The organism is Maricaulis sp., assembly GCF_030149425.1.
Taxonomy (GTDB): Bacteria; Pseudomonadota; Alphaproteobacteria; order Caulobacterales; family Maricaulaceae; genus Maricaulis.
Window position 1 is genome coordinate 1 of the sequence record NZ_JASBRQ010000002.1, and the last position, 115,343, is coordinate 115,343.

The following is a 115,343-nucleotide window of genomic DNA, read 5'->3' on the forward strand; positions in this document are numbered from 1 at the left end:
CGTTCTGCAAGCGCGGCAACCATATCTTCATCGACGGCACCGTTCTTGAAAGGCGTGACGAGCGCAGTGATGGAGCCCTTGAACATGTTTCAATCTCGAAAGCTGATTATGAGGCGGCGGACCATATCGGGGCAATCGGTCCGGGCCAAGCTTTCTCAACAAGGCTGGACAGCTGCGTCTGATTGCGGTGAAGTGATCTCGCCCCAAACCCCAGGACGCGTATTGCGAACGATGATCGCCCGTAGCCTCACTGTGCTTGTAATGCTGGCAGTCATGGCCCCCGCCATGGCCCAGACCCCGACGCCGCGTATGCGGCCTGTCCCTGAAAACCATTCGGCATTTCTCAATGATGCCGATTTCCATCTGTTCCGTGAGGGACTTGATGCTGCCGAAGATGATCAATGGAGCGATGTCCGCGACGCCCGCGACCGCCTGACCGATCCGGCTTCACGCGCCGTCCTGTTGTGGATGATCGCGCTGAACGACCCGCGCGCTACCTTCCTCGAACTCGACATGTCGCTGCGCGAACTCGACAACTGGCCGCGCGACAGCTTCATCCGGTCTGAAGCGGAATCGAAGATTTCCACCTCCGGACTGTCCGCTCCCTTCATCGTCAGCTGGTTTGAAAACAACCCGCCGGCCACCGGCCGAGGACGCATCGCCCATGCCGAAGCCCTGATGGATATGGGCCGGGTCGATGAGGGCGAGGCCCTGCTGCGCGAGACCTGGCGGACCGGCCGCCTGCCCCTGCCCGAACAACGCCGGGTCTATCGCACCCATACGGATCGCTTTACCGAGGAAGATCATCTCGCCCGGGTCGATTATCTGATCTGGTCGGGCCAGCGCACCGCCGCGCGCCGCGTCGTGCCGCTTCTCGAAGGTGGCAATCGCCGGGTGGCCGAAGCACGGCTTCGCCTCGCTGGGCGCCAGAGCGGTGTTGACCGCGCCGTTGATGCCGTCCCCGCGAGCCTGCGCAATGACCCCGGTCTGGTCTTCGAACGCGCCCGCTGGCGCCGCCGCTCCGGTCTGCGCGACAGTGTACTGCCGCTCTTGCTGCAATTGCCGGACGCGCACACCGACACCAACGCGCTCGACCTGATGTGGACCGAGCGCAAGCTGATGATCCTGACCCTGATCCGGGACCAGGATTTCGAGACCGCCTATGAGCTGGCCCGGGCCCATGGGATGGAACGGGGCGCCGACTTCGCCGACGCCGAATTCCTCGCCGGCTGGCTGGCCCTGGTTCATCTCGACCGCGCGCCGGAGGCCATGGCTCATTTCCGCCAGCTTCGGGAAAATGTCTCCACCACTGTTTCGGTGTCGCGTGCGGCCTACTGGATGGCCCGCGCTGCCGATGCCATAGGCGATCCGGTCATGGCAGCCGAGTATTACACCGAGGCCGGCGAACACAGCACGGCTTATTATGGCCAGCTCGCCATTGCCCAGCTGGCGGGCGAGGAAGCCCAGCTCGCCTTCGAGGCCGACCCTGTGCCCTCTCTTGAGAGCCGCAATGCGTTTGAGAACCGGCTTGAAATCCAGGCCATGCGCCGCCTGGCCGAGCAGGGTGAAGACTATTACTACCGCCTCTTCAGCTATCGCATGGACGATTTGGTCGATACTCCGGAAGACGCTGTGCTGCTCGCGGATCTGGCCAATGAATATCTCTACACACGCCAGTCAGTCCGGGCGGCCAAGGCCGCGCGCCAGCGCGGCATGGTCCTGCCGCAAAGCGCCTATCCGACCATTGATCTGCCCGAGACCGGCGCCCGGGTTTCCCGCCCGTCCGACGAGATTGTTCACTCCGTGATCCGCCAGGAGACCGAGTTCTCCCAGCAGGCCGTTTCCGGCGCCGGCGCCCGTGGCATGATGCAGTTGATGCCGGCCACCGCGCGCCAGACTGCCCGGGAAATCGGCGAAGGCTATCGCCGCAACTGGCTGACCGATGATCTCGACTACAATTTGACCTTGGGCATGCACCATCTCGCAGAAGTGCTCGACGAGTATGACGGCAATTATGTCATGGCGCTGGCGGCCTATAATGCTGGCGGCCATCGCGTGCGTCGCTGGATTCAGGATTATGGCGATCCGCGCGATCCCGATGTCGACCCGATCGACTGGGTCGAGAGCATCCCCTTCTCGGAAACGCGGAACTACGTTATGCGCGTGCTTGAGAACATGCAGGTCTACCGGACGCGACTGGCCGATGATGCCCCGGCCGCGCTGACCATCGAGGATGATCTGCGGGCCGGTTCCAACCCGCCTGATCCGTCGAACTAGATTTCGCCGCGCTCCAGCGCCCGTTCAAACATCGCCCGGTCGACATTGCCGCCGGAGATGATGACGAGGGCCGTCTTGCCGGCGAGATCAATCTTGCCGGTCAGGGCCGATGCCAGAGCGACCGCCCCACCCGGTTCGACGACGATTTTCAGATGGCGCCAGGCAAAGGCCATGGCGGCGAGCACCTCGTCATCACTCACCGCCGTGCCGCCTGCGAGCTGGTGCGAGTTTATGCTCCAGGTCAGATCGCCATGGGTCGGCGTGATAATGGCATCGCAGATTGAACCGGCGAGCTTGTCATTGGTCACTTTTGAACCGGTCTCAATGGTTCGCTTCATATCGTCGAAATCGACCGGTTCGGCGGCCCAGATTTGTGCCTCCGGGTGATGTTGTTTCACCGCCAGCCCGACGCCGGCAATAAGACCGCCACCGCCGGCACAACACAGCACGTGGTCGGGCCTCGCCCCGGCGTCGCGCAGCTGCTCGACTGCTTCCAGGCCGGCCGTGCCCTGACCGGCAATGATGTATTTATTCTCAAAGGGCGGCACCAGCGTGCGGCCCTCCTCCCGGGCGATGCGGGCGCCGATTTCCTCGCGGTTTTCGCTATAGCGGTCATAGCTGACCACTTCGCCGCCCCAGAAGCGCACGCCCTGTACTTTCACATCGGGCGCATCCGAGGGCATCAGGATCTTGGCATGCGAGCCCAAAAGCCGCGCCGCTGCGGCAACGCCCTGGGCGTGATTGCCGGAGGAATAGGCCATCACGCCGCGCTCTAACTCATCCCGGCTCAGACGGGAAATACGGTTATAGGCACCGCGGAATTTGAAGGAGCCGGTGCGCTGCAAGGCTTCCGGCTTGACGAAAACCCTAGCCCCGGTGCGCTCATCAAGAACATCATTGCGCATGAGCGGTGTGCGAACTGCCTGGCCCTTAATGCGGGCCGCCGCCTCCTCCACATCGGCGTAGACCGGGATCTCGCTCTCATCGAAGGGCATGAAGATTCTCCAAAATTTGCCTGTTTGGGGCTCTTGCCGCCAAAGCCATAAGCAATATCGTTACGCCGTGCAAAGGGATTGCGCCGCCGTGCGAGAAGCCTTTTGATAAGACAATACCAAAACGCCCAACCGGTTGAATAAAGGGGAGAGAGATGACGATGCACGGACTGATGATGGATTGTCCGCTGATGATCTCGGACATTCTGGTCCACGCCAGCAAATGCCATGGCGACCAGGAGATCGTGACACGCCTGCCTGAGAGTGGCCAAACCCATCGCCAGAATTATCGCACCACGCACGAGCGTACCAAGCAGCTCGCCAATGCGTTGATCGAGGATCTGGGCATCGAGCAAGGCGATGTGGTCTCCACCATCGCCTGGAACTCCCACCGCCATATCGAGCTCTATTACGGCATCTCCGGCATCGGCGCGGTCGTACATACGGTCAATCCGCGCCTCGACCCGAAACAGCTGATCTGGATGCTGGCCCATGCCGAGGCCAAGGCTGTCTTCTTCGATATCCAGTTCGCTCCGCTGATTGATGGCATCGCCCAGCATTGTCCGAATGTGAAGCACTGGATCTTGATGGCGGAAGACGCTCATCTCGGTGCCGTGCAGACCGAGTGCCGCAGCTATGAGACTCTGATCGGTGGCAAGTCCTCGGATTTCACCTGGCCGGTCTTTGACGAACGCACCGCGCTGGGCCTGTGCTATACGTCCGGCACGACGGGCGACCCCAAGGGCGTCCTCTACTCCCACCGTTCCTCCATCCTGCACGCCCTGGCCTGTTCCGCTTCAGACGTGATCGGCGTTGGCGCCAGCGGCGTTCTGTTGCCGGTCGTTCCGATGTTCCACGTCAATGCCTGGGGTATTCCCTACGCGGCGCTGATGAATGGCGCGAAACTGGTCATGCCGGGCCCGCAGCTCGATGGCGAGAACCTGCACGCCATGATCGAGGAAGAGGAAGTCAGCTATGTCGCCGGCGTACCGACGGTCTGGCTCGGCCTTTTGAACTACCTCGAACAGAATAATAAGCGGATCGACAGCATCAAGCGCGTGCTGATCGGTGGCTCGGCCCTGCCGGAAGCCCTGCTGCGCGCTTACGAGGACAAATATGGCGTGACCATGCAGCAAGGCTGGGGCATGACCGAAATGTCCCCGCTCGGCACCGTCAATGCCGCCCTGCCCAAGCATGGCGATCTCGACCGCGAGGAAGAAATCAAGATCAAGCTGAAACAGGGCCGTCTGGTGTTCGGCGTCGGCATGCGCATTGTCGATGATGAAGGCAAGGAACTGCCCTGGGACGGCGAGAGCTCCGGCCATGTCCAGGTCCGCGGTCCGTGGATCGCGTCCGGCTATTTCAAGGGGGCCGGTGCGGAAAGCTTCACCGAAGACGGCTGGTTCATGACCGGCGATGTCGCCTATCTCGACAGCGACGGCTTCATGACCATTACCGACCGCTCCAAGGACGTCATCAAGTCCGGCGGTGAGTGGATTTCCTCAATCGACCTGGAAAACGAGGCCATGGGCCATCCGGATGTGGAAATGGCCGCTGCAGTCGGCATGCCGCATCCGAAATGGCAGGAACGCCCGCTGCTCGTCGTCCAGGCCAAGGCCGGTGCGCCGAAGGATGCCGAGAGCATTCGCGCCTTCCTCGCCGACAAGGTGGCAAAATGGTGGATCCCGGACGGGATCGAATTCATCGACGCCATGCCGATCGGCGCTACGGGCAAGATGCTGAAGACCAAGCTGCGGGAAATCTACAAGGATTACGAATTCCCGGCGGTCGACGCGTAAGCGCGTCCATCCATCCGAGTACACGACACGGCCGGCAGATCATTCTGCCGGCCGTTCCCTTTTTAGGGCTAGGAACAGCCGGGACGCCAATCCGCACGTTCCCCCCTTACCCCCCCTTGCGCCAGACGGGGCCGGCTCCTAAATTCATATCGTAATTCGATAAGGACCAGGGCAGAGCACGGCCTGGGCGAACATGGGAACAGGAATGGGACCGGAAATTGTCATCGTCAGCTTTATCATCGGCTTCCTGCCGACGCTGATTGCGCTCTTGCGCGGCCACGACAACACCTTCGCGATCTTCCTGACCAACCTGCTTCTGGGCTGGACCGGCATTGGCTGGATCATCGCCCTGATCTGGTCCTTCACAGCGATCCGCTCGCGCGTGCGGTCATAACCCGGCGTTCCCTCCCCGCCGGATAAAACAGACAAACGCGTCTCCTCCCCAAGGACGGAGCACCCGGGCCAGCCTCACGGTCCGGGTGTTCTCGTTTTGGCGGCATGTTGGTACCGGCTGCGGGTGTCAGACCCAGCCGGAGATGTCGTCGAGAGATTTCTTGATCAGCGCATGCTCGGGCACGGTGGCGTCCGGGGTCGGATGCCCGGCGACGATGAGCATGTAGGCTTTCTCGTCGAGCGGCCGGTCACAGACCTCGTTGAGAAAGCGCATCGGATTGGGCGTATGGGTCAGCGTCACCAGGCCGGCCTGATGCAGGGCCGCAAGCATGAAACCGCAGGCAATGCCGACGCTTTCATTGATGTAGTAATTCTTCTTGCTGTCCTCGACCGAAACCCCGCCGCGTTTTTGCGCAAATACGGCGATGATCACCGGGGCGGTTTCCAGGAAAGGCTTGTCGGCGTCGGTGCCCAGGGGCCTGAGCGCTTCGAGCCATTCATCGCCCGCCTTGCCCTCGTAGAAGGCGCGCTCTTCGGCCTCTGCGGCCTCGCGCAGCGCTTTGCGTTTGTCCGCATCGACGATGACGGAGAAGTGCCAGGGCTGGTGATTGGCGCCGGACGGGGCCGATCCCGCCGCCTGGATCGCCTGCTCGATAATGGCCCGGTCGACCGGCCGGTCATCGAAATCCCGCACCGTGCGGCGACGCTTGAGATCGGTGGTAAAATCCGTGATCCGCGAGAGCATCTGCTCCGGCGGATAATCGACCACGTTTTCCAGTGGCACGCGTTTATCAGTCAAATCAAATCCCCGAATAATCTGACATAGAACAGATAGGCAAAGAGAAGCACCATCATATAGATGACCAGGAACATGGTCAGCGAGAAACGCTGGGATACCAGCCAACCTCTCAGGAACATCCCCACCGGTCCCGGGATACGCTCCAGATTAGGCGCGAGCCAGCTCACATAATAGCGGTGCAGGATCACACCGGTGCACAGGAACACCGCAAGCACCAATCCGATGCGCCAATCGCTGTACTCCGAGGTGGCAAAGCCGAGAAGAAAGCCGACCACGCCCCAAAAAAATGCGTCGAGCAGCGCCCGCTTCAGATCAACCTTACGGACCGGTTCATCCCTGCCCTCTAGCCCCAATCGAGTATCACCTTGCCAGACTTGCCCGAGCGCATGGCGTCAAAGCCCTTCTGGAAGTCGTCCGCACCATAGCGATGGGTGATGACGCGGCTGACATCAAGACCGCTCTCGAGCATGGCAATCATCTTGTACCAGGTCTCGAACATCTCGCGCCCATAGACGCCTTTCAGCGTGATGGCCTTGAGGACGAGTTGACCGAAATCCACCGGGATCGGCTTGGCCGGCAGGCCGAGCATGGCGATCTTTCCGCCCATGATCATGTTGTCGAGCATGGTTTTGAAGGCCGGCTCGGCACCGGACATTTCCAGGCCGACATCGAAGCCCTCGCTCATCTTCAGCTCGTGCATGACGTCTTTCAGATCTTCCTGGGAGACATCGACCGTGCGGATATTCGGCGCCACCTGGCTGGCCAGATGCAGGCGGTGGGTATTGATATCGGTCAGCACGACATGGCGCGCACCGACATGACGGGCGATTGCCGCGGCCATGATGCCGATCGGGCCCGCACCGGTGATCAGGACATCTTCGCCGATCAGGTCAAACTTCAGTGCCGTATGGACCGCATTGCCGAGCGGATCGAGGATAGAGCCAAGCTCATCGGTGACAGCCTCCGGCAGCGGCACAACATTGAAGGCCGGCAGTTTGAGGTATTCGGCAAACGCGCCCGGCGCGTCGACGCCGATGCCGCGGGTCTCCGGATCAAGGTGGAAGCGCCCGGCGCGCACCGCGCGGGATGTATCGCCGACGACATGGCCTTCGCCGGAGACGCGCTGGCCGACCTTGACCCGCTTTACATTGCCGCCGACCTCGACGATCTCGCCGGCATATTCATGCCCGACCACCATCGGCGTCGGCACATGCTTTTGCGCCCAGTCATCCCAGTTATAGATATGGATGTCGGTGCCGCAGATGGCGGTCTTGCGGATCTTGATGAGGACATCATCCGGACCGATCTGAGGGACCGGTTCATCGCTCATCCAGATGCCTTCTTCAGCCTTGGCCTTCACCAGCGCTTTCATGGGATCTCCCGCCGTTCTTATTTTCCGGCGCGAAGATAGACGATTGCGATGACAGGAAAAGAGAGCATTGCAACAACCAGCAGCGGATAGGTCATGGCCATGACGCTCCCATCAGGCTGAGTGAACCAGCCAATCGCAATCGGGACGGCGCCCAGCACCGGAAACAGGGCCAGAATGCGCCGCTTTTCCAGCAACAAGACAAGGCTCATCCAGACCATATAGCCGGCAATGGCCCACCATTTGATCCAGCTGTGGGAATTGAGCGCATCGAGCCGCTCGGTCGGATCTGCGCCGGCTTCAAGGTCTGCAAGGATACGGTTGGCCACCTCATTCTCGGCCAGATCGGCGCCAATCACGAAGACCGCCACCAGGGCACCGAGCCAAGCCAGATGAACCCCACGCAGGCCGAGCGCCACAAACAGGCAGGCCGCAAGGCCGGCAAAGGCGAAGGGAAAATACATGTCCAGAGCCTGAACCCCGATCATGTATTCGCGCAAAGCCGCCCCTTCGGCACCGGTTATGAAGGCCAGATCGTCGAGCGACCTGGCAAAATACAGCGCCAGGATTTCGCGCTCATGGCCATTAGGTAGAGCCGCGGCTCCAGCCGGCGCCGGCTGCCCCATCAAATAGGCCAGAACCAGAGCCGCCACGGTCAGGGCCAGGCTGAAAAGCAAAAAAATGCGTGAAAGTGACATGGAACCTCCCCCGGGGTTTTGCCCGACGCTCCCATGCGAAACGGGCGGAGGCAAGCCCCGCCCGTTGATCAGCCTATTGCTTTCCCACTATCGCTTTCCCCCTATCGCTTTCAACGCGCGATCGGCCGCGAGGCTTCCAGGATCGGCAGTCCGGCCTCGGTGGGAATATAGATCACGTCCTGGCCGTTTTCACCGAGCGACTGGATCCAGAGATAGCGCAGATAGCCCTCCGGTCCGCCCAGTCCTTCCGCGACAATGGAGTTGGCCTCAGCCACACCCCGGGCCCGGGCCACCTCAGCTTCAGCATTGAGCTCTTCGGCTTCGAGCCGCGCCTGGGCCTCGAGAACAGCGATACGACGGTTCTGTTCTGCCCGCACCAGTTCAGCCCGGCCGGCCAATTCCTGCTGCCAGACGCCATATTGCGGCAAGCCCCAGAGCGCACCGCCCAACACAGCGACGCCGAGCACGCCAACGGTGATAATGGATCCGATTTTCATACAGCTCTCCTGTCCGATCGTGGGGAATTACCCACGCGATGACAACAGGTTAGCGATTTCGCTCCTGCACAATAGAGGGAATGGAGAAGTGAGAATCCGGGGTCAGTTGGACGAGGTCTGACCGGCTCGCAAACTTTCCCGCTGGATCGGGCGTCCGTGCAGGATCACAGTCTCAATGCTATCCCACGCCTCTACCGTCTCAAGCGGGTTTGCACGCAATAAAAGCAAGTTGGCGATCTTTCCCGGTACAACCGTGCCGTAATCAGCTTCGAGGCCGAAACGGCGAACATTATTGATCGTACCGGCTTCAAACACGGCCGCCAGGGACACGCCGCCCTCAGCGATCGAGATCATTTCCCGCAGCGTGCACAGGCCCGCGTGGTTGGCAAATGTCGGCGAACCCGGACAATCACTCGCCAAAAGGATCGGATGTCCCCGCTGGTGCAGATAACCTGTTGCCGCCTGGGCGCGGCCGACACCATAACCGAGGATAGAGCCGACCTCCTCTGCAGGCATTTCAGGAGGGAAATCCGATGCCAGTTCCTCGCTAAAAAAATCGGATCCGCCAGCACGATAAAAGGCCATTAAAGACGGCGGCACAACATTGAGAAAACCCGGATCATCCAGTGTCCCCTGAAGCATATGTCGGGAGATGCCGGTCATCACCATATGGGTCGGCATGTAACCGACAGCGTCGGCGACAAGGCGATCAAGCGTCTCGACAACTGGCGCTTCGCCATCCGGCCAGTTCCAGTTCCACATACCATGCGCCATGATATCGACACCGCCATCCAGGGCATGGCGGTACATATCGACCGCATTGGCATGCGCTACCACCGGCAGGCCATAGTCATGAGCGGCATCGACCAGCTCGCGGATCAATGCGGTGTCGAAAACCGGCCAGGCATTGGCATCGCCAAACCCGTCCTCGACATAAATCTTCACGCAAATTGCGCCATCCTCAGCGATTTCCCGCGTTACCCGCGCGGCCTCACCTTCCAGGGCGGGATCAATCTCATAGCTCGACAAGGCAGCGCGCTCACCCTCACCCAGCTGATTGCCGGGATATCCGCCCGGCGTGGGGATTTCCCCACATCGGAAGAAGTCCGGGCGCACAGGCTGATCCTCGAATGTCTGCCAAGCATTGAGCGGTGACGGATCAAGGATTTGCGTCACGCCGTGATAGAGCAGGCTGCGCGGCTGCTGTTCGACATAAGCAGCCGTAAGCTCCGGATTCGCTGCAGCAACTCCGACGCCAATAGCGCCCATGCCGGGCACGAAGGAGACATGGTGATGGCTGTCCATCAGACCCGGCGTCAGGTATTTTCCGGCACCGTCGATCACGGTGACATTTTCAGCTGCCGACAATGGCAAGGAGGACACAGCCGTGATGCGTCCGTCCTCGATCAGCACCGAATAACCGTCCAGCGGCGCGGCACGTTCCGGCGAGAGCACGGTAACATTCTCGATCAGCAAGTCCTGGGCGGTCGCGACTGGCGCTGCCACAGCCGAAAGCGCCAACAAGGAGATAAGCTGTAAGCGCATGAAAAGCCTCCGGACAAAGCGCAAGTGATCTTCCCGAACACATCGCGCGCGCGCCGTGATCGCAACTCACAAATCAGCAATGTCTAAACGCGTTAGCCCTAGATAACACCGAGTTCCTTGCCGACCTTGGTGAAGGCGGCGACGGCGCGATCGATCATTTCCGGCGTATGCGCGGCAGACATTTGCGTGCGGATGCGTGCCTTGCCTTTGGGCACCACCGGATAGAAGAAGCCGATGACATAAACGCCTTCCTGCATCAGCTTGGAGGCCATTTTCTGGCTCAGGGCAGCGTCGCCCAGCATAACGGGAATGATCGGGTGCTCACCGGGCAGAAGGTCAAAGCCCGCAGCGCTCATCCCGGCCCGGAAGCGTTTGGCATTGTCCTGCAGGCGGGCGCGCAGGTCGTCGCCCTGCTCCACCATATCCAGCGCTTTCAGCGAGGCCCCGACGATCGAGGGCGCCAGCGAGTTCGAGAAGAGATAGGGCCGCGAACGCTGCCGCAGCATGTCGATGATCTCCTTGCGCGCAGCGGTGAACCCGCCCATCGCGCCGCCAAGCGCCTTGCCTAGCGTACCGGTGATGATGTCGATCTCGCCGAGAACGCCGCAATACTCCGGCGTGCCGCGCCCCTTGGCCCCCATAAAACCGTGCGCATGGCAGTCATCCACCATAGTCAGCGCGTCATATTGCTTGGCCAGCGCGACGATAGATTTAAGGTCAGCGATATAACCATCCATCGAGAACACGCCATCGGTGACGATCAGGATGTGACGGGCGCCGTCAGCGCGCGCCTGTTTCAGCTGTACTTCCAGATCAGCCATGTCCGAATTGGCATAGCGATAACGCTTGGCCTTGCACAGGCGGACGCCATCGATGATGGAGGCATGGTTGAGCGCGTCAGAGATAATCGCATCTTCCGGTCCAAGCAGCGGCTCGAACACGCCACCATTGGCGTCGAAAGCCGCGGCGTAGAGAATGGCGTCCTCGCATCCGGTGAATGCCGCAATCCTGGCTTCGAGCTGTTTGTGAATGTCCTGGGTGCCGCAGATAAAGCGCACCGAGGCGACACCGAAACCATGTGTGTCCAGCGTTGCCTTCGCGGCGTCGATCAATTCCGGGCGATTGGCGAGGCCGAGATAGTTATTGGCGCAGAAATTGATCACATGACTGTCCTGCCCGTCCTCACGCACATCAATTTCGGAAAACTGCTCCGACGTAATGACGCGCTCGCGCTTGTACAGACCGTCGGCCTCGATCTGTTTCAATTCGCCCGCGAGAAAATCGTAAAAGGCAGAGGACATGACGCAGCTCCAAATCAGGATGAGTTGCGCCCCTTCTATTCAGCCCGGCGGCGGTTGTCATCCCGCTTACCTGTGACGCCCTTCAAACCGCCTCCTGCGTGCATCCGCTCATATCGTATGACTAGGTTTTTGCTCAGCCTTAAGGCGCTCCGGGTAAGAGTGCCGGGAATAAAAACAAGTGGGGCCAAGCGTGAACTCGGCTGAGAAGAACGCGCAAATCCAAGACGAACTCGTGACCACCTTCCGCCCGATCGTGAATGGGGCGGGACTGGTGGGCATGGCCTTCTTTGCCTTCAATGCCATCAAGCGCTTCGGCTTTTCCGAAGGCCTTGGGCAAATGGTGATGGGCCCGCTGGCGATCTTTTTCGGTGTGGCCAGCGGCGTGATGTGGCTTTGGACCCGCAAAAATCGCACCTCCTTCCAGCTTGAAGTGTGCAGCGCGGTGATCTGCCTGGCCCTTTTCAGCAATACAGTGACCCATTTGCTGATCGGCTTTGAAGCGGAAAATCTGATGTATTTCGCGATCATGATGCCGGCTTTCGCACTCATGACCCCCAGCTTCCGAATGGCGATGTTCTGGACGGCGCTTTGCGTTATCGCCATGCTTGGTGTGGTTTGGATCAACACGCCAGAGCTGATCTTTGAATATATATCGGTTGCTGTTGCCGGCGTTCTGGGGGCAGTGGCAGCAACAACGCTCATCCGCGGAGCGATATTCAACGCGGTTTCTGCGCGCCTGGAAGCCGTCAAGGAACGCGAGGAGGCCTTGAGGATTTCCGTCAAGGATGCGCTGACCGGCTTGCCCAACCGGCGCAGCTTTTTTGATGGCTTTGAAGACCGCCTCGACGGTCTGCGCGACAGCGGACGCAAGTTTCTCCTTATCCTTGTCGACCTGGATGGCTTCAAGCCCGTCAATGATGTCTATGGGCACAGCGCTGGTGATGATCTTCTTCGCGCCGTGGCCGGGCGGCTCGAGGCCGCCAGTCCGAAGGGCGCCATGGCCGCACGGTTGGGAGGCGACGAATTCGCTGTCCTCGCGGACTATCCGGCCCAGACGGCAGAGGTCCGCCGCATCGCCTCTCGGCTCGTCGATGCACTCTCCCTGCCCTATTCATTGCCGGCGGGCGTTGTTCGGATCTCCGGCTCGGCGGGGGTCTATGTCTGTGAACGGACGGATCTGGAAGCCAGCGCCATGATCGAGCGAGCTGATCATGCTCTCTATCAGGCCAAGAATGAGCGCCGGGGCGAAGCGGTAGTCTTTTCCAAAAGGGACGAGGTCGACCTGGCCAATGTCAATCATGTCGACCGCTGTCTGCGCCAGGCCGATCTGGAAAATGAACTCTCTCTCGTCTTCCAGCCGCAATTCGACCTGGTCAATAATCGCGTTTCCGGCTTCGAGGCCCTCGGGCGCTGGAATAACGAACAGCTCGGCGCAGTTCCCCCGAGCATTTTCATCGCCGCGGCCGAACGCACCACGCAGATGAGCCGGGTGACCCATGTCCTCTTGGGCAAGGCCCTCAAGGCGCTGGCCGACCTGCCCGGGGGTACGCGCCTGGCGGTAAACCTCTCGGCTCACGATTTGATGTCGGAAGCCAATGTGCAGAAAATCGCCGAACAGATCCGGCTCAGCGGTGTTGACGCGACGCGGCTGGAGCTCGAGATCACCGAGACAGCGATGCTGGATGATCAGGATTTCGCCTCGCGATCACTGGGTGAGCTGCAGGCCTGCGGTGTTTCGATCGCGCTGGACGATTTCGGCTCGGGATACTCCAATTTCAGCTATCTGCAGCGCCTGCACGTCTCCAAGCTGAAAATCGACCGCAGTTTCGTCAAACCCTTGATGAGCGAAGCCTCGGCGGCAAAGATCCTGCGTACGCTGATCTCACTGTCGAAATCGCTCAGTATGGAATGCGTGGTGGAAGGTATCGAGAAGCCCGAGGAGATGGCCTACGCCACCGCCTTTGGCGCCCGCTATCTGCAAGGCTTCCTATTGTCCAAGCCGATGCCGCTCGAGGCGATCCCGGACTTTATGACGGGTGTTCCAACCTGGATTGAGCAGATGCAACAGGAAGCCGGTGCGGTCGATATCGACGCGGTTACGGCCAGGCCCTCCACACGTCTGTCAACCGCCCGCCGGGCCCTGCCCTAAGCGCGCCCGGTCTAATCCAGGCTGGGCAGATCAAGCCCCTGCTCCCGGGCACAATCAACCGCGATTTCATAGCCCGCATCGGCATGGCGCATGACGCCCGTCGCCGGGTCATTCCACAACACCCGCTCGACCCGCCGCGCCGCTGCCTCGCTGCCGTCACAGAGCACGACCTGGCCGGAATGCATGGAATAACCCATGCCAACCCCGCCGCCATGATGCAGCGACACCCAGGTCGCACCGGATGCGGTATTGAGCAGCGCGTTGAGCAGCGGCCAGTCAGCGACGGCGTCGGACCCGTCCTTCATCGCCTCGGTTTCGCGGTTGGGTGACGCTACCGACCCGCTATCGAGATGGTCGCGGCCGATCACGACCGGTGCGGACAATTCGCCCTTGGCCACCATTTCGTTGAAGGCCAGTCCGAGACGGTGGCGATCACCCAGCCCGACCCAGCAAATCCGGGCCGGCAGGCCCTGGAAATGGATTCGCTCCCGGGCCATGTCGAGCCAGCGGTGCAGATGCGTGTCGTGCGGCATCAACTCCTTCACCTTGGCGTCGGTCTTGTAGATATCCTCCGGATCCCCGGACAGCGCAGCCCAGCGGAAGGGCCCGACGCCGCGACAGAAGAGCGGGCGGATATAGGCGGGCACGAAACCGGGGAAGTCGAAAGCATTTTCGACCCCTTCATCCTGCGCCATCTGACGGATGTTATTGCCATAGTCGAGGGTCGGAATGCCCTGCTTCCAGAACTCCAGCATGGCGCGGACATGCACGGCCATCGACTGCTTGGCCGCCGCTTCGACCTCTTCCGGGGCGGTTTCGCGCTTGGCGTCCCATTCCTCCAGCGTCCAGCCGGCCGGGAGATAGCCATTGACCGGGTCATGGGCCGAAGTCTGATCAGTGACCATGTCGGGACGTTCACCGCGGCGCACGAGTTCGGGGAAAACCTCGGCCGCATTGCCCAGCAGGCCGACGGAGATCGCGTCGCCTTTGGCACAGGCCGCCTTGATCATCTCCAGCGCTTCGTCGAGATCATTGGCGCGCTTGTCGAGATAGCCGGTCTTGAGCCGCATCTCGATCCGGCTCGGCTGGCATTCCACGGCCAGCATCGAGGCCCCGGCCATGGTGGCTGCCAGCGGCTGGGCGCCGCCCATACCGCCAAGCCCTCCGGTCAGGATCCATTTGCCGGTCAGATCACCGCCATAATGCTGCCGGCCGGCCTCAACGAAGGTCTCATACGTGCCCTGCACGATGCCCTGGCTGCCGATATAGATCCACGACCCCGCCGTCATCTGGCCGTACATCATCAGACCGGCCTTATCGAGCTCGCGGAAGTGCTCCCAATTGGCCCAGCCCGGCACCAGGTTGGAATTGGCCAGCAATACCCGCGGCGCATCGCTATGGGTGCGGAACACGCCGACCGGCTTGCCGGATTGAACCAGCAGCGTCTCGTCTTCCTTCAGCCGTTTCAGCGCTGCGACGATCCGGTCATAACTCTCCCAGTCACGCGCCGCCCGGCCGATACCGCCGTAAACCACCAGCTCTTCGGGCTTTTCCGCCACTTCCGGGTCGAGATTGTTCATCAGCATGCGCAGCGGCGCTTCCGCCCCCCAGTGCAGCGCATCAAGCTCGCTGCCATGCTTGGCGCGAATGGTTCGGGCGTTGTCGAGACGGGTTCCGGTCATGCTGAGGCTCCGGCGTAAAGGTCTGCGGCAGCGTCAAGCGCTGCGGCGATGATGGATTTGAGGACCGGGCGCAAGCGCGCCGCCCGGTCCGGGTCGAACGTGAAATCAGGAGCGGGCGACATGTAGGCGTCCTGCCCGATCTCCATTTGCAGGGCGTGAACCTGCCGCTGCGGCTGGCCGTAATGGCGGGTGATCCAGCCGCCCTTGAAGCGGCCATTGCACACCGAGCTATATCCGTCGGCCAAGGCCAGTTCCGCGCGTGCGGCGCGCTCGATCAACGGGTCGCAGCTGGCGCCTGAATAGGTTCCCAGATTGAGGTCCGGCAAAGCCCCGTCGAACAATCGCGGCACCGTGCTGGCAATCGAGTGCGCATCCCATAACACCGCATAGCCATGGCGCTTCACCGCACGATCCAGGGCCGCACCCAGCGCCTCGTGATAAGGCTGGAAATAATCCTGTTTGCGCTGCTCGATCTCATCGGCTGCGGGCACCTCGCCCTCGCGGTAAAGCGGGCCGCCGTCAAACAGCTCCACCGGCACCAATCCCGTCGTCGCCTGCCCGGGATACAGCGATTGCCCGCCGGGGTCCCGGTTCAGGTCGACCACATAGCGTGAATACTGCGCCGCGATGATGGTCGGATCGAAGGCGTCGAGAAAATCGTAGAGCTCGGGGATGTGCCAGTCCGAATCCGGCAAGCGTGCGGCGGCCGGTGTCAGCCTTGCCGCAAGCCCCGGCGCGAGCTGGAGACCGGAATGCGGCATGGAGACGACCAGCGGCCCGGAGCCGGAGCGTTCACGCACAACACTCACTGCACGGCTCCGGGCAAGCCATCAGCCAGTACAGCGGTGCTGATCAGACGCTTGGCGGCCTCCAGGTCCGGGGCGAGATAGCGATCATCGCGCAGCTCCGGTATGTCGCTGCGGACGCGGTCGTGCACGGCCCGCAGGCGCTGCGATGTGGACAGCGGCGCATGGAAATCGAGCGCCTGAGCGGCCACGATCAACTCGATCCCGAGCACACCGCAAAGATTGTCGGCCATGTCCAGCAAGCGCCGCGCGCCATGCGTCGCCATGGAGACATGATCTTCCTGATTGGCGCTGGTGGGAATGCTGTCGACACTCGCTGGATAAGCCCGCTGCTTGTTTTCCGAGACCAGGGCCGCGGCTGTCACATGGGCAATCATATAGCCCGAGTTGAGACCCGGCTCCGGCGAGAGAAAGGCCGGCAACCGGCTCTGGCTCGCATCGGTCAAAAGCGCCACCCGGCGCTCCGACAGCGAGCCGATTTCCGCCGCTGCCAGGGCCAGTTGATCGGCGGCAAAGGCGACGGGTTCGGCGTGAAAATTTCCTCCCGACAAGGCCTCGTCCTGGTCCGGGAAAATCAGCGGATTATCGGTCACCGCATTGGCTTCAACCTCAAGCACACGCGCCGCAGACCGCATCAGATCTAGCGCCGCCCCCATCACCTGGGGCTGGCACCGCAGGCAATAGGGGTCCTGGACTTTTTCGCAATCGGTATGCGAGCTGACGATCTCGCTGCCTGCCAGCAGAGCCCGGATACCGGCCGCAATTTCGATCTGCCCCTGCTGCCCGCGCAGCGCATGAATACGCGGGTCGAAGGGCACCAGGGAGCCTTTCGCGGCATCAACGCTCAGGGCGCCGGTAATCACCGCATTGGAGAAGGCTGTATTGAGCTGGAACAGGCCGGCCAGGGCCAGCGCCGTGGAAACCTGGGTGCCATTGAGCAGCGCCAGCCCCTCTTTCGGAGCCAGCTCGACCGGGGTGATCCCGGCCGCCGCCAGAGCTTTGGCCGCCGGCATACGCTCGCCCCGGTAGACAGCATCGCCACCGCCCATCATGGCCAGCGTCATATGCGCCAGCGGGGCCAGGTCGCCGGACGCCCCGACCGAACCTTTTTCCGGGATTATCGGCGTAACGCCGGCCTCGGCCATGGCCTGCAGCGTCATCAGGGTGGACCAGCGGATCCCCGAAGCGCCCCGCCCCAGGCTGGCCAGCTTCAGGGCCATGATCAGACGCACAACCGCAGCCGGCAGCGGCTCGCCCAGCCCCACGGCATGGGACTCAACGAGGCGCTGTTGCAGGAGCCCGAGTTGATCCGGCGCGATACGCGTATGCGCCAGCTTGCCGAAACCGGTATTAAGCCCGTAAACAGTGCGACCCGATCGGATCAGGCGTTCAACGCTTTGCGCCGAAGCATCAACAGCCACCCGCGCGGCCGGATCAAGAGCAAAGCCGGAGCCGGAATAGACCCGCTCCCAATCGGCCAGGTCCATGCCGCCCGGCCTTATCACCACCTGGCTCATTGCCACTCTCCACTCAGAATTCTTGCATGCAGCGGTCGATGACCGATCCACTGGATCAGCTCGGCCGGATGGGTCACATCCCAGATCGCCAGATCGGCGCGTTTGCCGGTTTCAATCGTCCCGATATCGCGTTCCAGACCCAGGGCCCGGGCCCCTTCACGGGTGATGCCGGCCAAGGCCTCATCGACCGTCAGGGAGAACAGCGTGCAGGCCATGTTGGCCGCGGTCAGAAGCGAGACCAGCGGCGAGGATCCGGGATTGGCATCGGTCGCCACGGCCATCGCCACGCCCCGCTGACGCAAGCTCGCTATTGGAGGATATTGCGTTTCGCGCAGCGTGTAGAAGGCACCGGGCAACAGCACCGCGACACTTCCCGCCTGTGCCAGCGCCGCAACGCCCTGCTCGCTGGTATATTCGAGATGATCCGCTGACAGCGCGCCGAACTCCGCGGCCAGCGCCGCACCGCCGCTATCACTGAACTGGTCGGCATGAAGTTTGACCGGCAATCCCGCATCCCGAGCAGCCGCGAAAACCCGCCGGGTCTGATCGGCGGAGAAGGCAATGCTCTCGCAATAAGCGTCTACCGCATCGGCGAGCCCTTCCCGCGCCGCCTCACGGATCAACGGCAAACACACGTCATCGATATAATCATCGGCGCGGCCGGCAAACTCGGCCGGTACGGCATGGGCGGCCAGCAAGGTCGTCACGACCCGCAATCCCGACGCCAGGCCGCAAGCACGCGCCGCCTTGAGCATGGCCAGTTCGCTCTCGAACTCGAGGCCATAGCCCGACTTGATCTCAACGGTGCCGACACCTTCTTGCGCGAGCTGATCCAATCGGCTCAGGGCAGCAGCGGCCAGTTCGGCAGCTCCGGCCTTCCGGGTCTCCCGGACGGTCCGGGCAATGCCGCCGCCGGAGCGGGCAATTTCCTCATAGCTTTCGCCATCCAGCCGGCGTTTGAACTCGTCCGAGCGGTCACCAGCGAAAACCAGGTGGGTATGGCAATCCACCAATGCAGGCGTGACCCAGCGCCCGTCCAGGCCGATGGTCTCGATGGCGTCGCCCGGCGCCTCTGCTCGTGGTCCCGCGAAGGCGATCCGGTCTCCGATTATGCCCAGCGCGCCATCGTGCACCTCCGCCAGCCCGCCAGCGTCATCAGACACCATGGTTGCGAGGTTCACATCAGTCAGAAGTTTATCCAGTCGCATGCGGCGATCCCGGCTTGGCATTATTTGTATATGCAAATAATAAGAAGTCGAAGCGCTGTCCACTGGCCGAGCGAAGATGAAACACCTGTTTTTTGACCATGCCCTGTTGAAAACCGGCTGGGCCGAACATGTCCGCGTCGCTATCGACGATGATGGCCGGGTGCATTCGATTGAGCCTGGTACGGCTGCGCAGACAGGCGACAGGCCTCATCGGATCGGCCTGCCCGGCATGGCCAATCTGCACTCCCACGCCTTCCAGCGGGCCATGGCCGGTCTGAGCGAATTCCGCACGGCAGGACGAGACAGTTTCTGGTCCTGGCGCGAGCTGATGTATCGCTTCGTGGCCCGGCTGGGGCCGGACGATCTCGAGGCCATCGCCGCCCTGGCCTATTGCGACATGCTGGAAACGGGCTTCACCAGCGTTGGCGAGTTTCACTATCTGCACAATCAACCCGGAGGGCAGCCCTATGGCGCCCCCGCCGAGATGAGCGAGCGTATCATCGCGGCGGCGTCCCAGACCGGTATTGCCCTGACGCTGATGCCGGTTCTGTATCGATGGTCCGGCTTTGACCGCCAGCCGGCACAGCCGCGGCAAGCCCGGTTCACAAATGATCTGGACCGGTATGCCGCCCTTTATAATTCAGCCCGTGATGCTGTCGCGGGCCTGCCGCGGGCAAAGACCGGCCTGGCGCCGCACTCCCTGCGCGCGGTTGATATGGCGGACCTGCAAGCGCTCCTCAGCCTGGATAAGGGCGCGCCGGTGCATATCCACATTGCTGAACAGACCGCGGAGGTCGAAGCCTGCATCGCGGCACACGGGGCGCCCCCTATTGCCTATCTGCTCGACCAGGCAGAGGTGAATGAGGCCTGGTGCCTGGTACACGCGACCCATATGACCGATGCCGAGACCGATGCCCTGGCCCGCACCCGGGCTGTGGCCGGCCTGTGCCCGATTACCGAGGCCAATCTGGGCGATGGCATCTTTCCGGCCCCGCGTTTTCTGGCCCGCGATGGCCGTTTCGGTATTGGCAGTGACAGCCATATCCGCATTGACCTCGCCGAAGAGTTGCGTCTGCTCGAATACGGACACCGCCTGCAGGTCCGTGAACGCAACGTCCTGGCCCGTCCCGGCGAGGACACCGCGAGCGCCCTCTATACCCGCGCCGCTAAGGGCGGCGCCCAGGCCATCGCCCAGGGCTCCGGCCAGATCGAAACCGGACAGCCGGCCGATATTGTCACCCTCAATCCTGATGCGCCGGTTCTGCGCGCCAGCGACCCAACTGCGATAATCAGCAGCTGGATATTCAGCGGCGATGGACGCTGCATCGAAACGGTCTATGTCTCTGGCCGGAACATTGTTGAAAACGGACGTGCGATAGCACGCGATGAAGTCGAGCGGCGTTTCGGGGCAACGCTGAAACGGCTTCGCAATTGGGCCGGTTAGTCAATGAGTGAATGGCGCGAACAACTTGAATTGGACGGACAGGGTGCCGTCTATGAGCAGATCAAACGCGCATTGTCGGTCAATATCCGATCGGGAGATTGGGCGCCGGGTCACCGTGTCCCGGGCGAAGAAGACCTCGCCGACCATTTTGGCGCCGCCCGCATGACGGTCCACCGCGCCCTGCGCGAGCTGACCGATGAAGGGTTGATCATCCGGCGCCGCCGGGCCGGCAGTTTTGTCGCCCTGCCCCCGCCACCCGCTGCGATGCTGGAAATCGTCGACATGTCCAGCCTCATTCCGGGCCGCGGCCAGCGTTATAGCTATGAGTGCCTGGTCAATGAGACGATCTCTGCCGACGAGGAAACGGCCAAGCGCATGCGCCTTGAGCCCGGCAGCCCGGTGCAGCGTATCCTGTGCCGGCATTATGCCGATGAAGATGTGGTCGAGCTGGAAGAACGCTGGATCAACCTCACCCTTCTGCCCGAGGCCCGTTCAGCGGCCTTTGACCGCTCAAGCCCGGGCGCCTGGTTGCTTTCGGTCGCCCCCTGGACCGAGGCTGAGCACACAGTGTCTGCACATAATGCGGATACGGTCACGGCAGAGCGGCTGGACACGGCAATCGGGCAAGCCTGCCTGATCCTTGAACGCCGCACGTTCCAGGCGCAAAGCGTTGTGACTTATGCTCGTTTGACCCATCCAGGCGACCGTCACAGCATGAGTGAACGATTCATCCCGGGCAATGGTTCGCAATCGTAATAAATTGCTTCAGACCATCGCATAAATCATTCACGACCTTAAACGACCGAATTTCCCGAATCGTGCGTTACACGCTAGGGAGGCTGTCGTTATGCGTACCATTCTTGTCTATATCGTCCTGGCATTCGCCGTGTTTTTCCTGCCGCCGCTGACCGAGAGCGGCGCCCAGTCCATGCTCGGCTTACGGGCGGATAGCGGCCATCAAATGCTCGATGAATGCGCCACGTTCGCGCGCTTCAATCCAGCGTACGACGGCGACAATGTCATGCTCGGGGTCGATATAGACCATGTTGGCCCCTGCCCCCAGATAAGCGAAACTCGTTTGCGGAGCAGCCTCTACTGAGATCGTCGCACCGTCGATATCGGGGCGATTGAGGAAGAAGTTCATATAGCCATAGTGCGGCGCCATAGCGGTCGGGGTCAGCGACGCCTCGAACCAGTCTTCCGACAAGATCTGTTCACCGCCCCAATTGCCGCGATGCAAGCCCAACAGGCCCAGCCGGGCCTGGTCATAGGCGGACAGCATCATGCCGCCGCCCCAATGACCGCCGCCTGAGACCGACCACATGCGTTCCCCGTCGATCTCGACATAGGAATTGTGATAGCCGTGCCATTCCCACGTCCCGGATGAACCGATCGGCTCCATGATTTCTTCCGCCAGCACATCCGGCAGCGGCCGCTCGAACACGTGCAGGGCGGCGAGCGCCAGCGCGTTGACCCGGACGTCATTATACTCCCACGCCGCACCCGGCTCTGGCGGACCGGCCACCAGGTCGCGCGCTGGGTTGTCACGGGCCGGGCGATCGGCCCAGGCCGGCTTGTCCCACAACGTGCCCCACCAGCCCGAAGTCTGGCGCAGCATCTGATCCCAGGTAATGGCGCGGTTATGCTCGGTCTGGAACAGCGGATCGCTAACATAGTCGGAGACGCGGTCATCGACGCTGGCGATCAGCCCGTCATCAACAGCAATGCCGACGACATGGCTCAGGAAGGTCTTGGAGATCGAAAAGGTCATGTCGACCCGGTCCAGATCTCCCCATTCAGCGACGATATAGCCATCGCGCAGAATAATCCCCGCCGGACCACCGCGGCGGCGCAACTCACCGAGCGGGCTGGAATGCGGCTCGAACGCCCAGGTCAGCGGCACCATGACCGAGAGGTCGCGGACATCCACGCCCTCCCAGCCGTCGCGAGGCCGGGTTTCATTATCGATCGCGAACTGGACCGCGGCCTGCAGCGCATCGGGATCGAAACCGAGGGTTTCCGGGGCCCGCCTCTCCCAGGCCTCATCGCCGCGCGGCGGCCAATAATCCTGGGCCCACCCGGTCGACGCGACCAGACACAGTCCGAGACCCGCAATAACAGCCCGCATAACAACCCTCCCCGGTCGTCCTAGTATTCCCAGCGCAGCCCGATGCTGACCGCACGCGGCTCACCCGGGAAATAACGATCATTGCCGAAGGCGAAATCCGCCCGTTCGGCATAACGCGTATCGAACGCATTGCGCACCGCGATGAAACCGGTCAGGCCCTCATTGAAGTCATGCCGGGCGCGCAGATTGACCACATCATGCCCGTCATAAGCACGGGTATTGGCGGCATTGGTCTGGTATTCGCCGACATGGACCCATTCCGCCGCAAGACGGGTCGAGGCGGTGACCTCCCAGTTCAGGCGCGCATTCCAGAGCCATTCCGGAGCGGTATCGATGGCCGCGCCATCGCGGACCACTTCGCTCTGATTGCCGACATTGCGGTCAAAGGCATAGCGGTGCTCGGCCCAGACCGCCCCCAGATCGAGGCGTAGACCTGGCGATAGCGGGTAGGACAATTCCAGCTCAACACCGTCATGCGTGGTCTTGCCATCGGTGACATTGAACCCGTCGGCATCGCGGAAGAAGACATTCTCCTTGGTCATGGAGAAAGCGACGACTTCCAGCCGCCCACCGGAGGCAAAACCCCGGCGATAGCCCAGCTCGATACTGTCAATCGTCTCCGGATCGATCTCGTCGATAATCTGGTTGGGCTGCAGCCGGTACAGCTCCGCCGTCTGCGGCGCCCGGGCGCCGCGGGCGATACGGCCAAACACGCTCGCGGCGGCATCAACGCTCCAGTTGAAACCGAGATGCGGTGTCACCGTGGTGAAGTCATCCTCACGATCAGCCAGGCGCAGGAAGCGGCCAACGACATTGTCGTCCAGCGCATTGCGATAATCATAGCGCGTATGCTCGACGCGCAGACCGGCCTGAAGGTCGAGCCTGTCGCTCAGCGACCACCGGGTCTGGCCATAGACGGCCGCGACATCGGCATCGACGTCGTAATCATAATGATCGCCCTGGACAAAGGAGAAGATCGTCGGACGCTCCTGGGTCTCACGCAGATAGCCCCGTGTGCGGTCAATATCGGCACCGAGAACCAACGCAATTCCGTCCCAGTTCCGGTTGAAAGAGGCCTGAAAGCCAACGCTATCATGACCACTTTCCTCCAGCGCCTCGGAGGGCAGGAAGTGCATCAGGAAGTCCATGGCATTGCTGCGCAGATAGGGTGTCAGCGTCCAGTCCCACGCACCCGCCCGCCCGTCCAGGCGCAGGCTCGCACGCACGGCATAGGCATCCCGGAAAGCTTCCGGATCGCCATTGACCCGCGAGGCCGCTTCATCCTTGTAGGCATCCGTGCCGAAGATGAAACCGGCTGTCTCCTGGTTGAGATTGACGGCCGAAAGGGTTAAGCGCCAATCGACATCGCTGGCCGTTCCGTTCAAGCGCACCACACCCGATTGGCGATCCAGGCCGGCCGCATCACGCCAGCCATCCTCGTGCTGCAGGCCAAGAGCGACATAGCCGCCCTGCCAGGCGCTCATCCCGCGTCCGCGATAACGCCCGAATGAGCCGGCCTCGGCTTCGAGATAATTGGACCCCGCCTCCGGCAGCCGCAGATTGATCACGCCATGCAGGCCATTGGAGCCTTGCAGCGCACTGCCCGGCCCGCGCAGCACCTCGATACCGTCAGCGAGCGCCGGAACAGCCTCGAACAGCCCGTTTACATTGGAAAAACCTGCCGCACGCAGGGGCACACCGTCTTCCAGATACAGGAATGACCCGGCACCCGCGCCGCCGGTCAGCACCGGCGAACGGATGGCCGTCAGATGCTCGGCCCCATTGCCCCGGTGCAGATAAGCCCCCGGCACCCGGTTGATAAGCTCGGCCGGATGCTGGGCACCGGTTTCGATAATCGCTTCAGCATCAACAATTCCGGCAGCGAGCACAGCGCTGTCACGCGCCTCCCCGGTCCGGTCGGCGGTGACGATAATGGTTTCCTGGGCCAGTGCGGGGGCACTCGCCAGGGCAAGCAGGACGCTGACAATTGGCTGTTTCATGCCGCGCAAGCTAGGCCGCAATGCCGATATGTCTACTTTTTGGCTGCGCGCACCGCATGGCGGCTGCGAAGCAGATCGATGCAATCATCCAGGCTGAGATCGCGCGACTCGAGCAGGACCATGAGGTGGAAGAGCAGATCTGCGGCTTCCCCGACCAGCGCCTCATCATTTTCCGAGACCGCGGCCATAGCCACTTCGACGCCCTCTTCACCGACTTTTTGCGCCGGTTTTTTCGGCGCCTTGGCCAGCAGGTCACCGACATAGGAGCCCTTGGGCTTCTCCTTGCGGCGCTTCTTGATGATCGACCGCAGATGGGCGAGGAAACCCAGTCCCGGCGCCGGGTCATCGCCGAAGCAGGACACAGTGTCGAGATGACAGGCCGGGCCTTTCGGCTTGACCTCGACCAGCAGGGTATCGGTATCGCAATCGGCGCTGATCCTCACCAGCTTGAAGGTATTGCCCGAGCTCTCCCCCTTCATCCACAGCCGTTGCTTGGTGCGGCTGAAGAAGTGGACTTTCTTGGTCTCCTGTGTCTTCTCGAGCGCTTCGGCATTCATGTAACCGAGCATGAGAACCTGGCGCGTCGCCACATCCTGAATAATCGCCGGGATCAGGCCGTCGACCTTCTCCCAGTTCAGAGACTTCACCTTGATCATGGCCGAATCGAAATCCCCTCGGCGATCAGATAGGACTTCAATTCGCCTATACCGATCAGACTTTTATGAAAAACGCTGGCAGCCAGCGCGGCATCCACATTGGCGCGTTCGAAGACGGTTTTGAAGTGGTCTTTTCGCCCGGCCCCGCCAGAGGCCACCAGAGGCGTCGGACAGATTTCCCGGGCCGCAGCGAGCTGATCAATGTCATAGCCATCGCGCACCCCGTCCTGGTCCATGCAGTTGAGCACGACCTCGCCGGCACCGCGATCAATTCCCTCGCGCAGCCAGTCCAGCGTATTGCGGCCAGCCAGCTGGGTCTTGTCCGGATCACCGGTGTATTGGTGCACCCGCCAATCGCCTTCGATCGTCTTGCTATCGACCCCGAGCACAACACACTGGCTGCCGAATTCGCGCGCCAGCGCGTCGATCAGCTCAGGGGTCTCAAGCGCCGGTGAATTGATCGAGATCTTGTCCGCTCCGGCGAACAATCGTGCCCGCGCATCATCAACAGAGCGAATACCGCCAGCGACACAGAACGGGATGTCGATGACCGACGAGACCGCACTGATCCAGGCCGGCTCCACCGTGTCACCGCGGGCACTGGCGGCAATATCGTAGAAGACCAGCTCATCGGCGCCCTCTTCGGCATAGCGCGAGGCCAGGGCGACAATATCGCCGACATCCTCGTGATCCCGGAAACGCACGCCCTTGACGACACGGCCGTCACGGACGTCGAGGCAGGGGATTATGCGCCGCGCGAGCATGCCAGAGCCTCCTCCAGGGTGAATTTGCCTTCGTAAATGGCGCGGCCCGTGACCGCACCTGCACAACCGGCATCGCGCAAGGCTTCGAGGTCGGCAAGGGATGACACACCACCGGAGGCCTGCCAGTCGACATCGGGATATTTGCGCATGAGACGGGTATAAAGCTGGCCGTTGGGACCGCTGAGATCGCCGTCACGGGCGATATCGGTCACGAGGCCATGCTGTAGATCACTGCCCGCATAGGCGGCAATCACATCGTCGATTGTCACGGTCAGGACATCGGTCCATCCGCGCACAGCCGGACGATAATCGCCATTGATGTACTGCACGTCGAGCGCCAGCGTGATGCGCTCAGCCCCGAACCGGTCAAGCCAGGGCAGAACCGTCTCGGGCTGGGTAATCGCAAGCGAGCCGATCACGACGCGGCTGACGCCCATATCGAGCAGAGCCTCGATGTCCGCGGTTTCGCGGACACCGCCGCCGGCCTGGACCTCGATGCCCGTAGCGGCGATGGCCTCGATGGCAGCGGACTGGCCGCGCTTGCCGTCGCGCGCACCGGCCAGGTCAACGACATGGATCCACTCACTGCCCGCGGTTTTGAAGGTCTCCGCGACGGCGCCGGGATTATCGCCATAAACGGTGACGGCGTTGAAATCGCCCTTGAGCAGACGAACGACGCCGCCGTCCAGCAGATCGATGGCGGGATAGAGAATCATGCGTCCAGCTCCGCGAAATTCTTCAGGATTTGCGCTCCGGCAGTAGCCGAGCGTTCAGGGTGGAATTGGCAGCCCCAGACATGCCCCTGGCGCACAATGGCGGAACAATCAGCGCCATAGGACGTGGACGCCAGGGTGTAGGAGCCGACCGGGGCGTAAAAACCGTGCACGAAATAGACGTACTCCCCGGGCTTGATACCGCCGAGCAGCGGATCATCCGGACTGCGCAGATCGAGCGTGTTCCAACCCATATGCGGCCAGACACTTCCCGCTTCACGCGGCAATTTCTCTACGGCGCCATCGATCAGGCCGAGGCAGTCGATATCGTCTTCCGCAGACCGGCTGAACAGGAGCTGCATGCCCAGACAGATACCCATCAGGGGACGGGTATCGCCGGCCAGCACCTCAGCCCAGCCGCTACGTTCCAGCTGCTCCATCGCCGGTCGGGCCGAACCAACGCCGGGCAGGATCAGACGATCGCAGTCAGCAAGGTCATCCGGGGTCACGCCGGTCCGGTAATCCAGACCGGCACGCTCCAGTGCGAAACGGACCGATGCGAGATTGGCGCAACGCGTATCAATCAGCCCGATCGTCATGCCAGGTGCTCCTTGGTTGACGGCAGGCGGTCACCTTCAACACGCACGGCCTGACGCAGGGCCCGGCCAAAGGCCTTGAACGAGCCTTCGATCATGTGGTGGGCATTCTCGCCCTCGACTTTGACATGGATGGCCGCCTTCAGGCTTTCCGCTATGGAGCGGAAGCAATGGGCAGTCATTTCGACCGGGAATTCACCGACGCTTTCGCCCGGAATATCGCCTTCGAACTTGGCAAACGGCCGTCCGGACAGGTCGATCCAGACCCCGGCGCGGGTTTCGTCCATCGGCACTTCAAATCCGAAACGGGCGATGCCGCGCTTGTCGCCGAGCGCCTCACCCAGCGCCTCGCCAAAGGTCAGGCAGACATCCTCGATGGTGTGGTGCGCATCGATTTCCAGATCACCTTCAACAGAAACCCGCAGCGCGATACCGGCGTGCCGCGCGATCTGATCCAGCATGTGGTCGAAATAGCCCACCCCCGTATCGATCTGGCTGGGACCGTCCTGGTCGAGATTGATCGACACTTCGACATCGGTCTCGGCGGTCTTGCGCCGCTTTGCCGCCGCACGAACCGTCGGCTTGGTCTGTTCGACGCGCTGCGCCTCGGCCGCCTCGCGCCGCAGGCGCATGGCCAGGGCATGGGCATCCAGCCCTTCGATTTCTGCCAGGCGCTCAACCGTGGGCGCAATCCGGCGCGCACCGTCGGCCGTCGCACGTAAAATGGTCGTGGTCTTCTGAAACGCCTCGACCGTTACCCCGCCATAAGCCCGCGCCGCACCGCCGGTCGGCAAGGTGTGATTGGGGCCAGCAGCATAGTCACCGGCGGCTTCCGGGGTCCAGGCACCGACGAAAATCGAACCGGCATGGCGGATCATTCCGACCAGTTCCTCCGCCTCGGCGGTCTGGATAATCAGGTGCTCGGCCGCGTAGGCATTGGCGACCTCAGCCATACCCGCACGCGACCCGCAAACAATACTGCGTGACTTGGCCAGGGCGGCGCGGGCAATCTCGGCGCGCGGCAAGCTCTCAAGCTGAGCTTCTATCGCGGTGAGAAAACGCGCATTATTATCGGCATTATCAGTGACCAGAATGACCTGAGCATTGGGATCGTGCTCGGCCTGGCTCAGCAGGTCGGCGGCAACGAAATCGGCGCGCGCCGTGGCATCTGCAACAACCATCACCTCGCTCGGGCCAGCTGGCAAATCCGTCCCCGGACCTCCCGGCAGAGCCGAGACATAGGCCTTGGCCGCAGCAACATAGGCATTGCCCGGGCCGTAGATCTTGTCCGCGCGCGGCAAGCCGGCGGCTCCGGTAGAGAGCGCTGCAATCGCCTGCGCACCGCCGATCGCGTAAACTTCATCAAGGCCGAGCAGGCCGGCTGCGCCGAGAACGGTCTCATTGAGCTTGCCATCCGGTCCGGGCGGGCTGACCACCACGATGCGCGGCACCCCTGCCAGCTGCGCCGGTACGGCCAGCATGATCAGGGTTGAGACCAGAGGCGCCGACCCGGCCGGCACATAGAGCGCGGCGACATCAACCGGGCCGGCCCTGCGGCTGGCCGTCAGACCGGGCCAGGTTTCAACGGCGTACTCGCTATAGCCCTGGCGGACGTGAAAACGACGAACCGCATCGGCCGCGGACTTGATCGCCTCCTTGTCCTGCGCGGATAAAGCATCACGCGCCGCCCGGATGTCGTCTGCAGCAATACGGAAATCCTGCGGAGCGTGCCCGTCCAGTTTTTCGGCGTAGGACCGGACCGCATCGCCGCCCTTGGCCCGGATCGCATCGACGATCTCTCGGGCAGCCGCATCCGCGGCGCCGGTCTCGGCCGGCCGCGCCAGAGCCGCCTCGCGGGCTGCGGCGTCGGCCTCGTCCCAGTTGATAGTCCTCAACATGTCCGGCCCCTATGCCAACATTTTCTCGATCGGGAGCACCAAGATGGCGCGCGCGCCCTCGGCTTCAAGCGCTTCAAGCGTCTCCCAGAACACACGCTCGCGACACACGGCGTGCAGCGCCACGACATCTTCACGTCCAGCGATTTGCGCCACCGTCGGGGCATCGGCGCCCGGCAACAGGGCCTTGATCGCTTCCAGGCGATCAACCGGCGCATTCATCATGATGTATTTGGTCTGGGCCGAGGCGATCACGCCCTGTGCCCGGCGCATCAGGATAGACGCGATCTCGTCTTTGGCCGGATCGCGGTCCTGCGCCGGACGGATCATCACGGCTTCCGAGTTCAGAACGGTCTCGAACGCGCCCAGGCCGTTGGCCTCGAGCGTTGCGCCGGACGAGACGAGATCACAAATCGCAGCGGCAATATTGAGACGCGGTGCGACTTCGACCGAGCCGTGCATCTCGACAATCTCGGACACCACACCGCGCTCGCGCAGATAGGCATCAGTGATGGCCGGATAGGATGTCGCGATGGCCTTGCCGGCAAGGTCCTGTATCGAGGCGATCTCGCCCCCCTTAGGCGCGGCGAGCTTCAGCGTGCACTTGGCAAAACCGAGACGCAGAGCGACTTCTAGTTCCCGGGCGCGGCGACCGGCAAGCTGTTCTTCCTTGAGCACATTCTCACCGACAATGCCGTAATCGCAGGCACCGGACGCTACGAAGTTGGGAATATCATCATCGCGCACCAGCATGAGATCGACCGGCATATTCTCGGCGCTCTGATGCAGCTTGTCGCGCCCATAGGCGAAGCGGAGGCCGCAACGCTTGAGCAGGTCCATTCCGCCCTCGGACAGGCGGCCTTTGCTTTGAACGGCAATACGCAGACGGGTCACGAGCTTTTTTCCTTCAACCGGTCGAGAATGAGACGGTAGCCCTGGTGGGGCTCCTGGGTCAGAAAACGCGATACGCGGGTAACCGTGGTCGTACTCGCCCCGGTCATTTCGCTGATCTCACGATAGGAATGACCGCCCTCATCCAGCAGGCAGGCGACCCGCCAGCGTTCCGAAAGCGTCTTGATTTCGCCCGGGGTCAGGAGATCACGCAAAAAGCGATCAGCCTCATCACGCGTTTGCAAACGCAATAGCGCTTCAGACAGGGCATCGAGATCAGTCAGGGTGGTTTCCGTCATTATACCGCACATCTTCTGTTCGGGATGCGATATAGCGTGTTATCGCGCTAACACAATAACGCATTGCAGCAGGACTGGCGGTTGATCCGATTCCGGCTTATATTGCAGAACTGTTAGCTATGAACTTGCATAGGTACGCAATGAATTATCGCGACATGCTGCCGGTCGCTGAAGACCTTGCGGAAGTAATGAAAACCCTCGCCCATCCAAGCCGCCTGATGGCGCTATGTGCAATGATGGATGAGGAAGTCGCTGTCGGACAACTGGCCGAGGCGGTCGGACTGCGCCCCCAAGCCATGTCGCAGCAATTGGCGATCCTGCGCAATAAGGGCCTGGTCACGACCCGCCGGGAGGGGCAGACGATTTATTATGCCCTCGCCGACGATCAGATCCGGCAATTAATGCAGGCGCTCTACCAGACCTATTGCCTGCCCGCGCAGTCCTAGCCGCGGGTCAGCAAGAAAAGCACGACCAGCACCGCAACGAAGCCGCCGACGATCCAGGGCGCCAGGCTGCCTTGCTTCTCGGCGCGGACGGTTTCAAACCCCGCCGCCTTCCAGGCCATGATCCCGCCGCCCAAATGACCGGCAAGCGTGCGGCCTGCCGCTGCCGCCTGGGCAAACGCCCGAGCCGACCGGCCACCCGAGCGACAAGACAAGACGACGTCCTTGCCTTCACCTTCCGGAATGGCGGAGACATCAAAACTTGAAAGTGGATTGAGGATCGCACCGGGAATATGCTCGGCCTCATACTCACCCGCCTCACGCACATCGACCAGGATCAGCCGGTCCGCGTCCAACCCCTCCTTGACCTCTTGCGGCGTGAAATCTCTCGGCTCGCTCATTGCTTGCTCCCGGGATATTGTCTTGTTGAGTCGCATTACCTACGTATTTGCATAGGTCTGCACAAAAGGATAAACCTGTTCCGGTTCCCGGCAAGTCAAAAAAACTCCATGCAACACCTTCCCGACGTCAAAGCCTTCTTCGATCCCGACACATATACGGTCAGCTATATCGTCTCCGACCCGGACACCGGCGCGGCGGCGATCATTGACTCCGTGCTCGATTACGACCCGGCTTCCGGGCGCACCCAGACCCGCTCGGCCGACGCCATTATCGCCGATGTCGAGGAGCGCGGGCTGAAAGTGGAGTGGATCCTCGAGACCCATGTCCACGCCGATCACCTGTCCGCGGCGCCCTATCTGCGCGAGCGGCTGGGCGGCCGGATCGGCATTGGCGAACATGTCAAACAGGTCCAGGGCGTGTTTGGTGACCTGTTCAATGTGGAGCCAGGCTTCTGCCGCGACGGATCCCAGTTTGATCACCTGTTCACCGATGGCGAGACCTTCAAGATCGGTTCGATCGAGGCCGAGGCGATCTGGACCCCGGGCCATACCCCGGCCTGCATGGTCTATCATGTCGGCAGTGCCGCCTTTGTCGGCGACACGCTGTTCATGCCCGATTTCGGCACGGCGCGCTGTGACTTCCCTGGCGGCAATGCCCACACGCTGTATCGCTCGATCCAGAAGATCTTTGCCCTGCCGGACGAGACAAGTCTGTTCATGTGTCACGATTACAAGGCTCCGGGGCGCGACCACTACGCCTGGGAAACCACGGTCGCCGAGGAAAAAGCGGCCAATATCCATGTCCATGAGGGCGTCAGCGAGGATGATTTCGTCGCCATGCGCGAAGCGCGGGACGCCAAGCTCTCCATGCCGACGCTGATCCTGCCCTCCGTGCAGGTCAATATGCGCGCCGGCGATCTGCCGGAGGCGGAGGATAATGGCACGCGCTATCTCAAAATACCGCTGAACGCCGTCTGACATGTTTAAACTGGCCAGGCGCATATTCCCCGGCCTCAACTGGCTGCGCGGCTATAACGCCCGCCTGTTCGCCGATGATGCCATCGCCAGCGTCATCACGGCCATTCTGCTGATCCCGCAAAGCCTGGCCTATGCCCTGCTGGCCGGTCTGCCGCCGCAGGCGGGCCTGTACGCCTCGACCACGCCGCTGATCGCCTACGCGCTGTTCGGTTCGAGCCGGGTTCTGGCGGTTGGGCCGGTCGCAGTCGTTTCATTGATGACTGCGGCCGCGATCGGAGAGCTCGGCCTTGATGACCCGGCCCAGCAAATGGCCGCGGCCGGCGCGCTGGCGCTCCTGTCCGGCGGTTTCCTGCTGGTGTTCGGTCTGCTCAATCTCGGCGCCATCGCCAATTTTCTCAGCCGGCCGGTGATCAATGCCTTCATCACCGCCTCCACCCTGCTGATCATCGCCAGCCAGCTCAAGCATATCCTCGGAGTAGAAGCCTCCGGCGCTACGCTGCCGGAACTGGTCATGTCGATGGCCGGCAATGCCGGCAATATCAACCTGCTCGCGCTGGCGTTCGGCGCCGGCAGCCTGGCCTTTCTCGTCTTCATGCGTGGCGGTCTGCAGCCGGCCCTGACCGGGCTGGGCGTACCGGCGAATATCGCCGCGACCATCACCCGGGCCGCGCCCGCCCTGCTTGTCGTCATCGCGACCCTGATCGCCGCCAGCATGTCGCTGGCCGATCGCAATGGTCTTGATATCGTCGGCGAACTGCCCACCGGCCTGCCGCCTGTCCAGCCGCCGCTGGTACCTTTGGAAATCTGGCGAGAACTGCTTGGCCCGGCCGCGCTGATTTCCCTGATCGGTTTTGTTGAAAGCGTGTCGGTCGGGCAGAGCCTGGCGGCGCGGCGGCGCGAGAGCGTCAACCCGAACCGGGAGCTCTTCGGCCTGGGGGCTGCCAATGCCGCGGCGGCCCTGACCGGGGGATATCCGGTGACCGGCGGGTTCGCTCGCTCGGTGGTCAATGAGCAGGCCGGCGCCCAAACGCCCCTGGCCGGCGTCTTTACCGCGCTGATCATCGCCATCGTCGCAGTTTTCCTGACCCCGCTGTTTTATCATCTCCCCAAAGCCGCGCTCGCTGCCACCATCCTGATCGCGATCTGGAAACTGGCCGATTTCAAGAGCCTGCGTGAAGCCTGGCGCTATTCCCAGGCCGATGGTGCAGCGGCTTTTCTGACCCTGTTCGGCGTGCTTTTCCTTGGCGTGGAGCTGGGATTGACGCTGGGTGTGACGGTATCAGTCGGCTCCATCCTGTTGAGGACAATGAAACCGCACTGGGCCCAGGTCGGCCAGGTGCCGGGCACGCACCATTTCCGCAATCCCAACCGGCATGAGGTGGTTCTGTCACCGCACGTCTACGCCATCCGTGTCGACAGCGCGCTCTACTTCGCCAATGCCCATTTCCTGGAAGATCTGCTGGCCCAGACCATGGCGGAGCATGAGGGTATTACCGATGTCGTGCTGATGTGCCCGGCGGTGAACTTCATTGACGCGAGCGCCCTTGTCAGCCTGCGCACCATCAACCAACGCCTGTCCGATAGCGGGGTGACGCTGCATCTGTCCGAAGTCAAAGGTCCGGTCAATGACCAGCTCATGGCTGCCGGGTTTGGTGACGAGCTCAGCGGCGAGATTTTCATGTCGCAATATGCGGCCATGCGCACGCTTGATCCGCAAACGACCTTACGGGCCGAGGGCGTCGATTAGGCCGCGCCCCGGAGCCAAGACAGCCCCGTTCGAAGCGTGTATCCTGAGCCAGCGGCGCTCCTGCCGCAGCTTGCCCGGATATCCAGATGACGCATCACGATCCCAACGAGATTTTCCCGCTCAAACCCGATTTCTCTTCGGCCGCGCATATCAATCCGGAGCGCTATGACGCGCTTTATCGCCAGTCCCTGGAGGACCGTGAGGGCTTCTGGCGCGAACAGGCGGGCCGGATCGACTGGATGAAACCCTTCACCCAGATCGAGGACGTCTCGTGGGACAAGGATGACCTCCATATCCGCTGGTTCGCTGACGGCACGCTCAATGCCTGCGTCAACTGCATTGACCGCCACCTGCCCGAGAAGACCAATGAAACTGCAATCATCTGGGAAGGCGATGACCCGGAGGTCGACAAGACCATTACCTATGGCGAGCTCCATGCCGAGGTCGGCCGGCTGGCCAATGGCCTGCGCGAGCTGGGCGTAAAAAAAGGTGACCGCGTCACCATCTATATGCCGATGGTCCCCGAAGCGGCCTATGCCATGCTCGCCTGCGCCCGCATCGGTGCGGTTCATTCCGTGGTCTTCGGCGGCTTCTCTCCGGATGCTCTGGCCGGGCGCATTACCGATTGCGAGAGCGATTTCGTTATCACCGCCGATGAAGGCGTACGGGGCGGGCGCGCCATCCCGCTCAAGGCCAATGTCGACAAGGCAATCGAGATTGCCGGGCGCGGTCAGAAAGTCGTCGTGGTCCGGCGCACCGGCGGGGCGATCGCCTGGGATCATGATCGCGATGTCTGGTATCACGACCTCATCGTCGGCCAGCCGGAAGATTGCGAGCCGGAGGAAATGAGCGCGGAGGATCCGCTCTTCATTCTCTACACCTCCGGATCGACGGGAAAACCGAAAGGCGTGCTTCACACCACGGGCGGTTACATGGTCTGGGCGTCGCTGACCCACGAGGCCGTCTTCGACTACAGGCCCGGCGATATTTACTGGTGCACCGCCGATGTCGGTTGGGTCACCGGTCACTCCTATATCGTCTATGGACCGCTTGCGAACGGCGCCATCACGCTGATGTTCGAGGGTGTCCCGACCTATCCGGGCCCGGACCGCTTCTGGCAAGTCGTCGACAAGCACAAGGTCAATATCTTCTACACCGCCCCGACCGCCATCCGCGCCCTGATGCGCGAGGGCGACGCCCATGTCAGCAAGCATTCGCGCCAGTCCCTGCGTCTCCTGGGCAGTGTTGGCGAACCGATCAATCCGGAAGCCTGGACTTGGTATTATCGCGTTGTGGGTGATGAACGCTGCCCGATTGTCGATACCTGGTGGCAGACAGAAACGGGCGGCATCATGATTACCCCCCTGCCCGGCGCCCATGACCTGAAACCCGGTGCCGCGTCCAAGCCGATGTTCGGGGTCGAGCTGGCGCTGATGGACGGCGAAGGCAAGCGCCTGCCCGACAGCGGCGAGCAATCCGGCAATCTCGTCGTGACCCGCTCCTGGCCAGGCCAGATGCGCACCGTTTACGGTGATCACCAGCGCTTTGTCGATACCTATTTTTCCACTTATGAAGGTCTGTATTTCTCCGGCGACGGCGCGCGCCGTGATGCCGACGGTTACTGGTGGGTCACCGGCCGTGTCGATGACGTTCTCAACGTCTCCGGCCACCGCCTCGGCACGGCCGAGATTGAAAGCGCCCTGGTCGCCCATGACGACGTCGCCGAAGCGGCCGTGGTCGGCTACCCCCATGATATCAAGGGTCAGGGCATTTATTGCTTCGTCACCCTGTATCAGGGCCGTGATCCGGCAGCGGAGGACGTGCAGGCGCTGAAAGCCTGGGTCCGACAAGAGATCGGACCGGTGGCCACCCCCGATGTCATCCAGTTCGCGCCGGCTCTGCCGAAAACCCGTTCCGGCAAGATCATGCGCCGCATCCTGCGCAAGATCGCCGAGAACGAGTACGGCAATCTCGGCGACATATCGACGCTGGCCGATCCATCAGTCGTGGAAGAGCTGATCGCCAATCGCGCTGACGCCTGAGGCAATTGTCTTGCATCAGCGCTCGCGAAGCGGGGCAGAACCGGTTATAGCTCTGAGACCGGTTGTCCCGCTTCAGGAGCGTGTTGTGCGTTTTCGTTTTGTCGCCATTGCCCTCATCGCCAGTTTCGCGTCCGCCTGTGCCACCAGCACACCGGTCTGCCGCGCACCGTCGCAGGCTGAAATGCAGGCCTTCATGGCCGTCATCAGCCATAACCCAGCTGCGCTCTCTGAAGCCATGGCATCGGGCGCTGCCCGTGATGCGCTGAACGCTCAGGACGCCAATATCCGCAGCCATATCTGGGGTTCACAAGGCGAGACGCGCGGCACAGTTTTGGGACTGCTTTCGCGGCCGCCGCTTTGCGTACTCGACAACCAAGCCGCCAACGACATGAATGGCGGTCACAATATCCTGGTCTATCCCCAGTCCAGCTATGACGCCGTCCTGCCCGCAGCGGATACCGGAGCGGCTTTCCCCTATGGTGTACGGATGCGTGACTACCTGACCTGCCGCTTCACCGAGACCGCAAATGGCCTTCGTCTCGCCGATGCCTGCGGCTTCCGCCCCTACACGGCACCGCCGGTCACCGGCTGATCCGGACGACTGCTAATAATTCACCACCTCGATCGCGGGTAAATCGCTGCGTCCCGGCCTTCGAATCGCCGCGGGCTTTGCTATGAGCCGCCGCGTCTTCACACGCAGCGAGTTCCTTCATGTCTGTCCAGATTGGCCCGGTCGGCGCGGCCCAGATCACCCCTGTCACTTTTTCAGGGCATCTCGTCAAAGCCCAGCTTTCCACCTGCATCCATGAACTCGCCGCCCGGCTTGCGGAAAGCGGCCGCTATCTGGTCGACTTCCGCGGCTGTGCAATCGACGCCAGCATCGGTGAATTCATGGGTCTGATCGAGCACTGGTTTGAATCTCTTGGCACCAATACGCCAATGGCCGTCCTGATGGACGGCCAGGCGCAAGGTGATTACGCCATGCTGTTTGACACCAAGAGCTTCCTGCTCGGTAGCCGGCTGAAGACATTTACCTGCCCTGACGAGGCCAGCGACTGGCTGGCCAAGGGCATCAGCCCGACGGCCGCGCTCTAGTCCTCGAACTCGGTGAGCTGCATCGGCTTTTTCAAACCTTCCGTGATGTGCTCATAGGCCGGCAGGGTTAGGAACTCGACGAATTCGTCTGACAGGACGATGTCACGCAGCAGGTCGGCAGCAACACTGATACGCTCGCGCACATCCGGCAGGTCCGGCACCTCTCCCTGGATGGATTCGCGGTAAGCCTCGATCTTGGCGCCGATCGTACCGGCAGTGATAGGCGTACCCTCTTCCGTCGTCCGCTCGAACACGCGCCATTGCCACAGCTGGGCGCGGGCGATCTCGGCAGTTGCGGCATCCTCCATCAGATTATGGATCGGAACCGCACCGCGACCGCCGAGCCAGGCGGCGATATAGCGAATCGCGACATCGATATTCCCGTCGACACCGGCATCGGTGATCTTGCCTTCCGGCGCTTCCAATAGCGCCTTGGCGGTCACCGGCAAGGCCATCTCTTCTTCGCGGTCGATCTGATTGGCCCGCGGCATCTTCTGGTCAAAGATTTCGCGTGCAATCGGGACCAGGTCCGGGTGTGCCACCCAGGTACCGTCATGGCCGTTGAGCACTTCGCGCAGCTTGTCCTCGCGGACCTTTTCCTGCGCTGCCGCGTTGGCCTCAGGATCATTCTTGACCGGGATAAAGGCCGACATGCCACCCATGGCGTGGGCACCGCGGCGATGGCAGACCGAGATCACACGGCGGGAATAGGCATCCATGAAGGGCACCGCCATCGAGACTTGCGAGCGGTCCGGCAGGACACAATCCGGATTGGCTTTCAGCCGTTTGATATAGCTGAAAATATAATCCCAGCGGCCGCAGTTCAGACCAACCACATGCTCCTTGAGTTCATAGAGTATCTCATCCAGCTCGAAGGTGGCCGGCAGGGTCTCGATCAGAACCGTGGCGCGAATGGTGCCACGCTCCAGGCCGAGTTCATCCTCGGCGTGCTGGAAGACCAGGTTCCAGAGGCGCGCTTCATAGCGGCTCTCAAGCTTGGGCAGGTAGAAATACGGCCCCGTCTCACGCGCCTTCAGCGCCTCGTGATTGTGGTAGAGGTAAAGACCGAAATCGAACAGCGAGGCCGACAGGGCAACACCATTGACGAGCACGTGGCGCTCGTCGAGATGCCAGCCGCGCGGGCGCACGATGAGCACGGCCGCATCCTCATTGATCGCATAATTCTTGCCCGACTTCTCGTCGGTGAAATCGATCTCGCGCTTGTTCGCATCACGCAGGTTGATCTGGCCTTCGATCAGATTGGCCCAGTGCGGGGCGGTGGCATCCTCGAAATCCGCCATGAAACACTTCGCACCCGAATTAAGTGCGTTGACAACCATTTTGCGATCGACCGGTCCCGTGATCTCGACACGGCGATCCTGCAGATCCGCAGGTGCCGGGCGCACTTTCCAGTCGGCCGCACGAATGTCTGCGGTCTCGTGCGGGAACAGCATCAGTGCACCGGCATCGAGCTCGGCCTGACGTTCGCGGCGATAGCGCAGCAGGGACTGACGGCGTCGCTCGAACCGGCGATGCAGGCCGGCAATGAAGCTCAACGCGTCATGCGTGAGGATATCGCGATAACCCGGCTCCAGATGGCCGAGGATTTCAACACCGGTGGGAGAAATATGCGTCATGATCGTGTCCGTTCCTACTTGAGCGCTGATACGCGCGCCTGGCTGCGAGATAGTGCCGGGAGGGTTCGTGATACCGAGGGCGCCCCCTCCCGGCCGGGCCTGTAGAGCCCTTCCTTATTCCGCAGCGAACTGCGAGGTTTCCGTCGACTCGGCCATGGCAGTGGTCGAGGACTGGCCACCGGAAATCGCCAGCGAGACCTTGTCGAAATAACCGGTGCCGACTTCGCGCTGGTGACGCGTGGCGGTGTAGCCATTCTCTTCAGAGGCAAATTCCAGCTGCTGCAGTTCGGAATAGGCACCCATGCCACGGTCCTTATAGCCGCGCGCCAGCTCGAACATGCCGTGATTGAGGCTGTGGAAACCGGCCAGGGTCACGAACTGGAACTTGTAGCCCATGGCGCCCAGCTCACGCTGGAATGTTTCGATCGTGGCCTTGTCCAGATTGGCTTCCCAGTTGAAGGACGGCGAGCAGTTATAGGCCATCATCTTGCCCGGATACTGCTTCTGGATCGCCTCGGCGAAGCGCTTGGCCTCATCCAGGTTCGGCTTGGAGGTTTCCCACCACAGAAGGTCAGCAACCTTGGCATAAGCAAGACCACGCTTGATGCAGTGCTCGACACCGAGGCCCTTCTTCAGGCGATAGAAGCCTTCCGGCGTCCGGCCGGCATCGAAGTCGATGAATTCGTGATCACGCTCATCAACATCGGAATTGATCAGGGTGGCCGATTCCGCATCGGTACGGGCCACGGTCAGGGTCGGAACACCCATGACGTCCGCGGCGAGACGCGCGGCTGCCAGATTGCGCTCATGATGGCTGGTCGAGATAAGCACCTTGCCACCGAGATGGCCGCACTTCTTTTCAGCCGCCACCTGGTCTTCGAAGTGAACGCCTGCAGCGCCAGCTTCGATGAACGCCTTCATGATTTCAAAACAGTTCAGCTGACCGCCGAAACCGGCTTCAGCATCGGCCACGATCGGCGCAAACCAATCGCGCGTCGCCTTGCCGTTCTCCGACACCTCGATCTGGTCCGCACGCTGCAGGGCGCGGTTGATCTTCTTGGCCAGTTCCGGCGCCGAATTGGCCGGGTAGAGCGACTGGTCCGGGTACATGGTGCCGGCGGTGTTGGCGTCGGCCGCGACCTGCCAGCCGGAGAGATAGATGGCCTTCAGGCCGGCGCGAACCTGCTGCATGGCCTGGTTGCCCGACAGCGCGCCCAGCGCGTTGATGAAGGGCTCGGTCTTGAGCAGCTCCCAGAGCTTGTTGGCGCCACGCTCGGCGAGCGTATGCTGGATCTGAACCGAACCGCGCAGACGCTGAACGTCTTCCGGCGTATACGGGCGTTCGATACCGTTGAAGCGGTCTTCTGCTGCGTTCGGGACGAGGTCTTTAAAACTGGTCATGGGAATCCCCGGTCTGACAATTACGTTGCCGTCACGTTGTCAAACGGATGACCGAGCGTCGATCCCCCCTTTCATATAAAGCGGATTGCGTGTATTGTGTTCACATTGTCAATTTGTTGTTTTGTAAATTTTGATACATGGCCGACGACACACGCCCCCTCGAAAAACTCTTTGCCGGCGCCCGCTTGCGCCGTCTGCGCCGCGAACGCGGCCTCACCCAGGCCGACGCCGCTCAGGCTCTAGGCGTGTCGGCCAGCTATCTAAACCTGCTTGAACGCAATCAACGTCCTGTCACGGCGCGGGTGCTTCTCGCCCTGGCTGAGAATTTCGATGTCGATGTGCGCGCTTTCGCCAATGAAAGCGACCAACAACTGATCGCCGACCTGCAGGAAGCCTCTGCTGATCCTGTCCTGCACGGGTTCGAGCTCGACCGGCTGGAGCTCAACGAGCTCGCGGACAGCCATCCACGGGCCGCCGAAGCCTTTGCCCGCCTGTACCAGACCTATCGCGAGACCAGTGCCGCCACCGCCGATCTGGCCACCCGCATGTCCGGCCCGGGTTCGACACTGGAAAGCGTCCGCGATGCCATTGATGCAAGCCAGAACCACTACCCCGAGCTCGAAGCCGCAGCCATGGATCTGCTCGAGCGCAGCGGAACCCGGCGCCGGGACCGTGACCGCACCCTGGCCAAATACCTGCTTGAGGAACACGGTTTCACGGTCCGGGTCCTGGACGAGGACATGATGGCCGGAGCCCGCCGCCGGCTGGACTTTCACGGCCGCCGCCTGCTGCTCTCGGAGGTTCTGCCCAGCACGTCACGTGCCTTCCATATGGGGGTTGCGCTAGCCAATCTGGAATGCGGCGAACTGATCGACGGGCTGATCGCCAAGGCCAATCTTCCCGGTGATGATTCCAAGCGCCTTTACCGGCTGGGCCTCGCCAACTATCTCGCCGGCGCCATCCAGATGCCCTACGAGCCGTTTCTGGCCGCCGCCGAGGAATGCCGCTACGACCTCTATGTGCTGCAGCGGCGCTTCGAAGCGAGTTATGAGCAGGTCTGTCATCGTCTGACCACGCTGCAGAGAAGCGGCGCGCGCGGCCTGCCCTTCTTCATGATCCGGGTGGATGGCGCCGGCAATGTATCAAAGCGCTTCGGTGGCGGCATCATGCCCTTTGTTCGCTCCGGCGGCGGTTGCCCGAAATGGAATCTCTATGATGCGCTGAGGCTGCCCGAGCGCATCCATGCGCAGAGCTTCGAACTACCCGACGGCCGGCGCTTCCTGTCCCTGGCCCGCGGTCAGATCAGCCCGGCCCCCGCCGGTCAGCCGCCGGTCCTGCACGCCATTGCGTTGGGCTGCGACTGGGACCATGCCAGCCGCATTATCCATGCAGACCCGCTCTCGGACAGCGCCCCGCAGGCCCTCGGCATCGCCTGCCGCCTGTGCGAACGCTCCGACTGCGCCCAGCGCGCCTTCCCGCCGATCAACCGCAAGCTGGACGTCGAACCCCACGTGCTCGGCGGCTCGCCCTACGGCTTTGATCCGACGAGCTGAACAGCGCATATGACAAAGAAAAAGGCCCCGGCGCGATGCCGGGGCCTTGTTCGTTCCAGCGTTCCAGCTGGGTTACTCTGCGGCTCCAGCGACGGCGTGGACATAGGCCATGCGCACATCCTGGTGATTGACCGTGTCCAGGTCCTTGGCGATTTTCTCGTCCTGTGCAGCGAGCTCATCGAGGTCCTGGTCGGCGTAATGCATCACGCCCATATCGGTATAGGCTTTCTGGATCTTATCGCCCCAAAGGCCGATATCCTTCACCACCGGCACGATGCGCTGGAAGAGCAAGGTGCGGAAAAGCTTGTTCATTTCCGACTGCTCGGAATATGCTACGCACTCCTCGACCGGCAGATCCATGGTTTCATAGACCTCACGCGCCTGGAAACGGTCACGCATGTGATAGCAAGCCTCTACCAGGAATTCCTCGCGCTCATCGCGTTCGGCCTGGGTCAGGTGCGGATAGTAGTCCCGCAGGGTCAGGCGCCCAAAGGCGACATGGCGCGCCTCGTCTTCCATGACATAAGCATTGACCATCTTGGCCAGCGGGTTCTGAGCCAGATCGCGAATGGTACCGAAGGCGGCGAGCGCCAGCCCCTCGATCACGACCTGCATAGCGAGATAGGTAAAGTCCCAGCGGCTATCGCGCAGTGCGTCATCCACAAGCGCCTTGAGCGGTGCGGTCATCGGGTAAGCGACGCCGAACTTCTGCATCAGGTTCTTGTAGGCCTCAACGTGACGCGCCTCGTCCATGACTTGGGTGGCCGCATAGAATTTGGCGTCAAGATCGGGGACCTGTTCGACAATCTTGGCGGCACAGATCAACGCTGCCTGCTCGCCCTGCATGAACTGGGAGATATTCCAGGCCTGGGCATGACGGCGGAACTCGATCTGATGCTTCTTGGACATCTTGTTCCAGATATCGGAACCATGCAGCGCAATGCCCTCATCGGGCAGTTGCATCGGGTTCTCGACGTCGAGATCGAGGCTCCAGTCGATGCGATTGACCGCATCCCACTGCATGTCCTTGCCCTTCTGATACAAGTGCATCAGCGTGGTACGGCCCTCGCCATACTCAAAGTCAAACGTGGCGTCAAATTCCTGCGGGACCGACCAATGCTTGTCGATGTCCGGCATCGGATAAAGTTCGCGAAGCGAGCCCATGGCGCTTAAACCTCCCCAGGTGCGACCAACACTGTTCTATCTGTGAACACCGTTCACTTTCGACAGAGTGTGTCAATTTCGGGTTAAAAGCAAGAGGCAGCCGGGCGATACCGGGTCAATTTCAATTACTCGGCCGGCGCCTCACTGCGCGGGGCCGGCGAATTCGTACCGCCCTGCTGAGCCTTCCAGCGCTCATATATCTCCTTCGACGTGCTGCGCGAGCCATCCGGCGACCAGCCCGGCGGGGCCAGCAGGAACATCATCGCCTCACGCCAATTGCCAGCATTACGCATATCATTGGCAACACCGAGCCACTCATGCATGGCGATCTTCAGCGGATTATAAGTGCCGAGATTCTTGACGATACCGTAGCGGATCGGCTCATCATCAAGCTCAGCCTGGAAAGTGCCGAACATCCGGTCCCAGATGATGAAGACTCCGGCGTAATTCTTGTCCAGATACATCGGGTTGATGCCGTGATGGACGCGATGATGCGAGGGCGTATTCATGACGGCCTCAAACCAGTCCGGACACTTCCGCACGACTTCGGTGTGGATCCAGAACTGGTAGATCAGATTGAGACCACCAACGAAGGCAATCATCACCGGGTGGAAGCCGATCAACGCAAGCGCAGACCCCAGCCATAACCATTTCAGGGTGAAAATGCTAAACCAGGACTGCCGCAAGGCGGTGGTCAAATTATAGTGCTGGGAGGAGTGATGTACGACATGGTCGGCCCAGAACCAGCGCACGGTGTGGCCCCAACGGTGGGACCAGTAGTAGACGAAATCATCCAACACAAAGGCGAGTATCCAAGCCCACCACGCAAATGGTATGTCGAATAAGCGAAACTGATACACAAACAGCAGCCAGGCACCAATGATGGTGCCGAAGGCCACCCCGGCGACGACACTCCCAAACCCCATTATCAGGCTTGCCGCGCTGTCGCGCGTCTCGAACGTCGCGCCGCCCTGTCGCCGGGCAAAAAACATTTCCGCAAAAACCAGCGCCGTGAACAAGGGTACAGCGAGCCAGGTCGGGTTGATAAGGTCAGGAATATTCATCTCAGGCCTGTAATGCGTTGAGTTTGTCAGCCCATATGCGGGCCTCGCCAGCATCCCCCAGCCCCAAACGGACAGGAGCGAAGGTGAAATCGTTCAGGGAAAGCGTGATCGCTCCGCCCTCCTCCATTCGCGCAGCCCGCACCGAGCCCGGGTCGAGATAGCGGATTACAACAGTATCGCCTTGGGTGGAGAGCAAACCGATACGAGCCGCACCCGCCTCTTCCACGAGCGCCGACCGGCCGTCCTCTGCCAGCACCCCGGCCCCCGCACGAAAGCCGACATTGTCGATATCGAGTTTGCGCTTGGCGTCCTCCAGCGAAGCAATCACGGCGGGAGTATGCAGTCCGAGATAGTGGTTGGCCGCAACCATGGCGGTGATTCCCAGAACGGAACCGAGCAGAACCCAGATCAGTACCAAAACGATCTCCCGGACGAAAAAGGCATGTAACAACGACGAAGGACAAAGGCTAAACAGCCTTCGCCCCAATTCAAAGCAGAAATTGAACGATGTTCACTACTCGCCAATGAGCAGGGTTTGCGCAAACGCGCGGTGCCAGCATTGGGCCGACCACGGCTCGAGCAGAGGGCATGGCCGGAAGTACGGCGAGGCGGCAGCGCAAAAAGAAACGGCGCCGGGGATCCCCGGCGCCGCTCCAAATACTGTCTTCTGAGAACCGGCCAAAAAGGCCGTTCTTCTTAGAAGTTCGTCCGTACCGTCAGACCATAGGTCCGCGGCTGGTTCGGGTAGACCGAGAAAGATCCGGACTGCAGCGTGGTCGGGAAACCGGAGGTGTAGTACTCGTCCTCATTGAGGTTACGAGCCCACAGCAGGGTTTCCACGCCGTTGTTGAAGTTCAGACCAATCGAGGCGTTGACGGTGCTGACCTGACGAGAGATCGACTCCGGCAGGTTCTCCAGAAGCCGGACTTCCGATTCATACTGCCAGTCACCGCGCAGCATCAGCTCACCGAAGGACAGCTGGCGGGTGTACTCGACACCGAAGGAGCCAGCGAATTCCGGAATGCCCGCAACGGCCTGACCGCTCAGATCACCGGTTCCGTCCTGAACACCATCAGCGAGGTCGACCGCACCGCCGGAAACCACCGGAGCGCCCTGGAAGTCGTCATATTCAGCGTCCATCCAGATGCCGGACAGCGTAAAGGTCAGGCCCTCAATCGACGGCGGCTCGATCACACTGTCAAACTCAAGACCGTTTGCAGACTGCTCACCAGCATTGATGACCGCGAAACCAGCACCCTGGAAGACAGAGGACTGGAAGTCCGTGATGGTCTGATCGAAGTATGCAACGTCAAGCGAGCCCCAGTCGAAGCGCGTCTTGAAACCGATTTCGAACGTCTCGGTGATTTCCGGACGGGCGAAACGCTGGTTACCAGCAACGCCGAGAGCTTCGGCCGTGTTGACGATGGTCGGAGCACCGAGCGCATTGTCCGCAGCCAGTTCACCGGCAGCCCGCAGTGCAGCAATGTCAGAAGAATTCGGACGCGTATCCGGCGTCAGGTTCCAGGACGATGCCTTGAAGCCGCGAGAGAACGAAGCGTAGACATTGGTACGGTCAGTGGCGTCATAAGCGAGGCGCACCGTGTACGGCGTGTCCGAGTCAGACGTGCGACCGTCTTCGACAGAATTCGGGAACGGCGTCAGAGCACCAAGCGGCTGCAGACCCAGAGCGAAGAAGTCGAGGAGCGGGTTAGCCAGCGGCAAGCCGGTAACCGGGTCAACGATAACGCCGCCAACATCGACACCGCCATTGGCAAGAGCAACCGCGTTGAACGTGGTCGACGCGTTCACGAACGCACCAAAGACAGCCGGGTTGGCAGCGGCGAAAGCGCCGACAGCAACCGGGTCGGCCGGGTTAACGCCAGCATTAGCGAGGAAGCTGCCCAGACCGACTTCAACCAGGTTGAGATCGGAGAACGGGTTGGTGCGGACGACGTTGAGGAAGTCCACTTCCTTTTCCGACTCGAAGTAAGCCAGACCAGCGGTGAAGACCAGACGATCCGTCAGATTGAAGTCAATCTGAGAGAAGATCTGGAACTGCTCATCGCTCTGCTCTGCGGTGAAGGTGGTACCACCACCGTCCGCGAAGAAGGAGCCCGGCGCAAAGCCGGTTGCGGCTTCAAGCCCACCGAGTGCGCCACCGGTCAGAATGTCAACATAAGCGCGCGTATCGCTGCCGTAGAGACGGGAGTCATCAACGGTCATGTCTTCCGTGGAGTAGTAAGCACCCAGCAGGAAGAAGGCACGGTCACCCCATTCACCCGTCAGGCGGAATTCCTGGCTGAACGTATCAACGTCCAGGCCGCGAACGTTCGCGCCAAGCAGTTCGAGCGTGGTGAAGTCACCCTCGTAATCGATGTAATCTTCATACATGCGATAGGAGGTGATCGAGCTCAGCGAAAGCGTGTCGCTGAGGCTCCAGTCGGCCTGAGCCGAGATACCGGAATTCTCGATCCGGTTCTCGTTCGCGAAGTCGGTCGCGATCTCATAGTTGAAACCAGCGCCAGCGGAGGTCTGACCGCCAAGAAGGCCGCGCAGGACCGGACCAGCCGGACCGTCGAGCAAACGGTCGGTACCGCAGCAGGCCTCATTGATCTCGTCATGGTCCGCGATCACGCGCAGGCTGAACGTATCACTCGGCGTGTAAAGCAGCTGGCCACGAAGCGACCAACGATCGCGATCATTGAAATCGCCAGCCGGGCCGAGATTTTCATAATAGCCGTCACGCTGGTTCATGCTTCCGCTGACCGAGAAGGCCAGGTTGTCGGAGAGCGGTCCAGTGAAGGAGCCACGCGTGATGATGCTGTTGAAATTGCCCAGGGTGATTTCGGCAGAGCCGCCATATTCAAACTGAGGCGCTTCGGTGATGATGCTAACCACACCCGCGGTTGCATTCTTACCGAACAGGGTCGACTGCGGTCCGCGGAGAACCTCGATGCGCTCAATGTCATTGAGGTCAGACAGCGCCGTACCGGCGCGGCTGCGGAAGACGCCATCGATGTAGACAGCAACCGAAGGCTCGATGCCCGGGTTATTCGCGCCGTTACCCTGACCACGAATGATGAAAGTCGCGTTGGAGCTGCGCTCCAGCTGGCTGACGCGCAGCGACGGCACGACAGACTGCAGGTCGATCGCATCGACGATCTGGGAATTTTCCAGGGTTTCAGCCTGGACAACAGAAACAGCGATCGGAACTTCCTGAAGCGTCTGCTCGCGTTTCTGGGATGTAACAGTGATTTGCTCGATCTGAGCGTAGGCGCCGGTGGCACCGACAAGACCAGCAAGCATGGCGGTCGTGCCCAGAGCGGCCGCCTTCGAGAACATTTTCATTGGAATTTTCTCCCCTCATTTACGCGGTACCAAGCCAACCGTCCGCGCGTATGGTGCGATATGAACATTATGCGACGAGGCTGTCAGCCTGTTTCTCCGCTATTGGCAAAAAAGATGCCGAAGCAGTTGCATGCCTGCCGCACTCTAGAATCGCTAGAGCCCTCTTATGCCTGCTCTTTTCTCTCGGGTGAACTCTGCTAGGCTGCAAAGTGAACAGCGTTCAATAAGCTGGTTATGGGGAGAAGAATGAGCCGTATTATCATTGGCTTAGGTGCCATTTTAGGCCTTTTGGCGGTCACGGCGGCCGGGTGGTATTACCGCCCGTGGTCGGAGTATTCGCCAGCCGAAATCCAGGCCGCCACCGCAAATGCAGCCCTCGCAGAAACATTTCGCGATATGGGCGAAGTGTTCCCCTTCAGAACAATCAGCGCGGGAGAAAACGGCGAATCCTTCACCCGCCAGACCCGGAACGATACGGTCGGTTACACCCTCAATGGCCAGGATCGGGACATCACCGACTGGCTTTCGGAGTCCGATAGCACCGGGTTGATGGTGTTGCACAATGGCGAGGTCGTGCATGAGGAATACTTGCTCGGTTCGACACCGGAAACGCTGCACACCTCCTGGTCGGTCGGCAAGAGCTTCGTCGCGACCCTGATCGCCATGGCGCTGCATGAAGGACGCATCGACAATCTCGACCAGAATGCGGAGGTTTTCGCCCCGCAGCTCGCAGGCTCGCCCTTCGGAGAAACGTCTCTGCGGCACCTCTTGATGATGTCGGCCGGGGTCGACTTCAACGAGGATTACAGTGCCCCGGACAGCGATATCCGCCGCCTCTTCCTCGGCGCCAATATCTGGGGCCGGAATATCGACAGCATGGTGACCGAGATCGAGCGGGATCGCGAGCCTGGCGAGGACTTGCACTATGTCAGCGCCAACACCCAGGTGCTGTCGGCTGTCGCACGCGGTGTCTACGACGCTCCCCTGGCCCGGGTGGTGGAAGACAAGATTTGGCGCCCAATCGGCATGACGTCGGACGCCAACTGGAACCAGAACCTGCCCGGCGAAAACGGCATCGCCATTGGCTATTGCTGCCTTAACGCCACGCTCGAGGACTATGCCCGCTTCGGCCAGTTCTACCTGCAGGACGGGGTCTGGAACGGCGAGCGCCTGGTACCGGAGGGCTGGGTCGACATGGCAACCCGGCCGAATGCGGACTTCCAGGAACCGGACTATGCGGAGGCTCCCTACCCGCTGCGCGGCTATGGCCTGCATTTTTGGGTCCCGGAGGGCTATGACGGCGAATATTTCATGGCCGGGGTTTACGGCCAGTATGTCTGGGTCGACACCCGTCGCAATATCGTCATTGCCCGCACGGCGGCTGACCCGGAATGGGGCGCACGCACCGAGGAGTCGCTTACGGCCATGCGCGCGCTCGCGGCTCATTATGGCGGTCCGGTAGAAGCCGACGCTGGCACAATCGACGCGGCGCCGATCGACACAGAAACTGAAGACGACACTGAAGAAAACAACGAGCCCGGGGATGAAGGCGATGAGTGAGACTGAATTCGACTACATCATCTGCGGTGCCGGCTCGGCTGGCTGTACCGTCGCCGAGCGCCTGTCGCGTGATCCGTCAGTGACGGTCTGCGTGCTGGAAGCCGGCGGCTCGGACAAAAGCGCCATCATCAGAACCCCGATGCTGCTGCAATTCGCCGTCACCGGTGAGCAGTTCAACTGGGGCTATTGGACAGAGCCGCAAAAACATCTCAATGACCGCAAACTGCTCTGGCCGCGCGGCAAGACGCTGGGCGGCTCTTCCTCCATCAACGCCATGCATTACATGCGCGGCGCCAAGGAGAATTATGACGAGTGGGAACGCGAATACGGCGCTGAGGGCTGGGGCTGGGACAATGCCCTGCCGGCCTTCAAAGAGGTTCAGGGCCAGCAACGCGGCCCGTCCGACCTGCACGGCGCCGAAGGTCCGCTTTCGGTCGAGGACATCACCCCGCTCAACCCGCTGACGGATGCCTTCTTCAAGGCCGGCGACCAGCTGCAATACCGCCGCAATGACGACTTCAACGGCCACCGCCAGGAAGGCTTCGGCCCCTACCAGGTGACGCAGAAGGACGGCAAGCGCTGCTCCGCCGCCGACGCGTTCCTGCGCCCGGCCCTGGAGCGCGAAAATTGCTCGGTGACGATCAAGGCCATGGTGCGCCGCATAGTCATCGAGGATGGCGCCGCGACCGGTGTCGAGGTCGATATCGACGGCACCCGCGCGGTTCTGACCGCACGCAAGGAAGTCATCCTTTCCGGTGGTGCGATCAATTCACCGCAGACCCTGCTGCTGTCCGGCATTGGTCCGGCCAATGAGCTGCGCGAAGCCGGAGTTTCGGTCGAGCATGACCTTCCCGGTGTAGGCAAGAATTTGCAGGACCATCTAGACGTCACGGCCCAGATCTGGACCAAGTCGGACATCTCGATCGGCAATTCGCTGCGCTCCATTCCGCGCCACGCCTATATGATGGGGCGGATGATGCTGATGGGTGACGGGCCGGCCTTCGTGAACCCGGTGCAGGGCGGCGCTTTCATCAAGTCGGCCTATGCCGATGACCTGCCCGACCTGCAATTGGTCTTCATTCCGGCGATCTCCAACCCGCACGGGATTGAAAAGGCCTGGGGTCACGGTGTGACCCTGCATGTCTGCCAGCTCTATCCCAAGAGCCGCGGCGAGATCCGCCTGAAGACCACTGATCCCAATGATCATCCGGTGATCCAGCCGAATTATCTGGAAGACCCGTTTGATACCGATGTGATGACCGATGGTCTCGCCAAGGTGCGCGAAATCCTGGCCGCGCCGGCCTTTGATTTCGACCGTAAATCCGAGCGTTATCCGGAGCCCGGTATCACTACCCGTTCGCAGCTCGAAGATGATGTACGCGCGCGGGCTGAAACCCTGTATCATCCGACCTCTACCTGCGCGATGGGATCAGGCGAGCTGGCCGTCACTGACAGCCGCTGCCGGGTCAAAGGTGTCGACAAGCTGCGCGTCATCGACGCCTCGGTCATGCCGCGCCTGGTCGGCGGCAATACCAATGCGCCGACCATTATGATCGCCACGCGCGCCGCGGCGATGATTGCCGAAGACAATGCCTAAGGGAGGCAGCCAATGAGCGAAGCTGAAGCCAAACAGATCGAACGCATGAAATCGATCCTGGCGGCCCAGAAAGCCGCCTTCCGGGCCGAACGTCACCGGCCGCTGGACAAGCGCAAGCATGATCTCGACAAGATCGCCGATCTGTGTCGGAAGAATGCCGACGCCATCACCGATGCGATCAGTCAGGATTTCGGCAATCGCGCCCGGATCGAGACCGCCATCGCCGAGCTGGCCTTCGTCATCCAGGACGCGGCCCATATCAAGAAACACCTGAACAAATGGGCCAAGCCCAAGCGCGTCGGTGTGCCCTTGACGCTGATGCCGGGCAAGGCTGTCATCCGTCGGGAACCGATCGGCGTGGCCGGCATTATCTCGCCCTGGAACTATCCGTTCCAGCTCGCCATGGCTCCGCTGGCGGCGGCGCTGGGCGCCGGTTGCCGGGCGATCATCAAACCTTCCGAATACACACCGGCTACAGCCGAGATCATGAAACGGCTGATCGCCGAGAATTTCGAGGAAGATCATGTCAGCGTCGTTACCGGCGGCCCGGCTGTCGGCCAGGCCTTCACGACGCTGAAATGGGATCATCTTTTCTACACGGGATCGACCCAGGTCGGCCGCTTGGTCGCCATGGCGGCAGCAGACAATCTGGTCCCGGTAACGCTTGAGCTGGGCGGCAAGTCACCGGCCATCGTCGCGCCAGACTATCCAACGGAGCAGGCGGCCAAATCCATTGGCTGGGGCAAGCTTTTCAATGCCGGACAAACCTGTGTCGCACCCGACTATGTTCTCGCACCGAACGGCCGCGAGCGGGAAATCGGCCAGGCCATTATTGACGTCGCCCAGCACCAATTCCCGGAGGCCGCCAGCGATGACGCCTACACCTCTATCGTCTCCGATCGCCATTATGAGCGCCTCAATGCGATGATCGAGGAGGCCCGGGCTGCCGGTATCGAGGTTTTGCAGCCCGAGCATGACAGCCAGGCGGCACAAGCGGCGCGCAAAATTCCCCCGACCGTGGTGATCGATCCGCCGGAAGACAGCGCCATGATGATCGAGGAAATCTTCGGCCCGATCCTGCCGATCAAGGGCTATGCGGAGCTTGAAGGCGCTCTCGATTTCGTCAACGACCGGGAGCGCCCACTGGCGCTTTACGTCTACTCCACAGACAAGACACAGGCCGAACGCGTCCTCGATGAGACGATTTCCGGCGGTGCCGGGGTGAATATCAACCTCATGCACCTGTCTGTTCCGGACCTTCCCTTCGGCGGCGTCGGTGCTTCCGGCCAGGGCGCCTATCACGGCGAGACAGGCTTCAGGGCCTTCACCCATGAGCGCTCGGTTCTCTCGACCGGCAAATGGCACCCGTCCCGCCTTCTTGCTCCGCCCTACGGCAAATTCGCCGAGCGCGTGGCCCAGCGGCAGATGAAATAGGACGACAATGAGCGGACCTCTATCAGGCCAGCGCGCCCTGATCACCGGCTCCAGCCATGGCGTCGGCCGGGCGGCGGCGTTCCTGTTCGCAGAACAGGGCGCCGAGGTCATTCTGCATGGAAATCAGAACATGGCGGATGCCGATGCCGCCGTCCGGGAGATCGGTCCGCGCGCACTCGGCGCCGTGCAGGCCGATCTGATGATGCCCGGAGCCGGTCGCGAGCTCTACACCCGCGCCGCCGAGCTGGCCGGGGGCCGAATTGACACCATCGTCAATAATGCCGGCATCCACTGGGACACCCCCATCGATGCCAGCGACGAGACCTGGGAAGCCAATTGGGCCGGCCTGTTGCAGGTCAATGTGATGGCTGTGGCCGACATCTGCCGCGCGGCCCTGCCTGACATGGTCGAGAATGGCGGCGGCTCTTTTGTGAACATCGCCAGCCGCGCGGGTTATCGCGGCGAGGACAAGGACCACATGGCCTATGCTGCCTCCAAGGGCGCGGTGCTCTCGCTGACCAAGACCATTGCCCGGCAATGGGGCGATAATGGCGTTTATGCCTATGCCCTTGCGCCGGGCTGGATCAATACCCGAATGGCGCCGCAAAACGCCGCCGGTATTGCCGCCGCCGCGAGTGAAATCCCGATCGGCCGCATGGCCGAGCCGGAGGAAATCGCCGCCATGTGCGCCTTCCTGGCATCCGGCGCCTGCGCCAGCGCCACCGGGTCATGCATTGATATCAATGGTGCGAGTTATGTGCGCTGACTAGTCATCATCGATCTTGTCGGCACGACTATCCATGCGACCGGACTGGAATTCACCCAGCACCACCACGAGAACAAGCACCATGCTGGCGACGAATTTCGCCGTCGTATCAGTCTCAACGCCCAGCACTTCGATCAGCCGGAACCCCAATGCCGATGCCAATACGGCACCAGCACCCACCATCGCGGCCCTGACCCGGATCAGCGAACGCTGGCGACCGGCAGCACCGGTATTGCGCCGGGATATCTGGTAAATCACCGCGCCGCCAACAGGCAGGAAAACCAGAGACAGAAGCGCCCGCCCCCAATTTGCCGGATCCAGGACCAGGAGCGCGACAGACAGGCCTGCCACGCCCAACGCCACGAACAGGACGATCGGGGAAAAAAGCTTCATACCTATTCTGCCGCGATCGCCTGCGCTCGCCCGGCACGGTAAAGCCGCCCCGGCTTGGCGCCGGTCAGCTGCCCTTCTTCCATCACGACATCGCCCGCAACAATCGTCGCCGTATAGCCACGCGCGCCCTGAAGCAGTCGCTGCCCGCCGGCCGGCAGGTCCTGTTTCATATAGGGCGGTTCGAGCTGCAGCGCGGCAACATCGATAACATTGAGATCAGCCCGCATGCCTTCGCGGATATAACCACGGTCCCGCATGCCGAGATAATCCGCCTGGGCGCCGGTGAGCATGCGGATCACCCGGGGCAAGTCGAGCCGGCGGCCGCGCTTACGGTCACGGGTCCAGTGCGTGATCATATAGGTCGGCATGGAAGCATCGCAGACGGTGCCGACATGCGCACCGCCATCAGACAAGCCATAAAGCGCCTGAGGGTGCTCCATCATCTTGAGCACATTGTCGTAATTGAGTTCGGTATAGTTATAGAGCGGCAGGTAAATCAGCTCCTGGCCGTCCCGTTCCAGCAGCGTGTCATAGATCATCTCATAGATCGAAACGCCCTTGGCCCGCGCCTTGGACGCCAGCGAGTTTTCCGGCGGCTGCTCATAATCGGGCGGATCGCCAAGCTGGAAGAATTTCTCCGCCACCAGCTCGATATGTTCAAGCAGCAGATCCGCCAGCGGGGGTACGGAAGAGCCCGGGCCGGAAACCTTGTCGGTTTTCTCTGACAGGATCTGCGCCTTGAACTCCGGCGTCTTCATCTTGGCCACGCGTTCGGCCAGCGGCAGATCGGCGATGGTCTTGTAGCTCGGATAGCCCATAAAGGGATGGAAGGTGCAGTTAAAGCCGAGGAAGACGCCAATGGCGCGCGGCGCCACCTGCATGCGGGCATCCACGCCCTCCTGCTTGAGTTCCTCAGACAGCTTGGTCAGTTTGACCCATTGCTCGGGCGCAAAATCGCGCTGCATGAGCGAGAAAGAAAATGGCCGGCCGGACGCCTTGGCGTAGTCGGCTACGATCTGCCATTCCTCATCGAAATCCTGCTCACCACGCTCCAGGTTGAAGTCGCTGACCGCCTGGACCACGCCGAAATCGAGCCCGGCAAAAGCCCGGGCGATCCCCGTCAATTCATCGCGTGTCGCCTCCGAAGACGGCGTCCAGTCGCCGTCGGCCGTCTTGTGCACATCGGAACGACCGGTCGCGAAACCTATCGCGCCCGCCTCCAAGGCTTCGCGGGTCAGACGGCGCATTTCCGAAATATCGTTTTCATTGGCCGGCTCGGAGAAGACGGCGCGCTCGCCCATCACATAGACCCGCAGCGGATCGTGCGGAACCATGGCGGCGATATCGATCGTCCGCGGCATTTTTTCCAATGCGTCGAGATAGTCCGGGAAGCTCTCCCACTCCCAGGTCAGCCCTTCGTAAAGCGCTGTGCCGGGAATATCCTCCACGCCTTCCATCAGCTTGATCAGAGTTTCGCGATCCCCCTCACGCACCGGGGCAAAACCGACACCGCAATTCCCCATCACCGCCGTGGTGACGCCGTGGTCAATCGAGGGGCGTAATTCGGGATCCCAGCTGGCCTGACCGTCATAATGGGTGTGAATGTCAATAAAGCCCGGCGTGACGATCTGACCGGTCGCATCGATCACGCGCCCGGCTGGCCCGAGATCATTGCCGATCTGAACGATCACGCCGTCCTTGATGGCAATATCCGCCTCGACCGGAGCCTCGCCATCACCGCGATGGATTACCCCTCCCCGGATCACGATATCAAACATGTCAGACCTCCCGGCTTTTCCCGATTATGTTTTTTGATTGTGCCCAATCATAGCTGCGGAACAAGGCGACAACCACGAAACCGGCTGCGATATGCCAGATACTCCACAGCCCTGTGACCGCGACAGCGCCGCCCACGCCATCGAACTGCGAAAGCAGGATCAAAAGCCCCAGACCCGCATTCTGAATACCAACCTCGAAGGTCAAGGAGCGCCGTCTCGCCATCGACATGCCAGACACCCAGGCGGTCAGGCCGCCCAGGGCAAAAGCGAGCCCGTTATGGAGGAATACCACAGGGAAGAGCCCATGATCTGTGCCCAGCAGCACGTCCCGATTGGTATAGCCCCCAACCAGGATCAGTCCGAACAGGATTGCGAGGGCGACCGGCGACAAGGCCTTGCGCAGGCGCGCGGCCCATTCAGGTTTTTTCTCCGACATCAACATGCCCATGGCCAGCGGAAAGGCCAAGAGGGCGACGGTCTGGCTGATAAAGGGCCAGGGCGAGATATCCAGCGTGCCAACCAAGGCATTGGTCGGGGCGTAGAGGGCCGACCAGAACAGGATCGATACAGGCGTGATCAGCGCGGCCGAGACACTCGATATCGCTGTCAAAGAGACCGAGTAAGCAGTATCGCCGCGGCCGAACATGGTCAGCGCATTGGAGACATTGCCTCCAGGACAGCAGGCCACAACGATCATACCGAGGGCGACGCTGGGCACCGGCCCGAGCAGGTAAATCAGACCCAAGGTCAGCAATGGGAGACCCAGTATCTGGGCAGTTGCACCGATAATGACAGGCCGCGGCTCTGATCGCAGAGCCTTGAAGTCGGCGACTTTCAGCCCAAGCGCGACAGTGAACATCATCACCACCAGGCTGGCCGACATTGCTACGCGAAAACCGTTACTTAACTCGACATACAGGGCATCTGCGCCGGTTGGGTCCATGCGTCACTTTCCTCCCCGAAAACGACTGGTAAACCTTATTTCAAATTGCACCGTTTCGCAGCGCAACACATTTGGTACTCAAATAAAATCATTTTTGGGTCGCCAAACCGCTCAGACTCTGTATCTTATGTGGCACGGTTTTGACAGCAGTCCGCTGACTGTCGAAATCCTTTCGTGCGGGAAAGGATGCTGAAGCGGGGGATCTTAGTGATTCTCTGAGATGGCACCTATTTGTCTTTTGGAACGGCGTATCTACGCATTAGTCTTTGGGGGACTAAGTATGGGTCGGAAACGTTTCGACGAAATGCCTTGCGCGATTGCCCAGACGCTGAATCAGGTCGGCGACTGGTGGACCTTGCTGATTGTTCGGGATGCCATGAAAGGCGCCCGCCGCTTCAGTGATTTTCACGAGAGCACTGGCATAGCCAAAAATATCCTGACAGACCGGCTCAACAAGCTGGTCGAAAACGGCATCATGACTCGCGAAGAAGTCGGCGTGCGCGGTCAGCGGCAGGAATATGTCCTGACCGATCGCGGCGAAGCCCTCTTCCCGATCCTGATCGCCATGCAGCAATGGGGTGATCAGTGGATTTACGGCCGCGAAAAGCAGCCGGTGGTCCTTTATGATACCCGCAATGGCGAGGAGCTCACACCGATGAGCGTCGCCAATGAAAGCGGCGATGAGGTGACACATCACTTCATCGGATCGCGTCCGCAGGCCGATGAGGCCGAGGACGGCGGTTCCGTTTCACAAGCTGGCTAGGCATCCCGCCGCGGTCCGGACGGTTTCGTCTATGGGCGGACAGTCCGTCCGGCCGCGGCGCGCTCGCCTTTGTGCACTTCGCCTATAGGTATTACATCCGCCTTGATGTGCCCCGGCCGGTCGCATTCTTCAGGCTGCCGCAAAACCCCTCTCAAGCGAATTAGGAATGCCGCTCACATTGAGCTGGCGAATTCTATTGTCTAACATCACCCCCGGCGCACGGGCGCACCGTTTCCGCGGTGCGCTCCAATGACACATCAAGCAACGCCATTTGTAATGGGGAGATAGAGATGATTCTTACAGCCATGCTGGCCGCAACGGCCCTGCAGATGGACGCGCTCCTGGAGCACGGCCTGCAAATCACCACGCCAAGCGTGACCTACACCACATTCTTCAACGCCGACGGAACCTATACGACCGATGTCGGCATTGAAGGGACCTGGGAAATGCGCGGCGATGAAATCTGCGTCGTGCGCTCAACCGGAGAAGGCGGCTGCGCCCCGGTACAGGCCGACGCCGCCCTTGGCGACACTTGGGAGGGCATCAATGCGGCGACCGGCGAGACGGTGACCTACACCATCGTGCCTCGCGGCTAGCCCGACCATAGCGATCCAAAGACGCCGGCGGTGAGGCTCACCGCCGGCGTTTTTATTTGTGCGCGGATGGAAGGCCTATTCGCCAAAAGACCCCGCCGGCCCCGGGAATACGACCGGGGTTTCAGACCCGTCATGGGCCACTGCCGAGACACCGAAATAGTAGTTGTCGATGACAATATTCTCGACCACATACTCCCCGGTGAGCCCCACGAAGCGGCTGTGTGTCCATTGCGGCGCATCGGTCAGGCGCCAATAGACCCGATACCCCGCCAAATTCTCCGCCGCTTCGCCGTCCGGAACGGTCCAGCGCAAAGTCGTGTCCGGTGATACCGCACCCTCGATCTCGACATTGGCCGGGAAAGGCGGCGCACCGGCGATTTGCGCCAGGACGGCCACATTGAGCGAGGTCAGCTTGGCGGCGTGGTCGAAATCAACCTCATCCACCGTATCCCCGAAGACCCGGCCGGTTTCATCGGTACGGATATCCTGGTGCTGGCGGTCATAATGCTCATGGGTCTCCATGATGCGGACCCCCGGGATACCGACATCATTGAACGGACGGTGATGACCGCCGCGCCGGAACCGGTCGAGGCGATAAACCATCATCACATCGAGATTGGAGATGTACTGGTCGGCCGTGCGATCAACGAAGCGCGCCAGATTGCGCGACGGGCTGTCCACCTCTCCGCCGGTAAAGCGGCGCAGACGGGCTTCCTGGGGCGTCTCATTGGCTCGCGTCCCCTCGGAGAAGACCCGGGCCGTGGTGTTGTTGATGACCCCGTCAATGCCTTCAATATTGCCGATCATGTCATTGTTGAGAACGGCCTTGATGCGCCAGCCATTCTCCAGTGCGTGATCAGCCACGATCTGCCCCCCGAACAGGCCCTGCTCCTCACCGGACAGACCGGCATAGATGATCGAGCCGGGAAACTCGTACTGGCTGAGCACGCGGGCCGCCTCGATCGTGCCGGCCATACCGGATGCGTTATCATTGGCGCCGGGGCTGTCATCGGTCGAGTTGAGGGGGTCGGTGATGCGGCTGTCGATATCACCCGACATCATCACATAACGATCCGGGTCGAGTGTTCCGCGCTGGATAGCAAGAACGGAGACGACATCGGTCGGGTCGGGTATCCGGGTCTGACCGAAAATCGTGCCGGAGACGTACATTACTTCAAGGCACCCTCCGCACTCGGCAGAGATGCGTTCAAACTCCTCATAGATCCACCGCGTCGAAGCGCCCACGCCGCGGGTATCGCTTTCGGTATCGGACAGGGTATGGCGCGTGCCAAAGCCCGCCAGCCGTCGAATATCCGCCTCGATCCGGTCGGCAGACACGGCCGCGACATAGTCATGCACTTCCAGCACTTCGGACGGCGGAGCGTAGCGTGCTTCCTGCGCTTCCGAGCCGCAGGCAGCCAAAACAAGGGCCAGCCCGGTAATACCGATTCGAGTCATTCAATCCTCCCCAGATCGCGATGTCGGGGTCGAATGTTTCACGATTGGCAAGCGGGTCAAGCGAACGAGCCGCTTCAAGCCCAGGCAAAGCACCTGACAATGAACGCTGTTCGGTGTTTTCCCCAGACAAAATTCCCCTCATGATTGAATTTTACGCCGAACGGGGGGATAAGGTGGTCAGGGATTCGTTCCGTTCACGGACGGCTCCCTCACCCTGCACCGCGCTGCACCATCCCACACCCTCGCAACGCGGAAGCCTAAAGGGCTGGAGCACCCCCTCCAGCCCTTTTCTTCTGCCCCTAGCGTCGCGCCGTCCCGACTATCGCGGGACTTATCCACACCCGGTTTGGATTTGTGCTTGTTCTGGCGACCGCCGGATGCAACCGTCGGATGAAATCTCAAATGGGGAGATATTGAGATGGGATTTTTTGACGCGATCAAAAGCGGCTTTTCCAACTATGTGAATTTCCAGGGACGCGCACGGCGTAGCGAGTACTGGTTCTGGGTGTTGTTCACCTTCATCGCCTCTGTCGCGCTGACCTTCCTCGACATGGCCATGATGGGCGTTGAGAGCTTTGGCGTATTCAGCCCGCTCTTCTCGCTCGCTGTAATTCTGCCCAGCATCGCTGTGGCGGTACGCCGGCTGCACGATAGTGGCAAAAGCGGCTGGTGGATCCTGATCGGCCTGATCCCGCTGGTCGGCTTTATCGTTCTGATCATCTTCTATGTCAGCGATAGTGCACCGGGTAGCAACCAGTACGGGCCCAACCCCAAAGGCCTCGACTCGGCTCCGGTCGAAGGCTGATCGGCATCGAGTAATAAAGAAAGGGCGGCCCGTCAGGCCGCCCTTTTTATTTGTGCCTGGATTTGTACGACTAAGGCGTCAGAACCACCTTGCCCATCGCCTTGCGGCCCGAGAGCTGACCGAAAGCATCAATGAATTCCTCGAGCGTGTAGGCCCCCGCCACTCGCGGCTTGATCTGGCCCGCCTCATAGAAGTCGAACAGCTCTTTCATATTGCCGAAATGGCCCTTGGGGTCGCGCATGGCCCAAGCGCCCCAGAAGACCCCAACCGCCGACGCGCCTTTGAGGAGCGGAAGATTGAGCGGGAGTTTGGGAATGGGGCCGGAGGCAAAGCCGATGACCAGGTGACGGCCTTCCCAACCGATGGCCCGGAATGCGGCTTCCGCCAGCTCACCGCCGACCGGATCATAGATCACGTCGACGCCTTGCCCGCCAGTCAGCTCCTTTGTACGCGCCTTGAGATCTTCGCTGGAGTAGTTGATGCCCTCATCGGCACCATGTTCACGCGCCACGGCGAGTTTTTCGTCACTCGAAGCGGCGGCAATAACCTTGGCGCCCATGGCCTTGGCCAGCTCGACGGTCGCAAGACCAACGCCGCCAGCTGCCCCGAGCACGAGAACACTCTCGCCCGGCTGCAGATTAGCGCGCTGCTTGAGAGCGTAATACGAGGTGGCGTAGACGACGGTCAGTCCGGCCGCCTCTTCAAACGACATGGAGTCCGGGATCTTGATCGCCGCCATGGCAGGCGTTGCCACTTTCTCTGCAAACGCGCCGGTCAGCCCGTTAAAACAGACGCGGTCTCCGACCTTGAGGTTCTCGACCCCGTCAGCGATCTGGGTGACAATACCTGCCCCCTCGCCGCCCGGCACAAATGGCGTCGGCGGTTTGAACTGGTATTCGCCCCGGACACAGAGCAGATCAGGGAAGTTAAGCCCGGCCGCCTTGACGTCGATCAGGACATGACCATCCGGCAGCACCGGATCGTCAATCTCCTCGACCTTCATCTGGTCTTCGGGACCGAATTCGCGGCAATACAGCGCTTTCATAAGCTCACCTCGACCTATGCGACTTCAAAGAGGCCGGCTGCGCCCATGCCGCCGCCGACACACATGGTGGCAACGACGTATTTGGCCCCACGGCGCTTACCCTCGATCAGGGCATGACCGACCATGCGCGCACCGGACATGCCATAAGGGTGTCCGATGGAAATCGCGCCGCCATTGACGTTGAGACGCTCATTCGGGATGCCCAGCTTGTCGCGGCAATACAGAACCTGCACGGCGAAGGCCTCATTGAGCTCCCACAGATCGATATCGTCCATGGTCAGGCCATTCGCCTTCAGCAGCTTCGGCACCGCATGGATGGGACCGATACCCATTTCATCCGGGTCAAGGCCGGCTACGGCGATACCGCGGTAGATACCAAGCGGGTTCAACCCGCGGCGCTCCGCTTCCTTTGCCTCCATCAGGACCGAGGCCGAGGCGCCATCGGAGAGCTGGGAGGCATTACCGGCGGTGATGAACTTGCCTTCCTTGACGACCTGGCCGTTGGCGAAGACCGGCTTGAGACCGGACAGTGCTTCGGCGGAGGTGCCGGGGCGGTTGCCTTCGTCTTTTTCCAGCGTCACTTCGATGTCGGAAACCTCTTTGGTCTCCTTGTTCATGAACTTCATGGTCGACGGCAGTGGCACGATCTCATCGTCGAACTTGCCGGCCTGCTGGGCCTCATGCGTACGCGCCTGGGACTGAGCCGCATACTCATCCTGTGCCTCACGGCTGACGCCGTAGCGATCAGCGACGATCTCGGCGGTTTCCAGCATGGTCATGTAGAGTGCCGGCTGGTTCTCAACGATCCACGGGTCCGTATCGCGATAGGTCCGGGTCTTTTCGGTCTGCACGAGGGAGATACTCTCCAGCCCGCCGCCAACCGTGACGGTCATGCCGTCTGCGATGATCTGTTTCGCCGCCGTGGCAATCGCCATCATGCCGGATGCACACTGGCGGTCCATCGACATGCCGGAGACCGAGGTCGGCAGTCCGGCGCGAATGGCGCAATTGCGGCCCGGATTTCGACCCGTCGTGCCCATCTGCATGGCGCAGCCCATGACGACATCATCGATCTCCGCCGGATCGACGCCGGAACGCTCGACCGCATTGCGGATTGCATGCCCTCCCATTTCCGGGCCAGACGTGTCGTTGAAAGCGCCGCGATAGGCCTTGCCGATCGGCGTACGCGCTGTGGATACGATGACTGCTTCACGCATGGTCTTCCTCCCTTTGACCTAAGGCTTTGACGCCTTGGTTCGATAACTGACCATCTGCTGGGTCGTGGCCATGAGCCGGCCATCCCGGCTCCATATTGTTGCATGCTGATCATTGAAACCACGGCCACCGCGGGCCCCTGTGGCTTCGACGAGAAGATAATCCGTGCCGACCGCTTCATAGTCGTCCGGGGTGGCATGGAGATAGACCGTCATGGAAACGGTCGCGATGAGATCGGGCTTGCCGGTCTTGAAAAACAGGCGCGGCGTCGGCGTGTCAGCCAGCGCCACAAGCCCGACCGGATCCAGTGGGCGATCCGGATCAAGCCGCACCCAGGCCAGGGACTTGGTCGTTCCATCCCCGCCCGTGAAAGGATTGTTGGCTGCGCCACGCATTTCCACCGGCTTCGTCCAGGCCATCGGCAAGGGAAAGCGTTCGCAATCCTCCGGTTCAGGCGCATCGGGGCGATGGCCTTCTACCCAGGCCAGAGTTTCGCGGCGGCGGGACATAATGCCCAAAGCGCAATTGGCCGGGGTTTCACTGCCGCCAGGGACTAGGTCCGCCGTCCAGAACTGGGTGTTGCGGCCCTGGCGCTTGCACTCAAGATCAATCGTGATCGGCCCTTCACTGGCTCCTGCCAGGAAGTCCGTCGTGATCGTGGTCAGCTCCATATCGGGGCCTGACGCCTCGATCATGGACTTCGCCAGGATAGCCGCGCTCCAGCCGCCATAGGGGCCGATCATATTCTTGAAGCCGGGGTGAGCGGCACCGCTGAAACGGCGACCGTCCTCACCCAATGGCTCAAGCGCCGTGGCTTCGTCGAAAAGATGCATCAGCCCAGGCTAACGCCGAGATGGGCTGCCGCCTTGGACAGGAATTTGATCGACTGCTCACCACCCTGGGCAAACTCTTTCTGCCCATCAGTCGCGGTGATGGCATCGATATTGGCCGCCACGCCTTCCGGTGTCTGCTGTTCCGGCGGCAGGTAGATGCCATCGGTTTCATAGATTTTGGTGGCGGCGAACCCACCCGCACCGGCACACAGGACCAGTCGCGAGGGCGCATCCTCGCTGACCAGATAGGCCAGGCCTGCAGACACCGCTTCCGGCTTGAGCAATTCCAGCGCCGGCGGCGGCAGGAGATCTTCGGTCATGCGGGTTGCGGCTACCGGAGCCAGGGCGTTGACGCGGATATTGTACTTGGCGCCTTCCAGGTGCAGCACGTTCATGAAGCCGACGAGACCCATCTTGGCCGCGCCATAATTGGATTGGCCGAAATTGCCGTAGATGCCGGAAGAGGACGCCGTCATGGCGATACGGCCATAGCCAGCCTCACGCATCGGTTCCCAGACAGCCTTGGTGCAAACCGCCGAGCCCATAACGTGGACATCAAGCACCGCCTGGAAGTCATCGACCGTCATCTTGGCAAAGCTCTTGTCGCGCAAGATGCCGGCATTATTGACCAGAATGTCCACCTTACCCCATTTCGCCATGGCCTGATCGACCATGTCCTGAACCTCGTCGGCCTTGGTGACATTGGCGCGGTGCGAAATTGCCTCGCCGCCCGCATCGCGGATTTCCTGCGCTACATCTTCCGCCGCAGACCCGCTGCCGGAGCCATCCATGGACCCGCCCAGATCATTGACCACGAGTTTGGCACCACGCGCGGCCAGAAGGTGGGCGTGAGCACGGCCCAGGCCGTGGCCCGCGCCGGTGACGATGGCCACGCGGCCATCAAATCGAATTTCGGTCATCTTGGTCTCTTGTCTGTCTTACTTGCCGAGGATTTGCAGGGTCAGCCAATGGCCGATCAGGGCCGGCTTGTCCTCGCCCTCGATTTCAACACTGACGCCATAGCGCAGCATCCACTGGCCGGGCTGGCGTTCGGTCGCATCTTCCAGCGTGAAACGACCGCGTACCTTCTTTCCGGCGCGCACAGGCTGCAGGAAGCGAATTTTGTCGAAGCCGTAATTGATACCCATCGCGATGCCCTGGAGCGAGAAGCCCAGATCCATCGCCATCGGTGACAGCAGCGACAGGGAGAGGAAACCATGCGCAATGGTGCCTCCGAAGGGTGTTTCCTTCGCGGCCCGCTCCGGGTCGATATGGATGAATTGCGGGTCCTCGGTGACATCGGCAAAAACGTCGATGCGCTTCTGATCGACCTCGATCCAGCGCGATACACCGATTTCCTTGCCGACCAGGTCGGGCAGATCTGCAGGGTTGACGCTTGGCATCAGGCTTCAGCCTCCTCAGTCAAAAGCATTTTGCGCAGGCCCGGCTTGTCGACCTTGCCGGTGCCGCCGCGCGGCAGTGGCTCGTCGAACCGCCAATAGCGTTCCGGACGTTTGAACTTGGCCAGGTGCGGCTCGAGGAATTCGAGGATCTCTTCGTCGCTCATATCGACGCCGTCACGCAGCAGGATGGCGGCACCGACGCGCTCGCCGAGACGTTCATCAGGGATACCGATGACACCGGCTTCGACGATGTCGGGGTGTTTGGCCAGAGCATGCTCGACTTCAAGGCAGGAGACGTTTTCCCCACCACGCAGGATCATATCCTTGATGCGATCGACGATGAAAAGGAAGCCGTCCTCGTCAAGGTAGCCGATATCACCGGTTTTGAACCAGCCATCCTCGGTCAGCACCGCCGCTGTGGCTTCGGGCTGGTTGAGATACCCGCGGAACAGGATCGGTCCCTTGATCCAGACCTCACCGGGCTCACCGGTCGCTGCATCACTGCCATCATCCTTGACCGTCTTGATGTCGGTAACGGCCGGCGTCGCCCGGCCACAGGACCCCGGACGCGCCTGGTAGTCATGCATCGAGACATAGGCGCCAATGGCGTTGGTCTCGGTCAGGCCATAACCCGACGAGGCCCAGGCCTGCGGGAAGTTTTCGTTGAGCTTGTCGACATGGGCCGGCGGACGCTTGGCGCCACCCGCGGAAATGTCTTTCATGCTGTCCAGCGAGGTGCCGCGGCGCTCCGCCTCCAGCGTGATCTCGTGCGACATGGTCGGCACGCCGACCACATTGGTGATCTCTTCCGCTTCGATGAGATCGACCGCATCACCGGCATCCCATTTGCGCATCAGCACCATTTTGCGGCCGGTGACGAAGGACATCATCATCACTGCGTGCGAACCGGTACAGTGGAAGAGCGGCACGGCCACCAGGACCGCCGGGTTTTCGCCGAACAGGTCCTCGTCATTGTTAGCCGCCTTCACAGCCGCGCCGACCAGGGCATAAGACAGCACCGTCGAGACCGCGCCGCGATGGGTGAGAACGGCGCCCTTCGGCTTACCCGTCGAGCCGGACGTGTAGAAGATCGCGAAATCGCTATCGGTATCGATCTGCAATTCCGGCGGCGCCTTGCCAGCGCCGGCTTCCAGAATCTGATCGAGATGATCGTCCACTTCGGTGACATCGCCGCGTCCCGCGATCAGCGTCAGGCCGAGCTTGTCCTTGTAGGGACGGATACGATCGGCCTGGCGGAAACCGGCGATCACGAGCTTGGCGCCGCAGTCTTCCAGCGCGTACTCCATCTCCTCACCCGTCCACCAGCCATTCATCGGTACGACGACACCGCCGGCGCAGAGAATACCGAAGAAGCTGGCAATCCATTCCGGTGAATTACGCATGGCCAGCGCGATGCGCGTGCCCGGCGTGACACCATGGCGCTCGATCAAGCCGTTGGCGATCGCGACAGCCTTGCCGATCAGCTCACCATAGGTCCAGCGTTGATCCTCGAAGACGATGGCGGTCTTCTCGGCATGCTCCATGGCGGCGACGAGCAGGAAGCGCAGGTCCGCCGGGGCACCGGTGTAGACGCGATGGGTAACACCGCGGATCTCCGCCGCGCCGAGTTTGAACATCTCCTCGTTTTCGAGGATATGCATGACATAGGGCTCGACCTGGGCCCGTGTCGGACCTTTGCGCTCGGCGCTCATCTAGCCCTCCAACGCTTCGTTGACATAGCGCTTGAGCTCCTTGCGGCCGATGACCATACGGTGCACGGCATCGGGACCATCAGCAAAGCGCAGTGTGCGCAAACCGGCCCACATGCCGGCCAGCGGTGTGTCCTGGGAAACGCCAGTGCCGCCATGCATCTGCATCGCTTCATCCACCGTATCGAGAGCGACACGCGGCGCGATGACCTTGATCTGCGAAATCCACGGCGCTGCCGCGCGCGGATCGCCCTGATCCATCATCCAGGCCGCTTTCAGGCACAGAAGCCGCGCCTGCTCAATCGCCATGCGGCGCTCGGCGATGATATCCACATTGGCCCCCAGCTTGGCCAGCGGACGGCCAAAGGCCTCTCGCGTGACCGAGCGGCGGCAAAGCAGCTCCAGCGCCCGCTCGGCCTGACCGATAGCGCGCATGCAGTGGTGGATACGACCCGGCCCAAGGCGTCCCTGGGAGATTTCAAAACCACGGCCACGGCCGAGGATAATGCTATCAGCCGGAATGCGCGCATTGGTGAAGCGGATATGCATATGCCCATGCGGCGCATCATCATGCCCGAACACCGTCATCGGACGCAGGATCTCGATCCCGTCAGTATTCTTGGCATCCACCAGGAATTGCGAGTGCTGACCATGACGGCCGGCCTCCTCGCCTTCGGTTTTGGCCATCAGGACATAGACTTCGCAACGCGGATCACCGGCGCCGGAGGCCCAGTATTTCTCGCCATTGAGAACCCACCCATCGCCCTCAAGCACAGCAGAGAAGGAGATATTGGTCGCGTCGGACGAGGCCACATCGGGCTCGGTCATGAGATAGGCCGAACGGATCTTGCCCTCGAGCAGGCCGCCAAGCCATTTCTCTTTCTGGGCCGGCGTCCCGTAACGCTCGATGACTTCCATATTGCCGGTATCCGGCGCGGAACAGTTGAACACTTCCGGCGCCAGGAAGGACCAGCCCATTTCCTCGGCGAGGTGGGCGTATTCGACGGTGGAGAGGCCATAACCGCGATCGCTGTCGGTCAGCCAGAAATTCCACAGGCCGCGTTCTCGCGCCTTGGCCTTGAGGCCTTCACGGATCTCATTTTGCCGGTCGGTAAATGCGAAGCGATCCCCTCCCGGGGCCTTGCCGACCTCGTGATGATACTCGTCTTCCAACGGCATGATTTCATCACGCACCATGGCGCGAACCTGATCGATGAGCGGCTTGACGCGCTCCGAAACTCCAAGATCCATGCTATCTCCCTCGCGCTTATTGTTTTGACTTTAATTCACCTTAGACGGGACGCCCGCGCGCGCCCACCATCATACGTCGAAATTTCCGCATACCGCCGATCCACCGGTCACGCTCGGTCGCCCTAAGGGCTTCATACTGCGCGACCTGCGGGTGCGGCAGGGCCAGAAAATGCTTGTTCTCGATCGAGGCCATCAAGGCATCGGCCACGTCAGACGGCTCGACGATGCCGTCCGCTCCGGCGATACCGCCATCCTCGCTATCGCCAATCATGTCGGTCCGGACCGCCTGCGGGCAGACGCAAACAACCTGCAAGCCCTCATCGCCATGGGTTATGGCCAGGCTTTCGGCAAAAGAAACCGCGGCGTGCTTGGTGGCCGTGTAGGAGGAGGCCCCGATCTGCCCGAGCAAACCGGCAGCCGAGGCGACGATCGCAAAGATTCCGCCACCACGCGGCTTCATCCGCGGCCAGACCTGGCGCGCCGAGCGCACCGCGCCCATGACGTTGACTTCGAAGCTGTCCTGCCAGGCCTTGTCCGTCGCACCGGCCGCATCCCAGCTGGGGTCATCGGCGCGCAGAATGCCCGCATTGGAGACAAAGACACTGACCGGGCCGAGCTGAGCCTCGGCCTGGTCGAGGAATTTTCCGATCTGGGCTTCATCGGTGACGTCGAGCGTCATGCCCAGTGCACCGATCTCCGCGGCGGTTTCCTCCGCGCCGTTGAGATCACCGATCGCCACTTTCGCGCCCTTGGCCTTGAAGGCCTCGGCGATGGCGCGCCCGATTCCGCGCGCGCCCCCTGTGACGGCTACCACATGGTCTGAATAGTCCATCTCAAGCCCTCCCCGGCTCTGTGGATCAGTATTTGCGCAGGCGGGCGAACTTGTCGGTATGGTAGTTGGTATCCCCGAACAGCGCAGCGGCCACGCGAACGCGCTTGATGAAGAAGCCGATATCGTACTCATCGGTCATGCCGATACCGCCATGCATCTGGATCGCTTCCTGCGCCGCCAGCTGAGCCACGGAGCCCATCTTCGACTTCGCCGCTGAAACCATCATCGCGGCATGATCCGGTGCCAGATCCAGGGTCTGAAGCGTCTTCAGAACGATGGACTTGCCCAGTTCGATCTCGGAATAAAGATGCGCCGCGCGGTGCTGCAGGCCCTGATAGGTCCCGATCACCTCACCGAACTGCTTGCGCTCCTTGAGGTACTCGACCGTCTGCTCGAGGCATTCCTGGGCCGAACCCGACATCTCAGCCGACAAACCCGCCCGGCCGGCATCAAGCACGGCTTCCAGCGGCTTGTAGCCATTATCGACATCGCCCAGCACTGCATCGGCATTAAGCTCGACATTGTCCAAAATCACCCGGGCAGAGTTGCGGCTGTCGACCATGGAGGCGCGCTCAATGGTGACCCCTGCCGCGTCCTGCGGCACCAGGAAAAGACTGACACCGTCTTCTTCCGCATCGCCGCCCGCGGTCCGGGCCGAAACGATGAGCATGTCAGCGATGTGACCATCGGCGACAAAGCTCTTCTTGCCGTTCAGCTTGAAGCCATTTCCGGAGCGCTCGGCGCGCGTCTCGACATGAGCCGGTGCGTGCTTGCGGCCTTCGTCAACAGCGAGAGCCGTAATCGCCTTACCGCCCGCGATGCGCGGCAGCCATTCGCCCTTCTGTGCTTCCGAGCCGAAACGGGTCAGCGCCGTGGCGCCCATAACGGCGGTCGACAGGAAGGGTGACGCGGTCAGCGTGCGCCCCATCTCCTCGGCGATAACGCCGGCGGCGACATGGCCCATTTCCACACCGCCATGGGCTTCGGGAACCAGTACGCTGGTCCAGCCCATCTCGGCCATCGCTTTCCAGGTATCACGGTCGAACCCGTCGGCGCTTTCTGTATCGCGCAACTTGCGCAACTGACTTACCGGTGCGCTGTCGGCCAAAAATCCCTTGGCCGCGTCTTTCAGCATGCCGGCTTCTTCGCTCAATACCATTGCCATGGTGAAACTCTCCCCGGATGCCTATGCGGTCGGCAAATTCAAAATGCGCTTGGAAATGATGTTGAGCTGAACCTCGGAGGTTCCGCCCTCGATGGAGTTGGCCTTGGTCCGCAGCCAATGACGGGCAACGTCATTTTCCTGGTCCCACTCCAGGCCGTCATGGCCTGAACTGTCCATCATCAGTTCAAAGCGGCGCTTGTTCAGCTCGGTGCCATAGTATTTCAGCATAGAGGAATTGGCGCCCACGCCCTGGCCGGATTTGGCCTCGTCAGTCACGCGCTCCATGGTCGCCATAAAGGCCAGACCATCGATCTCAGCCCGCGCCACATCGGTCCGCAGCACCGGGTCACAAAGCTGGCCCGCATCATTGAGACCAAGCTGCTGAACCGCAATATCGCCCATCGGGCGCATCGCCCCGGTGCCGGTACCGCCGATCATTTCGCGCTCATGGGTGAGCAGATATTTGGCGATGGTCCAGCCTTTGTTCTTCTCGCCGACGAGATTGTATTTCTCGCACCGGGCATCGTCGAAGAAAGTCTCACAGAAAGGCGACTTGCCGGAGATCAACTTGATCGGCTTGGTAGTCACGCCCGGCTGGTCCATATCGACCAGAACGAAGCTGATGCCTTCATGCTTGGGCGCGTCGAAATCGGTGCGCACGAGCGCGAAAATCCAATCCGCCTCGTCGGCATAAGAGGTCCAGACCTTCTGACCATTGATCAGATAGTGATCGTCCTGATCCTCGCACTTGGTCATCAGCGAAGCCAGATCGGACCCGGCATTGGGTTCGGAATAACCCTGGGCCCAGCGGATTTCGCCGCGCGCGATCTTGGGCAGGTGTTCTTTCTTCTGCTCTTCATTGCCGAATTTGAGCAGAGCCGGCCCAAGCATCCAGATGCCGAAAGACATCAGCGGCGAGCGCGCCTTGATCGCCTTCATCTCATCGCGCAGAACCTTGGCTTCTTCCTTGGAGAGACCGCCGCCGCCGTACTCGACCGGCCATTCCGGCACGGTCCAGCCCTTGGCTGCCATGCGTTCGAGCCAGACTTTCTGGGCTTCGCTCTGGAAGGTCCAGTTCCGGCCACCCCAGCAAGCATCCCCCTCGCCGGTCATGGGTTTGCGCATTTCCGGCGGGCAATTCTCTTCCAGCCAGGCGCGCGTCTCCGCGCGGAAGGTTTCAAGGTCCGACATAGATCTCCCCTTTATCGGCTCAGATGACGTTTACGCACACGTCAACTTAGCGCCCATAGCTCTTCCGGCCAGTGGGACGCAGCAGGCAAAACGCGCCTCAGGCGAATTGAGGCGCGATTTCTAGGTTTTTGGCAAGCCCCAGACGCCGCAGAACGAGCAAAAACGTCCCGTTGTAATCAACGACCCGGTTCCAGAAGCCATTCTTCGGCAAATGCAGCGCACTGCGCGGATGATCATGGTGGTGATCATGCAGCGCCTCGCCGCCGGTCAGCAGCGCCAGAAAATAATCAAACCAGAGCGGCGTCTTCATGTGACCGAACACATTCACACCGAGCGTGGTCGCGTGGAACTGGATGGCACGACCGATGATGACACTGGCATGCAAAAGCGCCGTCAGGATCAGCGAGCCACCGGACAGGGCGACAATCGCATAGATCACGGCCGGCACGGCAAAGTGCAGGATCAGTGAAAGGGTGATATGAAACTTGTCACCGAAGAGCACGACCTTGTTCTCCTTCAGCCACATCGGCATCGGGCGCTCCAGGTCTTTCTCGTCACGCCAAAGGATCCAGCCGACCCAGGCCCAGCGCTTGCTCTCGAACGGATTGTGCGGATCGCCGGGCTTATCGGCGAAGCGGTGATGCTGGGAATGGTAGTTTACCCAGTCGCGCAGTGAGCCCTGCATGGCCAGGATGCAATTGAACATGGCGAAAACCTGGGCCGGCCATTTGATCTCGCCGGCGCGGTGCTGCCAGATCCGGTGCAGTGGCCCGATGCCCATATTGCACATGAAGATGGTGAAAGCGGTCACCGCGAGGGCGATCGGGGCATACCACCAATGCAGGGTCAAACCTTCGAGCGCCAGACCGAGTACGATCATGGTGACGAGCAGAGCAAGCCCGAGCGCCGGATAGATAAAGGCGGAAAAGGCGCTGGCCCAGTTGAGCGTTTTCCAGGATTTCAAAATGGCCTCTGACCGGGCCAGGATGCGGGGAGACGTAGTCATGAACGCGCTCTCTTATGATGTGACGCCCTCGACCTGGGCGCTTCGTTGGACGAAACATTCGGGCGGAAGGGGGTGGAGGTCAAACCCGATTTCATCTCTTCGCCAGCGCGGCGAATCGATCACTGCGAACGATTCCACGCTGGAAATCCGAGCAATTTCCTACCAAAACCCGCGAAGAAAGCTGAAAAACCCGCATGTTTTATTCCGATTTATCGATAGTCAGGATGGACCCCGGCTGCGGATTACGGTTTCGTAATGGTGAATGATCCTTTGATTCACGGCTGGGGAGGCGATGATGAAGAGTGGACTGATGGCGGCAGGTGCCGCTGTGCTGGCTGCAGGTGCAGTCGTTTTGTGTCCCGCGTCTGTGCGCACCGAAATCGCGGAGCGTACAAGTGTTCCTGAAGGCTATGCTGCGGAAGCCGAACGCCAGATCGATATGTTTGTGGCCTGGCTGCGCGACGATGCCTCCAAGCCCGAGCAAGAAGCTCGCGCGAGCATCCGGGATGACAGTTCCCTGGTGCGAGAGCTGACGCCCTGAGCAAACAGGCCTTCGAGAAAAAAGCCCGCCGGTCTTCCGGCGGTTTTTTTCTGTTCCGGTTTCTATTCCGGCGGGGACAGCGCCGCCAGGCGCGCATCAATGAATTGGCGTGCCGGGTCGCCCTCCTGCATCTCGTCTCTTAGGGCTCGCAGAAGGCTGGCGCCGAGCTCAAGATCGCCGTCCTGCAGCACCGCCTCGGCCAGATAGACCCGCGCGATCAGATGCTCTGGGTCGAGCTCCACCGCCCGGGAGAAGGCTTCGCGAGCGGCCGGTGTCAGCGCACCATTCTCGGAGAAGACGTAGGCTTGGCCCAGAAGCGCGAAGAGCTCGGCTGAGTCCGGACGGCTATTGATCGCGTTATTGAAGGCAATCGCCGCTTCGCCAAAACGGCCGAGCGCCAGATAGGCCTGCCCAAGCCCTGTCCATCCGTCCGGGTCATCCGGGTTCTGCATCAACCGTTCAGCCAATGCATTGACCTCGGTCACCAGCTCTCGCACCGGTTCAGGAATTTCCGCCTGCTGCGGCGGCGCCTGCCCGATCAGCTGCGGATTGCCCGTGCTCATATAGATCGCAACGGCGCCCATCGCCGCCAGGGCCGAAAAGGCAATGCCCGCCTGCCGCAAACGCGCGCTGGGCGCACCATCAAGGTCGGTATGCTGCTGCGCGGCCAGCAGGCGACGATTGATGTCCAGTTCGACCTGGCGCGCCTCGTCCTCGCCGATCAGGCCCAGCTCGCGATCGCGCTCGAGCTCGGCCAGCTGCCCTTTGAAGACCCCCAGCCCGTCCGCTGCAGCCACACCGTCGCGGCGCAGAAACGGATAGACCAGCGCCAGGATAACTAGGGCACTGGTCGAACCAATCAGAACCCAGATCATTCCAGCCCCTCCTCGCGTTTAAGCGCCGCGAGTTGAGCTTCTTCCTCAGGACTCAACTCGGTTTCTCCGGCTTGGTCCTGGCGTCGCACAAAGAAGAAGGCCAGCCCGCCAGCGAACAGGAGCAATACGATCGGGAATCCCCAAAGCACCAGTGTATTGGCCTGTACCGGCGGCAGCATGAGGACGTAATCACCATAGCGTTGTTGCAAGTAGGCCCGCACTTCCGCGTCGCTATCGCCGGCCAGCAGGCGTTCGCGCACCACCACTCGCATATCACTCGCCAGATCGGCATTGCTGTCACCAATGCTTTGGCTCTGGCAGACGACACAGCGCAGTTGGCGATAAAGCACCATAGCGCGCGCCTCCAGCTCCGGATCATCCATGATTTCGTCAGGCCCCGGGCGGGCCAGCGCCTGTGCCGACAGCGAGATCAGCAAGGCGAGCAGGATCAGGGAAAATCGCATCATTCTTCGCGCAAGGCCTCGATCATGGGACGCAGGGTCTGGCGCCAGACATCCGGTGTAATGACACCGACATGGCGATAGCGTACCCGCCCTGCCCGGTCGATGACGAAGGTTTCCGGTGCCCCGGTAATGCCGAACTCGATGGCCAGACGGCCGGAGGCGTCGTCGCCGATACGGGTATAGGGATTGCCGTGGCGCTGCAGCCAGGCTGTCCCCGCCCCCGGCGGATCGCGCCAGTCAATGCCGTAAATCGGCACCTCTCCGGAGCGCGCGATCAGCATCAACATGGGATGTTCGACCAGACAGGGCGGGCACCAGGATCCGAAATAATTGAGCAGCACGACCTCACCGGTCAGGTCGGCAGAGCTGAGCCCCTGATCAAACCCCTCGATGGGCGGCAAATCGAACTCCGGCAGCGGCGCGTCGATCAGTTGCGACGGGATATCGGTCGGGTCCTCGCGCAGGCCAACAGCGAAATACACTGCGAGAGCGAGGAAGAGCGCAAGCGGCGCGAAGACAATAAATCGGCTCATTCCGCCACCTCCGGCTGGGCCTTGGCCGGCGGCGGAACCGGTTTGCGGCCCAGTGATCGCCGACCCCTGTCAAGAATGGACAGGAGACCCCCCAGGGCCAGGATCAAACTGCCGATCCACAGCCAGACGGCCAGCGGATAGACATAGATGTGCACCGGCCAGCCGCGACCTTCGACCCGCTCGCCAATTGTGACATAGAGATCGCCCTGGATCCGGCCGACAATGCCGGCCTCGGTCGTGCCCATGCCGCGGACCGGATAGAAGCGGCTTTCCGAGACAATATCGGTGACCCGCACGCCATTGCGGCTGGCTTCGAAACGGCCGACCTCGGCGACGTAATTGGCTTCTTGTGCCTGGTTTACCTCGGCCAGGGTGATGACATAGCTACCGATCTCGACCCGGTCGCCCTCGGCCATGAAGGCCCGCGCTTCATGCTTCCACGCGCTCACCCCGGTAATCGCGATAATGGCGACCGCCAGTCCCAAATGGGCGACAATCATGCCCCAAATGCCCAGCGGCAGATTGCGGGCTCGCGCCATCGAGGCGGCAAAATCGATCTCGAACAGCTTGATGCGGGATTTCAGGTCAAGCAGGACACCGACACCGACCCAGACAGCGAGGCCCGTACCCAGCGCGCCGGCGAGCTTTTCGCGGTCGGCAAGCCAGAATGCAATCACCAGTGCCGCCGCACTTGCAGCCAGCGCTGGCCACAGGGTTTGCCAGATCCTGTCCAGCTTGCCGCGCTTCCAGGCGATCAGGCCGCTGATCGGCACTAGCAGGAAGAGCGCCCCCATCAGCGGATTGAAGACAGCATTATAGAACGGCGCGCCAATGGTCAGGGTTTCATCGCTCACCGTGGTGATGAAGAGCGGATAGAAAGTTCCGAACAATACCACCGCACAGGCGACCGAGAAGACGATATTATTGATCAGCAGCGAGCTTTCACGGCTCACCGGTGAGAACACGCCGGTCGGCTTGAGGGTTGCTGCGCGCAAGCCGAAGAGGAAGAGCGCCCCGCCGATCAGAACCAGGAGGATGAGCAGGATGAAGACGCCACGCTCCGGATCGACCGCAAAAGCATGTACCGAGGTGATGATGCCCGAGCGCACCAGGAAGGTACCGACCAGGCTCAAAGAGAAACTCATCAGCGCTAGCAGGACAGTCCAGGCTTTCAGCGTATCGCGCTTTTCCATCACCCGCAGGGAGTGGATGAAAGCGGTACCAGCCAGCCAGGGCATCAGCGAGGCGTTCTCGACCGGATCCCAGGCCCACCAGCCACCCCAGCCGAGCTCGTAATAAGCCCAGCTTGCGCCCAAGGCGATACCAATGGTGAGGAAGGTCCAGGCCGCGAGCGCCCAGGGGCGCACAATTCGGGCCCAGCGCGCATCCACCCGCCCTTCGATCAGGGCGGCGACAGCGAAGGAGAAGGTGATCGAGAACCCGACATAGCCGGCATAGAGCATGGGCGGGTGTGAGGCGAGACCGGGGTCTTGCAGGAGCGGGTTGAGATCATTGCCGTTGAGCGGCGCCGGCCAGAGCCGGGCAAACGGGTTCGATGTGAACAACAGGAAAGCGGTGAAAGCCGCGGTGATCGCACTTTGAACCGCGAAGGTCAGGGTGATCAGCTTGGGGGCCACCGCCTTGCCGGCATAGGCCAGGACCGCCGTATAGGCCGTCAGGATCAGACACCAGAGCAGCATCGAGCCTTCATGATTCCCCCAGACGCCGGTCAGCTTGTAGAGGAAGGGCTTGTCGGTGTGGGAGTTGTCCGCCACCACAAGGACGGAGAAGTCCGACACCGCGAAAAGCCAGGTCAGACAGGCAAATGAGACCAGGATGAGAGCGAATTGCGCGACCGCACCGGCCCGCGCAAAGCCGAAAATCGCCGGATCATTGGCCCTCAGCCCGGCAATGGTCAGACCGGACTGAAGAACGGCAACGCAAAAGGCGAGGATAAGGAGGAAGTGACCCAGTTCAGCAATCATGGCCGGGACTTCTTATGTTCTGACGCGCAGGTCAAGCGGTCGGGGTGTCGCAGGGGGAGTCCCTCCGGCTTGCCAGCGGCCAACGCAGCGAAACTGCAACAACTCCGCGCCGGTTGCCTAAGCGGACTGATAAACTATCAGGCTCGGGTTTGCTCACCGCGGCCGGCCCAGAGAATACCCAGCGCAGGCAGCCAGGGCACAAGCCGCTCGAACGGGTCACCGGGCAGCACGGCCCAGCCATGCATTACCCCCATCAAACCACCAGACACCTCGCCCGCCGGGATTTGACCGATCAGGTTGAAGATCACGGTCAAGGCGAACCCCGTGACCATGGCCGACAGGATCGCCCAGCCGGCGGGTTCATAGCCGAGCACCCGCATCACGACGGTCGGTCCGAAGGCAGCACCGAGTGCGGCCCAGGCAAATAGTACGCGTGCGAATATTGAGCTTTCAACGCTCAGGGTCAGCACCACAGCCAAGCCGGCAATGACGGCCATGACAATGCGGGAGATCGTCACTTCGCGCCCGGGGAAAAGTTTGACCAGGCGCATATCATGGGCCACCGCAGCCGATGCGGAGAGAAGAATGCTGTCCACAGTGGACATGATGGCCGAGAGAATGGCCGCGATGACGATACCCGCCAGAATGGGAGGCAGGAGATCGCCGGCAACACGGTAGAACAGGGTTTCACCATCCAGCCCGCCGCCCATCAGAGCCCGCCCCGACAAGGCCAGAACGCTCATGCCGACATAGACCAGCACCGCCCAGGCGATCGCGATCTGGAAACCGCGCCGCCGGGCCGGCTCATCCTTGATCGCCATCAGGCGGGCAAGCAGATGCGGCTGCCCCATCGCGCCGACCCCGACGCCCCAGACACCGAGGATAAAGCCGACCAAAATCCAGCCGGCAAACCCGCCAGTGATGTCGAGATATTCCGGTGGCGTCGAGGTAGCGAGACCATCAGCAATACCGCCAAAACCGCCCGCCGCCATGAAAGCAGCCAGCGGCAAGAGCAAGGCAACCAGAGCCATCATCGCGCCCTGCAGCATGTCGGTAACGCTGACCGCCCAGAAGCCTCCGAGGAGCGCGTAGATCAGGACCACGCCGGCCCCGAGCAGAACCGCTTCCCGGGTATTCAGCCCGAACTGGGTCTCGAAGGCGCTGGCCGCCGCACCGAATTGCGCCGCGATGTAAAAGATGAAACAGAAGACGATCATCAGCGCCGCCGTCAGGGCGATGGCATACCGCATCGACCCGGTGCGTGTGGCCGTGAGGAAATCAGTCAGGGTGACATGGCCCTTGGCCTGCGTCTCATCGCGCAGGCGACGACCGAAGAACAACCACACCGCGGCATAGCCACCCCAAATGCCCGGCACCATCCACAGCGCAGACAGTCCGTTGAGATAGACAAAGCCGGAAAAGCCCAGAAGCACCCAGGCCGATGACGTCGAGGCGGCGTAGGACAAGCCCGACACCCAGGCTCCAACCCCCTGCCCTGCCAAGAAGAAATCGCTTTCGGTGCGGGTACGTTTGGCAGCCCACAGGCCGACCAGGATCAAAACCAGCTTGTAGACGATCAGCGTGATCAGAACGAGAAGTCCGTCGGTCGTCATAAGCCCCCCCTTCGGCATAGCAACCAGCTATCCCACCGCCTCGCTTAACCTGCTTTGGCCAGAAGGACAAAGCCATAGCCGTCTGACACCGCGACGGCATGACCAAACGGGCACAATGAAATACACTGGCGGGGTTGTCTTGGCGCAGCAAGAGATCGATACCAGACGCCAGACATGCCCGCCCGGCGGGCCCGGCGTACGAGGAGAAGCCCGATGAACGAGATGACCCCGCTGAAACAGAAAGACGCCCCCGATCTGGGCGCGTTCGACTGGGCTGACCCGTTCAAGCTCGACGATCAGCTGACCGAAGAAGAGCGCATGGTGCGCGATGCGGCCCATGCCTACGCCCAGGACAAGCTGCAATCGCGCGTCATTGAAGCCTATCGCGAAGAGAAGACGGACCCGGCGATTTTCCGGGAAATGGGTGAGCTCGGCCTGCTTGGCGCGACCATCCCGGAAGAATATGGCGGCGCCGGTCTGGGCTATGTCGCCTACGGCCTCGTGGCACGCGAAGTGGAGCGCGTCGATTCGGGCTATCGCTCGATGATGTCGGTTCAGTCCTCGCTCGTTATGTATCCGATCTATGCCTATGGCTCGGAAGAACAGCGCCGCAAGTATCTGCCCAAGCTTGCATCGGGCGAATGGATTGGCTGCTTCGGACTGACAGAGCCGGATGCCGGTTCTGACCCCGCCGGCATGAAGACCCGCGCCGAGAAAACGGCAAGCGGATACAAGCTGACCGGCTCGAAAATGTGGATCTCGAACTCGCCGATCGCCGACGTGTTTGTGGTCTGGGCGAAATCAGACGCGCATGACGGCAAGATCCGCGGCTTCGTGCTCGACAAGGATACGCCTGGGCTGTCCGCCCCCAAGATCGGCGGCAAGCTGTCACTGCGCGCCTCGATCACCGGCGAGATCGTCATGGACGGTGTCGAGGTCGGCGAAGACGCGCTCTTGCCCAACGTCTCCGGCCTGAAAGGCCCGTTCGGCTGTCTTAACCGCGCCCGCTACGGCATTTCCTGGGGCGTGATGGGGGCCGCCGAATTCTGCTGGCATGCGGCACGGCAATACGGTCTCGATCGTATCCAGTTCAACCGCCCGCTGGCCCAGACCCAACTCTACCAGAAGAAGCTGGCTGACATGCAAACCGAGATCACGCTGGGCCTGCAAGGATCCCTGCGCGTTGGGCGCCTTATGGACGAAGCCGCTGCAGCGCCGGAGATGATCTCCATCATGAAACGCAATAACTGCGGCAAGGCGCTCGATATCGCCCGCCTCGCCCGCGACATGCATGGCGGCAACGGTATCTCTGAAGAGTACCAGGTGATGCGCCACATGGCGAACCTGGAAACGGTCAACACCTATGAAGGCGCACATGATGTTCACGCCCTCATCCTTGGCCGCGCCCAGACTGGACTTCAGGCGTTTTTCTAGGACTGGTGACGGGCAGTGGGGCGCCACTGCCTGCCCCCTCCAATGCGAAAAATTGCGTTACAAGACAAGCCGGGACGCCCCTGTCGCCCGGCTTTTTGTGAACAAGAATACTACTCAAATTATTTTTTTGATTGAATTACAATTTTGTATTGTACGCGTCAGAGGCGACGGCTAGCGTCTCCCTGCAATCTGAAAGGGAGTGTTTGAAATGTTCAAGAAAACTGCAGGCTTGATTGCGGCGGGGGCCGCAACTGTTGCGCTCACGGCGACCGCTTTTGCTTTCGTCGATGCCGCACCGGAGGCAGCGCCGGCCGAAGCGCCGCGGCTGAGCTCGGCCGAGATCAGCGCCTATCTGAACGCTCAGGGCGGGGATGTGACCTGCGAGGAAATCACCGGGCCGTTCGGAGAGTGTATTGCGCTCATCTGTACCGACCGGTTCGGTAATCGCGAACTGCGCACCTGCGACGGCGACCTCTAGCCTCCGCAGACCGGGTAACGAAGCGTGAGACGGCCCTCGCCAGCCCGGCGGGGGCCGTTTTTATGCGGTGTCATCTGTAGCTTATGCAGCATCTGCCGCGACACCCCCTTGCGAGCCTCGCCAGAGATCATTAGACCGGTGAGTGGACAGGTGGCCGAGTGGTCGAAGGCGCTCCCCTGCTAAGGGAGTAGGCGGTGTCCCCGTCTCGTGGGTTCGAATCCCATCCTGTCCGCCATTTTCTTCTCTCGATATCGGGTTCGGTTCCAATTTTGCGCGGGCCCAAACTATTCCGCGGTTCCAAGACATCGCCTGGGCGCTGGCAATTCGAGCGGGCTCGACTTTAGCCTGCCAGCACCGCCATTACCTCAATGAGCCGCGGGCATACTCAGCGCTGCGCAGCCCAGGCGCGCAGCCGTGCTGCGTTTTCGCCGCGCAATTGCCAGGACATGCAGCGCACACCACCGCCCATCGCACAGACTTGGCCCGATTGCACCGGGACAACCGTCTTGTCCGTCCAGGAGCGGACCGCGGCCAAGGCCTCGGCATCCTCGGCAATGCCGAATTGCGGCAGATAGATACGGTCCGGCGTCACCAGCATGTTGGTATATAACCCGCAAGCCGATCCGAAGCGCTCATCATAGATATCGCTGCCGTCATAGGGCGTTACAATGATGTGGATGGTGACACCGGGCAGGCCGGCTCTCAGATCGGCCACCAGCGCGTCGGCATAGGCGGGATCCTCCGGATAGGCATTGATCACCAGAGTGTTGGCATCGATAAAGGCAACGACGCCATCGGCATGCTCGAGGCCGCCCTGCTCGTCCGCCTCGATGAAAGCGACATGTTCTAGACCGTAGCGCTGTTGCAGCAGCGCCCGGCCCTGCGCCTCAGTGAGGGCGTTATCGCGGAGAAATTTGCGGCTGAGGACTGCGCGGTCGGCATAATCATCAACAAAATTGCCGCCATCATTGAGCCAGTCAGATTCGGTAAAGTCGAGCCCGGCCGCCTGCATCAATCCGGCGAGTTCCTCCTGGACGTGATCAGCTTCATCCTGCCCGTCCCGACCGCCACCCTGCCCTTCCGCAGTATAGCGGAACATGACCGGGGCATTGGCGTTTGAGAGGCTGAAATCGCGCATCCAGATATCGTCCTGGGGCGCGATGGCGACACGCTCGGGGCCGAGCGCTGCGATATAGGCGGGGGCAGACCGGGCATCAGCCAGAACGAGGAAATCATCATGCACCTGGACCGCTTGGGCATAGGCGACATGAAACTCGAAAATCCCGGCGGCAACATCTGCGTAATACGGATCGCCATAACGTGGCGCCGCGACCACGATCAGCTCGCGCTCAGACTGCATCACCGTCTCATCTTCCATCCGCGCGGCTGCACCGGTCTCACCGCCACAGCCGGCCAGTATCAGGCACAGCCCCATCAGATATGAACGCACTGTCCACCTCCGCTTATCCCCTCGGCCGGCCTCATGCCCTCGCCTCTAGCGCTGGATGATCGAGGTGGACACGGCCGCTGCCCGCGCCTCGTCGATATCGAGATACAGGGCCTCCCAGCCCTTCTCGGAGTAGAGCCGGGTCTGATCACCATAATGCGGTGAGGTTGGGTCGGTGGATTGGGAATAGGTCAGCACGCCTTCACTGCGCACACCTTCATCTGAAAACTCGACCGTCATGATCCAGCTCGAACCATGGCGAACACTCGTCCACCCAGTGCCCGGAACCGGGCTGCCCGGAATGATCATGTTGAACACACCGGTACCGGACGGGCCGCCATGGATCGGGATACGCGTCTCCCCGCGCATCTCCCCCATGACATCGCCGAGCGGCGCATCCGGCGCCAGCTGCAACTGCGCCAGCTGCTCGGCAGCAGAGCGCAGCGCCGCGAGTACCGCCGGATTGTCACTGGCAAGGCCGACCGGGGTGGTCGCCCCGTTTTCCGCATCGAAGGCGCCGGCGAACACATCCCCGCCCGCCAGCAGGTAGAGCGCCATGACATGGGCGCCGGTACTGTTCAGATTGACCTTGAGATCCCATCCCGCCAAGGCGTCGCACAGCGGCTGCAGCGCAGCATCGCCGCTGGCCTCGCACACCTCGACCACGCTATCGCGCAACAGCTCGCCGCCATGATGGCGGTTGGAATACATCACCGCCTGGACCGTTTCGAGGTCGAAACCGGCTTCGCCAAGACCATCCGTTCCGGCCAAACGCTGGGCTATTTGATCGAGCGCCAAGCGTGTGCGCATCGAGCGCGGGGTCGCTTCATCGCCCCAGATCGGGCTGTACCCGGTCAGCGGTTCGGCCGGGTTGGTCAGCCAGGGCGAGTCATTGGACTGGGCGACAAAATCGGGACGGAAGAGATGGGGCGCGTCGGCCGGGCCGAACACACCCGGCGCCGAAGCTTGATCCCCGTCCTGCCAGCGACAACTGGAATCGGAGGCATCCAGGATCGGTATCCGGGCCCGCATCCAATAGCCTTGCGCCAGCTCGGACACGGCACAGCGCATGACAAGCGCCGTATCAACATTGGGCACTAGGCCCATATCGCCATAAAAGGCGCCACCTTGATGATCCACGGCCATGGTGTTGAAGGCGGTTGCCTGATAACGCGACAGCGCATCATGCAAAGTCTCGACATTGTCCGCCTCATACATCGCCAGATACTGGTCGATAATGCGCAGACCACCGCTCGGGGCAGCGAAAGCAAAGGCCGTCTCGGCCGACCATGGCATGCGTTGCGAAACAGCGACAGGACCGAATTCGGTCTCCCAGATGGTCCGGGTGACCGGCGTGGTTTCACCATTTTCGCCAAGGACTTCAACGGTGACGTTATTGGCCATCATGGCACGGCTGGCCCCGTCAATCAGGTAGCGGGTCGGGTCAGCAGGATCCAAGGTCAGCTCGTAATAGCCAAAACGCCGGGCCGTCGACACGGTATGGGTCCAGGCAATGTTCTCGGTATGGCCAATGCCGACAAAAGGCGTTGTGATCAGGCCCGCCCCGACCACATTGAGCTCACCGGGGATGGTCAGACCCACGCGATAAAAGCGCAGCGCCCCGTCCCAGGGATAGTGCGGATTACCGAGCAGGACCGCGTTGACATCCTCGCGCGTCCCGTCAGATCCGACAGCATAGGCGTTCGACCCCATACCCCGGCGCTGGACCAGAAGATCCTCCACCCTCGCCTCGCTATGGGTGGCATCGGCACCGGCCGGTGGTTCGGCGGAGGTGACCGCCTGGATCGGTTGTCCAAAGGGAAGCGTCAAGGCGCCATACCAGATGTCCTGCGGCGAAAGCTCCCGCACCCAGGCCTGTCCGGCGCAATTGGGGTCACCGGTTACGGTATTGGCCAGGACATGGTTCACCCCGTCGGCAAACCCTTCGATAAAGGCGCGGGCATCGTCGCTCGGCGTATCCACGGCACCGGGCTCGCCCGCCAGAAGGGCCTCAACCGTGCCGGCGTTGCGAATACGGCGATGATAGACATCGCTGGCGATATTGGCGTTATTCTCGCCGGCGCCGAGGAAGGCAGCGCGCTCACCTCGCACCGTCATAGCGCGGTCCATGAGCAGGCAGAGATTGTCTTCCGCCGCGACAAAGCCGGCGCCAAAGCCGAGCCCTTCGTGATCCGAGGCGATGATACGCGGCACCCCATAGGGTAGCCGCAGAATTTCAACGGATGCCGCTGTGTCCGCTTGCGCAGATGGGGCCGTCAGCCCGGCAACACTATCCCTGACACTGGCACAGCCGGCCAGGACTGCGCACAAAGTCATGCCCGTCAGGGCGGTGGTAAGCGAACGACGCGACTTCATCGACCGGTCTCCCCCGTAATTTCGGGGCGGCTATTCCCTGCCCCTACGGCAATCACCCCGCTACCGGGCAAGGTGCTGCGTGTTGTTCCGTGCTTTTCTACGAAGCACGGCAAAGCCTAGCTTGGAACGCTTGAACCTGACCAGAGCCGGTCACACGATCGATCAAACATGCTGATGTCGCAGATCTTCTGACGGCCAGTTCGCCTTCTGCGCCGCGCCGGCATAAAGACTGTCGAGGAAGGCGAGCACGGTCTGGGCCGGATCGGGTTCGGCGATAGCTGCCTCATAGGGCAGGATCGCCAGGGCACCACCATTCTTCTCGGCCCAGTAGGCAGAAGCCGGCTGGAGTTCAACGGCGTTCAGCCCCTCCGGTTCCGGATAGGCATAGCCGTAGAACGCCGCTTCCTGAAAACTGTCATCGCCTGGCCAGAAACCGGCAGAGATGACTTCATGCGAATAGGCTTCGCGATCAGACTGTGTTCCACCCGCAAGCGGGAAGGGTTTGCCGCTAAAGCGGGTCACCACCAGATCGAAAGAATGCCAGTACAGCTGGACCGGGGTCTGCTTGCCGGTGAAATGGCTGCGGAACACCTCGAAGACGCTGGAAATCGAACACAGCGCCCGCCAGTAGTCCGATACAGCCGCCCGGTCGTATTGCCGCGGCGCATGATCCTCAGGGAAGGAAATTGTCGACTTGTTGTCATAAGGGATGGCCAGGATTTCGACGTGAATGTCGAGTTCGTCGAGACTGGAAAACAAGGCCTCGTAAAACCCTGCCACCGTCAGGCCCGGGACGCTGAATTCGACCTGGCGTCCATCATTGCTCGAGACCACGACCTTGTGCTCGAGCATGTCGAAGAATATCTCGAAACCGCTCATCCCGAAGGGTATGCGGCCCGTGGTCAGGCCGCGGACATGAGGATAAAGCGTGACGTGCCACCAATGGTTCAGCTTGGGATGCGTCTTCAGCCGGACCTTGCCGATCATCTGCAGGAACAGATGCAATGTGTCGCGCGTTTCCACCCAGTCGCCATAGCGCAGGGACGGCCATTTGCTCATTCTCGTTCTCCCGGTCAGCTTGTCTGACGGTGAGGATATAGGGCGTTTGCAACGCTTCGCCCCAGAAACCTCGAACTTTCGTCGATCAGGTTCGACTGCCGGGTTGCCGGTCTATCGGCCGCGTGCGGCCTGTTCTTGCAGCGCGACCGTGAGGTCCGGCACCTCGACCTGACCGGCACATCCCTCACCGCCATCGATGACACAGGCGAAATAGCCACGCATGGCCTCTTCCATGGTCTTTGGCGTCCAGTGCTCAATACCGGGCAGGATGATGGAGTTGAAATCGACCATGCCGAACTCGCGATAGATCTCTGCCACATGCGGGACACGTTCAACGGTCGACGCGCCGAACACATCATTCACCCACAGCGCCTGCTCGCAGCTATAACTGTCCGAGCCGAATTCATCGCAGCTGAAAGGCGGTTCGGTGATGGAGTCGTTCTCATCGGCACCGCCCTGGAACAGGAGGACGGGCGTCGCGCGCAAGGCGTCGGCATTGAGCGGACCGTCGGCGATCTGATCCAGGTTGGATACCCCGACCGGGAAGGTAAGCGCCTCGCCCTGATAGGCCTCCAGCGGCAGGATGGGCAAACCGCCCGCACCACCTGCCACAACAGCGCGAACGCGCTCAGGATGCAGCACGGTTATGCGGGTGACAAAATCAGCGGCCGCCGAGAAGCCCCAGAACAGGGCGTCTTCGCTGGTTTCAAAACCGCTGGCGCTAAGCTTGGCGCGGGCATCGTCCAGCATGGCGATCAACTGCCGGTCCGGACGCGCATAGCGCGGATCGTCCGAGCGCATCGCCGCTTCTGTCAGGGCATGAATATAGAGATTGCCATTTCCATTATCGACCAGTGGTCGCGGAAACGCCGGGGTGAGCATCGGCGTGTTCAGATGGCGGCCGAAATCGACATATAGCTGCTCATTGCGCATGGCGGCCCAGTACTCATGGGTTTCCTGCGGAGCGCCCCAGAGCCCGTCATTATTCGGCTCGATCAACACCGGATGTCCGGCTGGCACGTGGTTGGGCAAAAGCAGGAAATAGGGCCAGTGAAACCCGGCTCCGGGATTGGCCTCGATGCGATAGATTTTGCGTGTTTCAAGCGCGCCCTCATAGGCGTGCGTTGTGGGCGCCGGACCAACCGGCTCGCCGATATGATCGGGCACCCGGCTCTCACGGTCGAAGGCCGCCACGCGGGCCCGCGGATCAACATCCTGAGCCACCGCCTGATTGCCCCCCAGAACAGCCAGCAGAAAAGCCAAAACTCTCATTTCATGCGCCCCCAAGGTTTTCCGCGCTCACCATGAGTGACCTAACTGCCCGGCATTGAGTGCTGGCGCAATGGGGACAAATGCCGGCTTCATCCCGCTCCCGGCGACACCAGGGTAGAGATGTGGACCCAGCGAAAGGGCGCGCTATCTTGGCCGGCTGTTGCCGCCAGTCGCAACGCGTTACGCAAGGGGAGCATCATGAAGAATTCCGTCACCGCTTTGAGCGCGGCCGCGCTTATGGCCGCCCTCGATTCAGGGACCGCCGCCAGTGCCCAGGCCTATCCGGGGGACCGGGTCAGCGGCGACCAGTTTGCCACCCGCTCGGTGACCACCGCGACACAAGGCATGGCGGCCACCGCTCATCCGCTCGCCAGCCAGGTCGCGATCAATGTCCTCCAGTCCGGCGGCAATGCGGTTGACGCGGCCATTGCCGCCAATGCGGCGATCGGCCTGATGGAACCCACCGGGAACGGCATTGGTGGTGATATCTTCGTCATCATCTGGGATCCCGAGACGCGCCAGGTCTATGGCATTAACGGTGCCGGCCGTTCGCCCATGGGGCTGAGCTATGACACGGTCGTTGAGACCCTGGGCGCTGGCAATGCGATACCGCCCCTGGGCGCCATGCCGGTTTCTGTACCGGGCACGGTGGATGGATGGTTCGCCATGCATGAACGCTTCGGTTCCATGCCGATGGACGAGATTCTCGCCCCGGCCATTCGCTATGCCGAAACCGGTTTCCCGCTGACCGAGACCATCGCCTATTACTGGGAGCGCAATATGCGCATCCTCGATGGCCGTTTCGCGAACGGCGAGTTCGAGGAGTTCGCCAATGCCCAGGCGACCTATTTGACCGAGGATGGCGATGCCCCGCGCGAGGGCGAGATTTTCCGCAATCCCGATCTGGCCAACACCTATCGCTTGATCGCCGAAGGTGGCCGCGATGCCTTCTATGACGGCCCGATCTCGCAGACGATCAATGACTATATGGAGCGGATTGGCGGCTGGATCTCCTATGATGATCTCGCCGCGCATCGCACCGAATGGGTCGAGCCGCTCAGCGTCAATTATCGCGGCTATGATGTCTGGGAATTGCCGCCGCAGGGTCAGGGCATCGCCGCGCTGCAAATGCTGCAGACCCTGGAAGCCTACGACCTCGCTTCCATGGGCTTTATGAGTGCGGAGGCCATCCACCTGATGGTTGAAGCCAAGCGCCTGGCCTTTGAGGACCGGGCCCGCTTCTATTCCGATCCCGCCTTCTACGACGAAGCCGACCCGGCCGCACTCTATGCCGAGCTTATCAGCGACGAATACGCCGACACCCGGCGGCAACTGATCTCCTCCGACGCCGCGATGGAAAACGTCACCCATGGCGATCCGTCCATCATCGAGGACGGCGATACGACCTATCTCACCGTCGCCGACAGCAATGGCATGATGGTCTCGCTGATCCAGTCCAATTTCCGCGGTATGGGTTCCGGCCTGGTCCCGGACGGTCTCGGCTTCATGCTGCAAAACCGCGGCGAGCTGTTCAGCCTCGATACGGACCATCCCAATGTCTACGAGCCCGGCAAACGCCCCTTCCACACCATCATCCCGGCCATGATCACGCGCGATGGCGAGGCCTTCATGAGCTTCGGCCTGATGGGCGGCGCCATGCAGCCCCAGGGGCATGTCCAGATCATCACCTCGGTGATCGATTTCGGGCTCAACATCCAGCAGGCCGGCGATGCAGCACGCTGGCGTCATGACGGCTCGACCTCGGAAACGGGTCAGGCCGGTGAGACGGCAGGCGTCGGTGTGCTCTCGGTGGAAAGCGGCGTGCCGCAAGGCGTGCGCGACGCGCTGAGCGCGCTGGGCCATGAGGTCGTGGACGGCAATGGTGGCTTTGGCGGCTATCAGGCCATCTTGCGCGATCCGGAAACCGGCGTGCTCTACGGAGCCAGCGAAATGCGCAAGGATGGCGCAGCCCAAGGTTACTAGTGCCACCGAACAAAGCGCTGTCTGACCGGGCAGCGCCTTTTCCATTGCTTGCCGGTCCATCACCGGGCCGCGTTCCTCTCGAATATGTTGGAGCGGCCCCGGTGTCTCTGCTAACCCGAGGCGGTTGAGGGAGTTATCGATGCTGTTACGCCGCCTGAGCGAACATGTGCGCACCCAGAACTGGATTGCGGTGGCGATCGATTTTGTCATCGTCCTGGTCGGTGTCCTGCTCGCCTTTCAGATCAATGCCTGGAATGAAAGCCGGTTGGAGCGAGCGGAACAGGCGGCCGCGCTGGATCGCCTGCTGTCGGAATCGGAAGAAGCCGTTGTCTATCTGCGCCGCTCTATCGCCCGGTTCGAAGAAGGCAATACGCGCCGCGTGGAACTGCTGACCCGGCTGAATGACGATAATTGGGACGGGTTTGATAATGACGCCATGGCCCAGGCCATCGTCACCATCGGCCGCGCCCCGCCTGCGGCTCCGCCGCGCAGCGCCTATGACGAGGTTATTGCCTCCGGCCTGTTCTCAGGTATTGGCGATGCTGAGGTGCGCGATGCGATCACCGAATACTATGCATCCGTCGACTATCTCAATGGCATGTCGGTCTATATCCAGCGCCTGGCCAGCTGGGATCCGTATTGGCGCTATGACAGCACGACCGACGTGTTCGCACCGGACTTTTTCTACCAGACCCGGACCCTGGTCGATGTCGAGGCCATACGCGCCAATGCCGAATTCGCGGAAATGCTGGTACGCGGGCACCGGGTACAGATCGCTTTGACCGAGTGGTGGCAAGGCGCGCTGGAAGATGCGCAGGCCATGTGCGAAGCGCTGGCCGGGTTTTCCCAGAGCGAGTGCGAGGCGGCCGCGACAGACTAGGCCAGCCACTCTGGCACAGACAGCCCCGCCGCGCTGGTTCGGGCCGCCACGGCACATTCAGCCAGGCTTCCCAGACGCAGGCTGCAGCCGGACAGGCTGGGGCCGTAATGGGCATACTTGCCTGAATTGGTCAGAATATGGCGGGCCGAGGCCGGGAAGAGCGGCCTGGAGATCGAGCACCAGCATACATCGGTTACCAGCTGCACGCCGAGCCGTTCGAGCTCGGCCCGGGTCCCGTCCTCTTCAATCTCGGCATTGACCGCCCGGCCCAGCGTCAGCATCACGCTCACCCCGTCAGCCACCGCATTGCCGTCCATCAAACGGGCAAACTGCCGGCATTCGGATGCGGACAGGTGCGGACTGCCGAGGGCCACAAGATCGACCTTGGCCGGCCCCTGGTTCAAGGCCTGCCAAGCCTGACGCAGGGCGGCCCGGTCGATCCGGTGGCGCGGCAGGGACGGGTCGTAGCTGTCACCCGCTTCCGGGGTGACACCGGCCATGTGCAGCATGGGCGCGCCGGATGTGGTCCCAAAGGCCGCACACACTGCCTTGAGGTCATCGGGTCCGGGATGATGCTCGGCCAGACCGTTGAGCAGCGGGATGCGGTCCGGGGCCAGCTGACCGGCAAGCCAGCCAAGCAGGGGCCAGACGCTCTCATCGGCTTGCTCCGGCAGGTCGACATCCAGAACCAGGCGGGCCTGCCGGTGGGCATCGAGATACACGCCGGACGCCGGAGCCCGCCCGGTGACGGCAATCATCAGATCGAAAAAGTCTGCATGCTTGTTGCTGCGCGCACCCAGCACGCTGTTGGCATAGATTACGGCGTTGGATTCTGACCAGCCGATCACCTCCCCCTGCCGCGGTTTGTCGCTGAGGAGATAAGGCGCACAGGTAAAGCTCGGCCGCGCGCCCATGGCCAGATAGGCTTCGGCCAGTGCGCTGGCCGGTTCGCCAAAATCGGCCGGGACGCCTTGGGCGCGCCAATGCGGCAGGTCGACGGAAATCGCATTCATGGTGGTCGGAACGCGGACCCTCGCCCCGCGCGCCTGCATGGCCCGGGCAAAGGTCAGATTGGCCTCGCTGGCATAAATGCAGCCATCAATATGAACGCGGGAGACATCAATCAAAGTCCGGGCGCCCTGCAAGACCGCCAGGATGCACATCGTCTCCATGGCCAGTTGAGCCGCTTCGCCCTCGCCTCCCGCCAGCATGTTTTCATCGGCAGCAGACAGGCTCAGACCAGACCGGTCCAGGGTTCCCAACTCAAATGTGAGATCACCGGCCGTGAGATGAGCGCCGGTCAGCTGCGCGTCTGTTTCGCAGGACAGCTTCTGATAGTCCTCAGCGCCGAGCCGGATCACGGCAATGCGCGCGTCAAACATGATGCGGGCGATAATGGCCCCCAGGCTCAGGACGTCCTCGGGCTCGCGAAACACCAGCGCGGCCGGGGCCTTGCCCGCCAGGGCGAGGCTCAGCAGGACGGCACTTCCGGTACACGACCCGCGCGAGGTCGGCATCATCAGAACCTTGCCGGCTATCGACTGTCCGCATTGCGGGTGGTGCTGATCGAGTATGGTCCCGCTTTGCGCATCCACCCCGCCCCAAAAGCTCAGCCCTTCCTCGCAATACAGGATAGGCCCGGACAGATCGGCGGCCTGGATCAGGGTGTTGGGATGCTGCGGATCGAAAGCGCCCTGGCTCAAACGGGTCACCTTTGCGGAGGGGAGAGAGACCCTCTCCTTATCCGCGTTTAACCCGGCCGGTGCAAATACCGCTGCCGTCGAAAAAGGCGCAGACCCGGCCCGGCTTGCCGGGACAGGCATGCGCCTTCATCGAGATGTCGCGCCCTAGTTTTCGCGGGCGTCGAGAATGGCTTCGATCTCGTCCATCACGGCGACCATGCGGTCGATGACGGCGTTATAGGGATCCGCCGTCGTCATATCGAGGCCCGCATCACGCAGGATCTCGACCGGATAATCCGAACCGCCGGCCTTGAGGAAATTGAGATAGGTCTCGCGCGCCTCATCCCCACCGGTCTCCAGCTGGTCGACGAAATAGGCCGCCCCGGCGATCGAGGTCGCATACTGGTAGACATAGAAGTTGAAATAGAAGTGCGGGATATAGGCCCACTCGATCATCTCACGCTCGGTGATCTCCAACACGCCTTCCTCATGCCCATGATAACGGCGCAGGATTTCACCGTAGATCTCGGTCATGCGCGGGCCGGTCAGAGCCTCGCCGCGTTCGACGGCCTCGTGAATGGCAACTTCAAACTCCGAGAACATGACCTGGCGGAAGAAAGTGCCGCGCATCTGCTCGAGGGCGTAGCCGAGATAGAAAAGCCGTTCCTCATCGCTTTCGGCCTGTTCGAGCATGTGCTCCTGCAGCAGCAATTCCTGGGCAATGGCTGCGATCTCGGTGGTGAAGATCGAGAAATTGGACAACTCGTAAGGCTGGTTCGCATTGGTCAGCACCTGGTGCATCGCATGACCCCACTCATGGGCGTAGGTCGAGGCGCTGTTATAATTGTCCAGGTGATTGAGCAGGATGAGCGGGTGGACGTCATAGGCGCCGCCGGACATGTAGGCACCGGAGGATTTGCCCGGCTGCGGATAGACATGCATCCAGCGCTCGCTCGATGCCTGCGCGAAGGTCTGCGAGAACTCCTCGCCCAGCACATCCATGGACGCCAGAACGTGTTCGCGGGTCTCCTCGACCGGGAAGGTCAGATCGGTTTCAACCAGGGCCGGATAGATGTCGTGATAGCCCTGGTCCTCAATTCCGAGCATGCGGCCGCGCAGCTCGAAATAGCGGTGCAGGACGTCGATCCGGTCATTGGTGACCTCGACCAGCGTGCGATAGACCTCCTCCGGGATGTTATCGCCGGACAGGAAGTATTGCAGCGTATTGTCGTAATTGCGCGCCCGGGCCATGGCGACATTGGCCTGGACCTCACCGTTGAGATTGGCGCCGAACGTGCTCTCATACTGTGACCAGGTGCCCCAGAAAGCGTCGAACACCGCTTCACGGTCTTCGCGGTCCGGGTCTTCGCGGTGCAGGGTATAGCCGGCCGGGGTAAGATGGGCCTCGGTGCCGTCGCTGAGTGTGATGGTGGGCCAGTCGATCTCGGCATTGGCCAGCAGACCGCGGGCATTTTGCGGCGCCGACAGGGCATTACCCATCAGCGAGAGAACCTCTTCGGCTTCCGGGGTGAGGACATGTTCCGCCTGGCGCAGCGTGTTGCGCAAGCCGAGCGCGTGCTTCTCCAGCCCCTCCTGCTCAGCGATGAACTGCTCGATCCGCTCGGCGCCGATCTCGACAATTTCCGGCGCCACAAAGCTGCCGGCGGCACTGGCCAGACCAAACATGGCCGACAGGCGGCCGACCATGACCTGGCCATCCGGGTCACTCAGATCGGTATTGCGCTGGTTGGAGGCATAGGTCCAAAGCCGCGAAGCCTCCTTGAACAATGCCGACTGCGCATCGAGCGCCTCGAGCAGGATCTCCGAGCTCTCGCCAAGACGGCCCTGATAAGCGGTGATGCCGTCGATTTCGCCCTGGAGGCGCTCAACCTCGGCCTCCCAGTCCGCCCGGGTCGCGTAGAACGGGGTCAGGTCCCAGACATAGCGCTCGTCAACCGCCTCCCCGGCGTCCTGCGCCAGCGCCGGAGCGCTCATGGCGGTCAGCGCCAGCGCGCTGGCGGTGATCAAATGCATTGCGGTTTGGCGAAGTCCTCGCTTCATGGTCATGCCTTCTCTTGCAGGTGCCCGAGCACCCATCCCCTCAACTGAATTATGATGTCCTGCGCGGTCATCCCGCACGCAGTCCGGCGTGTGCAGCTTGTTACAGGTCCCGTCGAAACCGGACATTTCCCTGCCATTGAATTTCATTAACAAAGCGACATGCATGGGGACGCTTGTTGGTCGTTAGCATGTTACAGTATAACATTGCATCAACTCCCGGGCGGCACCACCCCGCCACAGCAGAAAGCGCAATACCATGCCCTCTCCCCGCGATAAGCGCCTCCCGGTGACCGTGCTCTCCGGCTTTCTTGGCGCCGGAAAAACCACCCTGCTCAACCGCGTACTCAATAATCGCGAGGGCATCCGGGTCGCGGTGATCGTCAACGACATGTCCGAGGTCAATATCGACGCCGATCTTGTCCGGGCCGGAACGGAATTGAGCCGCACCGACGAGACGCTCGTGGAAATGTCCAATGGCTGTATCTGCTGCACCTTGCGCGACGATTTGCTCGCAGAGGTCCGCCGCCTCGCGGATGAAAAACGATTTGATTACTTGCTGATCGAATCCACTGGCATTTCGGAACCTTTGCCCGTGGCCGCGACCTTCGATTTCCGCTCAGAGGAAGGCGATAGCCTGTCCGATGTCGCGCGGATCGACACCATGGTCACCGTGGTTGATGCGGTAAATCTGCTGAGGGATTTTTCCAGCCACGACTTTCTCAAGGACCGCGGCGAGTCGCTCGGCGATGAGGACGACCGGACCTTGGTGCACCTGCTGACAGATCAGATCGAGTTCGCGGATGTCATCGTCCTCAATAAGGTCGATGATGCCCGCCCCGACCAGGTTGATGCAGCGCGCAAGATCATTCGCAGCTTGAATGCCGATGTCCGTATTCTCGAGGCCAACTATTCCGACGTGCCGGCGGAGGACATCCTGAATACCGGCCTGTTCGACTTCGAAAAAGCCCATGAACATCCGATGTGGGCCAAGGAGCTTTATGGCTATGAGGATCACACGCCTGAAACCGAGGAATATGGCGTCACCTCCTATGTCTACCGCGCCCGCCGCCCCTTCCTGCCGGAACGCATCCACGCGATCTTGAACGGCGCTCTGCCCGGCGTCATCCGCGCCAAGGGGCACTTCTGGATGGCGACACGCCCGGAATGGGTCGCGGAGTATTCCATGGCGGGAGCGCTTTCCAGTGTGTCCCCGATCGGTACCTGGTGGGCCAGCGTACCGCCGGACCAATGGCCGGAAGGACCGGCCGTCGACGCCTATCTGGCGGATCATTGGCAAGAGCCTTTTGGTGATCGCCGCCAGGAACTGGTCTTTATTGGTGCCGGGATCGACTGGCCTGAGCTAAAAGCGCGTCTGGACGCCGCGCTTGTGCCTGAAATCCAAGCCTACTCACCCCATGATATCCCGCAAATGGCAGATCCGTTTCCGCGCTGGCAACGAGCCGAGGAAGCGGAACCGGCCGCATGAACCTGATAGCCCAGAACGCGTTCAACGCCGACCTCGGCACACCGATACGGCGCGTTCAACACCTGAGCGGACTGACGGCCCTCGCCAATCCCGGCGCAGAGGCGGTTATCTGGGACCGGCCCATCCCGCCCGCCATGGCCCGCGCTCTGGAAGGCTGGCCGAAGGCAAAGGCCGCCGATATCCGCCTGGTGCTCAATCTGAGCGAGATTGAAGCGGCCGCGGTCCGGGTATTCAATACGTGGGGCGGGCTGGAGCCAATGGCCCGCGACTGGCTGGCAAAGGACATTGCCGGGCTTGCCACCCAGCTGGCGCAAACGCTGGCTGCCTCGCGCGTGCACCTGCGTTTCGAACATGTCCGTGACGACGCCTGCCGCCGCTTCCACAAAGACAATGTCCGGGCCCGGCTAATCTGCACCTATCGCGGACCGGGCACACAGTTCGGCTATACCGAGCGCCTGGCAGACGAGCCGGCTCGTTTCGACACCGTGGCAACCGGATCGCCGATCTTCCTGCGCGGCAAAACCTGGCCGTCGAGCCAGGTCGGGCATGTCGTGCACCGTTCGCCCCCGGTTCAGGCTGACGGCGTAAGCCGACTCGTGATTGTGATCGATGAGGCAAAACCGGAACTGCCACACGGCCTTCAGACGCGCTGAGCCAAAGCCCAGGGCTAGAGTCCGAACTTCCCCAGATCCCCAAGGACGTCATCCCGATCAAGCGGTGGGTGATCCAGAACAGGCAGGAGATCGGTTCCGAAATCCTCAACCGGATCGTGCTGCGTCATATCCATTCGGCGCTCGATTTGCGGCCGCAGTGGAGGCCAGCGGTGGCCGCAATCATCCACCAAGGTGTGGATCATATCCATGCTCACACGGACATCATCATCGCCCAGCTCAGCCCTTGATCGCGCATCGACGCGTGCCAGCACGTCGAGGACATTCTCTTCGGTGACGACCCGGCAGAGCTCATATTGCAAGTCTACGAGCTGATAGGGCCCATGGCCCTGAACCGCTTCCGGCAGGCTGCGCAAATGCCGGTCGATAAAGTCGCTGACCTTTATGGCCTCAGGAAAAACCAGGGCGGAATGCGAACTGGAGCTGAAACTGTCCGCCAGTGCCTGCCCGGCCTTTGCCAGGCTGGCTCCGGCCTCCGGCGCTTCAAGGCTCAGCGCTACTGATCCGGCACGCTCGTCCAACCCGGCGAGTGCTGCAAATCCTTGTGCATCCTCTGACCGGTCGAAGCGGAACTCGACATCACCTGACGCTAGTTTCAACCGGCAATACCAGAGCATCGGAGCCAGCGGATAGCGCAACTCGACCCAGCGCGGTCCGTTATCCAGCCGCACCGAATCCACCGCCAGACGATGATCGCTCCAGATCGGTTGGAGCAAGCGCGCCAGCCGGCGCTTTTGCTCGCCACCATCCTGCTCAAACAGGACCTGCAACATCTGGCGATCGCGCTCGCTATACTGGCGCTTATAAGGATAGGCAGAGGACATCGGATCTCGGGCGAAGACGGGATGGAAATACCGGCAAGGCCAGCCTCCCACGCCCGCAGCTGCACCGCAAGCCGAGCGCTACTCGATCCCGTATTGAGCTATAATGCGCGCCCGCGTCTCATCATCCGCGAGCGGGATGGTCGAGCCCTGGCTGCCGAAGAACTGATAGCCCTCCGTCGCGCCATAAATCCGGTCGAGCAGCATTTTTAGCGCCAGGTCATTGCTGAGCTCCCCCTCGCGCACAGCAGCGTGCACATGGGGCAGATAGCGGCGCATATAGGGAATGTTGGAATGCTGGATCACCAGGAACATGGCGATCTCCAGCTCTTCTCCGACCATGGAGCGACCGATATAGCGGCCATGACGCTCGAACAGGGCATCGATCCGGGCCTGGTTCTGAGCATCCAGCGCCTGTTGGGCCTCGTTGAGATCAGGGCGATACATAGCATCATCAAGCGAAATCTGGTGGATTTCCCGGACCAGGTCCGCATCAAAATCGTGATCGGCGATATGGGCCTCGACATCAAACGGGGTCACCGCAGCAAGGATTTGCGGGCAGTCATCGACAAAGGCGAAAAAGACCTCCGGAATGGCCGCTTCAAACGGATGCGGCGCGGCGTCGATATAGCCGCAGATCGCCGCCGGATCGCTTTCAAAGGCTAGGCTGAAGGCCAGCCCGGTATTCGCCGCCGGCTCGCCCAGCGCATAAAAGGCCAGGGCGAGGTTCCAATAGTCGACGTGAACAAAATTGTCCGGATTTCCGCTCACGGCGGCCTTGGTCTGATTGAGATAGAACAGGCCACGCGCAAACACGTCCTCGGCAACATCATCCCGGCGCACCGGTTGATAGGCGAGCACAGTCTCGTGGAAATTCTCAGCCGTGAGAACCGGCGTCGCCTGACCCTGCAGCGCATGGGCTGCGGCGGTACCAGGAACGGCCAGGGCCGAGAGCCCGGCGCCCAGAAAACACGCCTTGAAAATTTCACTCATCATCGCCCCTGCCCTTCCACAAACAGATCAAAACCGGCGGCCTTATAGGCAGCGCCTCCGGGGAGTTCATCTTAAAACGCGGTCACGAACTTAAAGGCCGTTCATGATGCCGCGAGACGCGCCTGGAACCGCCCTAGCCCGCCGCTCCGGCTTGTTGCATCGCGCATATAAGGCTATGCCCGACAGACAGCGCCCGTGCGGTTGGGCGCAAAGGGGGACATTATGCGTTTTCAGCTTATGGCACCGGCAGCTTTCGGAATGGCGGCTCTGGGGGCGAGCAGCTGCGCAGACGCGGCGCCGCATCACCAGCATGGACATGGCGCCAGCGACAGCGAGGGTATTGCCGGCAGCGTCACCGAGGCGGCTCCGGAGTTTACTCACACTTTTGAGCTGGAAGCGGGCCAAGTCGTGACCCTGACGACCCAGTCGGATGAGAATTTCGATACCGTTCTGACGCTGAGCGGGCTGGGCGGCAAACCGATCACGCAAAACGACGATGCCGATCCGACAACGCTGCAATCCCTCATCCTTTTCGCCGTTCCGCAAAGCGGCAGCTATACGGCCTCTGTTACCGGTTATGGCGGCGCGACGGGCAATTTCGAGCTCTTCATTGAAGAAGGTGTCGATTTCGGCCTCTCCGACGAGGCGGTCATCCTGGAAGAAGGCGTAACCCGCTTCAGTGGACGCGAGCTGACCCGCGACGTCGAGGTCCAGCTGAATGAAGGCGACATCCTGGTCGCCTCGACCGAAGCGCTCAGCCCCGAGCTCGACACCACGCTGACCCTGTTCGATGCCTCCGGTGAGGTTATCGCCATGAATGATGATCGCGGCGATGGCACGCTGAACTCGCAGATCATCTTCCTGGTCGAGACCGCCGGTGAATATACCGTGCAGGCGGGCAGCTATAGCGGGCGGGATATGGGCGAGCTCTTCCTCTCCGTCGCCACCGATGCCAATGCCGAACTGCCGTTTGATTTCACTGCCCTTGATGGCGAGATGATCGCGACCGAGACCGGCCGCGTCGACGACAACACCCCGGTCTATCGCCGCGACATCACTATTGCCGAAGGTCAGACGCTTTATGCCTATGCCGACCGCGCCGATGGCGATCTCGACCCGGTGCTACGCCTGCTCGGCCCGGACGGGCTGCCGGTGGCGATGAATGATGATCGTGGCGACGGCTCGCTCAATTCCGCTTTCGCCTACACCGCCCCGGCGACCGGCGATTACATCGTCGAAGTCGACCGCTATAGCGGCAGCGGCTCGTCCGGCGGCTTCAGCCTGACCCTTTCCTGGGTCGAGGCGTCCGTGGTGGAGGTCCTGCAGGGCCTGCGCGAATCCATTGTCACGCTGAGCGGCGACCCGCAGAGTTTCCGGACCGACGATTTCGTCGTCAATTACACCCTGGACGGTGAAGACAGCACCACCCTCGCCTATGCCCAGAGTGTCGGCGACGCCCTGCAGCATGCGCTGGATGAACAGCTCGGCCGTATGGGCTGGCGCGAACCGGTGCGCGATGCCGATGGCCTCTACCGCGCCTTTGTCGCCGACGCCAATGGCTCCATGGGCGTGACCTATCCGGTCGAGACCGTGTTCGACAATCCGCACACCAGCGATATCCGCGAGCCGCTCGCCTCGCGCACGGTCTTTGTCGTCGAGAATGATTTCGAGGGCTTTGATGAAAAGACGGCGCCGGTGGACAGCCTGATGCGGGCCACCGCGACCCATGAATTCGCCCATGTGGTCCAGTTTGGCTATGATTCAGAGGAAGGCCTGGACTGGCTTTACGAGTCCACAGCGTCCTGGATCGAGACCGTTACCGTTGGTCATCACCAGGATGCCACGGATTATGTCGAGACGGACTATCAGCGCCCGGATCTGTGCTGGACGACGACACAGGGCGGGTTCGACTATTCCCAGTGGACGCTATTGCAATCCCTCGCCGATGTTCATGGCGAGCGCATCGTCGTCCGTATCTGGGAAAACGCGGTCGACCATGACGGTTTCGACACCATGGCGGTCACCCTGGGTGAGGTCGACACGACCATTCCCGATGCGCTGCGCCGCTGGCGGGCCCAGAATTTTGCCATGGCCTATGAACTCGCCCCGCTGTTTGATCGCCCCGTAGCGCTCAATCGCAGCTTCAACACGGCGGAAAGCTGGACCTCGAAACAAGGCCCGGAACAGCTCGGCGCGAATTATTTCGAACTAGCTCTGGATGGCCGTCACACCATCTCGCTGAACGGCAATAATGCCCTTGAACTGGTTGCCCTGGGCTATCGCGACGGCACGGTTGATGTCATCGAACTGGGCCAGTCCGGTGTGGTTGATCCGGCGGCCTACGAGCATCTCGGCCTGATGGTCTTCAACCCCGTCATTCCCGAGGCGCCGGGCGTGTGCTCCTCCGGCATGTATACGCTGGATATCAGCGCCACCTCCGAAGCAGCGACTCAGCCAGCAGCTTATCAATTTGAGGCGCCGCACTTTACCGCCCCGACGCCGGTCAGCGAGGCCATCGAATAGCCACAGAACGGGCACCGGTCCACATCACGGCGGGCACATAAAAAGCGCGGGCCGGCAACTGCCGGCCCGCGCCTTTATTTGTCCTCAGACGCGGCGATCTTCTAGCCGTCAGCGTCCGTATCGAACCCGCGATTGCGCAGCAGCGGCTCAACGCTCGGCTCGCGGCCGCGGAAGCCGACATAGGCGTCCATGGCCGGCAGGGTATCACCAGCCGAGAAAACGCTGTCGAGCAGTTTCTGCGCCAGTTCCGGATCGAAGATATCGCCCGCTTCCTCAAACGCCGCGAACCCGTCATTGTCCAGAACGCCGGCCCAGAGATAGCTGTAATAGCCGGCGGAATAGCCCTCTCCTGCGAAGCTGTGCAGGAAGTGCGGGGAGCGGTGGCGCATCGGGATGGCGTCGAGGTTTTGACGGCTGCTCAGCACCTCCTCCTCGAAGGCATGGATATCGATATCGCCCGGCTCGGTGTTGAGATGGTAGGCCATATCGACAAAGCCGGAATTGAGGAACTCAACCGTGGCAAAGCCCTGGTTGAAGGTCTGGGCTTCCAGCACGCGCTCGAGCAGCGCCGGCCTCATCGGCTCACCGGTCTCATAGTGAAGGGCAAAGCGCTCGAGCACTTCAGGCTGTTCCAGCCAGTGTTCATAGATCTGCGCCGGGAATTCCACGAAGTCGCGGTCAACCGCGGTCCCGGCCAGGCTGGGATACTCGGTATTGGACAACAGACCGTGCAGACCGTGGCCGAATTCGTGGAATAGCGTGCTCGCATCGATGAAGGACAAGAGCGCAGGCTCGCCATCGGCCGGCTTGTTGTAATTACAGTTATTGATGATGATCGGGATATCACCGCTAATCCCGTTCTGGGCGCGGAAGCTGGACATCCAGGCGCCGCCGCGCTTGCCCGGGCGAGCAAAGTAATCACCGTAGAACAGGCCGATCACCTCGCCTTCCGTATTGGTCATCTCCCAAACGCGGACGTCCGGATGATAGACTTCCATATCGGTGCGCTCGGTGAAGCTGACACCGAACAGGCGCTCGGCGACGTAGAACTGGGCCTCGATCATATTGTCGAGCTGGAGGTAGGATTTCACCTCGCTCGGGTCGAGATCATAGCGCTCGGCGCGCACCTGTTCGGTGTAATAGCGCCAGTCCCACGGCATGACGCCATGGTCGAGACCGGCCGCGGCGATACGCGCTTCGATATCGGCCTGTTCTTCCAGCGCGCGTTCACGGGCCGGCCACCAGACCTGCTCCATCAGCGAGGTTGCCGCCAGCGGTGTGCCAGCCATGGTGCCACCGGTGCGGTAATGCGCGAAGGTCTCATAGCCCAGAAGGTTGGCCATCTCGAGACGCAGGCGAAGAATGTCGCGGATCGTATCGTGATTGTTATTGGCGTTCTCGTTGTCACCGCGGCTGGTCCAGGCCCGCCATGCCTGTTCGCGCAGCTCGCGATTGGGCGAGGTTTGCAGGAAGGGCTCTACGCTGGAGCGCGCCAGGGTAACGACATGGCCCTCTAGGCCGCGGTCAGCAGCAGCACCGGCAGCCGCGGACACGACGAAGTCCGGCAGGCCTTCCAGGTCCTCCGCCTCCAGTGCCATGGTCCAGCTTTCACGGTCCGCCTGCTCGTTCTGGGCGAATTGCGTGTAAAGACCCGCCAGGCCCGCACGGACGTCGGCGAAACGCTGACGGTCATCGCCCTCCAGCTGGGCGCCGGCGCGGACGAAGTCATGGTGGGTAACTTCCAGCAAACGAAGTTGCTGCGGTTCCAGACCCAGGCTTTCGCGCTGCTGGTACAGGCTGTCGATGCGGGCAAAGAGATCGGCATTGAGCGTGATCGAAGCGGAGTGCGCGGCCATGCGCGGGCTCATCTCGCGCTGGATGGCGCGGATTTCGTCATTACTGGCCGAGCTGGCCAGGTTGAAGAACACGCTGCTGATACGGCCGAGCTGGGCGCCGGACTGCTCCATGGCCAGCATCGTGTTGGCAAAGCTTGCCGGCTGCGGATTGCTGGCGATGGCTTCGATCTCGGCCGTGTGCGCCGCCAGGGCTACTTCGAAGGCCGGCAGGAAATGGGCCTCCTCAATGGCATCGAAGGGCGGCGCCTGGTGCGGAGTATTCCAGGCCGACAGCAGCGGGTTATCCGATGCAGGCACGGCAGCATCGGCAACTTGCGTGGTAGCGGTCCCGGCCTCGCTGACGGTTTCACTGGCAGCGTCCCCGGCGGTTTCAGGTGTCTCCCCGGCCTGCGGAGAACATGCAGCAAGAAGAAGAGCGGTGCTGGCAGCGCTCAAAAGCATGGCGGCTTTCATGACAAATCCCTTGATAAATTAAGGATGTTATAACATAACGCACACTAGCGAAGAGCCCGCGAAAGCTCAAGATTAAGACTGAGTCATGTGCTGGGTTATTGCGCACCCCGGCTTTGACCGGCGCTTGCTACTCGGACGCGCCCATACCCATTGCGATAAAGGCGTCCCGAACCGCTTCTGGGGCGTAGTCCGGATTACTGGCCTCATAGAGCTCGAACCGGTTGGTGGCACCGGTGCTCAACGGTCCGTAGGGCGTATTCAGCGCATGGGTAACGCAATCGCGATTATCGAGGCACTCGAACTGGTAAAAACTTCCGGTCAGGCTGGTACCGCGCGCCGTCAGCCGGACCTCATGCCAATCGAATTCAACCCGGTGCAGCAATTTGGGCAGCCCCTCGCCCTCACCGCCTGAGCTGAAGTGATAGACCGCCGCAATACCGGGCCCGCCCGGCTCGAAGCGGGTCTCGTAAATCCGCGCGCCCTGCACCGTGTCATCCATGTTCGAAAATTGCTGCTCCAGCACTTGCCCCGCCGGCACGGTATCGGGCTGGGGCTGGGCCTGGGCCGGGGAAACGGCCAGCTGGACAAGCCCCGCGGCTAGAACGAAAGCACGCGGGCTGATCCTACCCATTCTCAACATGCTTTTCCTCGCTCGATCGCTCACTCATCGCCCTCATAAGGCAGATGGGCCAGAGCAATAAAGCAAGTCTCTGTCAGCTCTTCCAGAAGGCCGGGGCTGCGCGCGACGAGGTCCGAGAAATTCGCCAGGTCCAAGGGAAAGCTCGCCAAGGTCCGGGCCTCAGCATCAGCTGCGGTAAAACGGACTGTGAGCACGCCACCACTACTCCCATGAGTGCCAAGATGATCCAGCAGGACGCCTACCTCGCCCGTGCCATCCTCTGGGGCGATCAGATAATGATATTCGCCACCGCCCTGCGGCGGCCGCACATACATGAGCTGGCCGGCACGCGCCCACGCCCACCCTTCAGCGTCAGAGACAGCGATCTCGAACACGCCCTGATACAGCCGCGTACCGCCATAGCTCGGGTCCATCTCGCTGGGCAGGTTGTAGACCTGCGGCCAGATGCCCGCGATCAGAGCGTTGAGTTCAAAGCCGAAGCGCTCCTCCTGCTCGAAAGGGTCATTGCGCCAGAATGCCAGCCCGCTCGGGCGGTGCAGATAATCGTAATACAGGGTCGACTGACTGAACCACTGCGACCCGAAACTATGGCGCAGCTGGACCTGCCAATCCCCCGCCTCGGCGCTCAGACGGCAAGCCGCTTCCATTTCCTCACGGTCAGCGTCCGTGGCCGACTGTGCGACCATCCAAACGGCAAGCAAAGCTAAAATCACTGCAACCGCTCCTTATCAGTCCACACGGGAGCCGGGATCATCAGCCGCCAGCTCATGCACAAGCGCTCGCATGGCGCCAAACTCACTCTGATCAAGCACGACGGCGGCGATGGCCAGGTCGCGCTCGGGTATATAAACGGCATACGTCCCCCAAAAACCGCTGTGGGAATAAGCCGTCGCGCCATCAATGGTCTCGATGAAAACGCCCAGGCGATAGCGCTCCGGCGCCACCTGCCCGGGGGCTTCGATCATCAGGTTCAGCGTTGCAGCATCGGCAAACACCTCGCCGCGGAACAGGGCGCGCCAGAACCGCGCCAGGTCGCGCGGGCTGGCGATCAGCCCACCCCCGCCATAGAGGTCGAGCGAGCCGTTAAATCCGGTGGTATCCATATCTCCGAGATATTGGTGCGCCCGGGGCTGCACCTCCGCGCCGGCCTGTTCGGCCTGCTCCCACCAGGTCTGATCCAGACCCAGCGCGTCAAAGCGCAACAGGCGCCGCACCGCCGCAGACAATGGCTCGCCTGTCACGCGCTCAATCATGCGGCCAAGCAGGATATAGCCGGTATCGGAATAGACGAAGCGCTCGCCAGGACCGCCGATCGGGTCATGGTTTGCGGTCAGGAATTCAACCTGATCCGCCCGCGTCCATTGCCGCTGCGTATCCTCAAAGACGGCTGCCACATAGGTGTCGTCCGCATGGTCCGGCATGCCGGCATTGTGCATCAGAAGATGCCGCGGGGTGATCAGATCCGTGCGGTATCCATCCGCGCTCAAAAGCCGGTCGAACTCTGGATCAATCATACCGTTTATCGGCTCATCGAGAGGCAAGAGCCCCTCTTCCCAAAGCCGCAGATAAGCCGCCGCGACATAGGTTTTGGTGTTGCTGGCAATGCGCACCGGCGTCTGCGCGTTGAGCACCCGCCCATCAGGGTCGGCATGTCCAAAGGCGGCCCCTGCACCGGCCGCCATCTCGCCGCCCTCAACCCAGACCGCCAGGCCGGGTAGTTCGGGGTGGGCGGACTGGACCTCCTGGACAGAAGCGTGGAGCGGTGTGGTGTCAGCCTGCTGCCCGCAGGCCATTACGAATAAGGCACTCAACACCAAGAAAAACTGACGCGGCATAAAACGTCCTCGATACGAAAGGGTTATGCCCCCCAGACAAATACCCGGGCGCTAGGGTAGCGATCAGGCGGGCCGATGCAATGGCGCATCCAGCTCAAAGCCGAACCGGGCCAGTGCTCTCGCATAGCCCGTATCCGGTCCGACCAGAGCGGTGAGCAATGCGGTGTCGGCCGCGGCCGGCTGGCCCGCCTGCGGCGCAAGTTCATCGACCCGTCGGGCGATGGCCGCCCCGGTATCCAGATAGCTCCAGTTACGCGGCGCGGTGGCTTCCAACTCGGCCTGAAGCAGCGGATAATGGGTACAACCCAGCACCAGCGTATCCACCTCTTCGCCGCGTGGCGCCGCCAGGATCGCCTCTTGCAGGCCACGCAGCAGGTCGAGATCCGGCGCAGCGCCGGCGAGCACGGCTTCCGCCTCGCGGGCTAGGCCCTCAGCGGGCTGGACGATGAAATGACGCCCGTCGCCATGATCGCGGACCAACGCGTCGATATAGCCGGACTGCGCGGTCCGCGGCGTCGCCAGGACCCCGATCACGCCGGAGCGGGAACGTTCGGCCGCCGGCTTGATGCCCGGTACCGTACCGACAACCGGCAGTTCCAGCGCCTCACGCAGAGTGTCGAGTGCGATGGTCGAGGCAGTATTACAGGCCAGGACAACGAGGCGCGGCCGGTCGCGTTCGACCGCCGCGCCGATCACCTCAATGACCCGCTGTTTGAGGAATTCGTCCGCCTTCAGCCCATAGGGAAAGGCGGCATTGTCAGCGAGATAGGTCAGCGGCAAGTCGGGCCGGCGCTGGCGAATCTCCGCCGCGACGGACAGGCCGCCGAGACCGGAATCGAAGACAAGAACCGGACTGGAAACCGGGTTACCGCTCACGCGCCTACTCCGCCTGGCATTGCCCGTCCCGGACAACACGCTGAAATCATGTCCCGGTTTTTACCCTCGCCCGGCCTCGCGGTACAGGGGCGCAATAACCGCAAATTTTTTGAGCTAATAAGGAACAAATGCGCTATGCTTGCGGCGAAAGGACCTCTCATGGATCCCCATCAGATCGACCGCTGGGACATGTTCGGCCATGTTATTCGCCGCACCTGCCCGGATTGCACGACCGGCCAGTCGCGCCTGTCCTGGTATAAGGACTGGTTCACGCTGATGCGTGCGCCGGCGGCCGAGCCAGGTGTGCTAGCGCCCGCTGCCCGGAAAGCAGAGCTCCCTCGATAAGCCCGCCGCTTTCACTGATCGTTTCCGCGCCGGCCAGGGCGATGCGGCCGTCAAACCAGCTTTGCTCGAATAGCGCCCCGCCATAGTGCGGATGCCCGCCGCGATAGCTGGCGTCCGCCTCATTGGCGGTAAAGCGCTCCTGCGACCAGTCGACGAAATGGGTTTCGATCGGCGAAAGCGCCTGTTCTCCGAAGAAGCGGCCGAACTGCTGCAGCACTTTACCGGTCAATGCCTCGCCTTCACGCAGGCGCTGCTGGGCTGGCCAGCCGATGAAAGCGAACAGTACGCCAAGCGATCCGTCTTCCGGACTTTGATCGGCGACCTCCATGACCGGACCATTGCGGCTTGATCCGCTACCGGACAGCCCATGTTCACGCCAGAAGGGACGGTCATAGACCGCGATCAGCTTGGCATGCGCTCCCATCCAGGTGGGCAGAGCCTGCATGGCGCGGTCCAGCTCGGCCGGTAGGCCCGGCTGCCAGTTGAGCGCCTGCGCCAGGCGCGGCGGCAGGGCGATAACCGCCTGATCCGCGCGCACGACATCCCCGTCAGCACTTTCGATCTCAACGTCCTCAGCCACGCGCACGTTTTGCGCCGCCCAACCGGTGCGGATCGAACCCTCCGGTAGTTTGCCGGCCAAGCCGTCGATCAGCCCGGCCGCCCCGCCGGGGAAACGGATCGCATCGTGATACCGGCTCGGCGCGCTGAACCGCTGTACCTGCCCCATATCCTCAAAGCTGAACGCGCCGGTTTCATGCTGGCGGGCGGCAGCAACATCCAGCGCGCGCCGCAACGCATCAAGCTTGGGCTGAAAAGCCGGCCACATCCAGGCCGGTCCCAGGTCGGCATGGGCGCGGCCGCCCGCCAGGGGCTGGCTCAATATCCGCCCACCCAGCCGGTTCCGGGCCTCCAGAACGGTGACGGCATAGCCTGCTTCATGGGCCGCCACCGCAGCCGACAAGCCGCTCATGCCTGCGCCGACAACAACAAGCCGCTTGGCCATCATCCTGCCTCCGGCAGGCGGATATGGCGCAGATGTCCGGTCTTGCGCCAGATTTTCACCGGTTGATCCAACGTCGTTATGCGTGCCTCATAGCCATCGGGCAGACGCAACCAGCTGCCGGCCGAAAAGCGCTCTCCCGCCTCCTCGAACTCGCCCTCAACAACATAAAGCTCAGCGCCACCATCGGTGTCGATGCTGACCGCCGAGGCCGCCGCCCAGATCTCATGGGCGACATCTTCCCTGTCCGAGGCAAACAAGGGCTGGACCTGTACGCCCGGCCGCGCGGGATCGGCCGTGAAGTCCGGGAATTCGGTCTGGTAGCGCAGCTGGGTCAGATCCTGCGGATCGAACTGCCAGAGCTTGACGAGAATCGTACAGCCCGGTGCTGAGCCCGGCGTGTGTGACGTGCCCGGCGGATTGCGCACATAGCTACCGGCCGGATAGTCGCCATGCTCGTCCTGGAACACACCGTCAAGCACCAGAAACTCCTCACCGCCGCCATGGGTGTGCCGTGAGAAGGAGCTCCCCGGCGCATAGCGGACGATGGAGGTCGCGCGGGCGACTTCATCGCCGATGCGGTCCAGCATTTTGCGCTCGACGCCGGCCATGGGCGATGCACGCCAGGGATTATCACGATCATGCACGGCGGCCCGTGCGGCAAAGTCTGCATTGAGTTCCATGATCCGGCCTCCAGCTTGCTACCTACCAGTAGATAGGTAAACTGTTTTGCAGTTCAAGACCTGATGGTGGAATGGCCTATTCGCGCTTCACCGCACCGGTCAGACCCGCGACCGCCAATGCCGTGAGAATGTAGCCGAACGCGATGTGTATCCACATATAAACGTGCCCGCCGACGAAAAACACGGGGCCATCAACGCGGGGAATCCAGTTGGGCTCCTGGTGCAGATTGACGACCGGGAAAAAGGTGTCGACGGCATAGGCTAGCGGAACAAAGTCGGGAAAATCCTCTCCCTGCGGTGTGCGCCGCCAGCACTCCGCCACATGCACCGGATCGATCCGGCTACACTCGGCCCACTCTTCGGAGCGCAGGATGAACGGGTTATTCGGTACAAACCCGCCCACCTTGTAGGACTGATCAAAAAAGACAGCCCCAAACCCAATCAGGGCCACAGCGATCAGAACCGCGCGCGCGGGCCGATAACCATATCCGGCCACGAAGTCGAACAGGATGCGCAAACACCACATCGAGGCCGCCTGAATAAGCCCCAGGGCTTTGCGCATGAATGGACGATCGTCCGGAGCTGTTTCCGCAGCGCCCTCGCCCCTTGCTTCCGCACCGTTGCAATCGGCGCGACGGCTGAACAGAGCCGACCAATGCTCGCACCAGCTGGCTTTGCGGATCAGCCGGTTCTTCTCGATCTCGACCCGTTGGGCATCGACGCCATGCCCGGCTTTGCGCATAGCACTGACAAGTTGCTCAAAAGGCTGACGCTTTAGCGCTGCGTTCAAATGCGCCGTCGGTTGCAGTTCAAGCCAGGCCTTACGGCTCGCAAAGTCGACCGGGGCATGATTGTGAAATCCGCCATAATCGAACCCGTCGAGAATGAGCTCACCCCGGCCCGGCCAAGCCTCAGGGCTGTCCACGAGGCGGCGGCAGGAGGCACCGCGCAGGTCCAGCGTGCCGACAAAGCGCGCGTGTAGCATCTGATTGTCGAGCCGGACGCCCGTGACGCTGCCGTGCCGTTTGGTGAGGATCAAATCGCCCTCTATGCGCGCATTGGTCATGAAGAGTGCGGTGTCGCCGGGATTGCAAAACTCCACATCCAGCAGCTCGCAATCTCCCCCACAGCTCAAGCCCTTGAAGTTTGAAGACCCTCGAATTCGGACCGCCTTACGAATGAAAATCGAGCCGCCGACGGTGGCACCGCGCAGGGTCATGGCGTGACCAACCGGGAAATCATCCAAGGCGGAATTGCCCGCTATGTTGAGGAAGCTGACATGGTCCTCGATATAGAGCGAGCCGGTGATAACGGCGTCGGCGAAGCGGCACTCTCCATTACAAATCAGCCCCTTGCGCAAGGATACGCTACCGTCGAACTCGCATTGACCGGCAAACAAATGCTGTTCCAGCAAACAATGGTCGAGGGCGAGCGATCGGAGCTTGGCATTATACAGGACAAGCTTGCCGTCGAACTTGCAGGACGAGAAGGTCAGGGCGACGGGAATGGACAATCCGGTCAGATCGAGCAAACCGCATATGTGCAGACCCATGAAATGTATCCTGCCAACGGGCCTGGACGGTTTATGGGCGTAGCCGATGATGATGGCGCGGAGGAACTCTGCCCGGACACGACCGGGATTATCATTCCACCCCCGCTCCGGGTCTCCGGCCGGGAGGCCCGCTTCAACCAGCTCAAGAACGCGACGTTCAATATCATTTTCGGGCGCCAACTTGATCCCCGCCTGCACCGTTGATGATGAAACCCCTCACGCGACACCATCACCCTGTTCGGGCATCAAAGGCAAGAACACCCTAAGGCAGAAACCCTGCTCCCGGCCTTTGGGCTCATCGCAGACCCTTGCTATACAGCCCGCAAAATAAACAAGGCCGTTGCCATGCCCCGTTTTCTTGTCGCTGCGCTGTACAAATTTGCCCCGCTTCAGGCCGATGCCGCCGCACAGGCGCAGATCAAGTCGGTGTGCGAGGGCCATGATGTGTTCGGCACTTTGCTGCTGGCCGATGAGGGCCTGAACGGCACGATTGCCGGACCGGCTGACGGCGTCGCTGCGGTGCTGGCACATTTGCGCGCCCTGCCCGGGTTTGCCGATCTGGAGCACAAGGAAAGCTGGGCCGAGGAACAGCCCTTCCTGCGTATGAAAGTGCGGTTGAAGAAAGAGATCGTCACCATGGGCGTGCCCGGCACCGACCCGACCCGGATCGTGGGCACCTATGTCGAGCCGGAAGACTGGAATGATCTGATCACGGCGGAGGATGTCGTCACCATCGACACGCGCAATGATTATGAGGTCCGCATCGGCCAGTTCGAGGGGGCGGTCGATCCCGAGACCGTCAATTTCCGCGAGTTTCCCGACTGGTTCCGCAAATTCCGTCAAGGCCGCCCCAATGCCCGCATCGCTATGTATTGCACTGGTGGGATCCGCTGCGAAAAGGCGACGGCTTTCGTCAAATCGGAAGGCATTGAGGACGTCTATCACCTCAAGGGCGGGATTTTGAAATATCTCGAGACGGTGCCGGAGGCCGACAGTCTGTGGCGCGGGGAATGCTTCGTCTTTGACCGTCGCGTGGCGGTCAAGCACGGCCTGGAACTGGGCAGTTACACCCTGTGCCATGCCTGCCGCGAGCCGCTGGGCCCGGAAGATCTCAAATCCGACCTCTTCATAGCCGGCGAGCAATGCCCGCATTGCGCCGGACGCTATAGCGCGGCCGACCGGTCCCGCTTTGCCGAGCGTGAACGCCAGGAACAACTCGCCATGGCCCGCGGCGAGCGCCATATCGGCGCGCGGCCGCAGGATGCCTCAGAGCCACAGGTCGAAGGTGATGACGGCTAGTCGGCCCATCCTCTACTCCTTCCGGCGCTGCCCCTATGCCATGCGCGCCCGCCTCGCCCTGCATGTCAGCGGCATTGAGGTCGAGCACCGCGAGATATTGCTCAAGGACAAGCCCCAAGCGATGCTCGACGTCTCGCCGAAAGGCACGGTTCCGGTGCTGGTCTTGCCGGACGGGCAGGTCCTGGAAGAAAGCCTCGATGTAATGCGGTGGGCACTGAGCCAGAATGATCCGGAGGCCTGGCTACCGCTGGACAATCAGATGCGGGATTGGGTTGCCAGCAATGACGGGCCCTTCAAGCAGGCGCTGGATCGTTACAAATATGCCTCCCGTTTCGACGATGCCGATGCGGAGACAGAACGCGAGATCGCGGCGACCTTCCTGCGCCAGCTGGATGCGGCCCTGCGCCAGCAGCCCTGGCTGTCCGGTCAGGCGCCCGGTTTCGCTGACCATGCCATTTTCCCCTTCACGCGCCAGTATGCGATGACCGACAGGGATTGGTTCAATGCCCAGGACTGGCCAGCTCTGATCAGCTGGCTGGATACACTCCTGGCCAGCGATCGCTTTGCCGACATTATGCAAAAACACGAAATATGGTCACCGCAGGCGAAGTGAATCGGCTAACCCCCTGAGTTAATTGTGCATCGCACAACTCCGCCGATTTTCCTTATTTCATATAACTGATGCAATAAAATCGCACCCGATTGCGAAGTGCTCACTTGCATAAATCCGGACCTGTCACTGATCTGCAATATCCGCTAACGGATCGCTCGTCGCTCACCAGCTCCGGAGAGAAAACCATCCGGGGCGTGTATCAAACGGTTGATCAGGATCCACTACACATGACGACTACCACTGCCCGCGCCGCGCTTCTCGCCGGCACCGCTCTCGCCGCCGTTGTCAGCACCGGCTTTTCCGCTCCGGCCATCGCCCAGGACGCACAACTGGAAACCATCACCGTGACGACCAATCGTCGCGAAGAAAGCATCCAGGACGTTGCCGCATCGGTGACCGCAGCATCTGGCGAGGAACTCGCGCCCTTCACCGAAGGCGGCGCCGACATTCTCTCCCTCGCGGCCCGCGTCCCGAGCCTCTATGCCGAGAGCTCCAATGGCCGTGTCGCTCCGCGTTTCTACATCCGCGGCCTCGGCAATACCGATTTCGACCTTGCGGCCTCGCAGCCGGTTTCGGTCATCATGGACGATATCGTCCAGGAAAACGTGATCCTGAAGAGCTTCCCGCTGTTCGACGTCGCCCAGGTTGAGATCGCTCGCGGTCCGCAGGGCACGCTGTTCGGCCGCAACACCACCGCCGGCACGATCAAGTTCGACAGCGTTCGCCCGAGCGAAGAAACCGACGGTTACTTCTCCGGCACGATCGGCACGCTTGGCACCGTCAATGTTGAAGCAGCCCTTGGCGGCACCATCATCGAAGACACGCTGACCGGCCGTATGTCGGTGATGACGCAGAACCGCGAAGACTGGATCGACAATGCCTTCACCGGCGAAGACGATGCTCTGGGCGGTCACCGCGAGTGGGCCGGCCGTGCGCAGCTGATGTACACGCCGAACGAAAGCTTCGACGCGCTGTTCAACGTCCACGCCCGTTCGCTGGCCGGTACGTCCGCCGTCTTCCGCGCCAATATCCTGTCGCCGGGTTCGAACGATCTGAACGAGAATTTCGATCGCGACGAAGTCTATTTCGACAGCACGTTCAACAACCCGCAGAATTATGACAGCTGGGGCACGAGCGCGACGTTGAACTGGCACCTCGATGGCGCAACCTTCACCTCCATCACCGGCTATGAGACGGCTGAAGGCCGCTCTCTCGGCGATATCGATGGCGGCAACATGGTCAGCGGCCCGGGCTTCATCCCCTTCCCGTCGGAAACCCAGGACGGCCTGGATGATCTCGACCAGTTCACCCAGGAATTCCGTCTCGCCTCTGCCGACGATCTGGTGACGACCTGGCAGGTCGGTGCCTACTTCTTCGACAGTGAGTTCGACATCACCACGTTCGGCCCGAATGGTGGTTTCCCGCCGCCGACGACCGTGCGTCACAGCAATGAGCTGTGGGCGGTCTTCGGTCAGGTCAGCCACCAAGCAACCGAGCGCCTCGAACTGTCCGGTGGCGTGCGCTACACCAGCGATGAGAAATCCCTGGAAGTGATCCAGGCGGTCTGGCCTGCCGGTGGTCCGGTTGAAGTCTCCGACGAGGAGTTCAGCTGGGACCTGTCGGCCTACTACACGCTCGACGACACCACCGCCGTGTTCGGCCGTGTTGCCCGCGGCTTCCGTGGCCCGTCGATCCAGGCCCGTGACGTCGCCTTCTTCAGCCCGGCATCCGTGGCCGACAGCGAAACCTCGATCTCCTATGAGGCCGGCATCAAGTCCGAGCCGATGGGCGGCCGCGCACGCATCAATGCCACGGCCTTCTACTACACCGTTTCCGACCTGCAGCTGTCCGCTGTCGGCGGCGGCGCCAATCTGGTCCAGCTGGTCAATGCCGATGAAGGCATCGGCTATGGTTTCGAGATCGACAGTGAGTTCCTGGTCTCCGACAACCTGCTGATCACCGCCGGTGCAAGCTGGAACAAGACCGAGCTGAATGATGACGATCTGCTGGTCGGCATCTGCGCCCAGTGCACCGTCACCGACCCGCTGGTCGATGTCGGCGGCACCGATCGCGCTGCTGTGGACGGTAACCCCTTCCCGCAGGCTCCGGAATGGATCTTCTCCTTCACGGCTCGCTATTCCATCCCGGCCGCCAATGGCGGCGAGTGGTTCGCTTACACCGACTGGTTCTACCAGGGCGAAACCAACCTCTTCCTGTATGAGTCGGAAGAGTTCAACTCGGATGGCAATTTCGAAGGCGGTCTGCGCGTCGGCTATGCCGGTCAGACCTCCAATGGCCGCACCTATGAAGCCGCTGCCTTCGTGCGCAATATCACGGACGAGGAAAACCTCGTGGGTGGTATCGACTTCAACAACAATACCGGCTTCGTCAACGAGCCGCGCATCTGGGGCCTGTCCTATCGCCTCAGCCTGAACTAAGCCGGGCCAGACGCTCGAACGGAAAGCCCCGGACCTCCAGGTCCGGGGCTTTTCTTTTTCCAGCTTGGCTATTGCGCCGGCTGTGCCAGACCCCAGTCGATCTCGCGCCATTCTTCGCGCGCGAACAATACCGCCTGGTCGTCGAAATGTTCAGACGTCTCATCGATTGTGGCGGAGCCATATTGATGGATCGCCTCGGAGCGCATCTCACCGTCGGCACTCCACTCTACCGCCATGATGTAAGTGTCACCCGCTACGCCGCGCACCCGCCCGTCCGGATCGAGACCGTCATTACCGCCATAGACCGCGCGCAAGACATCCGGCCCGCCGCCGAGCGGCATGTCGACATCGCCGCGGACCATGCGATTGATCTCGCCCCAGGCCGGGTCGAGGCGGCCATGATGGGTCATCAGTTCTGCAGCGGCGGCTGCCAGCGCCTCGCGCGGATCCATCAGCCAGGGGTCATCATGATGACGGTTACCGATACAGCGCACTGCCGTGAGCACGCCGATAGCAGCATTGCGATTGTCGATATCGGTCGACAAGTCCCAGTCACGGATCAGCGCCTGGGCTTCACTCAACAGCGCATCACCGGACACATCCAGGGCCAGAACCTCCCGCATCAGCCGCGCCACGGCCGAGTTCTCCGAATAGGTCTTGTCGAACTTGATCTGCATCAGCCGCTCACGTGACATCGAGGTCTCGGCGCGCAGCAATTCCAGCCCGCGATGACCGCGATTGGTCATGCGCGGCTCGATGCCAAAAGTCGGCGAGAAATCGCCGGGGTCGAGATTTTCCTCCACCACGGTGGCGTCAAATACGGTCTGATTGGCTGATAGCAGCCAGCCCGCCCGCGGATTGAGATAGGCGGGCATGGTTCCATAGGGGTGGTAGCCCTGCCAGATCAGTTCGGAGCGGTCACCGGGCAGGTATTGACGCCAGTCATAGCCCTCAACACGATCCGGCATCACGGCGTTGTAGAGATAGGCGATATTGCCCTCGCGGTCGGCATAGATGGTGTTGAGCGAGGAGATCGCATTCAGCTCCATCGCACCGAGCCAGTCGCTCAGACTGCGCGCCCGGTTCATCCGGTACCATTGCTCGACCTGGCGCACCTCATCCATGCCGGAATAGCGAATGGCATAATCGCCGTGTCCGGTGCGCACGACCGGGCCGTGCTCGGACCACCACAGATCGCGTTCCACGGTCCAGCGGATGGAGCCAAAGAGGCGCACATTGAGCCGTGCCGTGCCCTGCTCGAGGTCACGCCACTCACCATCCAGCAAATAGCGGTCTCCCTCGGTCTCCAGCACGTAAATATCAGCGAGATCGGGCAGGTTGACCGTATGCGCCCAGCCCAGATCGGCATTGTGACCGTGCAGGATCAGGGGCGCGCCGGGGAAGGTTCCACCGGCCATGTCCCAGCCTTCGTCCGAGCGCAGCCGCGCCTCATACCAGGCCACCGGCCCCTCATAGGGCTGGTGCGAGTTGATAATCAGCCGGGTCGCACCGTCATTGGAGAAGCTTGGCGCAATAGCGAAGGCGTTGGAGCCGAAGGGCAAGCGCTGCCCCTCAAGCCATTGAAACGCCGTATCGGTATCGGCCATGGAGATATTGCGCTGGCGCTCATCCTCGAAAAGTTCCGCCAGATCGCCATCGAGCCCGTACATGAAAGGCGTGCGCAGGACGAAACCGGCGACGATATCCTCGCCTGTCACCGGCAGGGCCCCGCCCCAGACGCGCAACGGGTTTTCTGCCGCGTAAAGCGTGATACCGGCCGCATAGGCTTCGAGAATGGCTCGAGTTTCCGCGGTCAGATCGGCAGCGTAACGATCGGCCACCAGCTCGCGGATGCGCAATAGTCGGACGATGTAATCGGTCGGCGCCGCATCGGGGCCCTGAAAGCGCGCCAGTTGACCGCGCGCAGCGACAAGCGTGGTCTGGATCGTCTCCCAGTCATCGCTGGCATGGGCATATCCGAGCCCGAAAGCGGTATCGGCATCGCGCTCACCCCAGATATGCGGCACGCCGTACTCATCGCGGGTAATCGTGTGATTGGCGTAAGGCGCAGCCGCCGCCTGGGCCGCCTCCAGACTGATGCCCGGTCCGGGGCCAAGCGTGAATTTTGCCAGCCCAGCCAACACCAGCGCCAGCACCAAAGCCCCGGCAAATACCCAACGGTTCAATCCAATCACGAAAAGCCCTCCCCGGCCTGTTGGAAGGGAGAGTTGCGGTGTTTTGGGCTGGAGGCAAGGCTTGCGGGCGGAAACCCTCAGGCGTCGCCATCCCCCGGTTTATCCGGGGGACCTCAACTTTGACCCTCTGCGGCGAGGTACCCCGGACCCGCGCTGATACGCGGACCGGGGCATAACGATCAGGGGTTTTGGCCTGAGGCCTACTCCCAGTAATACGCCTCGCGCGCTTCATCGCCGGTGATGACTTCATTCATCGTTACCGGGTCGTAGAGGCGGCCATTGAGCATCACATAGGCGATCTCATCGGTCTGGAAGATGTCCTCGAGCGGGTTCTCGCGCAGGACGACGAGGTCGGCCAGCTTACCTGCTTCCAGCGTGCCGATATCGTCGATAAAGCCCAAATGGCGGGCCGGAGCGACGGTGGCTGTGGTCAGCACCTCGAGCGGCGTCATGCCGCCGCGGGCGAAGGACCACATCTCCCAGTGCGCCGCGAGGCCCTGTTGCTGGCCGTGGGCACCGATCGAGACGTGAATGCCGCGCTGGGCCAGGAGGCGCGCGGAAGCGGCCGAGTTGGCGTCAGCGAAATTGCTCTCCGGCGCCGTGGTCCGGCGCACGGTGGAGGGCAGCAGCACATGCGGCGGCACATGCTCGGACAGGATCGGATGCTCCCAGACATTCATCGCCTGACGCCAGAACGGGTCACCGGCGAGGCCGCCATAGGTCACCGTCAGCGTCGGGGTCAGGGCCACTTCGGTCTGCTCCCACATGCTCAGCACGTCTTCATACAGCGTGGAGACCGGGATGTTGTGCTCCATGGACGTATTGCCATCGATGATCATCGACATGTCCATATGGTAGTTGGAGCCCCCCTCCGATGCGGTGATCAGATTGGCTTCCATCGCGGCATAGGTGACCTGCTGGCGCTGTTCCCGGCGCGGCTGGTTGTAGTTCTTGATACCATGAGCACCCTGCGCCTGCAGGCGGAAGACGTGTTCACGGGCATCATCCTCACCATCAATCGCCGCATGGAAACCCGGAGCCCGGGCGCCGTAGACGATCTCGCCGGTGGAATAGGTCCGCGGCTGCAATTGCACGCCGGCGCGCTGGTATTCCGCCGCCGGGAAGATCGACGCGGCCGAGCTGGACGGGTCAAAGATGGTGGTCACACCGAGCGCGAGATGCGCCAGGGTCGACCAGTTCTGCTGCGGGATAATGCCGTCGCTGGCCTGCGGGCCATGCGCGTGGGCATCAATGAAGCCCGGCGTAATGGTGTGACCGGACATGTCGGAGACCACAGCGCCATCCGGGATCTCGACAGAACCGGCCTCGCCGATCGCGACAATGCGA

Annotated in this window: 99 protein-coding genes and 1 tRNA gene (1 of these 100 running past the window's edge); 34 read left to right on the plus strand and 66 right to left on the minus strand. The window is 61.6% G+C overall.

Translation table 11 applies throughout. The annotated features are described in order from the left end of the window. On the plus strand, positions 1 to 182 hold a 182-nt coding region (locus Q1V57_RS00055), incomplete at its 5' end, for a hypothetical protein (RefSeq protein ID WP_300526749.1). A gap of 49 nt (positions 183 to 231) precedes the next feature. After that, positions 232 to 2,277, plus strand: coding sequence for a lytic transglycosylase domain-containing protein (locus tag Q1V57_RS00060; protein WP_300526750.1), 2,046 nt, complete (start codon positions 232 to 234; stop codon positions 2,275 to 2,277). Here the strand turns inward: Q1V57_RS00060 and Q1V57_RS00065 are convergent. Beyond that, positions 2,274 to 3,272, minus strand: coding sequence for a threonine/serine dehydratase (locus tag Q1V57_RS00065; RefSeq protein ID WP_300526751.1), 999 nt, complete (start codon positions 3,270 to 3,272; stop codon positions 2,274 to 2,276). The two genes, Q1V57_RS00060 and Q1V57_RS00065, sit on opposite strands and share 4 nt — an antisense overlap. Positions 3,273 to 3,424: 152 nt before the next feature. On the opposite strand from Q1V57_RS00065, the gene Q1V57_RS00070 reads away from it, so the two are divergent. Next, the gene (locus tag Q1V57_RS00070) at positions 3,425 to 5,068 is read left to right on the plus strand and encodes a long-chain-fatty-acid--CoA ligase (RefSeq protein WP_300526752.1); all 1,644 of its coding nucleotides are present in this window, start codon (positions 3,425 to 3,427) and stop codon (positions 5,066 to 5,068) included. Between the two features lie 205 nt (positions 5,069 to 5,273). Further along, a complete protein-coding gene (locus Q1V57_RS00075) occupies positions 5,274 to 5,462 on the plus strand; it encodes a superinfection immunity protein (protein WP_300526753.1) in 189 nt (62 codons plus the stop codon). Between the two features lie 126 nt (positions 5,463 to 5,588). Here the strand turns inward: Q1V57_RS00075 and Q1V57_RS00080 are convergent, their stop codons facing one another. The 7 genes from Q1V57_RS00080 to kbl form a co-directional block, all read right to left on the minus strand. Continuing rightward, positions 5,589 to 6,206, minus strand: a complete 618-nt coding sequence (locus tag Q1V57_RS00080; RefSeq protein ID WP_366145042.1) for a nitroreductase family protein — start codon at positions 6,204 to 6,206, stop codon at positions 5,589 to 5,591. Between the two features lie 50 nt (positions 6,207 to 6,256). Then, positions 6,257 to 6,613, minus strand: a complete 357-nt coding sequence (locus tag Q1V57_RS00085; RefSeq protein ID WP_300526755.1) for a hypothetical protein — start codon at positions 6,611 to 6,613, stop codon at positions 6,257 to 6,259. Further along, positions 6,604 to 7,632 (minus strand): L-threonine 3-dehydrogenase, encoded by a 1,029-nt coding sequence (tdh, locus tag Q1V57_RS00090; RefSeq protein ID WP_300526756.1) that lies wholly within the window; start codon positions 7,630 to 7,632, stop codon positions 6,604 to 6,606. The genes Q1V57_RS00085 and tdh overlap by 10 nt, the downstream gene beginning before the upstream one ends. A gap of 17 nt (positions 7,633 to 7,649) precedes the next feature. Beyond that, entirely contained in the window at positions 7,650 to 8,327 is a 678-nt protein-coding gene (locus tag Q1V57_RS00095) for a hypothetical protein (RefSeq protein ID WP_300526757.1), read from the minus strand. Positions 8,328 to 8,437: 110 nt separating this feature from the next. After that, positions 8,438 to 8,824 carry a hypothetical protein gene (locus Q1V57_RS00100; protein WP_300526758.1) on the minus strand — a complete coding sequence of 129 codons (387 nt, stop codon included), beginning with the start codon at positions 8,822 to 8,824 and terminating at the stop codon, positions 8,438 to 8,440. 102 nt (positions 8,825 to 8,926) lie between these two features. Then, positions 8,927 to 10,369: an amidohydrolase family protein gene (locus Q1V57_RS00105; RefSeq protein WP_300526759.1), complete on the minus strand. Its 1,443-nt coding sequence runs from the start codon at positions 10,367 to 10,369 to the stop codon at positions 8,927 to 8,929. 98 nt (positions 10,370 to 10,467) lie between these two features. Beyond that, positions 10,468 to 11,670 (minus strand): glycine C-acetyltransferase, encoded by a 1,203-nt coding sequence (gene kbl, locus Q1V57_RS00110; protein ID WP_300526760.1) that lies wholly within the window; start codon positions 11,668 to 11,670, stop codon positions 10,468 to 10,470. A gap of 232 nt (positions 11,671 to 11,902) precedes the next feature. Between kbl and Q1V57_RS00115 the strand changes: the two genes are divergently transcribed. Next, on the plus strand, positions 11,903 to 13,819 hold the full coding sequence (locus tag Q1V57_RS00115) for an EAL domain-containing protein (protein ID WP_300526761.1): 1,917 nt from the start codon (positions 11,903 to 11,905) through the stop codon (positions 13,817 to 13,819). 11 nt (positions 13,820 to 13,830) lie between these two features. Here the strand turns inward: Q1V57_RS00115 and hutU are convergent, their stop codons facing one another. Genes hutU through hutI form a run of 4 tightly spaced genes read right to left on the minus strand, consistent with a single transcriptional unit; the run spans position 13,831 to position 19,032 of the window. Then, positions 13,831 to 15,501, minus strand: a complete 1,671-nt coding sequence (gene hutU, locus Q1V57_RS00120) for a urocanate hydratase (protein ID WP_300526762.1) — start codon at positions 15,499 to 15,501, stop codon at positions 13,831 to 13,833. Beyond that, positions 15,498 to 16,310: an N-formylglutamate deformylase gene (gene hutG / locus Q1V57_RS00125; protein ID WP_300526763.1), complete on the minus strand. Its 813-nt coding sequence runs from the start codon at positions 16,308 to 16,310 to the stop codon at positions 15,498 to 15,500. Before hutG ends, hutU begins: the two co-directional genes overlap by 4 nt. Then, positions 16,307 to 17,824: a histidine ammonia-lyase gene (gene hutH, locus Q1V57_RS00130; protein ID WP_300526764.1), complete on the minus strand. Its 1,518-nt coding sequence runs from the start codon at positions 17,822 to 17,824 to the stop codon at positions 16,307 to 16,309. The genes hutG and hutH overlap by 4 nt, the downstream gene beginning before the upstream one ends. Beyond that, positions 17,821 to 19,032: an imidazolonepropionase gene (gene hutI / locus Q1V57_RS00135; RefSeq protein WP_300526765.1), complete on the minus strand. Its 1,212-nt coding sequence runs from the start codon at positions 19,030 to 19,032 to the stop codon at positions 17,821 to 17,823. Before hutI ends, hutH begins: the two co-directional genes overlap by 4 nt. Before the next feature lie 76 nt (positions 19,033 to 19,108). On the opposite strand from hutI, the gene Q1V57_RS00140 reads away from it, so the two are divergent. Together Q1V57_RS00140 and Q1V57_RS00145 are read left to right on the plus strand one after the other, a co-directional pair. After that, a complete protein-coding gene (locus Q1V57_RS00140; RefSeq protein ID WP_300526766.1) occupies positions 19,109 to 20,476 on the plus strand; it encodes a formimidoylglutamate deiminase in 1,368 nt (455 codons plus the stop codon). A gap of 3 nt (positions 20,477 to 20,479) precedes the next feature. Further along, complete coding sequence (locus tag Q1V57_RS00145) at positions 20,480 to 21,232, plus strand: UTRA domain-containing protein (RefSeq protein WP_300526767.1); 753 nt, start codon at positions 20,480 to 20,482, stop codon at positions 21,230 to 21,232. Positions 21,233 to 21,413: 181 nt separating this feature from the next. Here Q1V57_RS00145 and Q1V57_RS00150 read toward each other — a convergent pair whose 3' ends face one another. From Q1V57_RS00150 to Q1V57_RS00190, 9 genes are read right to left on the minus strand one after another with little or no spacing between them, the layout of a single operon-like run. Continuing rightward, positions 21,414 to 22,604, minus strand: coding sequence for a serine hydrolase (locus tag Q1V57_RS00150; protein WP_300526768.1), 1,191 nt, complete (start codon positions 22,602 to 22,604; stop codon positions 21,414 to 21,416). Between the two features lie 20 nt (positions 22,605 to 22,624). Continuing rightward, positions 22,625 to 24,604, minus strand: coding sequence for a TonB-dependent receptor (locus tag Q1V57_RS00155; protein ID WP_300526769.1), 1,980 nt, complete (start codon positions 24,602 to 24,604; stop codon positions 22,625 to 22,627). A 32-nt stretch (positions 24,605 to 24,636) separates the two neighbouring features. Beyond that, positions 24,637 to 25,260, minus strand: coding sequence for a bifunctional phosphoribosyl-AMP cyclohydrolase/phosphoribosyl-ATP diphosphatase HisIE (gene hisIE / locus Q1V57_RS00160; protein ID WP_300526770.1), 624 nt, complete (start codon positions 25,258 to 25,260; stop codon positions 24,637 to 24,639). Beyond that, positions 25,257 to 26,024, minus strand: coding sequence for an imidazole glycerol phosphate synthase subunit HisF (gene hisF / locus Q1V57_RS00165; RefSeq protein ID WP_300526771.1), 768 nt, complete (start codon positions 26,022 to 26,024; stop codon positions 25,257 to 25,259). Before hisF ends, hisIE begins: the two co-directional genes overlap by 4 nt. Next, positions 26,006 to 26,740 carry a 1-(5-phosphoribosyl)-5-[(5-phosphoribosylamino)methylideneamino] imidazole-4-carboxamide isomerase gene (locus Q1V57_RS00170; RefSeq protein ID WP_300526772.1) on the minus strand — a complete coding sequence of 245 codons (735 nt, stop codon included), beginning with the start codon at positions 26,738 to 26,740 and terminating at the stop codon, positions 26,006 to 26,008. Before Q1V57_RS00170 ends, hisF begins: the two co-directional genes overlap by 19 nt. Further along, complete coding sequence (gene hisH, locus Q1V57_RS00175; protein ID WP_300526773.1) at positions 26,737 to 27,336, minus strand: imidazole glycerol phosphate synthase subunit HisH; 600 nt, start codon at positions 27,334 to 27,336, stop codon at positions 26,737 to 26,739. The genes Q1V57_RS00170 and hisH overlap by 4 nt, the downstream gene beginning before the upstream one ends. Continuing rightward, the gene (gene hisD / locus Q1V57_RS00180) at positions 27,333 to 29,231 is read right to left on the minus strand and encodes a histidinol dehydrogenase (RefSeq protein ID WP_300526774.1); all 1,899 of its coding nucleotides are present in this window, start codon (positions 29,229 to 29,231) and stop codon (positions 27,333 to 27,335) included. The genes hisH and hisD overlap by 4 nt, the downstream gene beginning before the upstream one ends. Before the next feature lie 9 nt (positions 29,232 to 29,240). After that, positions 29,241 to 30,122: an ATP phosphoribosyltransferase gene (hisG, locus tag Q1V57_RS00185; RefSeq protein ID WP_300526775.1), complete on the minus strand. Its 882-nt coding sequence runs from the start codon at positions 30,120 to 30,122 to the stop codon at positions 29,241 to 29,243. Then, on the minus strand, positions 30,119 to 30,418 hold the full coding sequence (locus Q1V57_RS00190) for a YerC/YecD family TrpR-related protein (protein WP_300526776.1): 300 nt from the start codon (positions 30,416 to 30,418) through the stop codon (positions 30,119 to 30,121). The genes hisG and Q1V57_RS00190 overlap by 4 nt, the downstream gene beginning before the upstream one ends. 140 nt (positions 30,419 to 30,558) lie before the next feature. Here Q1V57_RS00190 and Q1V57_RS00195 point away from each other — a divergent pair, with 140 nt between their 5' ends. Beyond that, on the plus strand, positions 30,559 to 30,864 hold the full coding sequence (locus tag Q1V57_RS00195) for a metalloregulator ArsR/SmtB family transcription factor (protein WP_300526777.1): 306 nt from the start codon (positions 30,559 to 30,561) through the stop codon (positions 30,862 to 30,864). Here Q1V57_RS00195 and Q1V57_RS00200 read toward each other — a convergent pair. Next, positions 30,861 to 31,262, minus strand: coding sequence for a rhodanese-like domain-containing protein (locus Q1V57_RS00200; RefSeq protein ID WP_300526778.1), 402 nt, complete (start codon positions 31,260 to 31,262; stop codon positions 30,861 to 30,863). The genes Q1V57_RS00195 and Q1V57_RS00200 overlap by 4 nt on opposite strands. Positions 31,263 to 31,370: 108 nt before the next feature. Here Q1V57_RS00200 and Q1V57_RS00205 point away from each other — a divergent pair, with 108 nt between their 5' ends. The 5 genes from Q1V57_RS00205 to Q1V57_RS00225 all read left to right on the plus strand — a co-directional run bounded on the left by Q1V57_RS00205 (position 31,371) and on the right by Q1V57_RS00225 (position 37,124). After that, positions 31,371 to 32,240, plus strand: a complete 870-nt coding sequence (locus tag Q1V57_RS00205) for an MBL fold metallo-hydrolase (RefSeq protein ID WP_300526779.1) — start codon at positions 31,371 to 31,373, stop codon at positions 32,238 to 32,240. A gap of 1 nt (position 32,241) precedes the next feature. Continuing rightward, the gene (gene sulP / locus Q1V57_RS00210; RefSeq protein ID WP_300526780.1) at positions 32,242 to 33,987 is read left to right on the plus strand and encodes a sulfate permease; all 1,746 of its coding nucleotides are present in this window, start codon (positions 32,242 to 32,244) and stop codon (positions 33,985 to 33,987) included. Positions 33,988 to 34,073: 86 nt separating this feature from the next. Further along, positions 34,074 to 36,029, plus strand: a complete 1,956-nt coding sequence (gene acs, locus Q1V57_RS00215; RefSeq protein WP_300526781.1) for an acetate--CoA ligase — start codon at positions 34,074 to 34,076, stop codon at positions 36,027 to 36,029. A gap of 85 nt (positions 36,030 to 36,114) precedes the next feature. Further along, positions 36,115 to 36,621, plus strand: a complete 507-nt coding sequence (locus Q1V57_RS00220) for a hypothetical protein (RefSeq protein WP_300526782.1) — start codon at positions 36,115 to 36,117, stop codon at positions 36,619 to 36,621. Between the two features lie 119 nt (positions 36,622 to 36,740). Then, positions 36,741 to 37,124, plus strand: coding sequence for a hypothetical protein (locus Q1V57_RS00225; protein WP_300526783.1), 384 nt, complete (start codon positions 36,741 to 36,743; stop codon positions 37,122 to 37,124). Here Q1V57_RS00225 and aceB read toward each other — a convergent pair. Continuing rightward, complete coding sequence (gene aceB / locus Q1V57_RS00230; RefSeq protein ID WP_300526784.1) at positions 37,121 to 38,761, minus strand: malate synthase A; 1,641 nt, start codon at positions 38,759 to 38,761, stop codon at positions 37,121 to 37,123. The genes Q1V57_RS00225 and aceB overlap by 4 nt on opposite strands. Before the next feature lie 114 nt (positions 38,762 to 38,875). Continuing rightward, the gene (gene aceA, locus Q1V57_RS00235) at positions 38,876 to 40,162 is read right to left on the minus strand and encodes an isocitrate lyase (RefSeq protein WP_300526785.1); all 1,287 of its coding nucleotides are present in this window, start codon (positions 40,160 to 40,162) and stop codon (positions 38,876 to 38,878) included. A gap of 137 nt (positions 40,163 to 40,299) precedes the next feature. On the opposite strand from aceA, the gene Q1V57_RS00240 reads away from it, so the two are divergent. Then, positions 40,300 to 41,715, plus strand: a complete 1,416-nt coding sequence (locus tag Q1V57_RS00240; protein WP_300526786.1) for a short-chain fatty acyl-CoA regulator family protein — start codon at positions 40,300 to 40,302, stop codon at positions 41,713 to 41,715. A gap of 72 nt (positions 41,716 to 41,787) precedes the next feature. On the opposite strand, the gene Q1V57_RS00245 is transcribed toward Q1V57_RS00240, so the two are convergent. The 4 genes from Q1V57_RS00245 to Q1V57_RS00260 all read right to left on the minus strand — a co-directional run bounded on the left by Q1V57_RS00245 (position 41,788) and on the right by Q1V57_RS00260 (position 47,291). Then, positions 41,788 to 42,879 carry a ferritin-like domain-containing protein gene (locus tag Q1V57_RS00245; protein WP_300526787.1) on the minus strand — a complete coding sequence of 364 codons (1,092 nt, stop codon included), beginning with the start codon at positions 42,877 to 42,879 and terminating at the stop codon, positions 41,788 to 41,790. Positions 42,880 to 43,004: 125 nt separating this feature from the next. After that, on the minus strand, positions 43,005 to 43,943 hold the full coding sequence (locus Q1V57_RS00250) for a sterol desaturase family protein (RefSeq protein ID WP_300526788.1): 939 nt from the start codon (positions 43,941 to 43,943) through the stop codon (positions 43,005 to 43,007). A 1-nt stretch (position 43,944) separates the two neighbouring features. Continuing rightward, on the minus strand, positions 43,945 to 44,361 hold the full coding sequence (locus Q1V57_RS00255; protein WP_300526789.1) for a hypothetical protein: 417 nt from the start codon (positions 44,359 to 44,361) through the stop codon (positions 43,945 to 43,947). Positions 44,362 to 44,639: 278 nt separating this feature from the next. Further along, the gene (locus tag Q1V57_RS00260; protein WP_300526790.1) at positions 44,640 to 47,291 is read right to left on the minus strand and encodes a TonB-dependent receptor; all 2,652 of its coding nucleotides are present in this window, start codon (positions 47,289 to 47,291) and stop codon (positions 44,640 to 44,642) included. 246 nt (positions 47,292 to 47,537) lie between these two features. On the opposite strand from Q1V57_RS00260, the gene Q1V57_RS00265 reads away from it, so the two are divergent. The 4 genes from Q1V57_RS00265 to Q1V57_RS00280 are packed head-to-tail and all read left to right on the plus strand — an operon-like array spanning position 47,538 to position 52,648. Further along, positions 47,538 to 48,851, plus strand: a complete 1,314-nt coding sequence (locus Q1V57_RS00265; RefSeq protein WP_300526791.1) for a serine hydrolase — start codon at positions 47,538 to 47,540, stop codon at positions 48,849 to 48,851. Next, positions 48,844 to 50,448, plus strand: coding sequence for a GMC family oxidoreductase N-terminal domain-containing protein (locus tag Q1V57_RS00270; protein WP_300526792.1), 1,605 nt, complete (start codon positions 48,844 to 48,846; stop codon positions 50,446 to 50,448). The genes Q1V57_RS00265 and Q1V57_RS00270 overlap by 8 nt, the downstream gene beginning before the upstream one ends. A 12-nt stretch (positions 50,449 to 50,460) precedes the next feature. Then, the gene (locus Q1V57_RS00275; RefSeq protein ID WP_300526793.1) at positions 50,461 to 51,882 is read left to right on the plus strand and encodes a coniferyl aldehyde dehydrogenase; all 1,422 of its coding nucleotides are present in this window, start codon (positions 50,461 to 50,463) and stop codon (positions 51,880 to 51,882) included. 7 nt (positions 51,883 to 51,889) lie between these two features. Next, positions 51,890 to 52,648, plus strand: coding sequence for an SDR family oxidoreductase (locus tag Q1V57_RS00280; RefSeq protein ID WP_300526794.1), 759 nt, complete (start codon positions 51,890 to 51,892; stop codon positions 52,646 to 52,648). Here Q1V57_RS00280 and Q1V57_RS00285 read toward each other — a convergent pair whose 3' ends face one another. The 3 genes from Q1V57_RS00285 to Q1V57_RS00295 are packed head-to-tail and all read right to left on the minus strand — an operon-like array spanning position 52,649 to position 55,762. Further along, positions 52,649 to 53,041, minus strand: a complete 393-nt coding sequence (locus Q1V57_RS00285) for a hypothetical protein (RefSeq protein WP_300526795.1) — start codon at positions 53,039 to 53,041, stop codon at positions 52,649 to 52,651. 2 nt (positions 53,042 to 53,043) lie between these two features. Beyond that, on the minus strand, positions 53,044 to 54,819 hold the full coding sequence (locus Q1V57_RS00290) for an amidohydrolase family protein (protein ID WP_300526796.1): 1,776 nt from the start codon (positions 54,817 to 54,819) through the stop codon (positions 53,044 to 53,046). Position 54,820: 1 nt separating this feature from the next. Beyond that, positions 54,821 to 55,762 carry a bile acid:sodium symporter gene (locus Q1V57_RS00295; protein WP_300526797.1) on the minus strand — a complete coding sequence of 314 codons (942 nt, stop codon included), beginning with the start codon at positions 55,760 to 55,762 and terminating at the stop codon, positions 54,821 to 54,823. A 280-nt stretch (positions 55,763 to 56,042) separates the two neighbouring features. Here Q1V57_RS00295 and Q1V57_RS00300 point away from each other — a divergent pair, with 280 nt between their 5' ends. Further along, positions 56,043 to 56,525, plus strand: coding sequence for a helix-turn-helix domain-containing protein (locus Q1V57_RS00300; RefSeq protein WP_300526798.1), 483 nt, complete (start codon positions 56,043 to 56,045; stop codon positions 56,523 to 56,525). Positions 56,526 to 56,815: 290 nt separating this feature from the next. Then, on the plus strand, positions 56,816 to 57,121 hold the full coding sequence (locus tag Q1V57_RS00305) for a hypothetical protein (RefSeq protein WP_300526799.1): 306 nt from the start codon (positions 56,816 to 56,818) through the stop codon (positions 57,119 to 57,121). A gap of 75 nt (positions 57,122 to 57,196) precedes the next feature. Here Q1V57_RS00305 and Q1V57_RS00310 read toward each other — a convergent pair whose 3' ends face one another. Next, entirely contained in the window at positions 57,197 to 58,579 is a 1,383-nt protein-coding gene (locus Q1V57_RS00310; RefSeq protein WP_300526800.1) for a M28 family metallopeptidase, read from the minus strand. Between the two features lie 418 nt (positions 58,580 to 58,997). Here Q1V57_RS00310 and Q1V57_RS00315 point away from each other — a divergent pair, with 418 nt between their 5' ends. Beyond that, complete coding sequence (locus Q1V57_RS00315) at positions 58,998 to 59,384, plus strand: DUF805 domain-containing protein (protein WP_300526801.1); 387 nt, start codon at positions 58,998 to 59,000, stop codon at positions 59,382 to 59,384. Between the two features lie 70 nt (positions 59,385 to 59,454). On the opposite strand, the gene Q1V57_RS00320 is transcribed toward Q1V57_RS00315, so the two are convergent. The 11 genes from Q1V57_RS00320 to Q1V57_RS00370 all read right to left on the minus strand — a co-directional run bounded on the left by Q1V57_RS00320 (position 59,455) and on the right by Q1V57_RS00370 (position 71,034). After that, positions 59,455 to 60,429, minus strand: a complete 975-nt coding sequence (locus tag Q1V57_RS00320; RefSeq protein ID WP_300526802.1) for an NADPH:quinone oxidoreductase family protein — start codon at positions 60,427 to 60,429, stop codon at positions 59,455 to 59,457. A gap of 14 nt (positions 60,430 to 60,443) precedes the next feature. Continuing rightward, complete coding sequence (locus Q1V57_RS00325) at positions 60,444 to 61,646, minus strand: acetyl-CoA C-acyltransferase (protein WP_300526803.1); 1,203 nt, start codon at positions 61,644 to 61,646, stop codon at positions 60,444 to 60,446. An 18-nt stretch (positions 61,647 to 61,664) separates the two neighbouring features. Continuing rightward, a complete protein-coding gene (locus Q1V57_RS00330; protein WP_300526804.1) occupies positions 61,665 to 62,477 on the minus strand; it encodes a thioesterase family protein in 813 nt (270 codons plus the stop codon). Then, positions 62,477 to 63,397 (minus strand): SDR family NAD(P)-dependent oxidoreductase, encoded by a 921-nt coding sequence (locus Q1V57_RS00335; RefSeq protein WP_300526805.1) that lies wholly within the window; start codon positions 63,395 to 63,397, stop codon positions 62,477 to 62,479. Before Q1V57_RS00335 ends, Q1V57_RS00330 begins: the two co-directional genes overlap by 1 nt. An 18-nt stretch (positions 63,398 to 63,415) precedes the next feature. Further along, a complete protein-coding gene (locus Q1V57_RS00340) occupies positions 63,416 to 63,880 on the minus strand; it encodes a MaoC family dehydratase (protein ID WP_300526806.1) in 465 nt (154 codons plus the stop codon). Continuing rightward, positions 63,880 to 65,592 (minus strand): class I adenylate-forming enzyme family protein, encoded by a 1,713-nt coding sequence (locus Q1V57_RS00345; protein ID WP_300526807.1) that lies wholly within the window; start codon positions 65,590 to 65,592, stop codon positions 63,880 to 63,882. Before Q1V57_RS00345 ends, Q1V57_RS00340 begins: the two co-directional genes overlap by 1 nt. Further along, positions 65,593 to 66,840 (minus strand): acyl-CoA dehydrogenase family protein, encoded by a 1,248-nt coding sequence (locus Q1V57_RS00350; protein ID WP_300526808.1) that lies wholly within the window; start codon positions 66,838 to 66,840, stop codon positions 65,593 to 65,595. 40 nt (positions 66,841 to 66,880) lie between these two features. Continuing rightward, a complete protein-coding gene (locus tag Q1V57_RS00355) occupies positions 66,881 to 67,672 on the minus strand; it encodes an SDR family NAD(P)-dependent oxidoreductase (protein WP_300526809.1) in 792 nt (263 codons plus the stop codon). Between the two features lie 25 nt (positions 67,673 to 67,697). Next, positions 67,698 to 68,837: an acyl-CoA dehydrogenase family protein gene (locus Q1V57_RS00360; RefSeq protein WP_300526810.1), complete on the minus strand. Its 1,140-nt coding sequence runs from the start codon at positions 68,835 to 68,837 to the stop codon at positions 67,698 to 67,700. 21 nt (positions 68,838 to 68,858) lie between these two features. Beyond that, positions 68,859 to 70,028 carry an acyl-CoA dehydrogenase family protein gene (locus Q1V57_RS00365; RefSeq protein WP_300526811.1) on the minus strand — a complete coding sequence of 390 codons (1,170 nt, stop codon included), beginning with the start codon at positions 70,026 to 70,028 and terminating at the stop codon, positions 68,859 to 68,861. Between the two features lie 97 nt (positions 70,029 to 70,125). After that, positions 70,126 to 71,034 (minus strand): acyl-CoA desaturase, encoded by a 909-nt coding sequence (locus tag Q1V57_RS00370; RefSeq protein ID WP_300526812.1) that lies wholly within the window; start codon positions 71,032 to 71,034, stop codon positions 70,126 to 70,128. 295 nt (positions 71,035 to 71,329) lie between these two features. Between Q1V57_RS00370 and Q1V57_RS00375 the strand changes: the two genes are divergently transcribed. Next, entirely contained in the window at positions 71,330 to 71,575 is a 246-nt protein-coding gene (locus Q1V57_RS00375; protein WP_300526813.1) for a hypothetical protein, read from the plus strand. Between the two features lie 62 nt (positions 71,576 to 71,637). On the opposite strand, the gene ccmI is transcribed toward Q1V57_RS00375, so the two are convergent. The 5 genes from ccmI to Q1V57_RS00400 form a co-directional block, all read right to left on the minus strand. After that, positions 71,638 to 72,450: a c-type cytochrome biogenesis protein CcmI gene (gene ccmI / locus Q1V57_RS00380; protein WP_300526814.1), complete on the minus strand. Its 813-nt coding sequence runs from the start codon at positions 72,448 to 72,450 to the stop codon at positions 71,638 to 71,640. After that, on the minus strand, positions 72,447 to 72,917 hold the full coding sequence (locus Q1V57_RS00385; RefSeq protein ID WP_300526815.1) for a cytochrome c-type biogenesis protein: 471 nt from the start codon (positions 72,915 to 72,917) through the stop codon (positions 72,447 to 72,449). Before Q1V57_RS00385 ends, ccmI begins: the two co-directional genes overlap by 4 nt. Continuing rightward, complete coding sequence (locus tag Q1V57_RS00390; protein ID WP_300526816.1) at positions 72,914 to 73,447, minus strand: DsbE family thiol:disulfide interchange protein; 534 nt, start codon at positions 73,445 to 73,447, stop codon at positions 72,914 to 72,916. The genes Q1V57_RS00385 and Q1V57_RS00390 overlap by 4 nt, the downstream gene beginning before the upstream one ends. Further along, positions 73,444 to 75,432: a heme lyase CcmF/NrfE family subunit gene (locus tag Q1V57_RS00395; RefSeq protein WP_300526817.1), complete on the minus strand. Its 1,989-nt coding sequence runs from the start codon at positions 75,430 to 75,432 to the stop codon at positions 73,444 to 73,446. Before Q1V57_RS00395 ends, Q1V57_RS00390 begins: the two co-directional genes overlap by 4 nt. 137 nt (positions 75,433 to 75,569) lie before the next feature. Further along, complete coding sequence (locus Q1V57_RS00400; protein WP_300526818.1) at positions 75,570 to 77,045, minus strand: sodium/proline symporter; 1,476 nt, start codon at positions 77,043 to 77,045, stop codon at positions 75,570 to 75,572. 213 nt (positions 77,046 to 77,258) lie between these two features. Between Q1V57_RS00400 and Q1V57_RS00405 the strand changes: the two genes are divergently transcribed. The 3 genes from Q1V57_RS00405 to Q1V57_RS00415 all read left to right on the plus strand — a co-directional run bounded on the left by Q1V57_RS00405 (position 77,259) and on the right by Q1V57_RS00415 (position 79,192). Continuing rightward, positions 77,259 to 78,479: an acyl-CoA dehydrogenase gene (locus Q1V57_RS00405; RefSeq protein WP_300526819.1), complete on the plus strand. Its 1,221-nt coding sequence runs from the start codon at positions 77,259 to 77,261 to the stop codon at positions 78,477 to 78,479. 208 nt (positions 78,480 to 78,687) lie between these two features. After that, a complete protein-coding gene (locus tag Q1V57_RS00410; protein WP_300526820.1) occupies positions 78,688 to 78,957 on the plus strand; it encodes a hypothetical protein in 270 nt (89 codons plus the stop codon). A gap of 144 nt (positions 78,958 to 79,101) precedes the next feature. Then, positions 79,102 to 79,192: transfer RNA gene (locus tag Q1V57_RS00415), tRNA-Ser, on the plus strand. A gap of 150 nt (positions 79,193 to 79,342) precedes the next feature. Here Q1V57_RS00415 and Q1V57_RS00420 read toward each other — a convergent pair. From Q1V57_RS00420 to Q1V57_RS00435, 4 genes are all read right to left on the minus strand, one after another. Continuing rightward, on the minus strand, positions 79,343 to 80,335 hold the full coding sequence (locus tag Q1V57_RS00420) for an agmatine deiminase family protein (RefSeq protein ID WP_366145043.1): 993 nt from the start codon (positions 80,333 to 80,335) through the stop codon (positions 79,343 to 79,345). 117 nt (positions 80,336 to 80,452) lie between these two features. After that, entirely contained in the window at positions 80,453 to 82,780 is a 2,328-nt protein-coding gene (locus tag Q1V57_RS00425) for a penicillin acylase family protein (protein WP_300526822.1), read from the minus strand. Positions 82,781 to 82,942: 162 nt separating this feature from the next. Beyond that, complete coding sequence (locus tag Q1V57_RS00430) at positions 82,943 to 83,839, minus strand: DUF5996 family protein (protein ID WP_300526823.1); 897 nt, start codon at positions 83,837 to 83,839, stop codon at positions 82,943 to 82,945. Positions 83,840 to 83,950: 111 nt separating this feature from the next. Further along, positions 83,951 to 85,111 (minus strand): hypothetical protein, encoded by a 1,161-nt coding sequence (locus Q1V57_RS00435; RefSeq protein WP_300526824.1) that lies wholly within the window; start codon positions 85,109 to 85,111, stop codon positions 83,951 to 83,953. Positions 85,112 to 85,348: 237 nt separating this feature from the next. Here Q1V57_RS00435 and ggt point away from each other — a divergent pair, with 237 nt between their 5' ends. Next, on the plus strand, positions 85,349 to 87,094 hold the full coding sequence (gene ggt / locus Q1V57_RS00440; protein WP_366145044.1) for a gamma-glutamyltransferase: 1,746 nt from the start codon (positions 85,349 to 85,351) through the stop codon (positions 87,092 to 87,094). Between the two features lie 139 nt (positions 87,095 to 87,233). Continuing rightward, positions 87,234 to 87,974 (plus strand): hypothetical protein, encoded by a 741-nt coding sequence (locus Q1V57_RS00445; RefSeq protein ID WP_300526826.1) that lies wholly within the window; start codon positions 87,234 to 87,236, stop codon positions 87,972 to 87,974. Here the strand turns inward: Q1V57_RS00445 and Q1V57_RS00450 are convergent. Continuing rightward, positions 87,971 to 89,677: an aconitase X gene (locus Q1V57_RS00450; protein ID WP_300526827.1), complete on the minus strand. Its 1,707-nt coding sequence runs from the start codon at positions 89,675 to 89,677 to the stop codon at positions 87,971 to 87,973. The genes Q1V57_RS00445 and Q1V57_RS00450 overlap by 4 nt on opposite strands. Positions 89,678 to 89,821: 144 nt before the next feature. Beyond that, positions 89,822 to 91,690, minus strand: coding sequence for an oligoendopeptidase F (pepF, locus tag Q1V57_RS00455; RefSeq protein WP_300526828.1), 1,869 nt, complete (start codon positions 91,688 to 91,690; stop codon positions 89,822 to 89,824). A 283-nt stretch (positions 91,691 to 91,973) separates the two neighbouring features. Here pepF and Q1V57_RS00460 point away from each other — a divergent pair, with 283 nt between their 5' ends. Together Q1V57_RS00460 and Q1V57_RS00465 are read left to right on the plus strand one after the other, a co-directional pair. Beyond that, positions 91,974 to 93,203, plus strand: coding sequence for a GTP-binding protein (locus Q1V57_RS00460; RefSeq protein WP_300526829.1), 1,230 nt, complete (start codon positions 91,974 to 91,976; stop codon positions 93,201 to 93,203). Continuing rightward, on the plus strand, positions 93,200 to 93,856 hold the full coding sequence (locus tag Q1V57_RS00465; protein WP_300526830.1) for a DUF1826 domain-containing protein: 657 nt from the start codon (positions 93,200 to 93,202) through the stop codon (positions 93,854 to 93,856). The genes Q1V57_RS00460 and Q1V57_RS00465 overlap by 4 nt, the downstream gene beginning before the upstream one ends. A 14-nt stretch (positions 93,857 to 93,870) precedes the next feature. Here Q1V57_RS00465 and Q1V57_RS00470 read toward each other — a convergent pair whose 3' ends face one another. Further along, the gene (locus tag Q1V57_RS00470) at positions 93,871 to 94,698 is read right to left on the minus strand and encodes a hypothetical protein (RefSeq protein WP_300526831.1); all 828 of its coding nucleotides are present in this window, start codon (positions 94,696 to 94,698) and stop codon (positions 93,871 to 93,873) included. A gap of 78 nt (positions 94,699 to 94,776) precedes the next feature. Further along, positions 94,777 to 95,691 (minus strand): hypothetical protein, encoded by a 915-nt coding sequence (locus tag Q1V57_RS00475; protein ID WP_300526832.1) that lies wholly within the window; start codon positions 95,689 to 95,691, stop codon positions 94,777 to 94,779. Positions 95,692 to 95,910: 219 nt separating this feature from the next. On the opposite strand from Q1V57_RS00475, the gene Q1V57_RS00480 reads away from it, so the two are divergent. Further along, on the plus strand, positions 95,911 to 98,211 hold the full coding sequence (locus Q1V57_RS00480) for a DUF6055 domain-containing protein (protein WP_300526833.1): 2,301 nt from the start codon (positions 95,911 to 95,913) through the stop codon (positions 98,209 to 98,211). Between the two features lie 101 nt (positions 98,212 to 98,312). On the opposite strand, the gene Q1V57_RS00485 is transcribed toward Q1V57_RS00480, so the two are convergent. The 8 genes from Q1V57_RS00485 to Q1V57_RS00520 all read right to left on the minus strand — a co-directional run bounded on the left by Q1V57_RS00485 (position 98,313) and on the right by Q1V57_RS00520 (position 107,451). Then, a complete protein-coding gene (locus tag Q1V57_RS00485; RefSeq protein WP_300526834.1) occupies positions 98,313 to 100,520 on the minus strand; it encodes a M3 family metallopeptidase in 2,208 nt (735 codons plus the stop codon). Between the two features lie 127 nt (positions 100,521 to 100,647). After that, complete coding sequence (locus Q1V57_RS00490; protein ID WP_300526835.1) at positions 100,648 to 101,151, minus strand: hypothetical protein; 504 nt, start codon at positions 101,149 to 101,151, stop codon at positions 100,648 to 100,650. Positions 101,152 to 101,180: 29 nt separating this feature from the next. Further along, the gene (locus Q1V57_RS00495) at positions 101,181 to 101,873 is read right to left on the minus strand and encodes a hypothetical protein (RefSeq protein ID WP_300526836.1); all 693 of its coding nucleotides are present in this window, start codon (positions 101,871 to 101,873) and stop codon (positions 101,181 to 101,183) included. Positions 101,874 to 101,888: 15 nt separating this feature from the next. Continuing rightward, positions 101,889 to 102,995 (minus strand): serine hydrolase domain-containing protein, encoded by a 1,107-nt coding sequence (locus tag Q1V57_RS00500; protein ID WP_300526837.1) that lies wholly within the window; start codon positions 102,993 to 102,995, stop codon positions 101,889 to 101,891. A gap of 63 nt (positions 102,996 to 103,058) precedes the next feature. After that, complete coding sequence (gene murI / locus Q1V57_RS00505) at positions 103,059 to 103,871, minus strand: glutamate racemase (RefSeq protein WP_300526838.1); 813 nt, start codon at positions 103,869 to 103,871, stop codon at positions 103,059 to 103,061. Between the two features lie 268 nt (positions 103,872 to 104,139). Further along, entirely contained in the window at positions 104,140 to 105,219 is a 1,080-nt protein-coding gene (locus Q1V57_RS00510; RefSeq protein WP_300526839.1) for an NAD(P)/FAD-dependent oxidoreductase, read from the minus strand. Beyond that, the gene (locus Q1V57_RS00515; protein WP_300526840.1) at positions 105,219 to 105,899 is read right to left on the minus strand and encodes a cupin domain-containing protein; all 681 of its coding nucleotides are present in this window, start codon (positions 105,897 to 105,899) and stop codon (positions 105,219 to 105,221) included. The genes Q1V57_RS00510 and Q1V57_RS00515 overlap by 1 nt, the downstream gene beginning before the upstream one ends. Before the next feature lie 76 nt (positions 105,900 to 105,975). Next, positions 105,976 to 107,451 (minus strand): hypothetical protein, encoded by a 1,476-nt coding sequence (locus Q1V57_RS00520; RefSeq protein WP_300526841.1) that lies wholly within the window; start codon positions 107,449 to 107,451, stop codon positions 105,976 to 105,978. A 33-nt stretch (positions 107,452 to 107,484) separates the two neighbouring features. On the opposite strand from Q1V57_RS00520, the gene Q1V57_RS00525 reads away from it, so the two are divergent. From Q1V57_RS00525 to Q1V57_RS00540, 4 genes are all read left to right on the plus strand, one after another. Then, positions 107,485 to 107,655: a hypothetical protein gene (locus Q1V57_RS00525; protein WP_300526842.1), complete on the plus strand. Its 171-nt coding sequence runs from the start codon at positions 107,485 to 107,487 to the stop codon at positions 107,653 to 107,655. Positions 107,656 to 107,796: 141 nt separating this feature from the next. Further along, a complete protein-coding gene (locus Q1V57_RS00530; RefSeq protein ID WP_300526843.1) occupies positions 107,797 to 108,750 on the plus strand; it encodes a rhodanese-related sulfurtransferase in 954 nt (317 codons plus the stop codon). Continuing rightward, on the plus strand, positions 108,740 to 109,363 hold the full coding sequence (locus Q1V57_RS00535) for a glutathione S-transferase (RefSeq protein WP_300526844.1): 624 nt from the start codon (positions 108,740 to 108,742) through the stop codon (positions 109,361 to 109,363). The genes Q1V57_RS00530 and Q1V57_RS00535 overlap by 11 nt, the downstream gene beginning before the upstream one ends. Positions 109,364 to 109,590: 227 nt before the next feature. Continuing rightward, on the plus strand, positions 109,591 to 111,801 hold the full coding sequence (locus Q1V57_RS00540; RefSeq protein WP_300526845.1) for a TonB-dependent receptor: 2,211 nt from the start codon (positions 109,591 to 109,593) through the stop codon (positions 111,799 to 111,801). A 68-nt stretch (positions 111,802 to 111,869) separates the two neighbouring features. Here the strand turns inward: Q1V57_RS00540 and Q1V57_RS00545 are convergent, their stop codons facing one another. Both Q1V57_RS00545 and Q1V57_RS00550 read right to left on the minus strand, forming a co-directional pair. Further along, on the minus strand, positions 111,870 to 113,996 hold the full coding sequence (locus Q1V57_RS00545) for an acylase (RefSeq protein ID WP_300526846.1): 2,127 nt from the start codon (positions 113,994 to 113,996) through the stop codon (positions 111,870 to 111,872). A 200-nt stretch (positions 113,997 to 114,196) separates the two neighbouring features. Next, positions 114,197 to 115,343 carry the 3' portion of an amidohydrolase family protein gene (locus tag Q1V57_RS00550; RefSeq protein WP_300526847.1) on the minus strand. Its footprint extends 2,099 nt past the window's final position, so only the last 1,147 of its 3,246 coding nucleotides appear in the window; its start codon lies off the right edge, out of view; the stop codon is at positions 114,197 to 114,199.

What these genes read in the sequence shown, in the direction of transcription:
- Q1V57_RS00060 (WP_300526750.1), top strand. Translation starts at nt 232, where the DNA reads ATGATCGCCCGTAGCCTCACTGTGCTTGTAATGCTGGCAGTCATGGCC.
- Q1V57_RS00065 (WP_300526751.1), bottom strand. Translation starts at nt 3,272, where the DNA reads ATGCCCTTCGATGAGAGCGAGATCCCGGTCTACGCCGATGTGGAGGAG.
- Q1V57_RS00070 (WP_300526752.1), top strand. Translation starts at nt 3,425, where the DNA reads ATGACGATGCACGGACTGATGATGGATTGTCCGCTGATGATCTCGGAC.
- Q1V57_RS00075 (WP_300526753.1), top strand. Translation starts at nt 5,274, where the DNA reads ATGGGACCGGAAATTGTCATCGTCAGCTTTATCATCGGCTTCCTGCCG.
- Q1V57_RS00080 (WP_366145042.1), bottom strand. Translation starts at nt 6,206, where the DNA reads ATGCTCTCGCGGATCACGGATTTTACCACCGATCTCAAGCGTCGCCGC.
- tdh (WP_300526756.1), bottom strand. Translation starts at nt 7,632, where the DNA reads ATGAAAGCGCTGGTGAAGGCCAAGGCTGAAGAAGGCATCTGGATGAGC.
- Q1V57_RS00095 (WP_300526757.1), bottom strand. Translation starts at nt 8,327, where the DNA reads ATGTCACTTTCACGCATTTTTTTGCTTTTCAGCCTGGCCCTGACCGTG.
- Q1V57_RS00100 (WP_300526758.1), bottom strand. Translation starts at nt 8,824, where the DNA reads ATGAAAATCGGATCCATTATCACCGTTGGCGTGCTCGGCGTCGCTGTG.
- Q1V57_RS00105 (WP_300526759.1), bottom strand. Translation starts at nt 10,369, where the DNA reads ATGCGCTTACAGCTTATCTCCTTGTTGGCGCTTTCGGCTGTGGCAGCG.
- kbl (WP_300526760.1), bottom strand. Translation starts at nt 11,670, where the DNA reads ATGTCCTCTGCCTTTTACGATTTTCTCGCGGGCGAATTGAAACAGATC.
- hutU (WP_300526762.1), bottom strand. Translation starts at nt 15,501, where the DNA reads ATGACCGGAACCCGTCTCGACAACGCCCGAACCATTCGCGCCAAGCAT.
- hutH (WP_300526764.1), bottom strand. Translation starts at nt 17,824, where the DNA reads ATGAGCCAGGTGGTGATAAGGCCGGGCGGCATGGACCTGGCCGATTGG.
- hutI (WP_300526765.1), bottom strand. Translation starts at nt 19,032, where the DNA reads ATGCGACTGGATAAACTTCTGACTGATGTGAACCTCGCAACCATGGTG.
- Q1V57_RS00140 (WP_300526766.1), top strand. Translation starts at nt 19,109, where the DNA reads ATGAAACACCTGTTTTTTGACCATGCCCTGTTGAAAACCGGCTGGGCC.
- Q1V57_RS00145 (WP_300526767.1), top strand. Translation starts at nt 20,480, where the DNA reads ATGAGTGAATGGCGCGAACAACTTGAATTGGACGGACAGGGTGCCGTC.
- Q1V57_RS00150 (WP_300526768.1), bottom strand. Translation starts at nt 22,604, where the DNA reads ATGCGGGCTGTTATTGCGGGTCTCGGACTGTGTCTGGTCGCGTCGACC.
- Q1V57_RS00155 (WP_300526769.1), bottom strand. Translation starts at nt 24,604, where the DNA reads ATGAAACAGCCAATTGTCAGCGTCCTGCTTGCCCTGGCGAGTGCCCCC.
- hisIE (WP_300526770.1), bottom strand. Translation starts at nt 25,260, where the DNA reads ATGATCAAGGTGAAGTCTCTGAACTGGGAGAAGGTCGACGGCCTGATC.
- hisF (WP_300526771.1), bottom strand. Translation starts at nt 26,024, where the DNA reads ATGCTCGCGCGGCGCATAATCCCCTGCCTCGACGTCCGTGACGGCCGT.
- Q1V57_RS00170 (WP_300526772.1), bottom strand. Translation starts at nt 26,740, where the DNA reads ATGATTCTCTATCCCGCCATCGATCTGCTGGACGGCGGCGTCGTTCGT.
- hisH (WP_300526773.1), bottom strand. Translation starts at nt 27,336, where the DNA reads ATGACGATCGGGCTGATTGATACGCGTTGCGCCAATCTCGCATCGGTC.
- hisD (WP_300526774.1), bottom strand. Translation starts at nt 29,231, where the DNA reads ATGTTGAGGACTATCAACTGGGACGAGGCCGACGCCGCAGCCCGCGAG.
- Q1V57_RS00190 (WP_300526776.1), bottom strand. Translation starts at nt 30,418, where the DNA reads ATGACGGAAACCACCCTGACTGATCTCGATGCCCTGTCTGAAGCGCTA.
- Q1V57_RS00195 (WP_300526777.1), top strand. Translation starts at nt 30,559, where the DNA reads ATGAATTATCGCGACATGCTGCCGGTCGCTGAAGACCTTGCGGAAGTA.
- Q1V57_RS00200 (WP_300526778.1), bottom strand. Translation starts at nt 31,262, where the DNA reads ATGAGCGAGCCGAGAGATTTCACGCCGCAAGAGGTCAAGGAGGGGTTG.
- Q1V57_RS00205 (WP_300526779.1), top strand. Translation starts at nt 31,371, where the DNA reads ATGCAACACCTTCCCGACGTCAAAGCCTTCTTCGATCCCGACACATAT.
- sulP (WP_300526780.1), top strand. Translation starts at nt 32,242, where the DNA reads ATGTTTAAACTGGCCAGGCGCATATTCCCCGGCCTCAACTGGCTGCGC.
- acs (WP_300526781.1), top strand. Translation starts at nt 34,074, where the DNA reads ATGACGCATCACGATCCCAACGAGATTTTCCCGCTCAAACCCGATTTC.
- Q1V57_RS00225 (WP_300526783.1), top strand. Translation starts at nt 36,741, where the DNA reads ATGTCTGTCCAGATTGGCCCGGTCGGCGCGGCCCAGATCACCCCTGTC.
- aceB (WP_300526784.1), bottom strand. Translation starts at nt 38,761, where the DNA reads ATGACGCATATTTCTCCCACCGGTGTTGAAATCCTCGGCCATCTGGAG.
- aceA (WP_300526785.1), bottom strand. Translation starts at nt 40,162, where the DNA reads ATGACCAGTTTTAAAGACCTCGTCCCGAACGCAGCAGAAGACCGCTTC.
- Q1V57_RS00240 (WP_300526786.1), top strand. Translation starts at nt 40,300, where the DNA reads ATGGCCGACGACACACGCCCCCTCGAAAAACTCTTTGCCGGCGCCCGC.
- Q1V57_RS00245 (WP_300526787.1), bottom strand. Translation starts at nt 42,879, where the DNA reads ATGGGCTCGCTTCGCGAACTTTATCCGATGCCGGACATCGACAAGCAT.
- Q1V57_RS00250 (WP_300526788.1), bottom strand. Translation starts at nt 43,943, where the DNA reads ATGAATATTCCTGACCTTATCAACCCGACCTGGCTCGCTGTACCCTTG.
- Q1V57_RS00260 (WP_300526790.1), bottom strand. Translation starts at nt 47,291, where the DNA reads ATGAAAATGTTCTCGAAGGCGGCCGCTCTGGGCACGACCGCCATGCTT.
- Q1V57_RS00265 (WP_300526791.1), top strand. Translation starts at nt 47,538, where the DNA reads ATGAGCCGTATTATCATTGGCTTAGGTGCCATTTTAGGCCTTTTGGCG.
- Q1V57_RS00270 (WP_300526792.1), top strand. Translation starts at nt 48,844, where the DNA reads ATGAGTGAGACTGAATTCGACTACATCATCTGCGGTGCCGGCTCGGCT.
- Q1V57_RS00275 (WP_300526793.1), top strand. Translation starts at nt 50,461, where the DNA reads ATGAGCGAAGCTGAAGCCAAACAGATCGAACGCATGAAATCGATCCTG.
- Q1V57_RS00280 (WP_300526794.1), top strand. Translation starts at nt 51,890, where the DNA reads ATGAGCGGACCTCTATCAGGCCAGCGCGCCCTGATCACCGGCTCCAGC.
- Q1V57_RS00285 (WP_300526795.1), bottom strand. Translation starts at nt 53,041, where the DNA reads ATGAAGCTTTTTTCCCCGATCGTCCTGTTCGTGGCGTTGGGCGTGGCA.
- Q1V57_RS00290 (WP_300526796.1), bottom strand. Translation starts at nt 54,819, where the DNA reads ATGTTTGATATCGTGATCCGGGGAGGGGTAATCCATCGCGGTGATGGC.
- Q1V57_RS00295 (WP_300526797.1), bottom strand. Translation starts at nt 55,762, where the DNA reads ATGGACCCAACCGGCGCAGATGCCCTGTATGTCGAGTTAAGTAACGGT.
- Q1V57_RS00300 (WP_300526798.1), top strand. Translation starts at nt 56,043, where the DNA reads ATGGGTCGGAAACGTTTCGACGAAATGCCTTGCGCGATTGCCCAGACG.
- Q1V57_RS00305 (WP_300526799.1), top strand. Translation starts at nt 56,816, where the DNA reads ATGATTCTTACAGCCATGCTGGCCGCAACGGCCCTGCAGATGGACGCG.
- Q1V57_RS00310 (WP_300526800.1), bottom strand. Translation starts at nt 58,579, where the DNA reads ATGACTCGAATCGGTATTACCGGGCTGGCCCTTGTTTTGGCTGCCTGC.
- Q1V57_RS00315 (WP_300526801.1), top strand. Translation starts at nt 58,998, where the DNA reads ATGGGATTTTTTGACGCGATCAAAAGCGGCTTTTCCAACTATGTGAAT.
- Q1V57_RS00320 (WP_300526802.1), bottom strand. Translation starts at nt 60,429, where the DNA reads ATGAAAGCGCTGTATTGCCGCGAATTCGGTCCCGAAGACCAGATGAAG.
- Q1V57_RS00325 (WP_300526803.1), bottom strand. Translation starts at nt 61,646, where the DNA reads ATGCGTGAAGCAGTCATCGTATCCACAGCGCGTACGCCGATCGGCAAG.
- Q1V57_RS00330 (WP_300526804.1), bottom strand. Translation starts at nt 62,477, where the DNA reads ATGCATCTTTTCGACGAAGCCACGGCGCTTGAGCCATTGGGTGAGGAC.
- Q1V57_RS00335 (WP_300526805.1), bottom strand. Translation starts at nt 63,397, where the DNA reads ATGACCGAAATTCGATTTGATGGCCGCGTGGCCATCGTCACCGGCGCG.
- Q1V57_RS00340 (WP_300526806.1), bottom strand. Translation starts at nt 63,880, where the DNA reads ATGCCAAGCGTCAACCCTGCAGATCTGCCCGACCTGGTCGGCAAGGAA.
- Q1V57_RS00345 (WP_300526807.1), bottom strand. Translation starts at nt 65,592, where the DNA reads ATGAGCGCCGAGCGCAAAGGTCCGACACGGGCCCAGGTCGAGCCCTAT.
- Q1V57_RS00350 (WP_300526808.1), bottom strand. Translation starts at nt 66,840, where the DNA reads ATGGATCTTGGAGTTTCGGAGCGCGTCAAGCCGCTCATCGATCAGGTT.
- Q1V57_RS00355 (WP_300526809.1), bottom strand. Translation starts at nt 67,672, where the DNA reads ATGGACTATTCAGACCATGTGGTAGCCGTCACAGGGGGCGCGCGCGGA.
- Q1V57_RS00360 (WP_300526810.1), bottom strand. Translation starts at nt 68,837, where the DNA reads ATGGCAATGGTATTGAGCGAAGAAGCCGGCATGCTGAAAGACGCGGCC.
- Q1V57_RS00365 (WP_300526811.1), bottom strand. Translation starts at nt 70,028, where the DNA reads ATGTCGGACCTTGAAACCTTCCGCGCGGAGACGCGCGCCTGGCTGGAA.
- Q1V57_RS00370 (WP_300526812.1), bottom strand. Translation starts at nt 71,034, where the DNA reads ATGACTACGTCTCCCCGCATCCTGGCCCGGTCAGAGGCCATTTTGAAA.
- Q1V57_RS00375 (WP_300526813.1), top strand. Translation starts at nt 71,330, where the DNA reads ATGAAGAGTGGACTGATGGCGGCAGGTGCCGCTGTGCTGGCTGCAGGT.
- ccmI (WP_300526814.1), bottom strand. Translation starts at nt 72,450, where the DNA reads ATGATCTGGGTTCTGATTGGTTCGACCAGTGCCCTAGTTATCCTGGCG.
- Q1V57_RS00385 (WP_300526815.1), bottom strand. Translation starts at nt 72,917, where the DNA reads ATGATGCGATTTTCCCTGATCCTGCTCGCCTTGCTGATCTCGCTGTCG.
- Q1V57_RS00390 (WP_300526816.1), bottom strand. Translation starts at nt 73,447, where the DNA reads ATGAGCCGATTTATTGTCTTCGCGCCGCTTGCGCTCTTCCTCGCTCTC.
- Q1V57_RS00395 (WP_300526817.1), bottom strand. Translation starts at nt 75,432, where the DNA reads ATGATTGCTGAACTGGGTCACTTCCTCCTTATCCTCGCCTTTTGCGTT.
- Q1V57_RS00400 (WP_300526818.1), bottom strand. Translation starts at nt 77,045, where the DNA reads ATGACGACCGACGGACTTCTCGTTCTGATCACGCTGATCGTCTACAAG.
- Q1V57_RS00405 (WP_300526819.1), top strand. Translation starts at nt 77,259, where the DNA reads ATGAACGAGATGACCCCGCTGAAACAGAAAGACGCCCCCGATCTGGGC.
- Q1V57_RS00410 (WP_300526820.1), top strand. Translation starts at nt 78,688, where the DNA reads ATGTTCAAGAAAACTGCAGGCTTGATTGCGGCGGGGGCCGCAACTGTT.
- Q1V57_RS00420 (WP_366145043.1), bottom strand. Translation starts at nt 80,335, where the DNA reads ATGGAAGATGAGACGGTGATGCAGTCTGAGCGCGAGCTGATCGTGGTC.
- Q1V57_RS00425 (WP_300526822.1), bottom strand. Translation starts at nt 82,780, where the DNA reads ATGAAGTCGCGTCGTTCGCTTACCACCGCCCTGACGGGCATGACTTTG.
- Q1V57_RS00430 (WP_300526823.1), bottom strand. Translation starts at nt 83,839, where the DNA reads ATGAGCAAATGGCCGTCCCTGCGCTATGGCGACTGGGTGGAAACGCGC.
- Q1V57_RS00435 (WP_300526824.1), bottom strand. Translation starts at nt 85,111, where the DNA reads ATGAGAGTTTTGGCTTTTCTGCTGGCTGTTCTGGGGGGCAATCAGGCG.
- ggt (WP_366145044.1), top strand. Translation starts at nt 85,349, where the DNA reads ATGGCCGCCCTCGATTCAGGGACCGCCGCCAGTGCCCAGGCCTATCCG.
- Q1V57_RS00445 (WP_300526826.1), top strand. Translation starts at nt 87,234, where the DNA reads ATGCTGTTACGCCGCCTGAGCGAACATGTGCGCACCCAGAACTGGATT.
- pepF (WP_300526828.1), bottom strand. Translation starts at nt 91,690, where the DNA reads ATGCATTTGATCACCGCCAGCGCGCTGGCGCTGACCGCCATGAGCGCT.
- Q1V57_RS00460 (WP_300526829.1), top strand. Translation starts at nt 91,974, where the DNA reads ATGCCCTCTCCCCGCGATAAGCGCCTCCCGGTGACCGTGCTCTCCGGC.
- Q1V57_RS00465 (WP_300526830.1), top strand. Translation starts at nt 93,200, where the DNA reads ATGAACCTGATAGCCCAGAACGCGTTCAACGCCGACCTCGGCACACCG.
- Q1V57_RS00470 (WP_300526831.1), bottom strand. Translation starts at nt 94,698, where the DNA reads ATGTCCTCTGCCTATCCTTATAAGCGCCAGTATAGCGAGCGCGATCGC.
- Q1V57_RS00475 (WP_300526832.1), bottom strand. Translation starts at nt 95,691, where the DNA reads ATGATGAGTGAAATTTTCAAGGCGTGTTTTCTGGGCGCCGGGCTCTCG.
- Q1V57_RS00480 (WP_300526833.1), top strand. Translation starts at nt 95,911, where the DNA reads ATGCGTTTTCAGCTTATGGCACCGGCAGCTTTCGGAATGGCGGCTCTG.
- Q1V57_RS00485 (WP_300526834.1), bottom strand. Translation starts at nt 100,520, where the DNA reads ATGAAAGCCGCCATGCTTTTGAGCGCTGCCAGCACCGCTCTTCTTCTT.
- Q1V57_RS00490 (WP_300526835.1), bottom strand. Translation starts at nt 101,151, where the DNA reads ATGGGTAGGATCAGCCCGCGTGCTTTCGTTCTAGCCGCGGGGCTTGTC.
- Q1V57_RS00500 (WP_300526837.1), bottom strand. Translation starts at nt 102,995, where the DNA reads ATGCCGCGTCAGTTTTTCTTGGTGTTGAGTGCCTTATTCGTAATGGCC.
- Q1V57_RS00510 (WP_300526839.1), bottom strand. Translation starts at nt 105,219, where the DNA reads ATGGCCAAGCGGCTTGTTGTTGTCGGCGCAGGCATGAGCGGCTTGTCG.
- Q1V57_RS00515 (WP_300526840.1), bottom strand. Translation starts at nt 105,899, where the DNA reads ATGGAACTCAATGCAGACTTTGCCGCACGGGCCGCCGTGCATGATCGT.
- Q1V57_RS00520 (WP_300526841.1), bottom strand. Translation starts at nt 107,451, where the DNA reads ATGGGTCTGCACATATGCGGTTTGCTCGATCTGACCGGATTGTCCATT.
- Q1V57_RS00525 (WP_300526842.1), top strand. Translation starts at nt 107,485, where the DNA reads ATGGGCGTAGCCGATGATGATGGCGCGGAGGAACTCTGCCCGGACACG.
- Q1V57_RS00530 (WP_300526843.1), top strand. Translation starts at nt 107,797, where the DNA reads ATGCCCCGTTTTCTTGTCGCTGCGCTGTACAAATTTGCCCCGCTTCAG.
- Q1V57_RS00535 (WP_300526844.1), top strand. Translation starts at nt 108,740, where the DNA reads ATGACGGCTAGTCGGCCCATCCTCTACTCCTTCCGGCGCTGCCCCTAT.
- Q1V57_RS00540 (WP_300526845.1), top strand. Translation starts at nt 109,591, where the DNA reads ATGACGACTACCACTGCCCGCGCCGCGCTTCTCGCCGGCACCGCTCTC.